Source organism: Paenibacillus sp. EB106-06-01-XG199 (assembly GCF_058791575.1).
Window position 1 is genome coordinate 115343 of the sequence record NZ_JBYTDQ010000009.1, and the last position, 115343, is coordinate 230685.

The window sequence follows — 115343 nt, forward strand, 5'->3', positions numbered from 1 at the left end:
TATCCTATCCAAGATCAATATAGCCAAAATATAGCGAATTTTAGCGATTTCTATATCCGTAATACCAGTGATTCAACTGCACCTGTCTATCAAAGCGCTGCAGGCTCGGGAAATAAGATTGTACTAACTTATAATGAAGGACTGTCAACGGCTAATTTGCCGATGAACAGCCAATTCTCCGTACTTGTGGGGAATACACCTAATTATGTGACAAACGTAGACGTAAGCGGAAATCTGGTAACCTTGACGCTAGCGAGCGCCTTGAGCACGAATAATTCCACTACGATCTCTTATGTACCAGGAACATCTGGTATCAGTGACTTGAACGGCAACCGGGCCGCCTACATTAATTTGCAGCCAGTGTCGGTTTCAGGCACCAGCAGTAGTAATGGTACAACAACAGTGCCTTTTATTAATTCAGCGACTGTCTCCGGTGATGAGCTTATTGTAAACTTCAGCAAGAATATGCAGGCGTCCTCAAGCTTGTACACCAACCAGTTTGGTGTGAGAGCTGATGGAAGCAGCGTGGGTATACAATCGTATACTGTATCGGGAAGTACATTAAAGCTGCTGTTGTCCACGGCAGTCAAAACCGGACAAACCGTCGTTTTATCCTATATGTCCGGTTCCGGAAATATTCTGGATCTGAACGGCAGTGCGCTTGCTTCATTCAGCGCGCTTTCTGTTCAGAACCTCACCGGTGTAGGCACATCGGCAACCGGGCGTCCTTCGTATCTGGGAACTTTGGCAGCAAGTGAATTTGGCAAAGAGTATCCGCTATTGAAGGGGGACTCCGCAGCTTCTGCGGATGACCGTTCCGTATATAACCAGTCGGTAAAAAGATATATCCTTACGGCTGACCGATTAACTGCCAGCTATGATTATCTCAATAAAATGGGCAGTCCGTCTCTGGCATTTGAAGTGCCCTCCACGGAATTGGGGGCCTATGTAGTTGTACCGCTTAAGCCCCTGCTGGAAGCAGTAAAACGCGACAGTAAGGCAGCCTTTGCTATACGTTATGGTGACAGCCTGTACAATCTTGCACTAAATGACATAGATATGACCGGCCTTGCTTCCAAGTTAACTACAGACAGCAGCAATATCTCGCTGATGCTAAGACTTGAAAAGGTACCTTTCGGCACATTTGGGCCAGTTGAGGCAACGCTTAAAGCTCAGGGACTGCAGAGTGTAACCAGCCTTGTGGATATCCGTTTGAGCGCTGCGGTCAGCGGCAATTATTCCAATAGTACGGCTCTAAGTGTTCCGGGGGAATATACGGCCCGTACAACTTCCTCTTTAGTCAGTGACCAGACTTTAGCAGCCAGACTGGACCTTGTCTATTCTGAAGCAGCATATCTGCCTGGCAAAATCAGCGGGGCAGGAAGCTATACCTTCATTCAGGCGAAGGTGGTAGGGAGTCAGGTGGTAGGAACGTTTCTGTCTACCCGGGGCTTTTCAGATATGAGCAGGCACTGGAGCAAATCAAGTGTAGCTTTGCTGGCGGCCAAAAATATTATAGACAACAGCTACGGCAGCACCTTTAAGCCAGAGCAGAAGATTACCCGTGCCGAGTTTGCGGTGATGCTAAGCAGAGGGCTTGGGCTGCTGGGTGACCGTGAGACGGCACAGCGCTTCAGTGATGTTCAAGCTTCTACCCAAATCGGAGATGCTATTGGAGCAGCGGCCAAGGCCGGAATTATTACCGGCAATACGGATGGTACGTTCCGTCCCAATGCCAATATTACCCGTGAGCATATGGCGACAATGATGATTCGGGCTATGGAATACACCAAAAATCCGATTACGCTTAGCGGCACAACCACATCCGTACTTTCGGCCTTTAAAGATAAGAGCAAGGTTTCGGGTCAAAGCGCCGAATTTGTGGCTAAAGCTGTACAGGAAGGAATTATTCTGGGTATGCCTGGCGCCCAGTTTCAGCCTCAAGGCAATGCCACCCGCTCTCAAGCGGCAGTAATGCTGCAGCGGATGCTGACAAAGGCTGGTTTTTTGTAAAAATATACGAATTTATATGGCTTCACGCTATAAATTATCCTTCTATTTCTCGCTGAAACGGATACTGTCCTTTTTAGGACGGCAAAACCGTTTCCACTTGCAAGAGCATGAGTATCCGAGTGTGGCATTACTACTGACAATAGCTATATGTCCGCTCTCAAGCGTCCGGTTTTGCGCCGGGCGCTTTTTGTCAGTTCAAATTGATGAATCTAGTAATATTCGCAACTTTTTCCCATAAATTCAGTCTATTAAAGATATAACAGGGACACTGAAAACAGTTTATAGGATTTTTGAAAATAGATGTGAACCTATGGGGAAGTTTAAATTTTTAACAATGAGATGGGAGAGTTACGCTGAAATGAATGAAGTATTCAAGGACAAGAATAGCAGAGCAGATTTACGGGGAATGAAAATGTCGCCAGCTAAAAGATGGATCGCCGCTTCATTGGCAGGAGTGCTGTGGATCATGCCGGTAATCGGCAGTGAAGGGTTGCCTCATTTCGGGCCAGGAACCGCATCGTTGGCTCAAGCAGCAGCCTCTATTAAAGTAACCAAATTAGGTGAAGAGGTAATCACTTCAGGGGCAGTTATGATGAAATATAAATTCTCCACCACCCGCTCCGGCAAGAATGCGACTGGGCTCGCGGATGTAATTCGTGTAGATCTGAATAACCCCTACGTATCTCTAGATGTGATGACCGGCAAAGGCGGCAACTTGACTACGCGCCAAAGCACAGGCGGTATGGCTGCGGAAACCGGAGCAGTGGCGGCAGTTAATGGAGACTATTTCAATACAAGTGGTGAAGGCGCGCCTATTGGTGGACAGGTAACGGGCGGAGTCGTTGTTTCAACGCCGTCGCAGCTTAATGGAATGTACGCCTTTGCTGTTACCAAGGACCGCAAGCCTGTGATCGACGAATATACGTTTGAAGGGCTGGTGACGGCGGAGGATGGTTCGCAATTCCCGTTATCGGGTATCAACAAAGGAGCTTATACTCCGGATGGAGGCAGTTCCACATACAGCCATGCCAATGCTGCCTATGTTTATACGGATGCCTGGACAGCGCGGGAGCGGCCAAAGAATAGCTCGGCCAGCCCCACAGAGGTTCTGGTTGAGAATGATATTATTACCCAGATTTCAGAAGCCGGTAAAGCTCTGGCAATAGCAGTTCCTAAAGGTGCCTATATTCTGCGGACACATGGACTCGCGTCTCAGTTTGTTACGGGTCACCTGGCTGTAGGGCAAAAGCTGGTCACAGACTATACGCTACGCTCCAAAACAACGCAGCAGGAGCTCGATCCCGCCAATGTGCAGATGATGATAGGCGGACATACGATACTGGTTAATGGCGGCCAAGCTGCGACCTTCTCGCGCTCAACCAGCAGTCTTGGCGGTTACCGTGCCCGCACAGCACTGGGGTATTCACAGGATGGACAGTATGCTTATGTTATCGCAGTCGAGAAAAATGACAACAGTGCCGGAATGTCGCTGGCAGAGCTGCAATCCTTCATGACGGATATCGGGGTCTGGAAGGGGCTCAATCTGGACGGAGGCGGCTCTACAACGATGGTAGACCGGCCTTTGGCCGAAACCTCGACCACTCTAACGTTTAATACAGAGTATGGCAAAGAGCAGCGCAGCATTGTCAACGGGCTTGGAGTATTTACATCTGCTCCAAAAGGCGAAGTAAAAGGGATTAAAATCAGCGGCAGCCCGGTGCTTCTGATCGGACAAAAGGAAAGCTATTCTTTAAAAGGCTATGATACGTACTATAATCCAATCGATGTAGCTGCAGCAAACCCGGCTTGGGTGGCAAGCAATGGCAGTGCAAGTGTAAGTACAGGGGAAGTAACCGGAGTGAAGCCGGGGACAGTCACCTTGACAGCGACCAGCGGTAAGGCTAGTGCGTCTACTAAGGTCACTGTTCTGGGTGGTGAGGATCTGAACAGTCTGTCTGTTGGGACGGCTACAGCGCCTCTGACGGCTGGCGCATCAGTATCCGTGCCTGTGACGGCAGCTGCCAAGAGCGGAGCAACAATTTCAGTGCCGAATTCAGCACTCAAATGGGAGTTCGTCGGTTTTAAGGGCAATGTGCAGGAGGGTAAGCTCACAGTTGATTCTGTCAATCCTGGTGTGACTACCGGCTATGCGATAGCCCGTTATGACGGCTTCAGCACTGCAGTTGTATTGTCGGCAGCGGCAGCTTCTACCTGGGAAGACTTTGAGAATGTAACCTATCCGATTGCCTTTACTTCCAACGTCAACACTGTAACAGGAACTGCGGGTGTTACGGCGGGCAGTGCTGAACGTGCAGGCTCCAAGGTGCTGTCGCTTAGCTATGATATGACGGCCGGCAGCGGCAAAATGTATGCCTACGCCCAATTCAATGGCACGGGCGGTAAAAGCATCCCGGCAGCAGCAACCTCAATGTCGCTTGATGTCATGGGCGATATGAGTTTGAATTGGCTACGGGCTGAAGTAGTGGACAGTAGCGGAACTACAGCTTATATTGATTTGGCCAAAGTTATCGACTGGAACGGCTGGAAAAGCTTGAATATTGATTTGTCAGGCTCCGGAATTAAATTCCCTGCATCTTTAAAGAGATTGTATGTGGTGAATGTAGAGGAAGGACAAGATGAGCGGGCCAAAACCGGCACCGTTGCTTTTGACAATCTTTCCTTTGTGATGCCGTCGCTTTCCAGTGAAGCCGGACTTCCGAAGGGAACCGCTGTAATGAAGATTGGTTCCAAATCCATGGCGCTGAACGGAGCGGATAAACCCATTGACGTAGCTCCCGTTGTTAAAGGTGAGAGTACTTATGTGCCGATTAAATATGTGATGGACGCGTTTGGCGGCAGCGCGGGTTGGAATTCGAGCACCAAGAAGATCTTGGTTTTGCGAGGTGCAAAAGTTATGGAGCTTACTGTGAATAGCAAGGAATATGTGTTGAACGGGAAACGGCAGAGTGCTGAAGTAGCTCCTTTGATCCTACAGGGCAGGACTTTAGTACCTCTAAGATTGGTCTCAGAACAGCTAGGTTTGACCGTAAAATGGGAACAGAACACGAAGACCGTAACTATCGAATCGTGATATGTTAGTATAAAGGAAAGCCTTTAATACGATTCGATAGAAATGGGGCAAGCATCCGTGGAATTTCAGGCCGATGCGATAGATCGCGTTATTAAGAATACCATCGACGTGATGGAGAGCAGCAAGTATCAGATATTTGAAATATTGCAGGTTGCAAGGGATGAGCTTGTTGCACTCACCAAAGAACTGCAGCGCGTTATGGAAGAAACGGATGAAACATTGCAAAAGGTAGACAAACTGGAGCTGCAGTACCACCGCTCCCGCATCCGGCTGACTGAGGTTAGCCGGGATTTTGTCCGCTACTCGGAGAAAGATATCCGGATTGCGTATGAGAAGGCGACAGAGCTTCAGCTGGAGCTCATGATGACAAGGGAAAGGGAAACCTATCTCCGGAGCAGACGGGATGAACTGCAACAGCGGGTTCGAAGTGTGGAGAACTCAGTGGAACGTGCCGAATCGATTGGTTCGCAAATGAGCGTTGTCCTGGAATATTTGTCCGGAGAACTAGGACAAGTGACTAGAATTGTCGAAACTGCGAAGAACAGGCAGATGATCGGACTCAAAATAATCCTGGCTCAAGAAGAGGAACGGAAGAGAATTGCCCGGGAAATTCATGACGGTCCTGCTCAAATGCTGGCGAATTTAGTCCTTAGGACGGAAATTGTAGAAAGAATGCTGGTAAAGCAGGAATTTGCCCTGGTGCAGGACGAAGTAATAGACTTAAAGGGACAGGTTCGATACAGCCTCGAAGAAATGCGCAAGGTGATTTTTAATTTACGTCCGATGGCTCTCGATGATTTGGGGCTGATCCCGACACTCCGTAAATACGTTCATGATTATGAGGAGAAGACGAAGATCAGAACCTCCTTTGAAACGAGGGGCAAGGAGCACAGGCTGTCTTCTGCCATGGAGGCGGCGGTGTACCGCCTGGTTCAGGAAGGTTTGTCCAATGCGGCCAAGCATGCCTTTCCCAGCTATGTGCTAGTAGAGATCACTTATCAGGCGCAGCTGATTAAGATCGTCGTAAAGGATAATGGATTAGGCTTTAATGTTAAGAAGGTAAGCGAGCAGGGCAACCGCGAAAGCTTTGGACTGGTAGGCATGCGGGAGCGGGTGGAACTGCTTGAAGGAAGAATGGAGATTTTGTCAGCGGAGAATCAGGGCACAACAATTGTAATCCACATTCCGACGAATGTGGATAAGGGAAAGGAGTAATGTGATGGAGAACCAAAGTTCTGGCAAATCGCCCATTCAGGTTCTTTTGGCCGATGATCATCAGTTGTTTCGTGAAGGGCTGAAACGTATTTTAAATATGGAGGATGACATTGAAGTCATTGGCGAATGCGGTGACGGCATCCAGGTGTTGGAGTTTTGCAATGTCAATAAACCGGATATCGTGCTTATGGATATCAATATGCCTATCGAGAACGGTGTGGAGGCTACTCAAAAGCTGCGTGAAATGTTCCCTGAAGTCAAGGTTATTATTTTGTCGATTCATGATGATGAAAGCTATGTATTTGAAACACTGCGCAAGGGTGCCAATGGCTATTTGCTGAAGGATATGGAGGCAGAGTCGCTTATTAACGCTATTCGTTCCGTCTGTGAAGGTCATGCATTTATCCATCCTAAGGTTACGGGCAAGCTGATTAATCAGCTGCGGCGCATGACCTATCTCAATGAGACGGGAGCAATGACCGAAACGGCCGTTAAGGAAGCAGGCGTCAAATTCGTCGCAGGCGACAACAATCCATTGACCCGGCGCGAGGCAGAGGTACTGCGGCTGATGGCCGAAGGCAAGAGCAATAAGATGATCGGAGAATACCTCTTTATCAGCGAGAAGACCGTTAAGAACCATGTCAGCAGCATTCTGCAAAAAATGGAAGTTGACGACCGTACTCAAGCAGTCATTAATTCTATCAAATACGGCTGGGTAACCCTATAACAGGCTTAACCTTAACTGAACGTTTTGGAGAATCCCAATGATCCGGAACAACATTACATAACAGACTGCAGCGATTCTGCTGTAATCAAACGTATTGTTTCAGTGCACAGTTATATTCGATTCGGCAAAACGCTGATGTAAATATGTACCCGGCTATACCCAGTCTTGTTGGAACCATGGGCAGGCACCGACCTTTTAACTCCGGCATATAGTGTCGGTATACAGAGGAGGTGCATCTCCATGGTAGCCCAGTTAATCTGGATTGCGGTTATATACGGATCCGCAGTTATCCTTGTTCATATTTTGCGCAACCGGGAACTGACCCGGCAGACGGCATGTTCTGGGAAGCGGCTGCATTATATTCTTATTACCCGTAATCATGAAGCGGTTGTCGAATGGTATATCCGGGTAATCGGTATTCATGCTTTTCTGACCGGAAAGTTATTTCGGGTGACAGTAATGGACGATGATTCAAGTGATGCTACGATAGCTGTGGCTTCCAGATTGGCTTGCAGCGGTTCTTCCATTGATGTTGCCCGGTTCATGCACAATCGTAGCTTACAGGCAGAAAGCCCGTTACAGCAGGGTATATTGGTCGATTTGCGGTTTCCCGGCACAACTGCTCCGTTGCGGTTTATGCGGATGCCGGAAAGCGGGGGATATCAATCAGAGCGCGGCGAATGAGAATTAAATACGCAAGAATCGGGTGAAGCACACTCTCCAAGAATGGAGTGGTGTGCTTTTTTGTGTCTCAGGATAAATTAAGGAGGGATTGCAGATGAGGGTTGCCCTATATGCTGTGAAGGATAAGGAACGCTGGCACCTGTGGGTTTCGCTGAATATCCAGGTAGACAATGTCTGGTGGAGCGGGGTGGGAGGTGAAGGCTGGAATGGACAGTCTGCGGACAAACGGGTATTGCTTTCTGCGGATCTGCCGCTCGGTTGGGCAGTCAAACTTCGTGACAATGTCAAACCTGTGAAGGGCATGCAGGAATGGACGGAAGAACATTGGGCTGGCTATCTGGCTAATCTATTGCAGGCTGAGATTAATGAGGAGCAAGAAGCAGGTGGCGAATGGAAGAATAGTACCCAGTTTCATCCAACCGCTAGTTTCAGTGAACGGACTGCGCGTTTCGCACTCAGTGCGCAGGCGGATCGCTTAGTGGAGGCGCTGTCCGGCCGGTCTTTGCTGCAGTCTGAAGTTGAAGCACTACTGGAGGAGAAGGAGCCGCTACTGGCAGACACTTGGCAAGCTGCAGCGCAGCTCGCACATTTGCAGGGGCGGCTGAAACTTGAGGCCGCTTGCAGCAGGGTTGAAGAGAGCAAGGGAAAACTGCGGCAATGGAGCTCGGGGATAGAAAAGAGAGCTACGCGGACAGAGAGCCCGCAAAAGGCTGCAGGTGAGGCGAGGCGGGGGCGGGGATGCAGGGAAGTGGCGGGCGATACATGGAATGAGAGCGTAGCTAGGGATACAGTAGGTGATGCGTGGAGTGGGAGGGAGAGCAGGAGAGTAGGCGTTGATGCATGGAGTGAGAGGAAGAGCAGGGAGGTTGTGGCGGAAGAATTGAAAGAGAGCGAAGGCAGGGATGTCCGTGCGCGGCTGCCCAGCGCAGGCAGCCTCCTGCGTGCTGCGGCGCTTCGCCTGCCGCGGCTCCGCTTGCCCCTGCGCGGCGCTGTCGCCCGCCGCGCGGACATACGCTGCCTGCGCTGCGGCAGCGTCGCCACCGGCCGCACGGCATGCGCCGCGTGCGGCCTCACCGGCTGCGCCTACTGCGAGGCCTGCCTCGCGCTCGGGCGCAGCCGGGCCTGTGCGCTGCTGCTGCGCAGCGCATCCCTTCCGGCCGTACGGTGTACGGCCGGTGTCAGTCCCACCGTAGCAGCGCGCCGGTGGGGGCTGAGCAGCGCGCAGGCGGGGGCCGCCGGCGCTGCACTGGGGTTCCTGGCGGAGCCGCGCCAGCGCTCCGCCGCCCAGGGCCCAGAGCGGTTCCTGCTCTGGGCAGTTACAGGAGCGGGAAAGACAGAGATCACTTTCCCGCTCCTGGAGGCGGTGCTGCGCGCCGGGGGCCGCGTGCTGATAGCGACGCCGCGCCGCGACGTCGTACTGGAGCTGGCTCCGCGGCTGGGCCGGGCGTTCCCGGACAGGACGCTCTCCGTGCTATACGGCGGCAGTCCGGACTGCTGGAGCCAGAGCCAGATGGTGCTGGCGACCACCCACCAGCTGCTGCGTTTTCATCAGGGCTTTGATCTGGTCATAATTGACGAGCTGGATGCATTCCCCTATGTCAATGATCCAATGCTGGCCTTTGCGGCCGAGCATGCGTGCAAGCCGGACGGCCGTTTTATCTATTTGTCGGCGACGCCGCCACCGGAGCTGCAGCGCCAAGCGCATAGCGGCAGACTTCCGCACGCCAGAGTGCCTGTGCGTTTTCATGGCCATCCCCTGCCTGTACCGCAGCATCTGACCATGGCGCCGGTACAGCAATGCTTGAAGCGCAGAACTCTGCCCGGGAAGCTTAAGAAGGCGCTGGGCAGGTCTTTTGCCCGGGAAGCACAAATATTTGTGTTTGTGTCGCGGATTTCCCATATTGCCGGACTGCTGTCGCTTCTGCGCCGGAGTTTTCCGGGCAAAGCGATTGAAGGCACCTCATCCCAGGACCCCGAAAGAGCAGAGAAGGTGGCGGGATTCCGCAGCCGGGCAATCTCCCTGCTGGTGACAACTACGATTCTTGAACGGGGAGTAACAGTCCCGCGAAGCGATGTGTTTATTCTGGATGCTGACAGTGGTCTGTTCGATGAGGCCTCACTTGTCCAGATGGCAGGCCGGGCCGGGAGGTCAAAGGACGATCCAGACGGATCGGTGATCTTCTTATCTCCGCAGTGGACAAGGTCACAGCGCGGAGCCATTTCGCAGATTCGGACAATGAACGCCATTGCCCGCAGACAAGGGTTGATAAGCAAGGAGAAATGGATATGAAATTCTCACTCTTGAGGCTGGCCAATATTCGATCCTTATTTGCCCCTTCCCTGCAGCAGTGCCTGATCTGCGGGAAACACAGCCAGCCCGCAACAGAACTGCCTGGAGTCTGTGCGGGCTGTGAAGCGGCTATTCCCTGGATTCGCTGTCCGCGCTGCAGTAAATGCGGACGCCATGTCGGCTGTCCCGATTGTACCCGCAGCAGCGAGCCAGGTCCACTCGTGTGTAACCGCAGTGCGGTTGCTTATACGAGTGTGATGCGTGAGATTCTGGGACGGTACAAATATCGCGGCGATGAGAAGCTGGCATCAATTCTTGGCCTGATGCTGGACAGGGCCTATTCCATTCTGAAGGAAGAACGGGAGCAGCTTATGCACAGCCGCCGCCCGGTGCAGAGCAGATTCTCAAACAACATCATATTTTCTGTTAGAAAAAGCGAGCGGAATCTTCTCTGGCAGGCTGACTTGCTGGTTCCTGTTCCTGTCAGTGACTCCCGGCTCGTGGAGAGAGGGTTCAACCAGGCTGAGCGGCTGACGGAGATTCTATCCCGGCACAGAGGGATACCGCAGCTCCCGCTGCTGATCCGTACCCATCATACCGGCAAACAGAGCTTTAAGACCCGGGCCGAGCGGCTGGCAGATATGAAGCACGCTTTTGCCGCTAGCCGAGATTCTAAAGTTCTATCAAGTTTTGAAGATCTGTTGGAATCATTGAATCCGCAGGACCGGCCTTTGCAGATTATCATTATTGATGATATCTATACCACAGGAAGCACCATCCGTGCGTGCGCGGAAACGATAATCCGGCTAAGCGCGAGTTTGGGCTGCACTGCGGAAATATACAGCCTGACCTGGGCCAGATCTTAGAACGTTCATTTTACTTCCATTTTGAAGGTATGCATGAGCAGCGCAGCCAGCGAGACCGGGAACACAATTACAATCAGCATTACGATCTTTCCGGTCTCGATGTTTCCAATATCGGATACATATGGGGCAGCCACCACGGAAAAAGGCGAATACCAAAAAAATTTGCTGCCGCTGAGTCCAAGACTAAGATTAGTAATCGTAGCGGCTACTGCCACCAGCACGGGAACAAGCAGGGAGCGGCTGAGCTGGCTGAGCAGAGCGAACAGAGGCAGAACCGCAAGCTGACCCAGCAGGAACAGCCCTGCGCGAGCCAACTGATCGTTCAACAGTTCTGCAGGCAACGGCTCTCCTTTAAAAATCCAAATGGTAATATACATCCCTATAAATTCAATAAACGTGCTGACCAATAAAATCAGGAAAGCTATGAATAGTTTGCTGAATATAATCGACATTCTGGAGCGTGGATAGGTGTATAACACAGAAGCCGTAAAATCTGTATATTCCTTGGAGATGATTTGACTGGCTAGTAGAGCAATCCAAAGGGTTACCGTCATGAATGCATACATTAGCTTCTCATTCGAGAGATACCCTTCCCAGGACATGGGTTCTCCGAGGCGCATTACCATAAACAACAATGGGCCAAACAGGCTTACTGCGGGGAGTGCCCAGAAGAGCGGCGATTTTCGGAACTTGAGCCATTCACAGTACAGCATCTTAGTTCAGCTCCTTTTGGCTGGTGACATGGATGAAGAAATCCTCGAGTGAGTCGGCGCGGATGGCCAGCTCTTTCACTTCAATCCCGCGCACCACCAGCTGGCGGTTGATTTCACCGCTGTTGTCGAAGCCCTCGTACAAGCGGAGTACTCCCTTTTCCCACACCTGGAACTTGTGGATTCCAAGCTGCTGCTCCAATAACACGGCCGTCTGCTGATCATCATTCACCTTAAGCTCAAGATAGTGGCGGTTTTTGCCCTGGATCTCTTCGTAATCCAACTGCTCAATGAGTCTGCCTTTATGCATAATACCGATCCGGTTGGCCATAAGCTCGATTTCACCCAAAATATGGCTGGAGATCAGCACGGTCAATTCCCGCTTCTTCTGCAGGTCTACAATAAGCTCGCGGGTATCCTTAATGCCAAGGGGGTCAAGCCCATTAATCGGCTCATCCAGGATGAGCATGTCCGGACGATGCATGAGTGAACGGGCAATGCCGAGACGCTGGCGCATGCCGAGTGAGAGCTGTTTTGCCTTTTTATGTGCGGCCTGCTGCAGACCGACCAGCTTCAGGTGCTCCATCACGGACTCCCTCTCGGGAATGCCGCTCATCCGGCGGTGAATTTCGAGATTCTCGGCGGCTGTCAGGTGTGGATAGAATCCCGGGGTTTCAATAATAGAGCCAATCCGGCTGTAAAGCGTTCTGTGCAGCGGATTACCAAGCCATTCGATGCTGCCTGAGGTAGGCTGGATTAATCCCAGAAGCATGCGCAGGGTCGTAGTTTTGCCGGCTCCGTTCTGACCGAGAAGACCATAAATATCACCCTGGCGCACGGTCAGGTTCAGATTTTCAACCACGGCTGAATTTCGGTAGTGCTTGTTTAAGTCACGGGTTTGCAGAATAGGAATCATTGATTGTCTCTCCTCAGTAAAGGTATGGACTCAGCTTAGAGGAATACCCTTACTTAACTATGACTTAATTCTTACTTTTTCTTTAATATTCCTACATTCAGCAAGAGGAAGCTTTAGGCAGCTGCAAAATAAAAGAGGTGCGTTCCCCTGGTATCGAAGCGGCATGGAGACTTCCCCCCTGCTTGAGCGCCAGCTGTCTGGCTATCGTGAGTCCCAAGCCGCTGCCGCTGCTGCCGGATGTGCGGGCAGGTTCAATGGTGTACATTCTTTCGAAAATAAGCTTCAAATTCCCCGGTGAAATCCCCGGTCCGTTATCCCAGATTTCAAGCGAAATGTGATCCTCGGTTTCGGTGAGCCGAGCCCCGATTATTCCGGAGGAAGCGCCGTGCCGCAAGCTGTTGGACAGCAAATTGCCTACGATGCGTTCCACAGCCATGCTATCACCAAGCGCATACAATCGTTTTTCTGGAATCTCCACAACAGGCTCCAGTGACAGGCTGAGAAAAGAAGGATAGAGGCCGACCAGCATTTCCTTGGTTAATCTGTTCATGTCTATGGGGACGTTTTGCAGGGGGAGATCCCCGGCTTCAATCTTCGCCAATTGAAAAAACTGATCCAGCAGCTCATACATCGAGCGGGATTTCTTATAAGCGATGTTCATGAATTGTTTCTGCTCCGCCCCGCTCAGATTCTCATCGGTTTGCAGTACCTCTAAGTAGCCCATCACAGAGGTCAAAGGGGTACGTAAGTCATGCGAGATATTCGATACCAGCCGTTTATGTGCGTCCTCTGCTTGCCTTGTACGGGATTCAGCATTTTGCAGACGATCCAGAAGACTGTTAATGCCGGAAGCTAACTTGCGAAGTATAGGGTTTTCGCTAAAGATCCGAACTCGCTCATTAGGCAGAGCCTGTCCGGGTTCGGTGAAGGTAGTCTTGTTCAGAAGAAACTCATGGACATGACTCAGTTCGCGATGAAGCCGCAGTAAGCGGAAGACAAGGACTATGGCCAACAGGACAGCAAGAATCAGGCTGATAGTAAGGACAAGAACCGTCATACTTCACCCCACTTGTAGCCCATTCCCCAGACTGTGATGATATGCCTTGGGAGGGAAGGGTCCTCTTCAATTTTGGAGCGCAATCTGCGGATGTGTACGGAAATGGTGTTTTCCGCACCCGTACCTGCATAATCTTCACCCCAGATTCGGGTATATAGATTTTCCCGGGTGAACACTTTTTTGGGATAAGAGGCCAGCAAATAGACGATTTGAAATTCCGTGGCCGTCAGACCGAGGGAGACACCGTTTTGCAGGACTGAGCACTGTTCGGGATCAATTAGTAGATCGCCGCAGGAGATGTGTGGATTGCTCTGTTCAAGGAGGGGATCGGCCGAAAAATCAATATACCGCCGGATAAGTGCCTTTGCACGGGCTATTAATTCAAAGATACTGAAAGGCTTAATAATATAGTCATCAGCTCCGCTGCCGAGACCGATGATTTTATCCGTTTCCCCGTCTTTGGCGGTCATAATCAGCACGGGCACGTAGCTGACCGCACGGATTCTTCGCAGCACCTCCAGTCCATCCATCCCTGGCAGCATCAGATCGAGCAGTACAAGCTGAAAAGGGCCGTTGCGCTCAAAAGCTGCCTTTGCCTCAAGGCCGTTCCCGATCCGCACGCATTCCATGCCTTCCTTATGAAAATATCGTTCGAGCAGCCCGGAAATTTCCTGATCATCTTCAATGACAAGAATACGAATCATGTGATTTCTCCTTTGATATGACCGTTTAGCATATTTTTTGCTATTATAATATAATTAAAGCGATTTTTTAGCCGATACTAATCATAGACGGAATTTCAGCTATCATGTAATCTAGAGCATAAGACGTGAATTCACAGTAAAGAATGTAAGAAGGGAGCCGCTGCCGAAATGAATTTAGACAATTGTCCAAAGTGCGGCCGGTTATATGTCAAAAATATCATGGACCTGTGCCAGCCCTGTCTCAAAGAGCTTGAACATCAATATGAAATCTGCGTAGAATATCTGCGCAAAAACAGAGGCACCAATATTCAGGAGCTGTCCGATGCTACGGAGATTCCGATCAAGGAAATCACCCGTTTTATTCGCGAAGGCCGAATTTCCATAGCAAATGCGCCTAATATGATGCTGCCGTGCGAAGTATGTGGAACCTTGATCCGCGAAGGGCATATGTGCGACAGCTGCCGCTCCCGTCTGACGAAAGATCTTGCAAATGCTGCTAAAGAAAGTGCCGCTGCAGAACCTGTTAAGAAGTCATCTGAGGGCGCCTACCGGGCAGTCGATAAGCTCCGCGGTATATAAATTCTGTAAAAAAACGTTTGCAGCTATAAAGAATGTTTCAACGTAGGCCGATAAACTTAGTAAAGATTATCGGTTTTTTTATATCAAAAGGAAGGTGGAAGTTATGAAAATTAACGAGACCGGACGAATTAATGCGATTAATCCGTATCAACGCAGTGCGGAATCGCAAAGGCAGGAACAAATGAAGAAGAGTACGCGTAAAGATGAGGTTTCTATTTCCGACGAAGCTATTAAGCTCTTGCAAGCCCAGAACAGCGGCAAGGTTGATGCAGAACGCGCACTTAAGATTGACAGCTTGAAGCAACAGGTCTCCGCAGGTACCTATGAAGTAGACGCAGCCAAACTCGCAGAGAAACTCGCCCCTTATTTTAAGCAATCCTCCGAGAATTAGGTGAACCCATCCATGGCATTGACGAAATTGCTTGAATTGCTTGAGCGGCTGGACGAAGTGCATCTTCAGATGCTGGATCTGGCCGCTGTCAAGAAACAGACGATTATGGACAACAAGGTGGATGGTCTTATTGACATCATGAACCGTGAGTCCAAATTAATGAAGCTGATTGGACAGCTTGAAGAGCAGCGCACGGAGGCTGCGTATGCCTTTTTGCAGCATGTGGGCATACGCTCCAATCTGAATCTGAATCTGACAGAGCTGTCCCGGCTTGTATTTGACCCAGAAGACAAATTACGGCTGCTGCAAATTCAGCAGAAGCTTTCAGACACAGTGCGTCGCTTGAAGAAAGCCAATGAGCTGAACCAGAAGCTGATTGAGCAGTCGCTTACCTTTATAGATTATTCCCTGGATTTGCTTGTCGGAAGACCGAACCAGGACTTTACCTATCATCATCCATCCGACAAGGGCAACAGCGCAGCACGGCCGGGCCTTTTTGACACCCGCGGATAGAATTGTATTTATTACTGGCTGTTTTGCCGGAGCAATCACAAGGGAGGACCAAGTAGCATGACATCGACATTTCATTCAATTGAGACCGCAAGACGAAGCCTTTTTACGCAGACTGCTGCGCTCAATACAACCGGACACAACATTGCCAATGCAAATACGGAAGGCTATACCCGCCAGCGCGTGAATATGAAAGCAGCTTCACCTATTGAGGCGTATGGACTCACTAATTCTACCGTTCCCGGCCAGCTGGGTACCGGTGTAGAATTCACCTCCATCGAACGGATCCGGGAGATGTTTCTGGATGACCAGTACCGTGGAGAAAGTGCCGCCAGCGGCAACTGGACCATCCAATCGGATACTCTCGATAAGCTGGAAGCTATTGTGAATGAACCTTCAGATACAGGCATCCGGACCGTACTCGATAACTTCTGGAAGTCCTGGTCAGATCTGAGCAAGAATCCAGAGGACCCAACGGCCCGTAAGATTGTAGTGCAGACCACACAATCGCTCACTGATGCAATCAATTATATGAGCACACAATTAAATAATCTTGACCGTGATCTTACCTCCAATATTGATGTAAAGGGGAAGGAAATTCAAACCTACCTCAGTTCTATCGTCGACCTTAACCAATCCATTGCCAAGATTGAAGGCATGGGGGATCAAGCCAATGATCTGCGGGATCAACGTGACCTGTTGACGGACAAGCTCTCCAAGATTGCTAATATTACGGTGGTAGATACGGACGCCGGATATAACATCTCATTGGGGGGACGGAATCTTGTGCAGGGAGCAGCGCTTAGCGCAACGGTAGACAGCGCGTTCCTTAATGCTGCTTATGACTCTGGAGATCTGAAGGCTGGAGAAGCTTACGGGATGATATTTTCCAACAGAACTTATGTCACGGATTACAAGAAACAGCTTGATACCTTGGCTAATACGATTGCTAACGGAGAGGTGCAGGTTACTATTCCGGCAGGCTCTACTGTTCCCGCAGGAACTACTGTACTCAAAGACTCAGAAATCATAAATGTGGACGGGACAAAGACCCCGCTGCTTGCAGGTGCTGCAATTCCTATTCCTCTAACTGGTGATCTAAAGACTACTGTTAAGGGCCTGAACGGCTTGCATCAGTTAGGATTTGGTATGGATGGCAGCTCAGGCCGCGCATTCTTTACCCCTGCTGTCGCAGGTGAAGCTATCACTGCCGGCAATATTCGTTTGAATCCGGAGATTGCAGCCGACCCAAGCCTATTTGCTACTTCGATGCGTGCAACTACTGATACCGCTGGCAAGGTTTCAGTGATCAAAGGCAATAATACCTTGGCCCTGATGTTCAGCAATCTCAAAGATAACAATACATTTACTACAGCAAGCGGCTCTACAACAGGCACTGTCGGGTCCTACCTCAGCTCTATGGTCGGTCAGCTTGGTATCCAATCACAAGAGGCTGCCCGCCAGGCGAGCAATTCGGACTTTCTGGTCGAGCAAGTGAATTCCCGCCGTCAGTCTGTAAGCGGAGTATCACTGGATGAAGAAATGTCGAATATGCTGGTATTCCAGCATGCTTACAGCGCTGCTGCTCGCTTTATGACAACTTTTGATGAAATGCTCGATAAATTGATTAATTCTACCGGCACCGTCGGCAGATAGAGGAGGAAGAGCATATGTTGAGGGTAACCTCCAATATGATGAATTCACAGCTGCTGCTTAACTTGAACCGCAATGCGCGTACAATGAACGATACACAGCTGCAGCTGGCCACTGGGCGGAAGATCAACAAGCCCTCCGACGACCCTGTAGGGATTACATATTCCTTGCGTTACCGTGCGGAGCTTTCGTCAAATGAACAATATACCAAGAACGTAGACAGTGCAGTCTCTTGGCTGGATTATAATGATACAGTGTTAGGACAGGCTGGGGAGGTTGTTCAAAAGTTACGGGAGTTGACGGTGCAAGCATCGACGGGCAGTAATCCGCAGTCTGCTTTAGACAGTATAAATAAGGAAGTCCTGCAGCTTCAAGAACAGCTTGTGGATATTTCAAACAGTACATTGAACGGTAAGTATATTTTTAACGGTGAGAAGTATAATACTAAGCCTTATGATTTCACCAAAAACGCCGATGGTACCTATAATACTACTCAGGCTGTAATAACAGATCCTGGTCAAATTCAGTATATCGTAGGTGAAGGTGTACAGATGCCTATTAATTTGACCGGAAATGAGGTGTTCGGAGATACTGCTGATCCCGACAATCTCTTTAAGACTATTAATGATATTTCAGCGGCATTGAGCTCCGGAAATTATTCTGCAGTCTCAGCACAACTTACTAATCTCGACACACGAATGGAGACTATCTTAGCGGCCCGCTCTGAAATAGGGGCCAAAACCAATCGTGTTGAATTAATGCAGGATCGCCTGAGTGACCTTAATGTGAATCTTACGGATCTGCAAGCCAAGACAGAGGATGCTGACTACGAGGGACTGATCATGCAGTCTAAGATTCAGGAGAACATCTATAATGCTTCACTATCCGTGGGTGCGAAGATTATCTCTACTTCTCTGGTTGATTTCATAAGATAGTGGAGGTGATCTCTGATGATCCAACCTGTCGTACAAATACGCCAGTCTCCTGCTGTTATGAACATAGATGCAGATCCAGGTACATTCTCTATAAGACAGCCCAAGGCTGATCTGAGCATAACGACTACTCCAGGAGAACTTACCGTTCACTCCACTCGTCCAGAGCTAACCGTAGATCAATCAAAAGCATGGGCAGCGTATAACGGTGGTAAAATGCTGGAAATGAATAAACGTATCTATTCCGGTATTGAGCAGTTGTATTTACAAGGAATTGCCAGACGGGTAGAGCAGGGAAATCGGATGGCCGAATTTTTCAAGCCAGGGAATACAATTAGTGAAGTGTATGGAACGGATACTTTGCCGAACTCCTTTCCTGAGATGCGTGGTCCTGCATCCTATGACAATGTGGACATTCATATTCAAACGCAGGCGCCGCAGCTTAGTTACCGGCCTGCACAGGTGGATGTGGAGATCGAAAGGAATGCTCCTGAGATTGAGTTCACCCGTGGCAAGCTGGATATTTATATGCAGAGTTATGGCTCTTTACAATTTATTCCGCCAGAAATCAATGTTCAAGGGTAGCTTCCAAGCTATAGACGTGCCTTACAGCGCCTCTATAGCTTTTCTGCTTTATATTTTTATACAACTTAATTTATACTTTAGGAGTGAATAACTTGATTATAGAAACGTTGTCTTGGGGTAGACTTGAAGTGAGTGAAGAACAGATCTACCATTTTCCCAAAGGGCTGCCGGGTTTCGATGAGGAAACAAAGTTCGCCTTAATAGCTATGGAGGAAGCGCCGTTCTGGTATTTACAGTCGTTGAGCGATCAAGGATTATCTTTTCTTCTGGGTGATCCGTTTGCTTTTTATCCGACCTATGAATTCGAGTTACCTGATGAGGAGGCGGAAGAACTGGCAATTGGTTCAGATGTTGTTGTCCGCTGTATTATTACGCTTAAGGAGCAAACGGAGCAGTCCACCCTTAATTTGCTTGCTCCAGTTGTACTGAATCCATCGGAGAGACTTGGCAAACAAGTGGTCCTGCATAGAAGCCCTTATCATACCAAACATAGTCTGCTTCAGGATCAATCAGTAATTGACGGAAAGGATGGTGGATGAAATGCTGGTATTGTCCCGTAAAAAAGGCGAGTCCATCGTCATACAGGATCACATTGAGCTGACCGTACTGAGTGTGGAGGGAGATACCGTAAAGATTGGCATCTCGGCTCCGAAGCATGTCGATATTTTTCGTAAAGAGGTATATTTGTCTATTCAGGAAGCCAACCGTGAATCGGCGGCCCCGCAGCAGTCCGATCTTCAAGCATTAATTCATAAGCTTCGCGGTTGATTTCATCTAAAAGGGGCACTTTCTTTGGGTATTGTCGCAGTTGACAACACCATTCCACCAAAGAAAGGAGCCTTTTTTTGTTTATTAATAAGGTTACTTTCGAAATGAGTGATAAATTATAAAAAAATATTGAAAAACTTTCTGTTTGCTCTACATAGTTTGCCTGGGGTTGTCGATATATAATTTAGACGCTGATCCTGCAGGGCGGCCGACCTTAATGGTTCGGCGTTTACCACATGGATGTGGAACTAACTTAATTTCAGGGAGGAAATATCAAATGATTATCAACCACAATATCGCGGCGATGAACACTCACCGTCAACTGACTTCTAACACAGCCAACACTAACAAAAATATCGAGAAATTGTCTTCCGGTCTTCGTATCAACCGTGCCGGTGACGATGCTGCCGGTCTGGCAATCTCCGAAAAAATGCGTGGTCAAATCCGCGGTTTGGATATGGCTTCCAAGAACTCACAAGATGCCATCTCTTTGATTCAAACTGCTGAAGGTGCATTGAACGAATCCCACAGCATCCTGCAACGTATGCGTGAGTTGTCTGTTCAATCCGCCAATGATACCAATACAGATGCTGACCGTAAAGAACTTCAATCCGAAGTTAAACAATTGGTTACTGAATTGGACCGTATCGGTAACACTACTGAGTTCAATACCAAGAAGTTGTTGGATGGTTCTGCCAAAGGCGTAACTGAAGCAGTAGCAGGTACTGCTAAAGTTAACAATAACTCCGGTGTAAAGATTGACCCAGCTCAGATAGCTAATTTGAATACAACCGCTGGTACGGCTGCTACTAAGTCTAAGGTTGACGGTGCTTACATGATCGTAAGAACTGGAACAAATGGCGCAGCTGGGGCATTTGATGCTACTGATTACAAACTTATTGGACCAAATGGTAGTGAAATAACAACTGCTGCTACTAACATTACAATTACAGATACTGCAGTTACATTTGGATCGGATATTCTTACTGGTGCTGGTGGATCTTTAGCTGTTACTAGTATGAACGCTATGAAAGTCGGAGAAAGTATGACTTTTGTATTTGGTAAAGATGAGCCCGCTAGTGCTGAATTGAAAGACTCCATCATGACCCAAATTGGTGCGAATGCTGGTCAAACCGCATTTATTTCCGTGGGAGATATGCGTGCAGAAGCTCTTGGCGTAAAAGACATTAATATTTCCTCTAAATTCGGTGCAGCTACTGCAATCGAAACCGTTCAAAACGCTATGCAAAAAGTTTCTTCCCAACGTAGTAGCCTGGGTGCTATGCAAAACCGTCTGGAACACACCATCAACAACTTGGGTGCGGCTTCCGAGAACTTGAGTGCTGCTGAATCCCGTATTCGTGACGTTGACATGGCTAAAGAAATGATGCAACAAACGAAGAACAACATCCTTGCTCAAGCTTCACAGGCTATGTTGGCACAAGCTAACCAACAGCCACAAGGTGTTCTGCAATTGCTTCGTTAATTTCTTCTCGTTTGACCAAAGCTCCGGGGACTCCCGGAGCTTTTTTTCTTTTTTTTGCTTGACAGGGATCAAATCCTAAATTATCCCTAAATGAAACCGATATATACTATATAAATGAGCGTCGCTGGAGGTCAGGATAATGAATGTACAGTTTTCACTTAGTGCCAGTTCTACAATAAGCAAGCCTAACGGCACAGAGAGCAATCACAGCACAGAGCCGACATCACAGGTGAAACCACTCTCCCCAATTCAAGATACAAAGGAGATGAGTTTGAGAGAGAAGCAAGGCGTGAACGTATCTGTGGCCGAAGAACAGCTTATTCGAACCATTGAGCGAGCAGTGAAATCTCTACAAGGCCCTCAGACCATGCTGGAGATCAGCATCCACGAGAAGACGCATGATATTATGGTCAAGGTACTTAATAAAGATACCGGTGAGTTAATTCGTGAAGTTCCCCCAGAGAAAACACTGGATCTCGTTGCTAAAATGATGGAAATCGCAGGAATACTTGTAGACGAGAAAGTCTAACACTTGGAGGTGCTGATTTGGTTACAAGAATCAATGGATTTTCTGGCATGGATATTGACAGTATGGTCAAGAGTATGATGGCAGCTAAACGGGTGCCACTGGATAAGCTCAATCAGGATAAGCAAGTATTACAGTGGACTAGAGAAGGATACCGTGAGCTGAACAGTGTGCTGTATGATTTTCGTACAAATAAACTGAACGATAAATATAAAAAATCCGACTCCTTAAATGCGAATAAAGCCGTGACCACAGGGAATACAACTGCAGTGAAAGCCGAAGCTACGGCAACGGCAAATGGAGTTGATATGAAGGTAAGTGTAAGTAAGCTTGCTACCAAAACTACTCTTCAGACCCCCGGCTTAGGTCAAGGTGTACCCAGTTCAACTTCACTGGCACAGCTTGACGGTGTAGCTTTGTCAGAGCTCTCTGAAGAAGAAGAGGCTGCATATCTCAAGAAAGGCTTCGACATTACCATTAATGGGGTGAGTTTCAAGGATAGCGCGGGTAATTCTCTGTTTAATGGTCTCACATCTATCTCTTCCCTGGTGGCAGCGATAAACACCAATACAAAGGCTAATGCTGTTGCAAGTTATGATGAGATTACAGGAAAGCTGTCGATTGCATCTAAGGTTGGTGGCGCAGATGGGACGATTAAAGTTGAAACCCCAGCTGGAAGCAATTCATTATTGGCACTTTTTTCAAAGAAAACAGTAGTGGAGACTAACGGAGCTGGTGCAGGCGTCACAGATGACAAAACACTGGCTGACTTGCAGAAGATGTTGGATGGGAAAGACCCTGCTCCGGATGCTCCAGCGAAGTATTATGATTTTATTATTAACGGGAATCAGTTTGTATTTACTGCTTCGACCTCAATAGCAACAGTAGTGTCAACGATTAATACAAGACCAGGTGCTAATGTGACGGCAAGCTTTGCAGATGGTAAATTAACGATTACCGGTAACTCTGGTGGAGAAGTGAAGATGGATGGAGCCTCCTACGAATTTTTAGGTCTATTCAAAGGAGCCGTACCTTTTGCTGAAGGCCCAGAGCCCATCAAAGAGGTTATCAAGGGTGAAAATGGGATAGTCACGATTAATGGTGAAGTTATTAATAACGTTACTAGCAACGTTTTCACTATCAATGGGGTTCAGCTAACATTATTGGATGTGACCAAGGATAGCAATGGAACGGACATTCCAGCGAATGTTAAAACTCAAAGTGATCCGGATAAAGCTCTGGAATCCATCAAGGGTTTCATGGATGACTACAATGCCTTAATAAAAGCACTTAATACCAAAGTTAATGAAACTAGGTATCGTGACTTTAAACCACTGTCAGATGAGCAGAAAAAGGAAATGAAAGAAAACGATATTGACAGCTGGACAGTAAAAGCCAAAAGCGGTTTATTCAAAAATAACGATATTATCACAAGTCTTCTATCAAAAATGAGAGAAGCGATTACTGAGAAACTTGGAAGCCTTAATGCAATTGGTATAACTACAGGGAATTATATGGAGAACGGTAAGCTGGTCATAGCGGATGAGACGAAGCTGAAAAATGCGATAAGCGCCAATCCTCAACTTGCGCTCGATCTTTTTCAAGGTCCCGCCAATGCTCCAGAAAAAGGTATCTTCAACAAATTAACGAATAGCATTACCGGCACCTTAGATATGATCACTGAGCGGGCAGGTACCAATAAATTTTCCATGGACTTAAATAGTACATTTAAAGAGGAAAGTGTTATTGGGAAACAACTTAAAGGTTACAATAATCGGATTTATATTATGCAGAAAAATCTTCAAATGGTAGAAAATCGTTACTATAAGCAATTCTCAGCAATGGAAAGCGCAATGAACAAGCTGACGACACAGTCCTCCAGCCTAATGTCCAGCTTGGGACTATCTTAAAATAAAGGGTGAGACTATCTTGCTTAAATCTCCTTATGAGAAATACCGACAATCCTCTATCCAAACTTCCACGCCTGCACAGTTAGTTGTAATGCTGTATGACGGTGCAATTCGTTTCGTGAGAACGGCAATGGATGGGCTGAGCAAGCACGATTTGGAGAAAACTAATCTTAACCTCGGCAAAGCTCAGACCATTGTCAGTGAGCTGATGAGTACCCTTGACTATACCTATGAAATATCGAAAAACTTATACTCTATGTATGAATATACTAATTTCCTGCTGGTCGAAGCCAATATTCGTAAAGACATGACTAAGGCAGAAGAAGCGCTGGGTTACTTAACTGAACTGCGGGAAACCTGGCTTCAGGCTTCAAAGATCGCAGCAGGTCAGGGGCCAGAGCCGCTATCTACGGAAAGTGCTAATGGATAAGGACAAGCTTATTGCAGAATTGCAGCAATTGACGCAGAATATGATGGGGCGGTTATATGAAGCTGAATTTGAAGACTTGGAGTCTTTCGTGGAAGAACGGCAGAAGCTGATTGATGACATCATCCGACAGTTCTCGTCGATTCCTGCATCGGCGGCGCAAAAAGTCGAAATCGAACGAATCCTGCAGCACGATCCGGAAATCACTGCCCGCATGAACGCCCTTCGCCTGGAGGCTCAGGATTGGCTTTATAAGCGTAATCAAGCTAAGCAGCAGCGCAATGCCTACGAGGCCGGATACACCCCGGACAGCTTTCTGATGGACCGGAAAAAATAATAATTTCCTAATGATTCATCTCAGGAGCAGGCGGGTATTAAATAGCGTCTGCTCCTTTTTTGATGAAAATATCACAAATATGACGACTTTATATTAAATTTAGGGATGGTAATTTATTGAAAGAAAACATTTACTATTCCAATTGACAATAAAGAAGCAGCGGTGGTATAGTCGACTTGTGAGCAAGACTCACGTTCATCTGATGACGAAGGGAATGTTTAATCAATGGAAGGTAAAGTTAAATGGTTTAACGCAGAAAAAGGTTATGGCTTCATCGAAACTGCCGATGGTGGCGACGTATTTGTACACTTCTCCGCGATTCAAACTGACGGTTTCAAGACTTTGGATGAAGGACAATCCGTAGAGTTTGATATCGTAGAAGGCGCACGCGGACCACAAGCAGCTAACGTCATCAAATTATAATCATCCGGCGCAGCCGACCTACATATATGGTAGATGGTTAGCAATTGAGACTACGCTAGCGCGGACCTTGGGACTACTCCCGGGGTCCTTTTTTGTTGTACATCAGAGGGTGGATTTATATAGATTACCAATTGAATGTTATGTTCAACCAGTTTCTGGGTAATGTAAACCGTTGGGCTAATTATATGACTCGACACAATTTACTTACTTAGGCGTATGCTTCCGGGAGGATGTGGAAGAAGCGATGAGTGAAGCCTATGCCCATCAAACACTCAGGAGGATGAACAGCTGAATGAAGAAAACATGGCGTGGATTTATGACCGTACTACTTGGAGTTAGCATGTTGTTCGGGGCTCTGGGCAGTGTTTCTGCCGCTTCTGTGCCAAAGGATATTAAGGGACACTGGGCACAAAGCCAACTGCAGAACTGGCTGGACAAAGGATATTTGGGTGGATACCCTGATGGTACGGTTAAGCCCAATAAGGTGATTACCCGGGGCGAATACGTTGCTTTTGTAAACCGTCTCTTTGGATTTACGGATACGGCTGCTATCAGCTTCAAGGATCTTAATAAATCCAACTGGGCTTACAATGAAGTAGCGAAAGCTGTAAAAGCCGGATATATCGCCGGGTTTAGCGACAAAACCTTTCGCCCATTAAGCCCGCTGACAAGACAGGAAGCAGCGGCGATTACTGCCAGATTACTTAGTCTGAACACAGGCAGTACTACTCTTGGATTCAAGGATAGTACCCAGATTTCTGTGTGGGCACGGGGATCCGTTGCTGCGGTAGCCAATAAGAAGATTATCAACGGGTATACAGACGGAACCTTTGGCCCTAAGAAATCGCTGACAAGAGCCGAAGCGGTTACCATCATCGGAAATTCGGTAGCTAACCGGCCGGGTGGCTCTGGTGGTACTGTAACACCTACACCTACGCCTACAACAGCACCAACCGCGACACCTGCACCTTCGGCAACACCTGCACCAACACCAATTCCAACTAGCGGTACAGGCGGAGGCAGCGGTGGTGGAGGAGGCAATGGCGTTGGTGGTGGCATCACTGTTCCATCCGTAAGTGGTGTAACCTACGGCCATGTTGGTGTTGTTACAGCTGATGTGTATCTTACACCTTCAGTGACTGGTGCTGTCTATTATGTTGTGGCCCCTTACAGCAGTACAGTATCGGCGCCGAGCGCGTTGCAGATAAGAGACGGGTTGACCAGTGCCGGAACAGCTGGTGTCAATAGCGGGAAGACTGCAGCAACAGGCAATACAACTGTATCCTTCTCTGTCTATGGCTTGCAGGCGGGTACGGAGTATGCAGCTTATGTAACGCTTGCTGATTCCTACGGAAACTGGTCAGAAGTATCGACACTGCGCTTAACCACTGCTGCAGGCAGTGCAACGTCTATTACTGCTGTTAAGCCAGGAGAGATAGGCACAGTTACAGCAGATGTTTATGTTACCTACGGGCAAGCAAGCGGGACTGCCGCACCGGTAAGATATGTGGTGTTGCCGGCTAATGCAGCTGATCCGAGTGCAGCCCAGATTGCCCAGGGAAAAGATAGCACTGGAACTGTGTTGTCAGCTCCTTGGACGGGGGTAATCACTCCTGCACCTGCTCCTGGAGTAAGACAGACGCTGGGGTTAACCGGCCTGACTGCGAATACCGGCTACAAGGTGTATCTCATTACCGGTAGTGGAAACACATGGTCACCGGTGGAGATCCTGCGCATTCATACTAAATAAGTAGTAGTGACTGACTTTGGTCCGGAAGAGGGTGGTGATACAATTGCCCCTTCCGGACCAATTGTGTATTTTTGGGGAAATCATAGCATCATATGTTAGCTAAATGTAAAGGCTGTCATGATTTGTTTTTTACTTAGCGCTGACAATTTGGTATAATGAAAATGTAAACAAAGGAGGAGTGCCCATGCAATTCAGCATTCGAGGTCAACAAATTGAAGTGACCGACGCTTTGAGAGAATATGTTGATAAGAAGCTCAGCAGACTTGAGAAGTATTTCGATGCACCCCCTACCTCAGAAGGATATGTGACGCTTGGCGTTGTCCGCGGCCTTCATACGGTGGAGGTAACCATTCCACTGGCAGGTGTGACGCTTCGTGCCGAGGACCGCAGTGATGACATGTACGCTTCCATTGATGCTGTTGTGGACAAGCTGGAACGCCAAATCCGCAAGCACAAGACCAAACTTAATCGCAAGTTCCGCCAGGAAGGAAGCCTGAAGACGCTGTTTGTAGAAGGAGCCCCTGGTGCTGTTGCTGTAGAGGAACAGGATTATGATGATTTGGAGGTTGTGCGTAACAAGCGGTTTACCTTGAAGCCTATGGATGTCGAGGAAGCGATCCTGCAAATGAACATGGTTGGACATAATTTCTTTGTGTTCTCCAACATCGACACTTCTGAAGTGAGTGTTGTTTACAAACGAAATGATGGAAAGTATGGCCTGATTGAACAGAACTAGATTCTGAAAATCAACAAGGCAATAGCTGAGGCTGCGTTATTCGTCTCAGTCTGACGTAGAAAATTAACCGAGCCCCTATTCGTGTGAATCGAATAGGGCTCTTGTGCGTATATAAACGGAGACAGAAAAAAGGGCAACATTGCCCTCCAAAGGTACAGCGGCATTTCAGCGAAAATATGAAGATAAAACGCGACTGAACTTTTTTTTGTAAAATAAGGTTGCGGCCTGCTCGTATTGCGGCATCTCTTACAAACTGTTACAATTTATGAAGCAGCGGAATCGAAATAATATATGGCCCTTTCAATTTTGTGGGATGGGCTCGATTCCACCATCTGTGTTGCATGAAAGGGGTTAACCATGCTAGGACTTGTAAAGAAAATATTCGGCGACACCAATGAACGGGATGTCAAACGTCTAATGAAGACGGTCGAAGTAATTAATGGACTGGAGCCGGATTTTGTGGCGCTTTCGGATGAAGCGCTCAAAGCTAAGACTGAAGAATTCCGCGCCCGTATTGAGAAGGGCGAAACCTTGGAAGAGATTCTTCCCGAGGCCTTTGCAACCGTACGCGAAGCTTCCAAACGGACGCTGGGCATGCGGCATTTTGACGTACAGCTGGTTGGGGGAATGGCGCTGCATGAAGGCCGGATCTCCGAGATGAAGACAGGTGAAGGTAAGACACTGGTAGGAACGCTGCCGGTATATTTGAATGCATTGCTGGGTAAAGGCGTGCATGTTGTAACCGTAAATGACTATCTCGCTCAGCGCGACAGTGCGCAAATGGCACAAATCTATAACTTCCTGGGCTTGACCGTCGGGGTGAACCTGAACGGTATGGACCATGCTGATAAACAAAACGCTTATGCCTGCGACATTACGTATGGCACGAACAATGAATTCGGCTTCGACTACCTGCGTGACAACATGGTGCTCTACAAGGAGCAAATGGTACAACGCCCGCTATACTTCTGTATTATTGATGAGGTTGACTCCATCTTGATTGATGAAGCCCGTACCCCTCTTATTATTTCCGGACAGGCTGAGAAATCGACAGAGTTGTATTACGCAGCAGACCGTTTCGTGAAGAAGCTGACTGCTGAAGAGGACTACACGATTGATATTAAAGTGAAGTCCGTGGCTTTGACCGAGAAGGGTGTCGCTACGGCTGAACGTGCTTTTGGCATTGAGAATCTATATGACCATGCCCATGTAACCTTGAACCATCATATCGTACAAGCTCTCAAAGCTAATGCTATTATGCGCCGCGATGTGGATTATGTAGTAAATGATGATGAGGTTGTTATTGTCGATGAATTCACGGGCCGTCTGATGGCAGGACGCCGTTATAGTGACGGACTGCATCAAGCGATTGAAGCCAAGGAAGAGATTGAGGTACAGAATGAGAGCATGACGCTCGCTACAATTACGTTCCAGAACTACTTCCGGATGTACCGCAAGCTGGGTGGTATGACAGGTACTGCGAAGACGGAAGAAGAGGAATTCAAGAAGATCTACGGGCTGGAAGTTCTCCAGGTGCCGACCAATAAACCTAACAAACGTGATGATATGCCAGACGTCGTGTACAAGAGCGAAAACGGCAAATTCAACGCTGTAGTAGCGGAGATTGTAGAGCGCCACAAAAAGAACCAGCCGGTACTGGTAGGTACAGTATCCATCGAAAATTCCGAACGCGTATCTGAAATGCTGAAACGTAAGGGTGTTAGACACCAGGTACTGAATGCCAAGCATCACGAGGCGGAAGCAGAAATTATCTCTCATGCCGGACAACCGGGAACAGTAACTATCGCTACGAATATGGCTGGCCGTGGTACGGATATTGTACTGGGTGAAGGTGTGACCGATCTTGGTGGCCTGCATATTATTGGTACGGAGCGGCATGAATCCCGGCGGATTGATAATCAGCTGCGTGGACGCGCGGGACGTCAAGGCGACCCGGGCTCAACTCAATTTTATCTGTCGCTTGGCGATGAGCTGATGAAACGCTTCGGAGCGGACAATGTCCTGAATATGATGGACCGTCTCGGATTCGAAGAAGATCAGCCGATTGAGAGCCGTATGATTACCCGTGCAGTGGAATCTGCCCAGAAGCGGGTAGAAGGCAACAACTTTGATATCCGTAAGGTCGTATTGCAATATGATGACGTAATGAATCAGCAGCGTGAGATTATCTACAAACAACGCCGCGAAATTCTGGAGTCTGATAACATTAAAGATATCGTAGTAGAAATGATCAAACCGGTCATTGACCGTGTGGTTAACGCCCACTGCAGTGATGATATTCCGGAAAACTGGGAGCTTCAAGAGGTTGCTGATTATGTAAACAGCAAACTGTTGGAAGAAGGCGTTTTGACACGTGACGATCTCTGGGGCAAGGAAGTTGAAGAGATCATTGAGTACATCTTCACCCGTGTGCTGGAGAAATATGCAGCCCGTGAAGAACGTCTGGGTGCCGAACTGGTACGCGAATTCGAGAAGGTTATCGTACTCCGTTCCGTAGACAGCAAATGGATGGATCATATTGATGCGATGGATCAGCTTCGTCAAGGGATTCACCTGCGCGCTTACGGCGGTACCGATCCGCTTCGCGAATATCAATTCGAAGGCTTTGAAATGTTCAATGCCATGACCGCCAGCATTCAGGAAGAAGTAGCAACCTACATTATGAAGGCGCACATTGAGACGAATCAGGAACGCCAGTCGGTAGTGGAAGAGGACAAAATCTCCACAAATGCCGAGCCTGCCGAGAAACGTCCGGTGCATGTAGAGTCTGCGATTGGCCGCAACGACCCTTGCCCTTGCGGAAGCGGCAAGAAGTATAAGAACTGCCACGGACAGAACGCGTAAGACATTTGGATGATTTTCTGATGTTCGGTCTTCCGGTACAATAGTGAGAAGATCTGAAGCTGCGAATGTTTTTTACCAAGTGCGCTTTAGGTCTTGTCCATTGCTTCAAAGGTTATAATGACAATAAAAAGCGGCTGGGCCCGGGGGACTCCCCCCGTTTTGCGGCCCGGCCGCTTTTTTGGACTTTGGGATCTTTTGGTGACCAAGAAGCGGACCACGCGGAATTGTTCTTGAGAACCTAGCCATGAAGGTGAGAGTAACGGAGGGGAAGTTTGGAACTGTAGGAGCGATAGCGTCCGCCTTTATATTTGGATTTCTACCGTGACTATATAAATTGAACTTAAATACTTGAGATAAGGAAAAGGAGCAATGGAGGGGGATTTTGGAACTGGAGGAGCGGTAGTGTCCGCCTTTGTCTTCGGATTTCTACCGCTAATAGCGGATAAAATCAAGAAATCTGAAGACAACAGCGGCCGGAAGTCCAAATATTCACCGTAGTTGCGACTGATCCTGTACTCTAAAACCTTAAGTTCAATCTATATAGCGGTTTAAATCAGGAAATCCAAACATAACAGCGGCCGGAAGTCCAAACATTCCACGCAGTTACGGGCATCACCGAATAATACGCTTTGTTCTGAAGAACAATTCCGCCAGCGAAGCGCGTTGGTCTCTAGAAACGCCTAAGTCCAATCAGCCGCCCGGCGCAACCACTTATTTTTGAAAGGTGAAGTGAACCATATGATCGATGCTAACGTGAAGCAAGACCTGCGTGAAATAGGCAAGAAACTAACCAACCTTAGGGGGTCTCTTTGACTTAGATCTGAAGCAGGAGATGATCGCAAACTTTGAGGAGAAAATGGCTGCTCCCGGATTTTGGGATGACCCCGAGAAGGCGCAAGGTGTGATCGCCGAGATGAACGCGGTAAAGTCTAGCGTGGATCAGTATGAGAGGCTGCAGCAGGATTATGAAGATGCCGCAATGATGGCTGAGCTTGCCGATGAAGAAGGCGACGACGCCCTGGCAGCAGAGATTGCCGGAACCATTCGCAGTGTGGGCAGCAAAGTCGATGAGTTCGAGCTTCAACTTTTGCTGAACCAGCCGTATGACAAGCTGAATGCAATTCTGGAGCTGCACCCGGGTGCTGGCGGAACGGAATCCCAGGATTGGGGCCAGATGCTGCTGCGGATGTATACGCGGTGGGCGGAAAAACACGGATTTAAAGTAGAGGTGCTCGATTATCTGCCGGGTGATGAAGCAGGGATTAAGAGTGTTACACTGCTGATCAAGGGTTTTAATGCCTATGGCTATTTAAAGACTGAAAAAGGGGTCCACCGGCTGGTGCGCATATCACCGTTCGACTCTTCCGGAAGACGTCATACTTCTTTTGTCTCCTGCGATGTCGTTCCGGAAATAGCCGATGATGTAGAGGTGGATATTCGTACAGAGGATCTGAAGATCGATACGTACCGGGCCAGCGGCGCAGGCGGTCAGCATATCAATACGACCGACTCAGCTGTGCGGATTACTCACTTGCCAACAGGTGTGGTGGTAACCTGCCAGAACGAGCGCTCGCAGATCAAAAACCGGGAACAGGCAATGAAAATGCTCCGTTCCAAGCTGTATGAGCGCAAATTACAGGAACAACAGCAGCATTTGGATGAGATCCGCGGCGAGCAATCTGAAATTGCCTGGGGAAGCCAGATTCGCTCTTATGTATTCCATCCCTATAGCATGGTAAAGGATCACCGCACTTCCGTGGAAACCGGAAATGTCGGAGCGGTCATGGACGGCGATTTGGATCTGTTCATTGACGGGTACTTGCGGAGCCAAATCAAAACAGAGGTTGAATAAGCGGAACTGTATTCCTACGCGTCTTCGGAGGTGTAGGAATTTTTGTGATGTAAGAATGAAATGCCTGTAATTCCCGCAAAGTAGTTGAAACGCTCTGGAACAACAACTTGACTTGGCGGCGATATATAAGCAAGATCACATCTTAAGGAGAAAAGGCATACATGCAAAAAATCAATTCACGCAACAAACCCCCGTTGATCCCGCTGAACGGGCCGCTGCGCCATACCGTAGATATTGTGCTCATCCTGGTCGGGTCGCTGATTACCGCGCTTGCTTTTAATCTGTTTTTCTTGCCGAACCAGATTGCATCCGGCGGGGTATCGGGATTGTCCGTACTTGCCGAAGCCTGGTTTCATGCGGAGCCGGCATTTACGCAGTGGGCGCTGAATATCCCGCTGTTTGTGCTGGGGATCATCTTTCTCGGCAAGCAATATGGAATCCGCTCCTTGCTGGGGAGCTTTGTGCTGCCGCTGTTTATTTTCCTGACCAAAGATGGGCCTGTTCCTACAACAAACCCGCTGCTGGCTTCCATCTATGGTGGTATCGGCGTGGGTCTCGGTCTGGGTCTGGTTTTCCGCGGGCGCGGTTCGACAGGTGGTTTGACCATTCTGGCGCAGATTATCCAGAAGATCACCGGGTTCAGCTTCTCACTCTCCGTTGTGCTGCTGGACGGCACGGTCATTACGCTGGCTGCTTTTGTACTGGGGATGGAGCAGGCGATGTACGCATTGATCGGTCTGTTCGTTACAGGCAAAGTAATCAACGCACTGGAGGTAGGCTTTAGTACGACCAAGGTTGCGTATATTATTTCAGACCAGACGGAAGAGATATCGCAGGCGATCTTAAATGACCTGGACCGTGGTCTGACCAAGCTGAAGGCTGAGGGCGGATACACCGGCGACAATCGTACGGTGCTCATGGCAGTTGTCGGGCAGAATGAGATTACGAGGCTGAAGGCCATTGTCCGCTCGGTCGATCCGGGGGCGTTTGTCATTATAACGGAGGCTCATGAAGTATTGGGCGAAGGTTTTAAAAGAGAAGCATAGATTTTTCCTTAGGGGGAAGCTAAACGCTTCTCTTTTTTCTTAGTTATCGGGTCACGGGCTGCGGTTGAAATTCTAAAAATGCTTTTGAACAAAGTTGACGTTATGTGTTGTATTTATATTAATTCGGACGTATAATAATACATATTTGCAGGACGGTATTCATTCAATTTATGAAGCAGGAAGTGGGGATGACAGTGGAAGGCAAGCTGAGAGCGGCAATTGTCGGATCAACGGGTTATGGAGGCGTGGAGCTGATTAGGCTGCTGCAGAACCACCCTGATATAGAGGTTACTTCAGTGATCTCCTCATCGAGTGCGGGCGAGCCCATTGAGAATGGATTCCCCCACTTAACGGGAATTATCCAGCGCAATCTGGATGGTGTAGACCCGGCAGAGATCGCCGGAAGGGCAGATGTTGTGTTCACGGCTACGCCGTCGGGAGTCAGTGCGAAGCTGGTGCCGCAATTGCTGGAGGCAGGACTGAAGGTCGTCGATTTATCGGGTGACTTCCGGCTGAAAGACGGTGCGGAGTATGAGCAGTGGTATAAGCATCCGGCTCCCCCTCAAGCTTACCTGGAGCAGGCGGTCTACGGCTTATGTGAGGTATTCGGGGAACGTGCCGCCGGCGTGGATTTTATCTCTAATCCGGGCTGTTATCCTACGGCAACACTGCTGGGGCTGATTCCGGCACTGAAGGCAGGCTGGATTAAGCATGACAGTATCATTATTGATGCAAAATCGGGAGTTTCCGGGGCAGGGCGCGGAACGAGTCTGATGGTCCATTTTGCCGAGATCAATGAGAATCTCAAAGCCTATAAAATCAACAAACACCAGCATATCCCGGAAATTGAGCAGGTGCTCACGGAGATTGCCGGAGAGAAGGTAACCGTAACGTTCACCACGCATCTGGTTCCGATGAACCGGGGGATTATGAGTACGATGTATGCCGGGATGAACGGAAATTATAGCGAGCAGGATTTTGTGGAATTATACCGTGAGTATTATGAAGGCAGACCGTTTGTCCGTGTCCGCGGGGCTGGCGTGGTTCCGGCGACGAAAGAAGTCAGCGGCTCCAACTACTGCGATATCGGGTTTGCCACAGATGCCCGTACAGGCCGGGTTACCATAGTGTCCGTGATTGACAACATCGTTAAGGGCGCAGCAGGGCAAGCGATTCAGAACCTGAATTTGATGATGGGATGGGAGGAAACCCGTGGCCTTGGCTACACGCCTGTGTATCCGTAAGGTTCAGCGGTCAAACATACAATGAATGAGAGTAAAGCTTATACCGTCGTGGAAGGCGGAAGTATAACTGCACCGAGGGGATTTACCTCTGGAGGGCTGCACTGCGGCCTCAAAAAAACCGACCGTAATGACCTTGCGGCCATCCTTTGCGAGGTGCCTGCCACGGCTGCTGCTGTCTATACGACCAATATATTTCAGGCTGCTCCGCTGAAGGTGACACGGGAAAGTCTGGCGAACGGGGTGTTGCAGGCGGTAATCGTAAACAGCGGAAACGCCAATGCCTGCACTGGTGAACAGGGAGAAGCCGATGCCTACGAAATGCGCGCCGCCGCTGCACGTCATCTCGGTGTGAATGAGCTGGATGTTGCAGTTGCTTCTACCGGGGTAATCGGTGAGCTGCTGAAGATGGATTGTGTACGCAGCGGGATTGCCGGACTTCCGGAGAAGCTGGATGGGGGAGCGGGTGGTGCGGAGGAATTCTGCCAGGCTATTTTGACTACCGATCTGGTGAAAAAAGAATGCTGCGTAAAGGTACAGGTCGGCGGCGAGGAAGTTACAATTGCCGGAGCGGCTAAAGGTTCGGGAATGATTCATCCCAATATGGCCACGATGCTGGGCTTCATGACCACGGATGCGGCCATTGACGGGGAAGCTCTGCTAAACCTGCTGCGCACGGCTACCAATTCAACGTTTAATATGATCACGGTAGATGGAGATACGAGTACCAATGATATGCTGGTAGCGATGGCCAGCGGTCTGGCCGGGAACGAGAAGCTGACGCGGCAACATCCCGATTGGGAAGCTTTTGCTGCTGCGTTTATACATGTCTGCAAGACGTTGGCCAAGGCAATTGCCCGTGACGGCGAAGGTGCAACAAAGCTTATTGAGGTGCAGATCAGCGGGGCAGTCCATGATGAGGCTGCAGGTGCGATTGCCAAAACGGTGGTCGGCTCCAGTCTCGTCAAATCGGCGATATTCGGTGCGGATGCCAACTGGGGACGAATCATTGCTGCGGTGGGACGCGCGGGAGTGCCTGTATCACCGGAGCGTGTAGACATATCGCTGGGTGAGATTGAGGTGCTGAAGCAGTCGCGTCCGGTTGCTTTTGATGAAGAGAAGGCACTTCACTATTTGCAAAAAAGCGATACGATATTGATTACCGTAGCTTTATCTGATGGGGACGGTTCGGCTACAGCCTGGGGCTGTGATCTCACTTATGATTATGTGCGGATCAATGCGGCCTACCGTACCTGACCAACCTGTTGCATAAGTCCATGGGAAGGATACCGATACTATGACCGAAGAACGTATAGAGAAGAATAGGGCCGGCGGGCTGTTCGTGATGAAATGCGGCGGCAGTACGCTGGCGGCATTGCCTGACTCTTTTTTTGAGGATTTAAGAGAGTTGCAGAGCAGCGGTGTGAAGCCTGTTATCGTGCACGGCGGCGGCCCGGCGATCTCCGGAAATTTGGCGAAGCTGGGTATTGAGAGCCGTTTCGTGAACGGCCTGCGGGTGACGACCGAGGAAGTGCTGGATGTGGTGGAGATGACCTTGGCCGGGAGTATCAACAAGGCGATTGTCCGAAGAATTCAGGGCAGCGGCGGGCAGGCACTTGGCCTATCTGGTGTCGACGGCAATCTCATCATGGCGGGGCCGGTAGCGAACAGCGATGAAGTGGGCCAGGTCGGTGAAGTAACCGGGGTCAAAGCTGAGATCATCAAGGGTATTCTTGATTTGGGTTATATTCCTGTAATTGCTCCTATCGGTGTGGATGCAGCAGGCCAGCGCTACAATATTAATGCGGATACAGCAGCTGGAGCGGTGGCTTCTTTTGTAGAGTCGCCCAAAATGATTGTAGTAACGGATGTTCCCGGCATTATGCGTACAGTGGAAGGACAGAAGATTGTGCTTCCATCGGTGACGGTGGCGCAAATTGAAGAATTGATCGAAAGCGGCGAAATCTACGGCGGGATGATTCCTAAAGTGAGGGCCGCGATTGACTGCATTCAGGGCAGTGTGTCGGAGGTCGTTATTGTGGACGGCAAGGAGCCGAAAGTACTCAGCCGGGTGCTGCAGGGCGAAGAGTTAGGAACGAAGATTATCTCTTCCTAACAGAAATTGATAGAATGCAAGAGAAGATGTACTGCACAGCCATATTGCTGATTGGAATCACAAAATACAGCGCTGCCGGAATACCGGAAGCAGCATGGTGGGAGAGTGACTAAGAATGAGTAAGCTAACGCAAGCGGAAAAGGATTCTTTAACAGGGGCAACGGAAAACCGTTCAGCGGAACTGGAGGATCGGGGGGCTGCTCCTGCCAAGCTGGGTGCGGTATTCCCGTCCTACGCCAGATATGACATCAGTCTGGTCAAGGGTAAAGGCAGCTGGGTATGGGATGATCAAGGAAACAAATATCTTGATTTCATGTGTGGTCTGGCTGTGACCAGTCTGGGGCACGCTCCGGAGAAGGTTGGCGCGAAGCTGAAGGCGCAGATTGATACGCTATGGCATGTGTCCAACCTGTTCCACATTCCGGGCCAGGACCGGGTGGCAGCGCTGCTTACGGGCAACAGCTGTGCGGATCAGGTGTTCTTTTGCAACAGTGGTGCAGAAGCGAATGAGGCTGCGATCAAGCTGGCCCGCCGCTATCACCAGAAGGTAAAGGGCACGGGGCGTTATGAGGTTATTACGTTCGAACAATCCTTTCATGGCCGCACATTGGCGACACTTACGGCTACCGGCCAGCAAAAAGTGAAAGAAGGCTTCCTGCCGCTTCCGGCAGGCTTTAAGACGGTGCCTTTGCATGATCTTCCGGCGCTTAAGGAAGCGATCTCCGAGAATACGGCAGCCATTATGCTGGAGATGGTGCTGGCGGAAGGCGGCGTGCTTGAAGTGAAGCAGGAGTTCCTGGACGCAGTGGTGGAACTGTGCAAGGAGCATGGTCTGCTGCTGATCGTCGATGAAGTGCAGACCGGCATGGGCCGTACCGGCAAGCTGTTTGCACATCAGCATTACGGCATTGAGCCGGATATTTTTACTTTGGCTAAAGGTGTGGCCAGCGGTTTTCCGGCGGGGGTTATGCTGGGCAAAGGCTATTTGCGCGAAGCCTTCAGCCCGGGCAGCCATGCGAGCACCTTCGGGGGCACGCCGCTTGCCGCAGCGGTGATGGAAGCGACCATCGAGACGATGCTTGAAGATGAGCTGCCGCAGCGCGCAGCCGAAATGGGCCGGTACCTCACCGGGTTGCTGGGAGAGAAGCTGGCAGATACGCCGTTTGTGAAGGAGATCCGCGGCAAAGGCTTGTTGATCGGCATCGAATGCCAGTCGCCGGTAAGCGATATTGTGCTGGCTGGACAGAAGCAGGGACTGCTGTTCGTACAGGCCGGACCGAATGTGATTCGGCTGCTGCCTAATTTATATGTAAGCAAAGAGGAGATCCACCAGGCGGTGGACATCCTTTCCGAACTAATTCATACTTATGCTAACAAAAAAAACGGGGAGGCAGGTTCATGAGCCAGGGTGTACAAAACGCTGCGAATACAATCGCACAGCAGCTCAAAGGCCGTGATTTACTGGAGCTGAACGATTACAGTCCGGAAGAAATCACGTATTTGATTGATTTGGCCATCGAGCTGAAACAGAAGCAAAAGAACGGCGAGGTCTACCAGCCGCTAAAGGGCAAGACGATCGGACTGATCTTCGAGAAATCCTCAACCCGCACACGCGTTTCATTTGAAGTAGGGATGTATCAGCTGGGCGGTCATGCGCTTTTCTTAAGCAATAATGACATTCAGCTCGGACGCGGAGAAACGGTCGGCGATACGGCGCAGGTAATGTCCCGTTATCTTGACGGCATCATGATCCGTACCTTTGGCCATGATAAAGTGGAGGATCTGGCGCGTTATGCCTCAATCCCTGTAATCAACGGGCTGAGCGACCTGGCTCATCCTTGCCAGGTGCTGGCGGATTACCAGACGGTCTATGAGCATAAGGGCAAGCTTAAAGGGCTGAAGCTGGCTTATATCGGCGACGGCAACAACATGGCGCATTCCCTGCTGATCGGCGGAGCCAAGCTGGGTGTGCATGTCTCCATCGCCGGACCGGAAGGCTATGAGCCGGATGCCGCTGTGGTCGCGGAAGCGCGTGAGATCGCCAAGGAGACCGGCTCTGTCATCGTCATTACCCGCAGCCCGCAGGAAGCGGTGCAGGATGCCGATGTCATCTACACGGACGTGTGGGCGAGCATGGGCTTTGAGGCCGAGCAGCTGGCCCGCGAAGCGGCGTTCAAGGACTATCAGGTCAATGAGGAACTGGTCAAAGGCGCGAAGAGCGACTACCTGTTCCTGCACTGCCTGCCGGCCCACCGCGAGGAAGAGGTCAGCACCGGTGTAATCGACGGGCCGAATTCGGTCATCTTTGACCAGGCCGAGAACCGTCTGCATGCGCAGAAGGCTCTGATGGCCGCACTGATGGGCTAATTAATTTCGCCTTAGGCTTAGAGTAAATCAAGATTGATCTTGCAAGGGTCTTGCTTGGTCTTATACTATATAAAACACTATATAGGTTGAACTTAATAAACAGCGTTAGAATTCTGGTGCGGAGCAACGGAGTGAAAGTTTGGAACTGTAGGAGCGATAGCGTCCGCCTTTATAATCAGATTTCTCCCGTTGTACGCGGGCTTATAAATCATAGAAATCTGATTATAACAGCGGCCGAAAGTCCAAACCTTTCACCCAGTTGCGCCTGATCACCAGAGTTCTATAAGCGAATTTTTGAAGTTCATCCTATACCCCCCACACGAAAGGAAGTTGCTTCTTCATGGCTAAAGAAAAAATTGTACTCGCCTATTCCGGCGGACTGGATACCTCGGTCATTCTGAAATGGCTAAAAGAAACCTATGATGCGGAGATCATTGCTTTTACAGCCGATATCGGCCAGAAGGAAGAGCTGGATGGTCTGGAGGAAAAAGCACTGGCGACCGGCGCCTCCAAAGTCTACATTGATGATCTGCGCGACGAGTTCGCGAATGACTTCATCTACCCGATGTTCCAATCGGGCGCACTTTATGAAGGACAGTATCTGCTGGGCACCAGCATTGCCCGTCCGCTGATTGCCAAACGGATGGTGGACATTGCCATCGCTGAAGGCGCTACAGCAATTGCCCATGGCGCAACAGGCAAAGGCAACGACCAGGTTCGCTTTGAGCTGGGCGTAGCTGCACTGGCTCCGAACATCAACGTTATCGCACCTTGGCGGCTCGAAGAGTTCCGCAACCAGTTCCCGGGCCGTGCAGAAATGATCGCTTATGCGGAAGCCAACGGAATTCCGGTACAGGCCTCAGCGGCCAAGCCATATTCCATGGACCGCAATCTGCTGCATATCAGCTATGAGAGCGGCGTGCTGGAGGATCCTTGGTTTGATCCAAGCGCACCTGAGAACAAGGGAATGTTCCTGCTCAGCAACGCGCCGGAGGATGCTCCGGACGAGGCGGAATATTTGGAGCTGGATTTCCTCAAAGGCGATTGTGTTGCGCTGAACGGCGAAGCTTTGACCCCGCTGCAAGTCATGGAGAAACTCAATGAACTGGGCGGCAAGCACGGTATTGGTCGCGTAGATATGGTAGAGAACCGTTTTGTCGGTATGAAGAGCCGCGGCGTGTATGAAACTCCGGGCGGAACGATCCTGTTCACGGCACACCGCAAGATGGAGTCCATCACCATGGACCGTGAAGTGATGAACCTGCGTGACAGCCTCATTACCCGTTACAGCACCTTGGTATATAATGGATTCTGGTTTGCGCCTGAACGTCTTGCTCTACAGGCTCTGGTCAAAGAAAGCCAGCAGAACGTGACCGGTACGGTGCGTCTCAAACTCTACAAAGGCAATATCATCGGTGCCGGCGTCAAGAGTCCGGTCAGCCTGTACAACCCGGATATCGCGACGATGGAAGCTGACCCTACACAAGCTTATGACCAAGGCGATGCCACAGGATTTATCCGTCTGAATGCCCTGCGTTTGAAAGTATCAGCAGGTGTAGCGGAATCTAATAAGTAGAGTGTTTTAACCGCGCGTCGGTATTAATCAAGAAATAAGCTCAGCTTAATTAAGCAGACTTCGGAAGGCCGTTCCTCCCGTCAGGACAGGAGCGGCCCTTCTGGCGTCAACAGAGGAGGAAACAACAGGTGAGCAAGCTTTGGGGCGGACGTTTTACCAAAGGAACAAATAAGCTGGTGGAGGAATATACGGCTTCCATCGGGTTCGATAAGGCTTTGGCCGAAGAGGATGTGCAGGGCAGTCTGGCCCATGTCACAATGCTGGGCAAATGCGGAATTCTGCCGCAGGACGATGTAGAAACGATCAAGGCGGGTCTGAATAAGGTGCTGGATAAGGTTCGGGCGGGAGAAATTGTTTTTTCCGTAGCAGATGAAGACATTCATATGAATATTGAAAAGAACCTGATTGAGGAAATCGGTCCGGTCGGCGGGAAGCTGCACACCGGACGTAGCCGTAACGATCAGGTGGCGACCGACATGCATCTATACCTGCGTAATCGGGTGGTAGAGCTGGTCGGGCTGCTGCATGAGCTGCAGGAAGCGCTGATTGGTCAAGCGAAGGATAATGTGGAGACGATTGTTCCCGGTTATACGCATTTGCAGCGGGCACAGCCAATCCTGTTCGCCCACCATCTGCTGGCTTATGTGTCGATGTTCCGCCGGGATGCGGAGCGCCTGACGGACAGCTACAAGCGGATCAATGTGCTGCCGCTGGGAGCGGGCGCGCTGGCGGGGACCACGTTCCCGATTGACCGCCATTTTGTAGCGGAACAGCTTGGCTTCGACAGTGTGTACGAGAACAGCCTGGATGCAGTCAGCGACCGTGACTTTATCGTGGAGTTTCTGGCGAACGCCTCGCTGATCATGACCCATCTGTCCCGGCTCAGTGAGGAGCTGGTGCTGTGGAGCAGCACAGAATTCAGCTTCGTGGAGCTGGATGATGCCTTCTGTACCGGCAGCAGCATTATGCCCCAGAAGAAGAACCCGGATGTACCGGAACTGGTGCGGGGCAAAACCGGCCGAGTCTACGGCAACCTGATTGGCCTCCTGACCGTACTGAAGTCGCTGCCGCTGGCTTACAACAAGGATATGCAGGAAGACAAGGAAGGCATGTTCGACACAGTAGCCACTCTTACAGGGGCGCTGCAGCTGTTTGCACCGATGATCTCCACCATGAAGGTGAACAAGGGGCGGATGCGTGAAGCGGTGAATACCGATTTCTCCAACGCGACCGATATTGCAGACTTCCTGGTCGGTAAAGGCTTGCCTTTCCGCCAGGCCCATGAAGTCATTGGCAAAACCGTACTGTTCTGCATTAACGAGGGGAAATTCCTGCTCGATCTGACACTGGAGGAATTCAAGCAATTCTCGCCGCTGTTCGACGAGCAGATCTATGCAGTCCTGCAGCCGGAAGCGGTGGTGGATGCGCGCAACGTGTACGGAGGCACAGCCACTGTGCAGGTGAAGGCAGCGATTGAACGGGCAGAGGCTTCCTTGCTTGAGGCCAATAAATGGGTAGCGCAGCATGGGAACGCGCTGAATAGTTAACTTTAGGCCAACGCATCATCGAAAGAGCTTAAATCAAGAAAGACTGTCTTCAAGCCGTATCTTAGGATGCGGGAGGACAGTCTTTTTTCTATGCTAGGGAAAAACTCTGTATTGGCAATGAAAAGCCTATTTAGATAATGGCAGCCAGGCCAGCACATCGCGGATCTTGGTATCCCAGTAGCCCCATTCATGTTCGCCCGGGCCTTCCTCATAAGTGAGGGGCAATGAGGTCTTGCTGCAGGCTTCACGGAAGGCCTGATTATCCTCGTACAGGAAATCCTCGGTGCCGCAGCATTGGTAGAGCAGCGGTTTGGGTCCCTTCGAGCCGTCAACTTCTTGAAGCAGCCACAATAAGTCATCCGGAGTGCCTGCGATGTCTTTCTTGCCAAAGATCAGTTCGTACTCTTCACTTTTCTTCGAGGCATCTTCCCAGTTCAAGAAATGATGGGCCATATCGAGTGCCCCCGACAGACTTGCAGCAGCGGCAAAAACCTCCGGCTTGCGCAGCCCCAGCTTGATCGCCCCATAACCGCCCATCGACAGGCCGGCCACGAAGTTATCCTCACGTTTCGCTGACAACGGAAAAAAGGAGCGCGCCAGCGCAGGCAGTTCCTCACTGATAAACGTCCAGTAATTGCCCCCTGAGGCCATATCTGTGTAAAAGCTGCGATGTACCTGCGGCATAACCACAGCAATCCCCAGTTTCGCAACATACCGTTCGATTGAAGTCCGGCGCAGCCAGATAGAGTCATCATCAGACAAGCCATGCAGCAAAAACAGCGTCGGATGAAGATCACCCCGTTTTACATTGCTGAGCCCGATCTGTGTAGTGGTTTGCTGCGGCAAAATGACAGTCATCGAAGTGTTCAGTCCCAATACTTCCGAATAAAATTTGCATTCTATTAAAGCCATTTATTCACTCCTCCTCTCAGCCAAATATAGCACAATGCAAATCCGATATACATCCTCGGCGGAGTTTTTTTGTGCTTGCCGGACATCAATCCGTTTTCATAAGAAGAGGGATTGGGTATTTTAGCTTACGGGACACCGTAAGCTATAAAGTAGCTATCGCTGCAATGGAAGCATTTGAGCACTGCTGATTTTTAAAGACAATGAAGGAGGCGTTTAAAGGATGAACAAGAAGTGGATGATCGGTTCGTTAGCTCTCTCCCTGGGGCTGATGTCTGCGGGAAGCGGGGCACTGGCGGCTTCACTGCCGCTCCCGAATACGGGAGTAAAAAGCGTGGCCGCAGTGGCACCGGGCAAAGAGGGGCCGGTACTGATCAATAATTTGACAGTCAATAGCGTGGTTCCGCTGGTGGCCCATGCCAAAGCTTTGTATACGTATACGCATCGCGGAGGAAGTTCATATATGCCGGAGCTATTTCATTATAATGCTATGGAATACCGGTATCTTTCCAGTGATCTCGGAACGAAGCAGAAGCTGCTCAGTTACATAAAACGTGCGTATACCCACAAGGCCGCAGCTTATTATGTACAAAATCAATTTCTTGAGTATAAGGGGAGAATGGCGCAGGTGAATGCCGACATGGGCAATTCACTGCAATATGAGAAGGCCAAGGCCAGAATGGTTTCCAAAACCACAACCTCAGCAGTGTTCGAGCTTACTGTGCCTTATCCAGAGGGCCAGGGCCCGACAGAAAATGTAGTCGTCGAACTGAAAAAAGTGAACGGGTACTGGAGGATTGACACGTCACCGGACATTCTTTTCTAAGAGGCAGTGAGTGGGTTTGCTATTCGGGCTGAGGTAGATCTGAAGGGTAGACAACACCGACGAACTTGCCGTTGCTTGTAATAATAATGCAATCATTTCTCATAGGCTCGGGGCGGTTCATTGCTTCAGTCCGCACGTTGGCCGGGGAGGCGGAGAGGTCTGCAATCAGCGGCTTGCGGTTCATCAGCTTGGTTATAGATTCTCTGTAGAAATGATCCATGCCCAAACGTCCGGTGGCTTTCAAAAAGAAGCGCTCGCACATCAGCAGGCCAACAGGTTCATTCACGGAATTGCAGACGACGATACATTTGGATTCCGGATGCTGAAACATCACACGCAGCGTTTCACGGCAGGTGCGCGAGGCGTAGACGGCAGGAGCGCTGCGGACGACGGAGGGAATTCCGGATACAAGTATTGTGCTCATAATAATTCATCCTTTCAGATGCTAGTTTACTGTCAGTGTAACGTCATATCATTAACTGCGGTGGCGCTGTAGATTATCAGAGTGTAAAATGGATATATACACTTGTGAAACTTATACTTATATTGCCCAAAAAGACGGTCAGAGCATCCGCTGCTGACCGTCTTTTTCGAATTTCCAGAATGCCTGCCAGTAAAGGGAAGGCTCACTGCTGCCCACTGCTGCGTATGCCATCCTCAACCAGTTGTTTTTTGGGCGATTCCGGCAGGGTGGACCTACTCATGCCGCCGCGGTTGATGGCGATGACCCGTTTTTGCGCCGGATAGACATCGCGTGAGAGCTTTGTCTTCTCTACGGCCTTGCCGTCCTCATAGCGGGTAATATAGGTCTCAACCACATAGCCGGTTTTGCCGTTATGCAGTACCCGTGTTCCGCCGGGAGGCAGCGAGGAGTCGCCTACATATTTATCGGTTAGCGGCAGCACCTCCACGGTCTGGGAGTGGACAGCATAGGTAACGTTCTTCGGGAACGTTCCGAACAGCTTTACAGTTAAGGTGCGCCCCTGTACCGCAGCTTTAATAATCAAGTATTTACCAGTGTTGTTGCGGAAGCGGAAATTGATGTAGCCCTGGGCGAAAGTTGCATCCTGTCCCTTGGGCAGATAGCTGACCGGCAGCGAATGATTGCGCCGCTCCACAATTTCCAGCCCAGAGCGGAGTGCTGCGTTGTAGAGGGTGCTGGAGACCTGGCAGATTCCACCGCCAGTACCGGGCTGCAGCTTTCCGTTCACAATGACCGGTGCTTCACGGAAGCCGTATTCAACCTGAGCTTTTTCAATCGCTTTACCGTAATCGAACACAGCGCCCGGCGGGAGCATTGTGCCGTTAACGGCTTTGGCGGCGGCTTCTACGTTAAAGGACCGCCCGGGTCCGCTTGTACCGAGTGAAGTGCTGAATTGGGTGATTTTCCGTTCAATCCCCTGGTCTTTCAAAGCCCTAAGTGTGACTGCAGGTTCCTGGACGGCCAACGGCACTTCAAGAGTGATCCCTTTACCCTGCAAAGAATCTACGGTACTGAGTGTGGTTGGCAGGGCTGCCTGGAGGGCAAGCTCCAGTCCGTGCCAATCCACCTCGTAGGAGGTCTTCTCTGGTGTATAGACTACCCGGTCATCTTCAGTAATCCGCCGCGTGGCGTCAACGGGAATGCCAAAAGACTCTCTTTCCCAGGCCGGGCTTAAGCTGTTCTGGAGCTGGCTGATCTCCAGATGGGCACCGAAGCTCCAGCTGCGGGGGAAACTCCGGCGGGCACGCACCCGGTCCAAGAGTTTTCCGTCTGTCAGCTCCTTCAGTCCCCGGAGGAAATGTTCCGCTTCGTAGGTCATTCCCGCTTGCTTCAGCGTGAGGGTCAACTCCGTATTACCCTCCGCCTTCAGGATAAGAGGGACCGCCTCCAGCGCCTCCAGCCGCGCATTTAATCCGTTGCGGACCTCGCCGATGTCCATTCCGCCGATGTTCCAGCCTGCCAAATGGGTGTCCTTCGGAATGGTTTTTTGGCTCCCATATAAATGAAGCGCTCCGGCGAAAAGAGAACCGGCAAGGATGAGCCCGGTCAGAGCGATAAGCGCAGCATGGATTTTTTTCATGAAAATTCTCCTTCTGGGGGCGGATTGGCGCTTGAAGCGGCGCGGGCCATAGTAACAATGCTATGTAGTAACAATGCTTAAAGAACGGTTTCTGCAACCGATATATATGTACAGGGGACAACAATCACGCTTTTATATATGTATATGTGCGGCTCCGGCAAAACTTTCGGGTACTCAATCGGTTACGGATTTGTTACAATAGATACGCCTGCGATAATAATGCAGTTTATGGAAGCTCCCGCTGTTTACTGTCGAAAGGCAGGAGCCGGAGCAATATGTCAGAATCGGGAAGTGATAAGATGATCGAAATGCAGGACGTATGGAAGACCTACCCGAACGGAACCCATGCCCTTCAAGGTGTATCCGTTAAGATCGATCGTAATGAATTTGTTTATATCGTCGGACCGTCCGGCGCAGGGAAATCAACGTTCATGAAATTAATTTATAGAGAAGAAACACCGACCAAAGGACAGATATCTGTAGGCGGGTTTAATATAGGTAAGCTTAAGCCGCGCAAGATCCCTTATGTCCGCCGTAATATCGGCGTTGTATTTCAGGATTTTCGCCTGCTGCCCAGGCTGACAGCATACGAGAATGTCGCTTTTGCTATGGAGGTTATTGAAGCACCGAAGAAGATCATTAAGAAGCGTGTCAATGAAGTGCTCGACCTGGTAGGTCTCCGCAGCAAAGCGGGCCGTGAGCCGTCGCAGCTGTCGGGCGGGGAGCAGCAGCGGATCGCGATTGCCCGGGCCATCGTCAACAATCCTTCTGTTATTATTGCGGACGAGCCCACCGGCAATCTGGATCCCGAGACCTCATGGGGAATTATGCAGCTTCTTGACGAGATTAATTTTCGCGGCACAACCATTGTCATGGCTACCCACAACAGAGATATAGTCAACAAAATGCGCAAGCGGGTGCTGGCTATAGAGAACGGTAACATTGTTCGAGACCAAGTGAGAGGGGAATACGGTTATGAGTTTTAAGACCTTCTTGCGGCATGTGCGGGAAGGCTTCAAAAACGTATTCCGCAACGGTTGGATGTCGGTGGCTTCCATCACGTCCATTGTCGTCTCTCTCTTCGTCCTAGGCGTATTTATATTGCTGGTGCTTAATGTTAATTCCGTAGCAGACAAGGCGGACAGCCAGGTGCAGATCAATGTGCATTTAGCGCTGAATACGGATCAGAAGATGCGTGAAACGGTGGAGAACGAAATCGGCAGCATGCCGGAAGTCAGCAAGGTTGAGTTCGTCTCCAAGGAGCAGGGGCTAAAGGAATTCCGCGAAGATATGGGCCCGGATGCCGCCGAGCTTTTGGAAGGTTTTGATGTAGACAATAATCCGCTGCCGGACAAGCTGCTGGTGGAAGTTATCGAACCAACAACCGTTCCTTTTGTCTCCGAAAAGATTGAAGCACTCAACAAGACCCATAAAGAGCAGCCAATCTTTAAAGTTAACTACGGCAAAGGATCGGTAGAGACGCTGTTCAAAGTAACGCGTGCAGTACGCAACATCGGCTTTATTTTTGTGGCAGGACTTGCGCTGATGTCGATGTTCCTGATCTCCAATACGATCCGGGTGACCATTCTTGCCCGCCGCAAGGAGATTGGCATTATGAAGCTGGTGGGTGCAACGAATTATTTTATCCGCTGGCCGTTCTTTATTGAAGGTGCGCTTATTGGCCTGATCGGATCACTGGTCACTTCAGGTGCTCTCTACGTTGGTTACAGCAGTCTGGTGTCTTCCGTACAGGGAGATCCGATGCTTGGGCTGAAACTTGTTCCCTTTGAGGATATTTGGTTGATGCTCTGCGGGCTGCTGGTTGGCCTGGGAGTGCTGATTGGTGTGTGGGGAAGTACCGTGTCGATCCGCAAGTTTTTGAAAGTATAAGTCTTCATTCAATACTACTGAAATTTCGAAATGATATATATTTGAGAATAAAGGATGGGGAGTGCGATTTGAAGAAGATTGCCGCCGGATTAGCCGCTGCACTGCTGGTTGTCACTTTAGTAGGACCCTCTGACGGATATGCCAAGAAGACAAGTGTCGCTGAAATTGACAAGCAATTGAAGAAGCTGCAGCAAGAGGTGCAGACGACCAAGGCTGCACAGGAAAAAGCGGAATCACGCAATCAGGAAGCCCAGCACTATAAGAACAAGACAACGCTTAATCTCCAGCTTGTGCTGGAGCAAATAGATCAAGTGAAAGGCGAAATGAAGACCACCTCCGGCAAAATCGCCAGCACCGAAGAGTCGCTTAATGTTACCGCGGCCGAGCTGGATGAAGCAGAAGCGCGTGTAGCTTCCCGGGAGAAATTACTGGAATCTCGCGTTCGGCTGATGTATACAGATGGGGCGGTATCGTACCTTGATGTGCTGCTGTCTTCAAAGAGCTTTGCGGATTTTCTCGACCGGGCCGATTCGCTGAAGATGATTGTGGATCAGGATCAGGATTTGCTGGTGCAGCACAAATTGGACAAGCAGACCGTTATTGTGAAGAAGCAGGAGCTTGAAGGGCAATATGCCCAGGCCAAGCAGCTGTACACGAATCTTGAATCCCAGCGCAGCGTGCTTAAGGAAAGGGAAGCGCAGAGACAGGAACTTATCGCTTATTATGACAAGGAAATACAAGATACGGATGATATCAGTGAAGAGCAGAATGCTAAGCTAGTGCAGCTTGCCAGTGAACGTTCCGCTTTGGAAGTGCAGAAGGATAAGATTAAGGCTGAAGAAGCGGCACGCAGGGCAGCAGCAGCGAAAGCGGAGGCGGCCCGCAGAGCGGCGGCAGCGGCAGCTAGAGCGAAGGAGGCTGCGAGCGCTAGCAGCTCCAGTTCCGATTCGAATTCCAGTTCGAGTTCTTCGGAATATGTTGGAGGCAGTGGTCCTTTCCTGATGCCGGTAGGCCAGGCGCGTATTTCTTCTCCTTTTGGTCCGCGTACCCATCCGGTTACGGGAGAGGTCGGTAAAATGCATACGGGTGTGGATTTTGCAGTTCCGCAGGGAACAAGCATCCATGCAGCGGATTCCGGCACCGTTATTATTGCAGAATGGTGGAGCGGTTACGGAAACTGTGTAATTATTGACCACGGCGGCGGTGTCTGGACACTGTATGGGCATATCCGTGAAGGCGGCATTAAAGTGAGAGCAGGCGAAAAGGTAGAACGAGGCCAAGTGATTGCTGAATCGGGATCGACAGGGCGTTCAACGGGGCCCCATCTGCATTTTGAAGTCCGGATTGATCAAAAAGCGGTTAATCCAATGCCTTATCTCTAATTTTTAGCACTAATAAATATAAATTCGTTATACGGCATATACTGGGAGAGATACCGTTCTTTCCTGGACGGACTAATGTGGGTTTTACGAGATGGACAAGAAGGGACGGTGGGAACGTTATGTTAAAGAAAAGCACAGCGGCCTTTATGATCGTCGCCGCCTTGCTGTGCGGCAGCCTGCTGACCTTGGGCGTAACCGGATATGTGCAAGTATTTGGACAAGCCGCAGGCGAAGGCCTGGCGGCGTCGGTGCGGCCGACCGGTGGCCTGGAGGACAAGGAGTCACAGAAGCTTGGAACCGCTCTGAGTTTGATTGAGGGCAATTATTACGAGACTGTGGACCGGGAAAAGCTGATAGATGGTGCGGTCAACGGTATGATGGAAGCCCTGGGCGACCCTTATTCCAACTATATGGGCAAGGAAACGGCAGAGAAGTTCGAGGAGAGTATCGAAGGCTCCTTCTCGGGAATCGGTGCGGAGGTTTCCTCGGACAACGGCAAGGTCGTGGTGGTGTCCCCGATTAAGGGCTCACCTGCCGAAAAAGCCGGAATTCAGGCCAAGGATGTTATCCTGTCGGTGAACGGAGAATCGCTGGAGGGGTTGGAGCTGAACGCGGCTGTAGCCAAGATACGCGGCCCGAAAGGCAGCGAAGCCACGCTGCAAATCCAGCGGGCAGGTTCTGCAGTGCCGCTGAAATTTGTAATTACCCGTGCTGACGTGAAGCTGGAGACTGTGTATGCGACCATGGAGAAGAACGGGGTGGGTGTTATCGAAGTGACCCAGTTCTCCATGAATACCGCCGAACGCTTCAAGACAGAGCTGGCTAATCTGGAGAAGCAGGGCATGAAGGGACTTGTCCTTGATGTCCGCAACGATCCCGGGGGTGTGCTGCAAAGAGTCATTGAGATGGCAGAGCAGTTCGTACCGTCCGGCAAAACGATTGTCCAGGTCGAGAATAAGGACAAAACGCGCGAGGTCAGTACCTCAAAGGGCTCAAGCAAGAAATACCCGGTAGTCGTGCTGATGAACAAAGGCAGCGCAAGCGCATCGGAGATTCTTGCCGGGGCATTGCAGCAATCGGCCGGGGCTAAGCTGATCGGTGAGAATTCATTCGGCAAGGGCACGGTGCAGACCAGTTTTGAAAAGGAGCTTGGCGATGGCAGTTTGCTCAAGATTACCATTGCCAAGTGGCTGACGCCGGATGGCACATGGATTCACGGCAAGGGAATTAAGCCGGATATCGCCGTAGCCCAGCCTGATTACTTCTCGGTGGCACCTATTAACAAAAGTGCCACACTGCAATTCAATATGAACAGTTCCGATGTGAAAAGCGCACAGACGATGCTGGAGGGTCTGGGCTACAAGCCGGGCCGCAAGGATGGATATTTTGATGCAGGCACGAAGGAAGCAGTCAAGAAATTCCAAAGCACGGCAAAGCTGAAAGCGACGGGTGTCATTGACGCCAAGACTGCAGAAGCTATGGAGCTGGCGCTGATCAAGGTTATTCAGGACCCGGTCAATGATAACCAGCGGAACAAGGCAATCGAAGAGATTCAGAAGGAAATCAAGGCAACAGCGTCGAAAAAGTAAGAAGGCTGAATTTAGCCTTCTTTTTTTCTATGACGGGTAGACGATAGTGGATTACACTGCAATAGGAGTCAAGCCAGGGAGATAAGGAGTGTGACGAACGCATTGAATGTGATGACGGAACTGCTTACAAGCTGGGGGAATGCGGTCATACATCTGCTTCTTCAGCCTTACTACTATATCGCACTAATATTTATAGCACTGTATTACCGCAGGCAGGTTGCACTGGAGCGGAAGCTGATTCATGTGAAGCAGCATAGCTGGGGGAAGGAAACATGGCGGACGATCTGGAGCGGGCTGGTCATGGGGCTGCTTGTCTCGCTTGCCGCGATCGCCCTGGGCATTTCACTGCCCGGGGCTGCGGTAGCTCTCATCTGGGTGGTCAGTCTGGTATTGATGTTGTTCCGTGTGCGTTTTTTATGCTTCGCCTATTCCATAGGCTTGCTGGGAGTTGCGCAATTTGTGCTTTCTTTCTTCCCGGATAGCCTGCAGAGCGGAGGCGTAAGCACCTTCGCCACGGCGCTGCGGGATATGGATATCCCGGCGCTGCTGGTGCTGGCCGCGTTGCTTCATCTCGCGGAGGCGCTGCTGGCGCGCTGGCAGGGCGCGCGCCTGGCAACCCCGCTCTTCCTGGCAGGGAAGCGCGGCAAGGTCGTCGGCGGCTATCAGCTGCAAGCCTTCTGGCCGCTGCCGTTGTTCCTGCTGATTCCCTCAGGCACGGGAATCGGCGACCTGCCCTGGCAGCCGCTGCTGGGCGGCGGCCTTGGGCTGGTCTCGCTGCCGGTGATCATCGGCTTCAGCGAGATGACCCAGAGCATGCTGCCCGGGCGCAAGGCGGCCCGCACGGCAGGACGGCTGCTGCTATACAGCATCGTCCTGCTGGGCATCAGCCTGCTTGCGGCCTGGTGGAGCCCGCTGACCGTGCTCGCGGCGCTCGCCGCTGTTCTGCTGCACGAAGGCTTAAGCTGGTACAGCGCTCTGGAGGAGCGCAGTACCAGTCCCATCTTCGTGCATCCCCCGGCCGGCCGCAAGGTGCTTGCCGTGCTGCCGGACAGCCCCGCGCAGGAGATGGGCATCCTGCCGGGCGAGATTCTGCTGAAGGTCAACGGGGTCCTGTTGACCGAAGCGGCGCAGCTGCATGAAGCGCTGCGCATGAACCCGGCGTTCTGCAAGCTGGAGGTAAAGAACCGGGAAGGCGAGAGCAAATATCTGCAGCGGGCGATATATGACGGCGACCATCACCAGCTCGGGATGATTTTGGTGCCGGAGCCGGATGAATTGCGTACTGCTGAGGCCAAACCTTCCAGCATCTTCAGCATCATCGGGATGAAGACCGGAACCCGTCGCCGCAGTCTTCCGGCAGATGGACTCAAGCGGACCCAACCTGCCGGCGCTGAACCCAAACAGGAAAACGCCGGAGGCTGATCCTGCTGCTGAATTCGCAAGTGGTTGCATCCACACCATCAACTAAACCAATAAAAGGCCTGCATTCCCGCTAACTGCGGGAAGCAGGCCTTTTTCTAACTGAGTGAATCTATGTATTCCAATCCATAGAGAAACCGGGAGCGCCTTTCTGTCCGTGAACTACTTCTCCGTTCCACAACCGTTCTCTTTAACGTAATTCCGGCTGGCCATCACTTCTCCTGCTGGTTTTTCAAATAGAATATCGCAATCTGTGTCCGGTCACGCAGTCCGAGCTTACCGAGAATATCGGTAATGTAGTTTTTTACGGTACCTTCACTCAAGTACAGCTTGGCGGCAATTTCTTTATTGGTAAGCCCTTCAGCAATGGAAGCGACGACGGCCAGCTCTGCTTTGGTTAAGCCGAAGGATTCCAGCGGCTGGCCCTGTGCGGACACTGTACGTGAGGCGGGCTGCAGAAAGCCGGCCATTTTGCGTGCGATGTCGGGATGGATCAGCATGTTGCCTTCATGCACCGTCTTAATGCCCTGGATGATGCGGTCCGGCGGGATGTTCTTGAGCAGATAGCCGCTGGCGCCGTTACGGAGTGCCTCAATGATATATTCATCATCATCAAAGGTGGTCAGCATGAGCACGGAGATATTGGGATAAGTCTCTTTGACGAGACGGGTGCCCTCCACGCCGGAGCAATTCGGCATTCGGATATCCATTAATACCACATCTGTTTGCGGCAGCGACTGCAGCAAGGCTAATACTTCATTGCCATCGCCTGCTGCGCCAACAACCGCAATGTCGGGGTCCAGTCCTACCAGCACTTTTAGGCTTTCACGTATAAAAGAGTCATCGTCAACAATTACTACATTAATCATAGCGGGAAAACTCCTTATCTCTAATTTATGATCACTTGCTGCACCTACGGTTCTTTATGCAACGTTACCTAATCTCCGCCTGCCTATAAACCGGCAGACGGGTAATTGCGGTGAATTGCGGCTCCGTACGCAGCTCCAGTGTTCCGCCGATCAGGTTTGTCCGCTCGGTCATGCCTTTCAGGCCCATGCCGCCGCTGCCCTGCATTCTTCGCAGCTGGTCGCCTTCGGGCACTTTGCCGTTGTTGCCAACCTCCATCACAACCTCTTGCTCACTATAGGACAGTGTGATCCATACTGCCGCTGCTTTTCCGTGCCTTAGGGCGTTTGTGATGGCCTCCTGGGCATTTCTATAAAGTACGACCTGGGTACTTGGATACAGCGGATAAGGATACCCATGTATGGAATACGTGGTTTCAATCCCCGTATCCCGCCCGGTTTCTTCCAGCAGGCGGTCCAGGGCATAAGCGCCTTCAAGCTGTGGCGCAACATTAATCCGTCTTACGGCAGCTCGCATATCGTCCATGCTTGCCGCGAGCTGATCGCGGATCTGGTCCATCATCTTCATTCCGGATTCAGGAGCAGCCGGCAAGGTATGAATGGCAGCTTCAACCATCATTTTGACCCGGATCAGCCTGTGGCCGATATCATCATGAAGCTGGCGGGAAATCCGTACCCGTTCCTCCGATTGTGCGGCATTCTCTACTTGAGAGGTGAACTGCAGCAGCCGGCTACGGGCTTCTTCCAGCTCAAAATGCTTGCGGCGCAGCTCATCATAGAGAAACTGCGTTTCCTCGCGGCCGCGGCCGGTCCGCAGGAGCAGTACATTGAGAAAAACAGCCAGCAGGAAGGTAAGATTCATCACTCCCCATTCGGCAGGTGTTGATTGACTGAAGGCGATATTCAGGACAGCCAGATGAACGTAGGTGAACACGACAGATACCGCCTTTGACTGTTGCCGTGAATAATGCAGCAGCGCCGAGATGGCCGGGAATATCATCAGCGTACCGTACTGGCGGCATAGCCAGGCCGTGAAGAGCAGTTCTATGCAGGACAGGAGCGGCAGTGATTTCGGCAGCCGGTACTCAAGCGTCACCACAAGCAGCAGCAGCAGGAAATGCAGGGTGAATAATTCATAGTCGGCATAGTCGTAGACATATATAGTGATCACCGCAGGGAGCAGAATGAGGCCGCAACGCAAAGAGTTCAGTTCTCTAATCAATAGAAGTCATCCTTTTTTCAATGGAATGCCCGAATCTATCATTCTATTTGTTCTTATGTTCATCTTAGCATATTCCCCGGCCATTTCAGGAGATGACTTTAGTCACCCCAGAAGATGACCTTTCGTACCTTCGGTGATGTTGTTGGCGCGTTACAATAAGAGCATAGAGATTGAGGAACAGGGGAGATGAAGAGATGACACTTGCGGTACTCAGTAATGTAGTGAAACGGTACGACCAGAAATTAACGGTAGATCATGTGAATCTGAGCATCGAGGAAGGCGAAATTTTCGGTTTGCTCGGCCCAAACGGCGCCGGGAAAAGCACAACCATCAGTATGATTTGCGGCTTGCTGAAGCCTGACGGCGGCGAGATTATCATCGACGGGCTGTCGGTGGCAGCAGCTCCGCTAGAGGTGAAAAAAAGAATAGGTCTGGTTCCGCAGGAACTGGCCTTGTATGAAACGATGACGGCTGAGGAAAATGTGAGATTTTTTGGCAAGCTGTATGGCCTGCGCGGCAAGCTGCTGAAAGAACGGGTGGAAGAGGCGCTGGAATTCACCGGACTAAGCGACCGGACGAAGGATAAACCGGCCACCTTCTCCGGGGGAATGAAACGGCGGCTGAACATTGCCTGCGCGATTATGCACCGCCCGAAGCTGATCATTATGGATGAGCCTACGGTAGGTATTGATCCCCAATCGCGGAATCATATCCTCGAGTCGGTCAAGACGCTGAACAAGCTGGGGTCGACCATCATTTACACCAGCCATTACATGGAGGAAGTCGAAGCGATTTGCGACCGTGTAGCAATCATGGATAAAGGTCATGTTATTGCCTGCGGCACAGAGAAAGAACTGCGGGAGAAGGTTGCCCATGAAGAAAAAATTGTCATCAAGGCTGTCAATATCTCGGCTGCCCTGATTAAAGAGCTTAGTCTTCACCCGAGGATTAACCGCGTCAAGGAAGTGGAGCAGGCGGTGGAGCTGTACCTTCCATCCTCACAGAGCGAGCTTCAGGACATTTTGTTTATCTTTTCCAAGCATGAGGGGGTCATTGTCTCCCTGCATATCGAAGAGCCGGATCTGGAGACGCTGTTTCTGAGCCTGACCGGACGGACCTTGCGCGATTAAAGGAGGGGGAACCTGAAATGAACATTTTGATAATTGCGGTGTACGAACTGCGCAGGCTGACCCGTTCACGGTGGGTGCTGATGACTTTGTTCCTGCTGCCGCTGGTGCTGATCTTCCTGCTTGGCGCGTCGCTCTCCGGGGTAGTAGGAGACAAAGAGGCTGAAACTATCGACCCGGTGAAGGTAGCTGTAGTGAATGCTGGGGGGACAGGAAGCTCCAAGATGATCAAGACTTTTCTGGATTCAGCCCAAGTTAAGGATTATATTATTCCCCAAGAGGCCAAAACCAGGCAGGAAGCAGAGAGCGGGCTGCGGTCCGGGATCTACGGCTATGCGGTGATTGTGCCGAAAGAATTTGACAGTGGAGTACAGCGCGGGGGAAAGGCTGAACTGGAGTTCATTCTTGGTAATGACCGGATGGATAACACCGTTGCTGGAACAGCCTTTGACAATTTTCTCAGCATCATGAATTACAAGCAGGCCGCAGCCATGACCCTAGGACCGGAAGCTGTTGGCGCCGGAGCTGATTCCCACCAAGAAGGGACAGCCGTAAAACTTGGCGATTTGAGTAATGGAGGAAGAACTTACACAGCCTCGCAATTTTATGCAGCCTCAATGCTGCTGATGTTTCTGCTGTATAGCGGCCTTACGGTGACTCATTCGCTGTTCAGCGAGAAGGACAATCACACGCTTTACAGAATCAACTCCATGCCGGTTAAAGGGTCGGATTTGTTTATAGGAAAAATGCTGGGCATTGCGATTGTCACCATGCTTCAATGTGCGGCCATCATTCTGTTGTCTCATTGGCTGTTCGGTGTGTATTGGGGCAATCGTCCGGGTCTGCTGGCGCTGTTCTGCCTGCTGATGATCCTCGCTTCCCTGACCTTTTCTGTAATTGCGTGCATGTTCAGCAAAAAAGAGACGGAAGCCACGAGTATCATCAATGTCATTACAGTAGGCATGACCTTTCTTAGCGGCGGCATGGCTCCGCTTCCTGATTCGTGGGTGAACAGTATTGGAGCGTTTACGCTAAATCATTGGACGCTGCAAGCCGTAATCCGAATGATGCTGCACTCAGATCTAGAGCAGATTCTGCCTAATTTATGGATGATGCTGCTGATCTGCCTGATTTTGTTCTGTGCGGCAATTCTCTCATACCGGAAGGTGGGATACCATGAATAACATATTTACGATTGGCTGGAATATGGTCAAGCGAACGATAGGTTCCCGCAAAGGGCTGCTGCTGTATATCCTGTTACCCTCTCTAGTGGTAGCTGGTATTGTCTCCGTTACCGGCGGCATGGAAGATAGCAAGGCGGTTCTGCTGTATACCAACAAGGATACTGGAGCAGCCGGGAATCATCTGATTGTTGAACTGGAGAATAGCGGGGATTACAAGCTTATCGAGCGCAGCGATGAGGCTGATTTGAAGGAAGGTGTCACCTCGCAGGACGGTGCGGCCGGATTGTGGATTCCGGAGGGCTTTACCTCAGGAATTCTGCAGGGGAAAGCGCAGCAGCTTACCGTATATGAGCTGAAGACGACAGAGGATTCTATACTAATCAAGATGAAAACCGATGCTATCGCTGTAGAAATGCTGTCAACCGCAGCTACGGTGAGAAAGGCTTCTGCAACCGGGAGTACGGATTCGGAGGAGAGATTCACCGCGATTCTGAAGCAGGCGGAAGAGCATAATGTAGGCAGTATCCGAACCGATTATAATCTGTACCCGCGGCAGACACTGGGTGTTATTACAGGTATGACACTGATGTTTCTGATGAGCCTCGTGACCAGCAGCGTGTCGCTGATTATGGCAGACCGCAGGGGGCGGACAATGATGCGGATGTTCAGCGCACCGGTACGCTCCTATGAAATTGCGCTCGGCAATTTCCTCGGCAGCTCTATGGTAGGACTGATCCAGATCGCTGTTGTGCTATCGCTGGGTAAGTGGGTGCTCCGTTATGACTATGAGGTGCCGATGTATTTGTACTTTCTGGTCCTCGCTGCATTCATGCTCGTATCCATGGGAATCGCCGGGACGGTGGCAGGTCTGATCCGCAATCCGAACAATACCGGGACGCTGAATTCGCTGATCCTTACACCGACCTGCATGCTGGGCGGCTGCTTCTGGCCGCTGTCCATCATGCCGGATTACATGCAGAAGGCGGCTAATTTCATGCCGCAGAAATGGGCGATTCAAGCGGTGGACATTGCCGCAGCCGGTGGAGGCTGGGATGAGCTATGGCTGCCCTTTGCCATTCTGGGCCTGATGGCCGTTATTCTGCTGGCCATCGGCTCCGCGATTCTTCGCCCTAATGAAGCGGGAATCAAAGCGTAGGAAGAATGAACTGTAACACAAAGCCTTTATTTCTCACAGCAGCAGAAGAGGACTGCTGCTGGCGGGGGATAAAGGCTCTTCGTTCTAAATAATCCTTTGATTACCCAATATTCCCCATGAAAAGAGTTGCTAAAGTTATGATGGAAGCGGTATCATTAAATATTGCGAAGCATGTTTTATCCGTAGTTCACTCAATGAAGTAATGCTAACAAAACTTAAGTGTATGCTTTCCAAGTGAGTTTTGTACGAAGTGGATTCAACGAAGTAATGCTAACAAAACATTTAGGAGGTCGGGAAGATGAGCAGTAACAAGTTGGCTTGGACCTGGAAGGTGAAGGAAGAGGACCTGGAGGAATATGTGCAGATGCACCTGAACCCTTGGCCGGAAATCCTTGAGGAGCACAGCAAAGCAGGAATCAGCAATTATTCGATCTTTCAGAACGGTAATCAGTTCTTCTACTGCTTCGAATGTGAAGACAAAGAGGCGGCTTTTGCCTACATTGCCCAGAGCGATGCCTGCAACCGGTGGAACGCCATTACCTCTAAAATGGTTGAGGGCTCCTTTGATTTTAACGAAGCAACACCGATGGAACCGCTCCGCGAGGTATTTTATTTGAAATAGTACGGTTGCTCATATAAACATTCTTGATCAACCGAATATATGTTTGAATTTGAAGAAGCCTGTCCATATGGGCTTCTTTTTGTTTTTTTTTATCGAAAGATTGTACTGGCGGTTTGAGGCAGAACGAGTGGATTATTTTAGGTTTATATTGTGCTGCTTCGGCCAGGCTTTGGCTTATTTGGAGGGGCTCCATCCCGGGAATGGGATCACGTCCGCCTCGGGACTGAGCGCGAAACCCTTCGTTGGGCGGTTTTGACTTCGGCTAAAAGCTACTACACTAAAGCAGGAAAGCAATGCTTGATACATAAGGGATCAGTCTTAAAGAGAGCAATCCATAATGGAGTGGAAGGGGAAAAAAGAATGACATGGTTAACGAAATGGTCGTTTGGCAATAAGGGGGCTGTAGGTCTTCTAGTTGTCATGGCACTGGTGGTGGGGATAATGAGCTACACCTCGCTGCCGATGGAATTCATGCCGGAGGCCGATAATCCACAGATCACGGTTACAGTGCTTGGACCCGGCCAGGATGCGCATTCGATGGAAACCTCGGTTACCAAGCCGATTGAGGCGGCGACCTCTCAGGTGAAGGGCAAGACCGAACAAATGTCTACCTCCGGAGACGGATATGCCAAGGTAGACATATATTTTGACGGCAAGTCTGATATGAAGGAGGCGGCGCAGGAAGTCGAGAAAGCTGTGGGTACACTGCAGTTTCCCGAAGGTGTGATGGACCCGTTCATCATTCAGCTGAACACCTCAATGATTCCTGTCTCCCAGCTTACGCTGTCGTTCGATGATGGGCTCACCAAGAATAACCTTGAGATTGCCGAGAATACCATCATCCCTGAGCTGCAGAAGATCGAAGGGGTAGCCAGCGTAGCTTTGTATGGCAAGACAGCTCCTCAAGTTAGAGTGAAGCTTGATCCGAAGGCGATGGCGGCAAAAGGGGTACCCACTGCGCAGGTATTGGGGCTGCTTCAGGGGCGCAATGTTTCCGCCTCCATCGGCGAGCAGACGATCGGCGGCCAGACGGGGAATGTGAATGTAATCTCTTCGATCGACAGTATAGATACCTTGAAGCAGCTGCCGGTCGGGGCTGGAGCAAAGCTGCAGGATATTGCCGCTATTGAGGCCAAGATAGACCAGGAGAGCGTCAGCCGCTCCAATGGTAAAGATGTGCTGTTCGTCGTAATTACCAAGGAAGCAAATGCCAATGCAGTGGATGTAGGCGATAAGGTGCGCAGCGCTGCAGACGATATCAATGACAGAATTAAAAATGCCGAGGCCTCCGTCATTTTCAGCACCTCTGATATGGTGGTCACCTCCGTCAACAGCATGATGCGTGAAGTCCTGCTCGGTGCGTTGTTTGCCACAATCGTAATCCTGCTGTTCCTGCGCAACATCCGGGCTACGCTGATCACGGCGATATCCATTCCGCTGTCCCTGGCGGTTACCCTTTACCTGCTTAAGGTGTCGGGAATTACCCTGAACATTGTTACCTTAGGCGGGGTTGCCGTTGCTGTCGGACGGCTGGTGGATGACAGCATCGTGGTCATTGAGAATATTTACCGGCGGATGCAGAAGGAACCCTTGTCCCGTGATATGGTGATCAGCGCAACCCGCGAGGTGGCCAGAGCCATAACCAGCTCAACGCTTGCTACGGTGGCGGTATTTCTGCCGATGGGGCTGCTGCGCGGCGGACTGCAAGCTTTCTTGCTTCCGTTCGCCTTGACGGTAACTTACTCCTTGCTGACTTCGCTTGTTGTGGCGCTGACCGTCGTTCCGCTGCTAAGCTCCTGGCTGCTGCGCGGCTCTTCCCTGAAGGAACATGAGCCCGCCGGATGGTTCACCCGTTTTCTCGATTGGAATCTGCAGCGCAAATGGCTCACGCTGAGCCTGGGACTGGTGCTGTTAGTCGGCTCTATTGGCGCTTATATTGCCATGCCGAAGGCCGCTCTGGATGCTAGCGATGCCAGCAATGTATCCGTTCAACTGGTATATCCGAATGATGTTCCGGTTTCGGAGGTGTTGAAGAATGGCAAGCTGCTGGAGCAGGAGCTGATGAACCAGCCGCAGGCCCAGACGGTCATCATGCAATCCGGGAACAGTGCCGATTCGGCGAAATGGGGCAGTGTTACCTCGCTGACCCAGGTGGATTATACAGTAATGATCAAAGAAGGAACAGATGCACAGGTATTTTTGGATCAAGTCCGCAGTCTTCAGGCTTCCTATACGGGGGCAACGCTGACCGCAAATGAAGCCAGCATGATGGGCTCAAGCTCCACCAGTGAATATGTCGATATTGTCGGCAATGATGTCGCAGCTATCAATACAATTGCTGAAGAGGTCGCCGCCAAGGTGAAGAGTATAGAAGGTGTGCAAAAGGTCAGCAGCAACATGGAGGATACCAAGCCGGTATTTGCCTTCAAGGTGAATCCTGCTGAAGCTAACGCCCAGGAAATCTCCATGCAGCTGGGGGCGATGCTCAATCCGGTTCCGCTGGGACAGATCCAACTGGACGGTTCCCCGGCCGGCGTTATCCTTGAACCTGTCATTCAGGCGGAATCACAGGAAGACCTGAAGAATATGACCATCATGACCGCCGCTGGTCCGCAGCCATTGTCGCAAGTGGCAGCCCTTGAGGTCACGGATCAGCCGGCCATGCTGTACCATAAGGACGGCAAACCTTATGTACGGATTACCGCAGAAGTGGATCCGAAGAAGGTATCAGCCATCGGTGCCGATATTAAAAAGCAGGCAGACGGCATAACGCTGCCGGACGGTGTAACTCTGTTCGCAGGCGGAGCATCGGCAGATCAGGCCGGGGACTTCGGTGATCTTGGAATGACGGCGCTGATCTCAATCGGCCTGGTGTACCTGATTATGGTGCTCACCTTTAAGACGCTGCGTGCACCACTAGCAATTATGTTCTCGTTGCCGCTTGCAGCCATCGGAGCGATTGTAGCCCTGATCCTATCCGGGGTAACGCCCGACTTCACCGCGTTGTTCGGCGCATTGATGCTGATTGGCATCGTGGTCACCAATGCGGTGGTGCTGATCGACCGCATCAAGCAGAATGAAGCGCATATGTCGATCCGCGAGTCCATTCTCGAAGCAACCGGCACACGGATGCGCCCGATTCTAATGACGGCGATTGCCACTGTCTGCGCCATGTTACCGCTGCTCTTCGGACATTCCGAGCAGGGCAGCATTGTCTCGCAGAGTCTGGCCATCGTAGTAATCGGCGGATTAACCGCAGCCACTCTGCTGACGCTGCTGGTCGTGCCGGCCATCTACGAGCTGCTGTACTTCCGCAAATCCGCCAAGGAACGTAAAAAGGCGGCAAAAGCTGCGGTTGCAGCATAGGCCGAACAAGGCAGGGAAGGCTTGTATCAGTGACAATTAAGGTCTTAGCTTGTGTTCCACACTTCCATTACGGAATGTGGAGTTCATGAGCTAAGACTTTTTCATTTATCCTTATAAAATATTTACAATCAATAATATACATATAAAAACAAAATTCCCAACTGAATTATGTAAAATAATATGATTTTTTGTGTAAATATATAACTTTAACACATATTCGTATATAAAATACTTGTTTTTCCATGGGAATATATGTATTATTAATCTTGTAATAAAATAATAGGCGAGGGGGGGAAGTTGTTCTTTTCGCTACACAATTTCTATCGCCCGTTTTAGTAGTATTCTTGTAAGCTGCAAGGATATGGTGAAGGATTCATTCCAACTCAATTACTAAAGGAGATGTTAAATTGTGAAAAAGTTTCAAAAAACAGCAGTTGCCGCACTTTCTTCCATGGCTTTGCTCCTAGGATCTGTACCGGCTGCGTTCGCCGATGAAGCCGTTACCCCTGCTGCTGCTCCTGCGGCACAGGAAGTTCAGGCAGCGAGCGGAGTTGTTACACCGCTGGCAACACTTTACGGTTCAGTAGGAACTCCTACTACGGATATATATTTCAATGGCGTTTATACAGTCGAGATTCAAGGCGAACCAGGCGGTAATTACGTAATCTATGCCATCGATCCCAGTAATAATTGGTACTATAGAACAGAGATTATTGGTTCAGGTAAGTATACAAGCCAATTATGGGGCTATCATAAAATTTATGTAACTTCAAGTTTCGGAGGGAACTTTAAAGTTATCTATTAATAATTATTGATTGATTTAACGTAATCGTAATTACTATTTTCATATAAACGTCAAAACCCCACCGGCCCAAAATGGACAAGTGGGGTTTTTAGTATTTTCACTCTGTTCTTTAATAATCAGTGCGCTCTTTACGGATCAATTCCCCGTACTTTCATAACGCGATAGCCCGAAGCGGAAAATTCCGTAGGCCGCAGCTGCACTTCCTATCGCAGCTACCGGGGCCAGCATCCACCAGCCGGACCATTCGCTTTTGCCGAAGATATATGTCGCCGGATAAAAGCTGATAAACGCATAAGGAAGCACGGTAGAAATAAACACCCGTACAGCCTGCGGGAACAGTGTGATCGGATATTTGGCCAGGTCGGACAAATTATGCACCATTAAGGGAAAGGCATTGCCGGCATTACGGATCCAGAAGGCTGCCGAATTGCCGGCCAGATTGATCGACACGCGGATAACTACTGCTGTCACAAGGAGCAGGGCAATAATTATGATTTTGCCAAAGGTCCAGTGGAGATGGGTGTGGACCAGTGCTTGCCAGACAATAACGCCGCCGATCAGCAGATTTCCGAGGCCGTTAATGCCAATGCCGGTACAGAACACTTGAAGCACGACAGGCACCGGCCGCAGCAGATAGCGGTCCATTTCTCCCATGTTGACCAATCTGCCCATACGCCAGGTCCCCTCGAAGAACAGGGAGGCAATGCCTTCGGTCAGAAAGATCATCGCGTACATAAAGGTGACTTCCCAGAACTGCCAGCCGTTGATGTCCGGAATCCGGTCATAGATGACCCAGAGGAAGACGAATCCCAGCACCTGTGTTAAGGCAGCTGAACACATTAGGATATAGAAATCCTTATTATATTCCATGATGGCTTTTAACTGCTGTATGTAGAGTCTTTTGTATAGATAGAACATGCGTGATAACTTCATGCTTCGCTCTCCTTCCGCCTAACCTCCATGAATCGTTACCTGACGTACTGCCCAGTTCCACATGCATTTTCCGGCAATCCAGAGTGCAATCCCCCAGAAGAATTGCAGGCTAATCAGCCTGACGCTCTCCCAAGTGTCCGCCTGTTCCAGAAAGATCATCGTCGGTGTGTGAATAATACTCTGAAAAGGCAGGAACAATGCGAGCTTTTCCAGCCAATCCGGGAAAAAGGCCAAGGGTACCAGCGCTCCGGATAGCAGGTTGGTCAGGGCGATTCTTGTCCAGACAATACCCATGGAGCCGGTCGACCAGAAGCATAATAATGCCGCAAGATAGACAACGCCGAACTTTACCAGGATCGCTCCGAGCAGACTGACGGCGAACAGCAGATAGACCAGCGCCGACTGCGGGAAGGTTACACCGGTCAGGAAGGTGGCAAACAGAACGAGCAACACCGTGCTCATTCCTCCTTCAAGCAGGCTGGAGCCCAAGGTTTCCGCAAATCTTGCGCTTTGAAAATCAATGGGCTTAAGCAAATCTACGGCAACGCTCCCATCGAGGATTTTGCCGGAAATGGATGTTTCGGAATACCAGGACAACACAGAGTTGGCCAGAAAGGTAACGAGCAAGTAGGTTTTCATCTGGTCCCAGGAATACCCGCCTACGATATCGCGGCCGCTATAAATGCCCTGCCACAAAAAGTAGATTGCCAGCAGATTGATCGAATTGGCCAGAAAGGTGATCACGTAAGAAGTCCGGTAAGCGAGAACATTTTGCAAGGACCGGTTGGCAATACTTCTGTATTTCTTAAGATTGGGTACAGGCATGACTGCGTTCGTTCCTCCTTATGCACCGGTTTCGTTCAGGTTCAGATTTCCGTCGTATACGGCTTTGATGACTTGCTCGATATTGGCATCCTCCATCCGGAAGTCAATCACCTCGCCATGTTTCATCACCCGGCTGACCACTTCGCTGGCGGTATATTCATAACGGTCAAAAGATACGGAGAACTCCTGATCATTCTGCAAGTCCAGCTTCATTCCCGGAGTCTGTGAGAGCTGCTGGTACAGCTCGGGCAATGGCGAGCCCACCTGGAAGAAGATCACCCGGTTTCTGGCGAAACGGGATTTGACTTCACTTAAGCTGCCGTCATAGATAATGGAGCCGTGGTCGATGATAATCAGCCGTTTGCAGAGGTCCTCAATATCACCCAGATCGTGGGTAGTCAGCATGACTGTAGTCTGCTGCTCTTGGTTGATCTTTTTGATGAATTCGCGGATCTTCTGCTTCACGGAGACGTCGAGGCCAATCGTCGGTTCATCCAGATACACAATCGGCGGGTTATGTAATAAAGCAGCAGCCAGATCCGCTCGCATACGTTGGCCGAGGGAGAGCTTCCGGGCAGATAAGTGAATAAATTCACGCATACCCAGCATCTCAATAAACATCTCCAAGTTGGTCTTGTACACAGCATCAGGGATCTGATAAATATCCTTCAGCAGGGAAAAGGACTCCACAATCGGAATATCCCACCACAGCTGTGTGCGCTGCCCGAATACCGCTCCGATCTGGGCGGCATTCTCCATTCTTTTCCGGTAAGGGTTGATACCGTTTACAGAAATACTGCCCGCGGTAGGCATTAGTATACCGGTCAGCATTTTGATGGTGGTGGACTTGCCAGCCCCGTTCGGCCCGACATAGGCCACCGTCTCACCTGCCTCGATGCTAAGGTCCAGCGACTGCACCGCCATCTTCTCAATATGCCTCGGGATCAGCAGATGCTTGACCGCGCCTTTGAGGCCGGGCTCCTTCACCGCCTGCATAAACGACTTGCTCAGTCCTTTAGCTTCAATAATACTCAAGGGTCATCCTCCTTCAGTGTTGATATTCCATAAAAAGGCGTGTTCCGTTAATATAGCATTGCTGTAATGTCGAAAACTATCACAATAAATCGAAAGAATTATATTTTTATTAGTTTATGACGAATCCTGCAAAAAAACCTCTGTCTGATGAACATACGGATTTTATAGTGGAGCTATATCTGTCCATCATAGACAATCTGATGATGCATGTTCTTAATTCTCTGATTTATGTTATAATACGTTTTTCTGAAATCGATTATAATAGATTATGGTAAAAATGGAGGTGGAGCTATTTGAGTATCTTTGACAAGACGAGAGTCTGGTGCCTGCCCGGGGACTTGAAGGAGGAACAACTTAAATTATTCCAGCCAGTCGCCATACAAGAAGGAGCAATACCTGCTGAATTGACAGCGGTTTCTTCGGATGAAAAAGGCAAGGACCGTATTTATCATACAGCAATGATTGCTTCCATCCGCAACGAAATGAAAAAAATCAGCCATTTTATCTCCATTCCTTATGTTGTGTTCTTAACTGGCAAGGAGGGCGTCATTCTGGAGCTGGTATCTTCCTCTCCAGATCTTCAAGCGGATATGCTTCAGGCCGGTGTGGGTGTCGGTGTCAGCCTAGGAGGGCAATATTCTGGTTTAAATGCGGTCTCGTTGGCTATGGAAATGAACTGTATAGGTGTAGTTAGAGGCGAGGAACATTCCAATATTGTATTTAAAGGATGGAATTGCGTATGTGCTCCGCTGCAGAGAGATGGCATAGTGTATGGTTATGTGGATATTTCCTTCAATAAAAATGAACAGATTGAATTTGCCATCCCCTTCGTGCAGCAGGTGGCTGAGAACATTTCGGAGAAGTGGATGGAGCAGCACCCGGAGATGCAGCAGTACCGGCTGGAGGCCAGTTTTCAGGAATTTAGACTGACTGCGCGCGAACAAGATGTGTCCCGGTTATGGCTGATGGAGAAAAGTGCGCTGCACATTGCCAACGAGCTGGGGATTAGCGAAGGCACAGTGCGTAACATGGTCAAGAACATCTACAGTAAAATGCGTGTGAATGACCGGTGGCAGTTCACCAAAAAGCTTGCGCATTAACAGATTTTATACATATAAAAAGAGCCGGCCCGCGATAATTGGTATCCAGGGCTGGCTCTTATTCAATCCTTATAGGGCCGGTTTAGGGATAATCAGCTTTAACCGCAAGAGCAGTTCAGTACTGGCTTGCGTGCGGCCTGCGTTTCATCCAGACGGCTGATCTCCGTAGTATGCGGAGCATTGATGACGATTTCCGGGGTCTCCTGGGCTTCCTTGACGATTTGAATCATCGTTTCGATGAAGCCATCCAGCGTTTCCTTGCTTTCGGTTTCGGTCGGCTCAATCATCATACACTCTTCCACAGTCAGCGGGAAGTAGACGGTTGGCGGGTGGTAGCCGAAGTCGAGCAGGCGTTTGGCTACGTCCAGCGTGCGCACGCCGTATTGCTTAAGATTCTTGCCGGACATCACGAACTCGTGCTTGCAGACACCCGGATACGGAATTTCAAAATACGGTGCCAGCCGGTGCATCATATAGTTGGCATTCAGCACGGCGTTCTCGGAAACCCCGCGCAGGCCGTCCGGCCCGTAGGTGCGGATATAGGCATAGGCACGGACGAGAATTCCAAAGTTGCCGTAAAAGGCTTTGACCCGCCCGATGGATTCCGGGCCGCCATAGTTCAGCGAGAAGCTGTCATCTTCATTCTTGACCACTGTAGGCTGCGGAAGAAAAGGAATCAGCTTTGCCTTCACGCCGACAGGTCCGGCTCCCGGGCCGCCGCCCCCGTGCGGGGTGCTCATCGTCTTGTGCAAATTCAAATGAACCACATCGAAGCCCATGTCTCCGGGACGGGTAATGCCCATAATGGCATTGGAGTTGGCTCCATCGTAATAGAGCAGTCCGCCCGCTTCATGTACAATTGCGGCAATCTCCACAATCTGCGTTTCGAACAGGCCGAGTGTGCTGGGGTTGGTCAGCATCAGCGCGGCGGTATCGCTGCCGACAGCTGCCTTCAGCGCTTCAAGATCAACCATTCCTTTAGTATTGGAAGGAATCGTCACCGTATCAAGTCCGGCTGCTGCGGCGCTGGCCGGGTTGGTGCCATGCGAGGAGTCCGGCACAATCACCTTCGTGCGGGTTTCGCCGCGGCTCTCATGGTAGGCGCGGATCATCATCAGGCCGGTCCATTCACCATGTGCGCCTGCGGCAGGCTGCAGGGAGACGGCATCCATTCCGGTCAAAGCGGAAAGATCATTTTGCAGGGTGTACATCAGTTCCAGAGCACCCTGAATGCTTTCTTCCGGCTGGTAAGGATGAATCTTTGCCAGTCCCGTGAAACGGGCAACATCTTCGTTGATCTTCGGATTGTATTTCATCGTGCAGGAGCCGAGCGGATAGAATCCGTTGTCAACGCCGAAGTTGCGGCGGGACAGCGCGGTGTAGTGGCGGATGACATCCACTTCGGATACTTCCGGCAGCACGGCCGGCTCGCTGCGGAGAAGTCCTGCAGGGATCAGTGCATCAAGGTTCTCGTCCTGCGGAACATCACACTGCGGCAGGGAGTAGGCCGAGCGGCCGGGACGGCTAAGCTCAAAGATCAGACTTTGTTCCGGTTTCATAAACAGCCCTCCAGTGCGCTGGCGAATTGGTCAATTTCGGTTTTGCTTCTTTTCTCCGTGACGGCAACCAGCATATGTCCGGCAAGCTCCGGATAATCACGGCCCAGATCGTAACCGCCGAGATAACCTGCTTTAATGAGCTTGGAATTAATCTCGCTGACTTCACTTCCTTTCGGAAGCTTCAGGACGAATTCGTTAAAGTAAGGAGCTGAGAACGCAGCTGCAGCACCGTTTATTTCACCAAGTTTGCCGGCGGCATAGTGGCTCTTGCGGATGTTCAGCCCGCCAACCTCGCGCATGCCTTCTTTGCCCATCACGGACAAATAGACGGAAGCGCACAGCGCCAGCAGCGCCTGGTTAGAGCAAATGTTCGAAGTGGCTTTTTCACGGCGGATATGCTGCTCGCGGGCTTGCAGCGTCAGCACGAAGCCGCGTTTGCCGTTCCGGTCAACGGTCTGGCCGACAATCCGGCCCGGCATGCGGCGCATCAGATGCTCCGCTACGGCGAAGAATCCGCAGGTTGGTCCGCCCAGCGAAGCCGGAATGCCCAGCGGCTGCGCGTCACCGACGACGATGTCGGCGCCGAGCTTGCCCGGCGTTTCCAGCACGCCGAGCGCCAGCGGGTTGGCGCTGACAATGAACAGACCTTTGACGCCGTGAATCAGCGGCTCGATGGCACCGAGATCTTCTATCGCGCCGAAGAAGTTCGGTGACTGCACCAGGACAGCCGCCGTGTCGCCGTTGATGGCTGCGGCAAGCTTCGCTTGGTCGGTTACACCGTCTTTATAGTCAATCTCTACGACATCGAGGCCCCAGGCACCTGCCGAAGTGCGCAACACCTGGCGGGCCTCCGGATGAACAGTTCGGGAGACAATCAGCTTTTTGCGTTTGGTGGCACCAGCTGCAAGTACTGCCGCTTCTGAGAAAGCCGTAGCGCCATCGTACATGCTGGCGTTGGCCACCTTCATGCCGGTCAGCTCACAAATGTAGGACTGGAATTCAAAGATCGCCTGCAGCTCGCCTTGGCTGATTTCCGGCTGGTAAGGAGTATAAGCAGTGTAGAATTCCGAACGGGAGATGACATGATTGATAACGACCGGGATATGATGGTCATAGAGGCCGGCGCCGAGGAAGCTGGCGTGGGTATCGAAATTGGCATTTTTGTCGGCCAGCTCTTTCATATGGCGCAGCAAGGCGTATTCATCCAGTGCCTCCGACATCGGCATAGTTCCCTGATAACGGACGGCCTCGGGGATATCGGAGAACAGCTCCTCCATGGACTGAATTCCGACTGCTTCCATCATTTCGTGGCGGTCTTGTTCAGTCATTGGCAGATAACGGTGCTTCATTGCGGCTTCACTCCCTGGCTCTTTTTGTAGAATGGCGCTTTGACCACGACAGCCTTGAGCTGCTTGCCGCGGATCTCTATGTTTACCTCTGTACCTATTTCACTGTAAGCTGCATCCAGCAGCGCAAGTCCGAGATTGCGTTTGAGTGTTGGAGACTGTGTTCCGGTAGTCACTTCACCGATCTTTACTCCATTCCCGTATACAGGGTAGTGGGAACGCGGAATGCCGCGGTCGATCATTTCCAGACCGACGAGGCGGCGGGGCAGACCGTCAGCCTTCTGCTTCAGCAGCGCATCACGGCCGATGAAATCTTCTTTATCCAGCTTCACGAAGAACTGCACGCCTGCTTCCAGCGGCGTAATATCCGCCGACAGCTCCTGGCCGTACAGCGGCAGCTTGGCTTCAAAGCGCAGCGTGTCGCGTGCGCCAAGACCGGCCGGTGTCAGGCCGTGCGGAGCCCCCGCTTCCAGCAGGCCGTTCCACAGCGCAGCCGCCGTATCCGGCGGCGCGTAGAGCTCGAATCCGTCCTCGCCGGTATATCCGGTGCGGGAGAGCAGAACGTTCACACCGCACACCTCGGCGTTCTCGATGAAGTGGAAAGGCTTCAGCTCAGCAATGGGAGCCGTTGTAACTTTGGAGAGGATGGCCTCAGCCAGCGGGCCCTGCAGGGCGAGCAGAAGAGTCTCATCCGAGATATTGCTCAGGCTGACGCCGCTGAATTCTGCGGTGAGATGATGCTGCAGCCACTGAAAGTCCTTGTCGATGTTGGAGGCGTTCACGACAAGCATGTAACGCTCTTCACCGAGGCGGTATACGAGCAAATCATCGACAACACCGCCGTTTGGATATAGAAGCAGCGTGTACTGCGCTCCACCGTCTGCCAGCTTGCTGACATCGTTGGTCGTCATTTTTTGCAGGAAGGCTTCCGAGCCGCTGCCGCTAACCATGAATTCACCCATATGTGACACATCGAACAGTCCGGCTTGTCCGCGGACGGCCTCATGCTCCTTGACGATTCCGGTAAACTGCACCGGCAGCTCCCAGCCGCCGAAGTCAATGCATCTGGACTCCGCATAAGCAGAATATAGGTCATAAAAAGGCGTTCTTTTCAAAGCGTTCATGTGCTCACTCCCTTGGTCTGATTACATGCAAGCCTAACGGGATTTCCTTTGCCGGCAGGGACGGAGTCCGTTTCTGCCCATTAAAAAAAGGACAGGCGGAAGCCAAATATGCGCACGCGCATATAGACTTCCGCTCTGTCCTTTGTACCTGAGAGTTACCCTGCTGTGAACCCGGCAGGTTTCCCCGTTGGTGACCAGTACGCTGCAATTGCAGGGCCTGATGCTCTCCAGAGATGCGTCCGGCAAAGGTCCTTTTGCCTGAGAGATTCACCCCGTAGAGGGCTTACTCCTTCGGCGCCGTCTTCAAGAGACGGTCTCTCCCTATGCCATCATTCGCAAACCGTATAATTTTCTGCTGTCTCCATTAAAGCGGGTATGGAGGTGCACTGTCAACAAAAAAACGTCAAAAAGATGACAAATTTTTATTTCCTGTCAGTTATATTGACATTGAGCAGGACGATAACTTAGTCTATAACTAAATTCACAACTCCAATTCGGAAATGAGGCGGCTTGAAATGAGTGAAGTGCTAGATAACCTGCTGTACAGCGAAGAGCATGAATGGGCGCAGCAGGGCGAAGGACGGTTAATACGTGTTGGGATTACGGACCATGCCCAGCATTTACTAGGCGATATCGTATTTGTGGAATTTCCTGAAGTTGGATCGGCTATTTCTGCCGGGGACAGCGTGGGCAGCATTGAATCCGTGAAGACGGTTTCCGAATTATACTCACCGGTATCGGGAACGGTTACCAAGATTAACGATGCACTGGAGAACAGCCCGGAGCTGATTAACGATCAGCCGTACAGCGGGGGCTGGATTTTTGAACTGGAGATCGAAGGCGAGTATGCTGACGCCGTATCGGGACTGCTGGACGCAGCCGCTTACCGTGAACGGGTTGGGGAATAGCAATTGGTTTTGTGGAAAATTTATTAAAGACGGATTTCGCGCATTAGCTGCACTAATGTGAGGAGTCTGTCTTTTTTGCGCTTTCAGCGGCTTGGGAAATCTGCAAGTCCCGGATAAAAATGTGGAGCCATCCGCCACAAGAGGGGCAGCAGTGCAAGGCCAATCATGACGAATAAACAGCATAGAAGGATAAATCTGTAGACTTTGCGAGGGGGTGCAGCCGGTCTGAGCACAAAGTAGTAAACGCCGATAGAGTAAAAGGGGTACAGCAGGACAGCTGCCATGGCCATGCAGACAAAAAAGGTCATCTCACCGGCTGAGCTGGGGATCATTGTGTCCGGGTAATACACGGGATCAAGCTGCAAAAAGATAACCACAAGCGGCACATAAGCGAAAAACAGGTGCAGAAAAAAGCAGCGGATGCGTCCGTTGCCGGCCAGACCGTAGAGCATCCACCAGACTCCCAGCCAGGGCAAGGCAAAAGCGCCGCCCGCAAGCAAAAAACGAACGGCGATTTGAATCAGCTTGCTTAGCGGATATACATTGGCTTGTTCGCCCCAGAAAAGGGAGTACGACGAGAGTAAAAGGAAATAAGCCATGCCCCCAACGAAGAACGTAATGATTCCCTGGAGAAACGCGGTAACCAATAGCGAGACTAGTAGACGCAGATTTTTTAAAAATCGGGCGGGATCAGGTGATGCTGCGTTTAGAGTTTCCATACCTGCTCAGACTCCTTTAGAAGCAAATGTAACCTTTCATCATCTGCTGCTCTCCGGGCTGAAAGGCGGAATTATTCTTCGTCTTGAAGCTGCCGCAGCACGATTAGCTCGACACGGCGGTTTTTCTGTTTTCCAAGCAGCGTAGTATTGTCGGCAGCGGGCCGGGTATCGGCATAGCCTGCATACTGGAAGGTATCCGGATCCAGTCCTTCATTGTCGAGGAAGAAACGCAGGATGGAGAGCGCCCGTGCGCCTGACAGCTCCCAGTTGTCGTTATAGCGTGAGCCAACCGACACCGGGGTATTGTCGGTATGCCCCTCAATGCTGATGGATGCACCGATGCCGCGGAACAGGCCCGAGAGCTGGCGGAGCGCAGGGAATGCAGGTGCTTTCAGCTCGGCTTTGCCGGCATCGAACAGGAAACGGTCGCTAAGCGTAATGGCAATGCCCTGTGGTTTATCTGCAACAAAGATCTGATCCCCGAGGTTGTTGTCTTCAACATATTTGGTGATGACGCCCATCAATGAGGCCAGCTTTGCTTCCTGTTCCTTGAAAGCCAGTTCACGTGACGAAGGCGGCTGAGCCGCCTCTCCGGCATCGGCTGTGCCTGCAGCTTCGCTTCCTGTCCCATTATCCTGACTGTTTGCTGAGCCGCTGTTTTCCGTTTCTTGTTGGCTCTCCAGAATGCCATCGCCACCTTCAAGCACGGGGTTGCCGCTCCTGAACGTTTCCGAAAGGGAACCGGTGACAATCTTGTATTTCTGCACGTCCAGACTGCTCATGGCGAACATAATGACGAAAAATATAAGTAAAAGTGTAATGAGATCGGCATAAGTGATCATCCAGCGGTCATTGCTCTCCCGGCCTTCGGCGTGCTGCTTACGCCGGTTTCTCTGCCTCATAGCAGCCCTCTTGCATACTCATGCTCACGGCTTCCGGCAGAGTCCGCAGTGAAGGAGCTAAGCTTCTTGCGCACCAGCTGCGGATGATCCCCGTTCTGCAGGGCCAGAATGCCGACCAGCAGCATCTCCATGCCAGCCAGCTCGGTTTGGCTGCGGGATTTGATCTTGGAGGCAATGGGTAAAAATATTAGATTGGCGCTGGCTACACCGTAAAGCGTCGCTGTAAAAGCGACTGCGATGGATGCTCCCAGATTGGAAGGATCGGTCAGATTGCTGAGGACATGGATCAGTCCCATGACCGTCCCGATAATCCCCATCGTGGGTGCGTAGCCTCCGGCCGCCTCAAAAATTTTGGCGTAGCCGTTGTACTTTAACTCTTTGGCATCCATGTCCAGCTCCAGAATCTGGCGAACCTCGTCAGCATCTGTGCCATCAACGATCAGCAGCAATCCTTCACGGGTAAAGGGATTGGGATGTTCTTCGGCTTTTTGCTCCAGTAAGAGCACACCGCCGCGCCGGGTAATAGCAGCCATGGAGATCAGCTCCTCCGCGTTCTGCTCACTCAGGTCCGGATGCCTGCCGAAGGCCATGCGCAGTGCAGCAGGGATATGGCGCAGTTTAGATGCTGGAAAGCTGATGAGAACAGCGGCGAATGTGCCGCCAAAGACAATTAGTGCAGCATTAGGCTGCAGCAATCCGGAGAGATTGCCGCCTTCCCAAAAGAAGCCGCCGATCATAGCGGCCAGTCCAGCCAGGAGGCCGATAATTGCGGTGATATCCATAGGTTATGACTCCTTACTTTTCTATATATTATGGTTTGCATGAATGTAGGCAACACTGTATAATAAACGGGAACAAGTATTCTTATCTTCCATATTTTTCAGGATTGTATGGAGAGCCAGTACTTAGGGCCACAATTATACTATACTACTATATTTTAGACGATAGAGGGGAGACGGGCAAATGAGCGATATTGTCGTCAGTACGAAGACTTTTGAACTGGAGTCCGAATACACACCCCAGGGCGATCAGCCTCATGCCATTGAGGAATTATTGGACGGCATCCGGCAGGGCAAGAAGCACCAGACGCTGCTGGGAGCGACGGGTACAGGTAAGACATTCACCGTCGCACAAGTGATTTCCAAGTTAAACCGCCCCACGCTGGTAATTGCGCACAACAAGACGCTTGCTGCGCAGCTGGCGAGTGAATTCAAAGAGTTTTTTCCGAACAATTCGGTAGATTACTTCGTCAGCTACTACGATTACTACCAGCCAGAGGCTTACATTCCCTCCTCCGACACCTACATCGAGAAAGATTCCAGCATCAATGAAGAGATAGATAAGCTGCGCCACTCCGCGACCAGTTCATTGTTTGAACGGCGTGATGTCATTATTGTAGCGAGCGTATCTTGCATTTATGGCCTCGGTTCGCCGAAGGAATACGGAAGCCTCCTGCTCTCGCTGCGGGTAGGGATGGAGAAGCCACGCAACCAGATCTTAAGCAGATTAGTAGATATCCAGTATCAGCGCAATGACATAAATTTTGTCCGCGGTACATTCCGTGTGCGCGGCGATGTGGTTGAGATCTTCCCGGCATCACAGGGAGAACATGCCATCCGGGTAGAACTGTTCGGCGACGAGATTGAACGAATTACCGAGATTGACGTGCTGACCGGAGAATTAATCGGTGAACGTGAGCATATCGCGATCTTTCCGGCATCTCACTTTGTAACCCAGGAAGAAACGATGAAGGTAGCGATCGTCAACATTGAACGTGAACTGGAGGAACGGCTGGCCGTTCTTCGCGACGCAGGCAAGCTGCTGGAAGCCCAGCGGCTTGAGCAGCGGACGCGTTATGACATCGAGATGATGAAGGAGGTCGGCTTCTGCTCCGGGATTGAGAACTATTCGGGACCGCTCACCTTCCGTGAGCCGGGAGCAACCCCTTATACCTTGATGGACTACTTCCCGGATGACATGCTGATTATTATTGATGAATCTCATGTTACCCTCCCGCAGATCAGGGCCATGTATAACGGTGACCGTGCGCGGAAGACCGTCCTGGTAGAGCATGGATTCCGCTTGCCGTCAGCGCTGGATAACCGGCCGCTTCAGTTTGAGGAGTTCGAAGACAAGGTAAGCCAGATTGTCTATGTGTCCGCTACGCCAGGTCCATACGAAATGGAACACTGCGATACGATGGTGCAGCAGATTATCCGCCCTACCGGTCTGCTTGATCCGATTATTGAGGTGCGTCCGACAGAAGGCCAGATCGATGATCTGATCAGTGAAATCCGCGAGCGTGTGGAACGCGATGAACGGGTACTGGTAACGACACTTACGAAGAAAATGTCCGAGGATCTGACCGATTACTTCAAGGAGATCGGGATCAAGGTCCGATATATGCATTCTGACATCAAGACGCTGGAGCGGATGGCGATTCTGCGTGATCTGCGTCTCGGTACGTTCCATGTCCTCGTGGGTATCAACTTATTAAGAGAAGGACTAGACCTGCCAGAGGTATCCCTTGTCGCGATTCTCGACGCCGACAAGGAAGGTTTCCTCCGTTCTGAGCGCTCACTGATTCAGACTATCGGCCGTGCCGCCCGTAACTCTGGCGGCCGCGTCATTATGTATGGTGACCGTATTACGGATTCCATGGAGAAAGCTATGAGCGAAACCGAACGCCGCCGGGCGATCCAGATTGCCTATAATGAGAAGCATGGAATCACCCCGACGACGATCAACAAGAAAATCCGCGAAATCATCGAGGCGACCAAGGTCGCCGAATCCAAGGCCGAATATCTCACTGGCGTGGGCGGCAAGATGAGCAAGAAGGACCGCCAAAGCCTGATGCAGCGTCTGGAGGCCGAGATGAAGGACGCCGCCAAGAACCTGCAATTCGAGCGCGCCGCCGAGCTGCGTGATGCTTTGCTGGAGCTGCGTGCCGAGTAAATATTTAAGCGAGTACCGGAACGGCGCTTCCCAGGCCGTTCTTTTTAGATAAACTGCTCCGTTGGCTGTTGTCAGCGCATCCCGAAGGGACAGCCGTCTTGGCGGTTTCCAGTTTTAGCGCATCCCGAAGGGACAGCCGTCTTGGCGGGTTTCCGGTTTTAGCGCATCCCGCAGGGACAGCCGCTCTGAAGGTTTTCAGTTTTAGCGCATCCCGCAGGGACAGCCGTCCTGAAGGTTTTCGGTTTTAGCGCATCCCGCAGGGACAGCCGTCCTGAAGGTTTTCGGTTTTAGCGCATCCCGAAGGGACAGCATCCCGGCACGCAGCAGCATGCAGCGTGCCGGCCAGTGGAGCACTGGCGTTGAAGCGGTCCCTGTAGGGACAAGCGCTCCGAGCACCATAACAGCTAAGTACAGCACCACCCATCTCCTTCGCCAACCTTGCGGGTGTCCAGAGGGCGCAGCCCTTGGGGCCCTCCCTTGGAAGGGAGGGTTTGGGAGGGATCGGAAATATTTTGAAATGTGGCTTTTAAATAAGGCTTTGAACTAGTTTTGAACTAAATGATTTATATAAAGGAGAGGTACCGTTGGCGAACGAAAATATAGTAATCAAAGGCGCTAGGGCGCATAATCTCAAGAACATTGACGTAACGATTCCGCGGGACCGCTTCGTCGTGCTTACGGGACTTAGCGGCTCCGGCAAATCGTCGCTGGCGTTCGATACGATCTACGCGGAGGGACAGCGCCGTTATGTCGAGTCCTTGTCGGCGTATGCCCGCCAGTTCCTGGGCCAGATGGAGAAGCCGGACGTTGATTCCATTGACGGATTATCTCCGGCAATATCGATCGACCAGAAGACTACAAGCCGCAATCCGCGCTCAACGGTAGGTACGGTTACGGAGATTTATGACTATTTGCGGCTGTTATTTGCCCGGGTCGGCCATCCTCATTGCCCGGATCACGGGATCGAAATTACATCACAGACCGTCGAACAGATGGTGGACCGGATTATGCAGTATCCCGAGAAGACGCGGCTGCAGATTCTGGCACCGGTTATTTCCGGGCGCAAGGGTGAACACAAGGGGCTGTTCTCGGACATCTCCAAGCAGGGATTTGTCCGTGTGCGCGTTGATGGCGAGCTGCGGGAAGTTACTGAAGATATTCAACTGGAGAAGAACAAGAAGCATACCATCGAGGTCGTGGTTGACCGTATTGTCATCAAGGATGATATGGAGACTCGTCTGACTGACTCACTTGAAACAGCCTTGAAGCTCTCGGGTGGACAGATTCTGGTTGATGTCATCGGCCAGGAAGAACTTCTGTTCAGTTCGAATTTTGCTTGTCCGGTATGCGGATTTAGTATTGAAGAGCTGGCACCGCGGATGTTCTCCTTCAACAGCCCTTTCGGCGCTTGTCCTGAGTGTGATGGGCTTGGTGTGAATATGGTTGTCGACCCCGATCTATTAATTCCGGATTCCGAGAAATCGATTGAAGAAGGGGCATTTCTGGCCTGGACCGGCAGCACATCGAACTACTACCCGCAGTTTCTGAAATCGGTCTGTGAGCACTTTAAGATTCCGCAAAATGTTCCTGTAAACAGCCTGACTCCTGAACACATGAACAAGCTGCTCCACGGCACAGGCAGCGAGAAAATCCGGTTCCGGTATGAAAATGACTTCGGCCAGAAAAAAGATGCGCTGGTTGCCTTTGAAGGAATTATTCCGAATCTGGAACGACGTTACCGTGATACGGCATCGGATGGAATCCGTGAGTTTATCGAAGGTTTCATGAGCGCCAAGCCTTGTAATGTGTGCAAGGGAAAACGGCTGAAGAAAGAAATTCTTGCGGTCACAATTAATGAGCAGAATGTAGCGGATGTTACGGATCTCTCGATCGGCGACTGTTTGAACTTCTTTGATAATCTGGTGCTTAGCGAGAAGGAAACGGCCATTGCCCATCTTATCCTGAAAGAGATTAGCAGCAGACTTGGCTTCCTGGTGAATGTGGGTCTGAATTATTTGACACTCAGCCGTGCGGCAGGTTCACTCTCCGGTGGTGAGGCGCAGCGGATCAGATTGGCGACGCAGATTGGCTCCAGCTTGATGGGCGTTCTGTACATCCTGGACGAGCCAAGTATTGGTCTGCATCAACGGGACAATGACCGGCTGATCGCCACACTGGGGCATATGCGCGATCTCGGCAACACATTAATTGTGGTTGAGCATGATGAAGATACGATGATGGCAGCAGACTATATTATTGATATCGGACCGGGTGCCGGTATCCACGGCGGACAGGTTATTGCCCAAGGGACGCCGCAGGAAATCATGAAAGACCCGAATTCCTTGACCGGAGACTACTTAAGCGGACGCAAGTTTATTCCGGTTACGTCCAAACGGCGGCCAACCGATGACCGCTGGCTGGAAATTCGCGGAGCCAAAGAGAATAACCTGAAGAACGTAAATGTCAAGATTCCGCTGGGCGTCTTTACTGCAGTGACTGGAGTTTCCGGTTCCGGCAAATCGTCGCTGGTTAATGAAATCCTCTATAAGAGCCTGGCCCGTCAGTTGAATAAGGCCGTTAAGGTCCGTCCCGGCCTGCATAAGGAAATTCGCGGTCTGGACAATTTGGACAAGGTCATAGAGATCGACCAATCGCCGATCGGCCGCACGCCGCGTTCCAATCCGGCTACCTATACCGGGGTGTTCGATGATATTCGTGATTTGTTCTCCAAAACCAATGAAGCCAAGGTGCGCGGATTCCAGAAGGGCCGCTTCAGCTTCAACGTCAAAGGCGGCCGTTGCGAGGCCTGCCGTGGAGACGGAATTATCAAGATTGAAATGCACTTCCTGCCGGATGTCTATGTTCCTTGCGAAGTATGCAAAGGCAAACGATACAACCGCGAAACGCTGGAAGTGAAATACAAGGGCAAAAACATCTCTGATGTGCTGGAGATGACGGTAGAGGATGCAACCGGGTTCTTCCAGAACATCCCGCGCATCCACCGCAAAATGCAGACCTTGCTGGATGTGGGTCTTGGGTACATCAAGATTGGCCAGCCGGGAACGACGTTGTCCGGGGGTGAAGCGCAGCGCGTGAAGCTGGCTTCCGAGCTGTACCGCCGCAGTACCGGCAAGACATTGTACATTCTGGATGAACCGACAACAGGGCTGCATGTGGATGACATCGGCCGCCTGCTGGAGGTACTGCACCGCCTGGTGGATTCCGGCGAATCCGTTCTGGTCATCGAACATAACCTCGATGTGATCAAGACGGCCGATTATGTTATTGATATGGGACCGGAAGGCGGCAGCGGCGGGGGAACGGTACTGGCTACAGGGACACCGGAGAAGTTAATCACCGTTGCGGAGTCCTATACCGGCAAATACCTGAAGCCGATTCTGATCCGCGATACAGAGCGGACTGAAGCTCTGCAGCTGCAGACGTCGGAGACAGTATAACTGCACTTGTGCAGTTATATTCACTGAATGAGCGCCACAAGCAGATATAATTGTATTCTGTGCAGCTATTTCTTGCAAAAGGGGCGTTTCTAAGCCATTCAAGTGAAAATAGCTGCACGAAATACACTTAAGTTTCCTACAGGTTAAGATCGTCCGATTTAATTGCGTTATTTACATCTAGTCTTATCCGGGTGCACATATAGGTATCAGATCACACTTGTACGAGATTGCCTTTTTGAGCGGGGTACACTTCATTTTGAAGTTTGTAAGTAGCAATCGCCCACAAAGAACTAAAGAGCCACAGCATCTTCGCCGTGGTTCTTTTAGTTTTTGGGATTTATTTTTCAATAATCATTCAGATAATGTTCAGTCAGTCTTGCTGTACTCTGCCAAATTAAAGCTTGGTCAGCTCAGCAAGCTTTGTACCTCAAGCAGGCTTGAAAGCCATTTAGAAATAAGGACAGTTAATAGTTGAATCAGGCATATCGGGAGCATGTCCGCAGTAAGATTCAAAGAGAAGGATTTGCGTTACATATAATTTGCTCTTTGAAAAATCAATAAAACAAGGTGTCAATGAAAAATATCATGATTTTTATCCCGAATCCGGCGCTAAAAAATATTTTTCGTGACTTTTACATAAAATTTATGCAATTCCTATTGCGTCACTGAAATGGTAGCGATAACATAGAGGGAGATATGGATTAGATGAACTTGCTTGACAACACTTTCGAGGAGGTAATGCCATGCTGCTTGCAGAAGCTGCTGCGCAAGAACCGTCTAAATTTCATACCTTCGATGTATTTATGATCGCCTTTACCATCCTGATACTCATTGGGGTCATCCGGCTGCTGCGGGCTCCGCAGAAGAACAAATTTGCGATTGGCTTCGGAGTGGTAAGCTTGCTGGTATTTGCGGTTTCGGACTACGCGATGCTTATGCACTGGTTAAGTTGACACAGGGGCACTGCCTGCTTCAAATTCAAGTCAAAACAATTGCAGATTTAAGTTTACCCAAAGACACCTTTAACCGCCAGCTGGCGTGACTAAAGGCGTCTTTTTCAAATTATGCACGTCTTCATATGAGTAAATTGCATTATGTACAACCTGGAACAAGGTCAGAGAGAGCGCCCGGCGAAGGCTGGGGAAATGGGGGAAGAGCATGGTTAAGAAAAGCCTCGGACTGTTGCTATGCGGAGTATTGCTGACAGGAATAGGAGGCGGATCGCTTTCTGCGCAGGGGGCGCCGTTTCCGGATGGCTTGCAGACTGCGGGGAATGTATCGTCTTCAGGAAAGATCAAAGAAATAGGAAGTACCCTGACCGGCAGCAAAAAGAGTGCAGCCTCGATAACCGATCCGGTACCGCAAATTATCAAAGAGGTTTCCCCGTCGGTAGTAGGAATCATCGGCAAATATTCAGAAGATCGCTCTAATGCACCCAATGACCGTTTTAATCTGTCCCATGGATCAGGTATCATCGTCAGGGCAAACGGCTGGATTATTACGAATGCGCATGTGATGAAGGGGCTGCAGAATGCTGTGGTCGTTACATCGGACGCGAAGTCCTACAGCATCACAAATACGTATCTGGATGAGGTTAGTGATCTGGCACTGATCAAGATCAATGCCAAGGCATTAAAGCCTGCGAAGTTTGCACAAGCTGCTGCCAGCATTCAGGTTGGCGACAAAGTGATTGCCATCGGTACACCCATTTCCTTCTCGCTGCGAAATTCTGCTACGGTAGGGGTGGTCAGCGGTCTTAACCGTTCAGTGGATGCTGCCTATCGGCTCATCCAGAGTGATACAGCGATTAATCCAGGCAACAGCGGCGGTCCGCTCGTCAGCATGAAAGGCGAGGTGCTGGGCGTGAACAGTCTGAAATTTGCCGCAGTAGGCGTAGAGAATATGGGATTTTCTATCCCGTCTGATACGGTGCAGTACATTATGAACCAGCTGTTCAAGTATGGTGAGGTAAAACATCCAAGTCTTGGCCTGGAACTGGAGGAAAGCTGGTCTGCTTTAGTGGGCCTGCCCTCCCAAGATCCATTAACAGTTACGAAGGTCATCTCTGCGGAAGCAGACAAGGCAGGGATTCTTGAAGGGGATGTTTTATACGCGATTAACGGCCACCGTGTCGGCTCCTTAGTGGATGTTAATGAACTTTTCAAAAGCTACGCACCGGGTGCGGTGGTAAATTTGCTTATGCAGAGCGACGGCGATATTGTTACCCGGAAGCTCACGCTTGGCCAGGTCGATCCCCTGATAAACAATGAAGAAGCTGATGTGGAAGGTGATGCTGATGGACAAGCGGAAGAGTAAAAAGGCACTGGGAAGAGAGGGGCGGAATAGGGACCGCAGATATACTTTTCGTGGTCTATCTACAATGATGCTTGCTCTGTTGCTGCTGCTGACTGTGCTCCCGGCCACAGAGGTGCACGCGGCGGAGAAAGCCGAGCTGCAGCTCACCCTTAAGGTCGGCAGTCCGGCTGCAACGGTGAATGGCAAGAAAATTACGATTAAGCAGCCTTTTATGAAGAATGGTACCGTCATGGTGCCGCTCGGCGTGTTTAAGAAAACATTTGGCAGCACGGTTTCCCTCGAACCCGGCGATGTGGTCAAGGTGATGTACGGACGGCATACGGGAACGATGGTGATAGGCAGCAGCACTGCCTGGAAGGATGGCGTCAAAATCAAACTTGCTGCACCGCCGCATATGGTCTCCGGGGTTTTGATGGTCCCGCTGAGGTTCGTGGCGGGAGTGCTGGACGCACGTGTAACTTCCGGCAGCAACGGTGAGCTGGTAGTGTCGCTTGTGCCATCGGTCACTGAAGAAGAGGCGCCCGGGGATAGCGGCATTGACAGCGATGTCGGTAAGACCCGGATAGGGAACAGCTATTTTCAGTGGAGCATGAATTATCCTCCCGGTCTGGTAGTTGGCGACAGCGGCGGCAATGGAGGTGTGGCTACCTTTATGAATTCAGAGAATCAGTATTATCTGGAGGTTCATGCCTCACCGCAGGAGAATCCGGCAGACCCGGAACAATTGCTGGACGGGCTGCTCCGCTCGGCTGAGGAAGGCGGGGAAACGATTTTGGACCGGGAAACTTATCCGAATGCCGTTGTACCCTACGCGCGAATTGTCAGCAAGGATTCCAGCGGCGCACTGTGGGAGAACAGGCAATATAATGCCGGAGGGAGACTCTATGAGCTGTATCTGACCGATGACAATGCAGTAAACTATAAGGATTTTGATAAATATGCGGTGCTGTTGAACTCCTTCCGCCCAACCTTTGACCCGAATGATAAAAGCCAACGTGATCTCTCCACAGTAAAAAACGGGCTGCATGAAGGGTACAATGAGGACTACGGCATTGCGCTGCAGGTCCCGGCAGACTGGAGTATGGATGACCAGCATCTGTATTATGAGAGCAAAGAGGGGAGCTATTTGCGTGTGAAAGTGACATCTGCTCCGTCCGGTTCTACGCTGGAAACCTGGAGCAAGGAGTTGGAGGCGCAGATTCGGGCCAACTATGTGGACGGGGCTTATACGATTAAAGATAGCACGTCTGCAAAAGTTTCCGGTCAACCGGCGCGGGTCATTGAAAGTCTGCTGAACCCGGGCAGCGGCTGGATTACGAAATATCAAACCCTGCTGTTGAAGAATGGGCACCGCTATTACGTAGAATATGTGGTAGTTGCCGGTCAGGATGAGGACAAGGCACGGTTCAAGGATATTTTAAGCTCAATTGATATTGATTTTGAATTAATAAAAGAGAACTTCGGGCGGCTGGAAACAGATGACTATCCGGTACTTTACGCTAAAACAGTCAACAAAAGCTCCAAAACCTATGGCTACAGCATTCATATTCCGTCATTATGGACAGCTGTCCAGGATGTCTTTGAAACCCAGAACGTAGAGTACCGCTTCACCGGAGGGCGTTTCCAAATCACTGTGAGCCCCGAAGGTTCGGCAGAGTACACTGTGAGCCAGCTCCAAAGCTACTATCAGAACACGAAAAATGACCCCAAAGGCCCGCAGGTCGAACGTGTGGAGGACATCACCTTTGCCGAAGTTCCAGCCACAAGCCTTACTGTGCACCAGAGCAAAAACGGCATTCCTTACCGCACCCAGCTCATCGTTTTCAGCAACAATGAACGGGTCTATACCCTCACTGTCACGCTAAATGACGCTAACGCAACGCCTGAGCAGCAGGCTCTCATAGACAAGACGCTGAAGTCTTTTGTGTTGGCGGGGGAGGAAAAATAGGCAGGGCATGTTGAGGAATAAGGAATCAATAGTAAATAGGATAATTATTGCAGACGAAGAACGTCCCAAGTTGCCAATTATGGCTGGGGCGTTCTTTTTTTTATGAAGAAATGAGGAGGAACAGGGGAACGGCGGGGACGTTTGGCTAGAAGACATCTATATGCCGAAAAAACTTCTGCTGCAAAATGTCTGGTGGCCACTCTTGGCCTGGAATGGTGATGGTTACCAGAGTCATGTCAAAAATATGGACAGAGAGATTCAGATACTCTTTGAACCGGGACACTTTTTTATCAGGGCTGGGTTGAAGAAATATTCATTTCTCCTTTGACGATGTGCAAGGCGGAAGGGATGGGTTAGGAATAAGTTCGGTTTAAATAATCCGGTTAAAGTCCTTTCCCTGTATAATTTCTGGCAAATCAATGGCGCAAGGCTGTGATATTTGATACAATTAATAAGTTAAAGAGATGGAAATGACCCGTCCATAGGACGGTTTGGGAGGATATAAATGAACGAGCAAGGAATACGCAGGGAAGACGTGGAGCTGTTGGCTCCGGCAGGTGACTGGGAGTGCATGCGTGCAGCGGTGGCAAACGGGGCAGATGCTGTCTTTTTTGGCGTAGAGAAATTTAATGCACGGGCCAGAGCAAACAACTTCCGCTCGGAGGAGCTGCCGGAGATTATGGCATTCCTGCACAGCTATGGCGTGAAGGGGTTTCTGACCTTTAATATACTGGTGTTTGAGAACGAGCTGGCAGATGCAAAAGAATTAATTGATGCCTGTGTAGATGCGGGTGTGGATGCGGTGATTGTACAGGATTTGGGGCTTGTCAAAATGATCCGCGAGATTTCTCCGGACTTCCCGATTCACGGTTCGACGCAAATGACGATTACTTCACCGGAGGCAGTGGAGTTTACGAAGCCCTTCGGGCTGGAGCGTGTAGTGCTTGGCCGAGAGAACAATCTGAAACAGATTCGCACGATCGGTGAGCAGGCCCGCCTGCCGATGGAAGTTTTCGTGCATGGAGCACTATGTGTGTCCTATTCAGGGCAATGCCTGACCTCGGAAATGTGGGGGGGACGTTCCGCGAACCGCGGGGAGTGTGCCCAGGCCTGCCGTTTGCCGTATGACCTGATGGTCGACGGTGAAGTGAAGCCGATGGGTGATGTAACCTATCTGCTGTCTCCTAAGGATCTGGCGGCCATTGATCTGATGCCGGAGCTGATCGAAGCGGGTGTGACCTCTTTCAAAATAGAAGGCCGTCTCAAAACCCCGGAGTACGTGGCAAACGTGGTGAGCAAGTACCGTAAGGCTATTGACCGGTATTTTGACGGGAACTGGTCTCCGACCTCTAAGGAAGATATCCGTGAGCTGCAGCAGAGCTTTTCCCGCGGCTTTACGCATGGCTTCCTTGAGGGAACAAACAACAAAAAGTTGGTTGACGGGACTTTCCCGAAAAGCCGTGGTGTGTATATGGGCACGGTGGAGCAAATTCTCCGTGATGGCGTAGTTTGCCGCATTCATGCTCCGCTTAAACGCGGAGACGGCATCGTGTTCGACGCCGGTGATCCGACCAAGAAGGAAGAAGGCGGACGCGTGTATGACCTGCGCCGCAAAGGCGTGAAGCTTGAGGGCGAAGCCGGCGAAGGCTGGATCATCGACATTGTGCCTGGTCGCAACGATGTGGATTTGCGCCGCCTGCATGTCGGTGACCGCATCTGGAAGACCAATGATCCGGCGCTCGACAAGGCGCTGCGCCAGAGCTACGAAACCGAGAAGCCGTACCGCGTCTTCCCGGTTCATGTCAAGGTGGAAGGCCGCGCAGGAGAGAAGCTGGCTACATGGTGGACGGACGTGCAGAAGGACGTGACTGTCCGTGTGGACTCGGAGCTGCTGCTGGAGACTGCGCAAAAGCGCCCGATGGACGCCGCCCTGCTGGAAGAACAATTCGGCCGCCTGGGCGGGACCGTGTTCCAGCTTGAGGCGCTTACGTCGCAGCTGGAAGGCGACGTGATCGTGCCTATGCGCGAGCTGAACAGCATCCGCCGCCAAGCGGTGGAGCTGCTTGCCGGCGAGCGCCCGAAACCGCCCGTCTACGTGAAACGGGCGGTAGAGATCTATAGCGACGCTTCCCGCAGGGACGTCGCTGCAAGCGGTGATGCGGAGCTCACCGCGCTGTGCCGCAGCCTGCCGCAGGTGCAGGCTGCCCTCGAAGCCGGCGTAAGAAGCATTTACGCCGACTTCGAATTTATCAAGCAGTTCCCGGCAGCAGTAGACGCTGTCCGGGCTGCGGGGGCCAGCATCACGCTGGCCACGCCACGCATCCATATGCCGGGCGAGAACGGCTATCACGCCAATATTCTGCGCCTGCAGCCGGATGCTGTGCTGGTGCGCAATACCGGCGCGCTGTATTATTATCTGCGCCGCCGCATGGAGCAGCCGGATGCTGTGCATCCGCGGCTGATTGGCGACTTCTCGCTGAATATCGCCAATCATAAGGCGGTGGATCTGTTCCTGGAAGCGGGCTGCGATGTGGTCACGCCTTCTTATGACCTGAACATTCAGCAAATGGTTGATCTGCTGGACCGCAGCGACACCTCACGGATGGAGGTTGTGATCCATCAGCATCTGCCGATGTTCCACACCGAGCACTGCGTGTACTGCACCTTCATGAGTGAAGGCACAGACTATACGAACTGCGGACGCCCTTGCGAGGAGCAGCGTGCATCTCTGCAGGACCGGATCGGCATGTCCCATCCTGTCCGTGTGGATGAAGGCTGCCGCAATACCGTGTACAATGCGGTTGAACAGTCAGGCGCGGAATACTTGAACAATTTCCGCGAACTGGGCGTTTCTTCTTTCCGCGTCGAATTTCTGGAAGAAACACCGGAGCAGGTTGCCGAGGTCATTAGTCTCTACTCCCGTGCGCTCCGTGGTGAAATCTCCGGCACGCAGGTATGGAAGAGCCTGAAAGCCACCAACCAGCTTGGCGTTACACGTGGACAGCTCGTCAACGCGAAGTAAAGAAGAGTAGGACTGGCTTACCAATCCCATGGTAAGCCAGTCCCTAGCTCCGATTCTATGCAGAGCCAGTGTGGCAAACGAGGGGGGATGGATCCTCCATGCCGCACTGTCTTTTTTTGTCTGCAGGATTAATTTTCCTAAATGACTAACCATATAACTCCCAAAAATCGTCCATAACTGCTATAATTAAAATAATTATGCATTTTACCATATCATTTAAAACCGGAAAAAGAAAAGAATACGAAGGAGCTATATGATGAAGATCCGTAAAGCGATTATTCCCGCTGCCGGTCTCGGAACCCGTTTTTTGCCCGCGACCAAAGCGATGCCCAAAGAAATGCTGCCGATTGTAGACAAACCAACGATTCAATATATTGTGGAGGAAGCCGTTGCTTCCGGCATTGAAGACATCATCATCGTGACGGGTAAAGGCAAGCGCGCGATTGAAGACCATTTCGACAACTCATTTGAGCTGGAGTTCAACCTGGCTGAGAAACAGAAGTGGGAGCTGCTGGAGTCTGTGCGCAAATCCTCCGAAATGGCTGACATTCACTATATCCGGCAAAAGGAACCGCGCGGACTAGGACATGCTATCTGGTGTGCCCGCAAATTTATCGGGAATGAACCGTTCGCTGTATTACTCGGAGATGATATTGTTGAAGCGGACAAACCTTGCCTTAGACAGATGATTGAGGTTTACGATCAATATAAATCCTCCATAGTTGGAGTTCAGCCGGTGCCTTGGGAAGAGGTATCCCGATACGGTCTTGTAGATGGTACACCTTTGGCTGAACGTGTCTACAAAGCCAACCGGCTGGTAGAGAAACCGAAGCGTGAGGACGCACCGTCCAACCTGGCAATCTTGGGACGTTATATACTGACTCCGCGTATTTTCGATTTGCTGGGTGAACAGCAGGTAGGAGTAGGCGGTGAGATTCAGCTTACGGATGCCATTGCCCGTTTAAGCGAAGTGGAGCGGATCATCGCCTACGACTTTGAAGGCAAACGCCATGACGTTGGCGAGAAGATGGGTTTCATCCAGACGACGATCCATTATGCGCTTCAACATGAGGAGCTTAAGGACGGCTTGCTGCAGTACCTCGAGGAAGTGATCCAGAGCCAGGCTCAGAAAGTCGGTAAATAACTGAGCGTCGGTTCCCTTATATTTGCGCACGGCATTTACCATAACATAAAATAAATAAGAGCGCTCCGCTGTCTATAACTGCGGGACGCTCTTATTTATTTTTCGAACTAAAGACTTATAAGACGATGTTCATAGTTCCCATTGCAGCGGGCGCTGGTTCCATATGCAATATCGCCCGCTGCCTTGTTATCCTGTTAATTACTCTTGAAATGATGTGCTTGCAATTTCAGTAATCTTTTCAACTTCCGCAGGATCAGCAGCGATTAGCTTATTATATACATCCTGATCGAGAGCGGTGTTAGCCTTTTGTTGAGCGGCGAGATACCAACGGGCAATTTCGCGGTTAGTAGCATCAGTATAATCCTCACTCAATCCAAGCTTCAATGTTGCGGCAGCAACCTGAGTTTGACCTGCCATGAACTGAATTCGGCCTGCATTCAAAGAAATTGCTGAAGGAATGGCCTGGCCCTGCAAGTCTGTCGTTATATGACGATAGGCTTCGAGGCCGATCTTGAGATTAAGCTGTTTACCATCGTCATTCTTTTGAGTGAAAGCCTGCTGAGCCAGCTCGTAGGAACGGCTGATAAGCGCGCTATACCAGTTAGTATCCCAGAGAGTTGTACTGTTCACGATATCGGCATAGTTCTCGTTAAAGCCAGTCTTTAACGTTGCAGCAGCAGCATCATTTTCTCCAGCCAGAAGCTGCATTCTGCCGATATTTAAAGCAATGTTTGGTGTGATCGAGAATGGACGGCCTTGCAGCTGCTCAGGAGGCAAAGTTTTCAGGTGTTCCACTCCATCAACCACATGCTTGTAGGCATCAAAGCCACTATTCAGGTATTCCTGCTTTTTAGCTTCATCCTTTTGCACACTTGCTGCATTTGCAAGCGCTTGGGACCGGCTGATTATTGTCTCATACCAATCAATGTCCCATACAAATTTATCGGCATTATCAAGGTAGACGCCCAGGGCAAGATCGCTCTGCCCCTTAAGGTCATAATATCCGACTAATTGCTTCAACAAATCCTTATTATAAGGCTCGTCCTTAAGTGCACGGGAAATTACGGTGTAGGCCTCCTCCAGATACTGCCCATCTTGGGTTTGGCTAAAGACTTGCTGATCCATGGACGATAAGTATATCGCCGATTCCGGGTGGAATGGACGGTCTTTCAGGGCAGCTACCAAAGGTACTTTAATTTCCTCATAAGATTGGCTGACGCCGATCAGTTTTTTGGCTTTCATTGCGTCATTGCTGGATCCGATATAGCTTATCGATATAAAGACCAGATAGATGGTGCCGATGGTGAGTACAGCCAAGTAGCCGATACGCAGTCCGGGTTTACTCCAGCCACGGCGAAGCGGTTTGCTGTCCATGACAGCGGCCATTCCAGCCAGTCCAAGGAAGACAAGGATCCCCATAAAGGCATAGCTTAGGTTGAAATCCAGCAAGCTGTGGACGAGAATGGACAAGGCGATAATAAGGAAGAAGAAGCCATTATCAAATTCATCTTTCTCCCGTTTCACATAACTGCGGATATATTTATAGAAAATGTATCCGATGAAGCCCATAAATACGATGAATCCGACAATTCCAACCTCAATCAGATATTGGAGGAAGAAATTATGCGCCTGGCGGCTGGTATAAGGGTTATTCTGATAGTGCTCATAGAGAGAAGCCCAGCCTCCGCCTCCCGCGCCCAGAATCGGATAATCTTTAACAACCTTAAGAGCATCTTTATAGAAAGTGAACCGCTCTAGTACACTGTGCTGCTTGAAGTTGATATTCTCCAGCCGCGTTTCAATATTATCCGGCAGAACACTACGGACGCTTGTACCAATGAGCAGGAAAGCCGCCATTCCAACAAGCAAGATCGATACCAGTGGAAGCCACAGCCCGGAAAACTTACGGGAAGACATGCCGGATAGCTTTGCTTCCAGCCAAGGTGCAACAACACGCTGAACCGCCCACCCAAGAGCAGCAACGACAGCAGAGGCCCCAAGCAGGTACGCCCAAGCTTTAAGAGCAGCCCCTGAAGTGAAGCTGGTATTCAGTTCTAGTCCCAGCGTAGTCAGCGGATTTGTAACGAGCAGGGCTGCAAGGCCGGAAATGGCAATGTGGATAATCCAGAGAATTTGCTGAGCAGGTTTCAGGAACAGCAGCAGCAGGATGAATACCACAGGCAGCATGACGAGCCCGCCACGGGACAACGTCAACAGCAGCGATACAATAATGGGCACAAGCATAAATCCGTGAGTCAGCGTACCGTACCATTTTTTAGAGCGGACCAAAGCAAATACGGCTACAAACAGAAAAGCCATCAGGAAGGCTGCATAGGTATTTGCGTATTGGAATATGGAAGTTAACCGAAGACCATTGGAATCGGTCATAACCGCATCCAAATATTTACCATTACTTACGGTATTGGAGAACCAGCCAACCAGACTGCCGGCAAATTTCGAGCTGCCAAGCCAATTCAATAGTCCGAATCCCACAATAAAGTAAGCAACCGCAAGGACAGCGTTTTGGATGACAACATTTAGTTGCTTTTGCTTCAAGAGATATAACGCTATAATGAATATTGCAATGTACATGCTCTGAATTAACAGCAGGTTCATCGCCATATAATGCGAGGCTGCACCAAATAGTGACAAAGCATACGTTATTGGAAGCAGCAGTGAGGCAACAGCCAGCAGATCGCGCTGCTCCTCAAGCTTGAATTTATTGAAGTAGAGGCCCATCCACACCAATAACATCAGGCCGCTAAGCAGAGCAGACACATAGACCGGTTTTTCAAAATCAATCTGTTGTCCGTTAAACACCCCCACCTGAAACGGGGTCCAAACCAAAAACACAATAAAAGCGACAACTAATGCCCATATGGGGCTGGATATCTTTTCAACATTTCTCGACTGAACAGCATTTTTTCCGTATACTGGTTTAGACACGTTTTAATCTCCTTTTTCTGTAGGTACGTGGATATTCTAGCATATTGAGCGTTTGGGGGGCCAGTAATTTAGAATAAATATTGTTGTTTGATTTCAAAGTAGCTTTAATTTAGAAAGGGAGTAAAATGAAATGTTTTCTAGCAATCTAAACTTACTAAAGCAATTGGTTAAAAGAGATGTTTTAGCGAAATATAAAGGTTCATCACTAGGTATATTATGGTCAGTGGTAATTCCAATTATGTTACTGGCGATATATACGTTTGTTTTTAGTGTGGTATTTGAGGCTCGTTGGAATGTTCAGTCGAATAATCACCTTCAATTTGCTTTGATTATTTTTAGCGGAATGACGATTTTTAACTTTTTTTCAGAAGTTATTAATCGTTCACCAACATTGATTATAGGGAATAGTAATTATGTGAAAAAAGTAATATTTCCATTACACTTACTTCCAGTTTCGATAGTATTGTCTTCCATAGTGCATATGCTTATTAGTTTTATTATTTTATTTATTGGACTTGCCTTTTTTGGAGGGGGTATACACATAACCGCACTCTATCTCCCTCTTGTTTGTCTACCCATTCTCCTTTTTGCTACAGGATTAAGTTGGTTCCTAGCATCATTGGGGACTTATGTGAGAGATGTCAGTTATGTTGTGAATGTTTTGACTAGTGCATTAATGTTTTTGAGTCCTATATTTTATCCGGTTTCTTCAGTTCCTAAGGAACTAAGGTTTTTATACAACTTGAATCCCATTAGCTTTACGGTTGAAGATATGCGTAACGTTCTGATTTGGGGTGTTCGACCAGATTTTGTATGGCTCGGCTATGGAACGTTGATTGGGGTTGTTTTTTGTTTATTAGGATACTATTGGTTTAAAAAAACAAAAGGTGGATTTGCAGATGTCCTATAATAATAAATCAATAACTATCAATAATATATCGAAGATGTATAAGATGTACGACAAACCTCAAGACAGGTTAAAACAATTTTTCTATAAGAATAGAAAAAAGCTATATAGAGAATTTTGGGCGCTGAATGATGTTTCATTTAGCGTGTCATCTGGAACAACATTGGGGATAATAGGGCGGAATGGATCAGGGAAAAGTACATTACTACAAATTATTGCGGGTACTCTCCAAGCATCTTCTGGCACACTAAATATAAAAGGTAGAATTGCAGCATTACTTGAACTAGGAAGTGGCTTTAATCCAGAGTTTACAGGTAGAGAAAATGTTTATCTTAATGGAAGTATAATGGGTTTGTCTGAAAAAGAAATGAAGGAAAGAATGCCTATCATTGAACAATTTGCTGAGATAGGGGAATTTATTGATCAGCCAGTAAAACTGTATTCTTCAGGTATGTACGTGAGACTTGCATTTGCTTGCGCCGTTAATGTGGATCCGGATATATTGATTATCGATGAGGCATTAGCAGTTGGAGATATGCAGTTTCAATTAAAATGCATGGATAAAATGAAGAAATTTAAAGAGGAAGGGAAAACAATTTTATTTGTTAGTCACGATACTTATTCCGTGAAAAATTTCTGTGATGAAGTTATTTGGATGAAAGACGGAAGGATATACAGATACGGGGATGTATTATCAGTAACAAATGAATACGAAATCTTCATGAGAACAAAGAGCGAACCGATTGCAGAAGAAAAAGTACTGGATTCAAATGAACATGAAAAAAAAGTTTTATTGATCAACAATATACGTACCAAAGATGGTTCCGGCAAAGCCAAGGAAACATTCTCTTTTAAGGAAGATGTATACGTTGAAATTGAGTACACGCTTAAAACGAAACTAAAAGGAATTGTTGGTGGAGTTGCTGTTACTGACCAAAGGGATGCTTACATCTGTGGAGTTAATACCAAACTAGATGATTATTCACTACCTTCATTGCCCGGAAACTATACATTAGTCTGTAAATATGATCAGTTGAATTTATTACCTGGCACCTATTATATTGATGTGGGTTTTTTTGAAAGTGCTGGATTAGTGAGACTTGATTATAAAACAAAAATTAATTCTTTTAGTATTCAATCTGCAGATTATATTGCGGAGGGAATAATTCATTTGGATCACAGTTGGACTTCAGGAGGCGCTGGTAGTGAAATATAATGTTGACTTGGACATTTCTGTGGGTACCTCCCATTCTTTGATATTAAACAAAATTAAGCGTAATACTAAAGTCTTAGAGTTCGGCTCTGCTTCAGGTTATATGACAAAATATATGAAAGAGGAACTCGGTTGTGAAATTGTCTGCATTGAAATTGATGCGGAAGCAGCTGAAAAGGCCAGGAAATATGCTGATTTAATGATTGTAGCAGATATTGAAAATGATCCTTGGTTTCAAAAAGTTAGTGAATTTTCGTTTGATTTTATTTTGTTTGCTGATGTTTTAGAACATTTGAGAAATCCTGAAGTTATTCTGAAACAGGCAACTTCTCTTTTGAATAACGATGGAATTGTATTAACTTCAGTTCCGAATATTTCTCACAATGCTATTATAATGGAATTAATGCAAGGGAGATTTGATTATCGTTCTACGGGATTATTGGATGACACTCATGTCCATTTTTTTACAAGAAAGAGTTTGTTGAAATTATTAGATGATTGTAGACTTGAACCATTCGAATGGCTCACAACTATGAGGAGACCTGATACTACTGAATTTCAACAAAAATATAGTGATTTCCCTGTATTGGTCCAACACTATTTGGAAAATAGGCTGGATGGAGATGTTTATCAGTTTGTAACTATGTCTAGGAAGAAGAAATCAGATGAAAATCCTCTAGACTTTACTTATAGACAGCATATTAATTATCTAGATCTAGATCACTGTCAATTATATTGGGGCGAAGATAGTTCATTTAACGAATTGTCGTCAATTCAAGTCCCAGTGGTGTTTAATAATGACTTTAAGACATACTCTTTTGACATCCCCTTAGGGGTTAAAGGGAACTTGCGGTTAGATCCTGCGAATACTCCGGTCTATGGAGCAATTAGAGGGGTTAAACTTTTTGAAATCACTTCATCGGGGACTAAAAGAGAAGTGAATCCAGATAACACAAAAATCACATCCCAATTAAAACCTTTAAATAATATATATAAATTAGCTGATGAGCGCGATTTTCGTTTCTTCGCAACTGATAATGATCCTTCAATTTATATCGAAGGTATTAGTTTAAATGGAAACTTAAAATATATACTCGAAGTAGAAATGCAAATTAATAATTCGATTGAAGAAATAATAACTAAACTATCGCATGAAATGAAAAATAATGAACTGGAAATAATGAATTTATCTAAAGAAAATCAAAGGTATAGTGAAGAAATTAATGTATTATTGGCTAGGGAGAAAGAACTTCTTGATAAGAATACGGCCTGGAGTGAAACATACAGTGATTTAAATAACCAGTTCGCAGATTTAAAAGAAATATATAAGTTGTTAGATGAAAATCATAAAACAATTATTAAACAAAATGAGGAAAGATCTCTTGAATATGTTTCGAACCTTAGAGACAAAGAAATCTTAATAGAAGAGTTGAGAAAAGAAATTAGCTTGATGAAGTATTCCTTTTCATGGCGAAGCACTGCTTTATTTAGAAGAATGGCGAATAAAATCAGAGGGAAGTAAGGGGTATTGGTTATAGATGAAAGATATAATTAACTGTGACATTATAATTCCGGTTTATAATGCACCTGAGGAACTGAAGAATTGTCTAGACTCTCTAATACAACACACTGATCTTTCAAATAACAGAATTATTATTATTAATGATTGTAGTCCTGATCCAGGAGTATCTGCGTTTTTGGGCGAAATTGATAATCCAAGCATTGTGATTCTCCAAAACGAAAAGAACCTTGGATTTGTGGGGACTGTAAACAGAGGAATGAGCTACTCTCAACATGATGTGGTACTGTTGAATAGTGACACGATTGTTACAGAAAAATGGCTGGAAAAGATGAGAAAAGTTGCATACCTTGATCACTCTATTGCTACAGTAACTCCTCTTACGAATAACGGAAGCATTTGTTCTGTTCCGACATTTTTAGAGGATAACCATATACCTGCAGGATATGATATAGATTCATTTGCTCATTATATAGAAAATATTTCCTTGAAACAATTTCGTGAAATCCCTACTGCAGTAGGATTTTGTATGTATATTAAGAGAAACATAATAGATGAGATAGGACTCTTTGACCAAGAAAACTTTGGAAAAGGCTACGGAGAGGAAAACGATTTTTGTTGTAGGGTCATTGAACATGGATATAAAAACATTCTAGATGATCATACCTTTATATATCATAAAGGCTCTATGTCATTTCAAGGCGAGAAGCTTGAATTGCTAAAGAAAAACTTGAAGACGTTAAATACTTTGTACCCGTATTATGATAAAAGAATACATGATTTTATAGTTAAAAATCCGTTGAAAGAGATACAAGATAACATTAGATTTAGACTTTCGAGTTACGTTGACTCTTATAAATCGAAAGGGAATTTGTTATTTGTTTTGCATAATTTTTTCGATGAAAGCTACACTCAGCCTATAGGCGGGACCGAGTACCACGTAAAAGATATAGTTGATGGTATTAAAGATTACTTTATATATGTATTAGTTACAAATGGTCAAGAAGTCGTGTTGAAGCAATATTTTCAAGGTGAGGTGTTGGCTAAATATCATTTCCCTCTAGAAGAACCAATAGGACTTCAACATTTTCATCATCAAGAATATAGTGAAATTGTAGAAAAGATAATTAATACCTTTGAGATAAATTTAGTGCATATTCATCATCTAATTAGACATTCATTTGATATCCCGTATGTCGCCAAAAAAAATGGGATAAAGACAATCTTTACACTACATGACTTTTATTTGTTTTGTCCTAGAGTTAATTTACTGGATGTAAATAATGTTTATTGTAAAGACATGAGATCGGAACAAAAATGCAATGCTTGCCTGAGAGAGACCTATGGATTTCATTCTACTTTTATTAACAAGTGGAAGGCTGAAGCTACAGCAATGATGTCAAATGTAGATTTGTTTATAACTCCATCTAACTCCACTAAGGCAATGTTTGAAGAAGAATTTGGTGAGGTTAACGGTAAAATTATTACCATTGAGCATGGAATAGCTCTTCCTGATTATGATGCTATTCTAAGAACCAAAGAGAATAAAAACTGGAATATTGCTTTTATAGGAGGGCTTTCTCCTAACAAAGGTAGTGCTCTGATTTACAGTCTGATTACTAAATTTCCGAAAAGTAATGTTAATTGGCATCTTATTGGTGGATTAGGTGATCAAAAACTGAATTTGCTTAATCAGTCTAATGTACAAAAGTATGGACGGTATAAAAGAGAGGACTTGAAAGAGCTAATTGAAAAAAATGAAATAGACCTGGTTTGCTTGTTGTCTCCATGGCCAGAAACCTATTCATATACGCTTACTGAAGCTTGGGCACACAATATACCTGTATTAGTTACACCTTTTGGCGCACTGAAAGAAAGAGTTGAGCTAATTGGTGGAGGATGGGTGACTGAGACGAATGATGTAAATGATGTAATGGACAAATTGAAATATATCATTGAAGGAGAGATGAAAGAATATCATAAAAAGGTAGATAATATAAAAGGAAATAACGTGAAAACTAAAGAGAAGATGGTTCTTGATTATATTGAGATATATAATAAATTTCTTGTCTCTAAACCCTTGTTATCAATGAATGCTCTGAATAATAGAACAGTTTTAGAAGGATTGAAATATTATCATCCAGTTAATGATAGTTCAGTATCATTAAATGAATACAATTCCCATGTTCAGAAATTGGAAAATGAACTAGAGGCCGTGAAATCTACAATTGGTTGGAAAGTGCTAAATGTATTAAGAAGTCGAGATCATTTTATTTTGAAATTGGGCAAAAAAGGAATACACCTCATATTGAGAGTCAAGAACCGTCTCAGGTAGAATATGAAATTACCGAGGATATTGTAGTGGCAAAGGCGGTATATAGATGACTGTCCAAATTCTATTATCAACATACAATGGTGAGAAATATATTTCTCAACAAATTGATAGTTTATTGTCTCAGTCTTATAGTGATCTGGATATTCTTATTCGAGACGATGGCTCAAATGATGGAACACTCGATATTATTGAGATGTACATGTCTAAATATCCATTACAAATAAGATTAATAAGAGGCAAAAACATTGGAGTTATAAATAGTTTTTTTGAGCTTTTGAAAGAAGCCAGAACAGATGCGAAATATTATTCTTTTTGCGACCAAGATGATATATGGAAGAAAACTAAGGTTGAAGTTTCTATATTAAAATTAGTGGAACGAAATAACAATAAGCCCCTGTTATTTTGTTCTGCTACTCAATTGACTGATTCAAAATTAAAGGAAATTAAAGTGTGGCCGCAGCGGCCAGGAAAAGCTCTTGGTTTTTATAATGCATTGGTGGAGAATGTTGTTGTCGGTGCCACCATTACTATTAACAGAAAGGCTAGAGACGGGTTAATTAAGTGCGTGCCCGACAACGAAAATATCATTATGCATGATTGGTGGATTTATTTATGTATCTCTGCTTTTGGTGAGATTATTTATGAATCCGATCCAACTATACTTTACAGACAGCATGAATCGAATGTTGTAGGGGGCAACAAAACTTTCCTGGATATATTACTCAGAAAATTTATGAGCTTCTCTGAGAACAGAGGGCGACGGTTGTTGTATAAACAGGCCTTGGAGTTTTGGAAATGTTATGGAGATAAGATTTCAGGGGAAAACAAAGAACAACTACGCTTATTTTTAGATGAAAGAGAATCTCTTGTACAGAAGTTAGTCTTTTTAAAAAGAAGTAAATTGTACAGACAAAATTTTTTTGGAAATATGTTATTCAAAATGTTGGTAATGGTTGGGTATATATAACTGATACGATAATTGTGGTTAAGTAAAGGGGGAGATAGTATTAAAATACATATTAATGTAATAATGAAATATTTACTGATCTACTTTGTAATCTACTTTTTTCATTTCATAATAAAAATTGCGCCTGGTGATGATACTCTTTTTAGTGGAATGTCAAGCCAGTATTCACTTACAGAGTATTTAAGCATGCGATATAATGGTTGGACTGGAAGAATGTCAGGTGAACTTTTTTTCTATTTCTTTCTGGGGGGGAAAGTTTGGCTCTGGAAGTTCGTTAATGCAGGGTTTATTATGCTTGTAGCCTATTCGCTAGTTAGAATAATTAGAGAAAAGAATTCATTAAAATATTTTATTGTTGCCTTGTGTATTATGGGGTATTTCAGTCAAAGCATCCTTAGTTCGGGAGTTTTTTGGATTACTGGTTCTATGGTGTATTTATGGTCAATAGCGATGGGGCTATTTGCAATGATACCTTTTGCAGACTATACATTTAGAAATAATTACGATACCAGTAATAGACGTATTCTGCTCTCATTATTATCAGGTCTCTTGGCTGTGTTTGCTAATGAACAAGCTGCCTTATGTATGGTTAGTTTTGCTTTCATTTCTATAACGACACATTTTATTAAAACTAAGAAATATAGTATTAGACTAATTTTTCTAACAGTTATTTTTTTGGTTGGTACTATCATCTCCATTAAGGCTCCCGGAAATAGTAGCAGATTTGTTTCCGAGACCGCCACTTGGTTTCCGAATTTTAATGAACTGTCGTTAAAAGATCATTTATACCTCGGTGTAATATGGTTTTTTGGGAAAGCTTTTACGGAATTAAAATGGTTATTGCTTTTAATTTCTGTAGGAACCCTCTATGTATTTAATCTTCAATCGAATGTGAAACAAACTTACGTAACTCGACTTCTGAATTTTATATTTATTGTTTTAGTTGCAACTTCATTCTCGGTTCTTATAATCGGAAATCCAAATAACGTATTGTTTGACTTTGAAGCTATCAGGAATTTTCATTTTGGACATAATCTGATTAATATCTGGACAATAGAACCGAAATTTATCTTGGCGTTAATTCCGTATATTTTCTGGTCGATTTTTTCTCTATTGCTGATTTCAATGCTTATAATGATATCTGAAAGAAAATGGTTTATCCTATTATGCCTAGCAGCTGCAATAGCATCAATGTGTATTATGTTTTTTTCTCCCACTATTTATGCTTCGGGGAATAGAACTCTGACAGTAAGCGCTGCTTTACTCTCGCTTGTATCAATTAATGTTCTTAACAAAATAGAACTGAAAAATAAACTAGGGTATATATTTATTTTTGCTTTTCCTGTTGTTAACATCTTGTCTCTATTAATGATTTGGATTGTTAAGGGGTACTATATATTGTACTAAATAAAAAAATCTCCATGTTAGGAAATACAAGACATGGAGATTTTTTATGGATTTATTTCTAGCGAGCTAAAGAAGCAAGTTCTTTGCTTTCATTCTGGTTAGAGTCCTTAACCTCTAAGGTTAGTTTTTCAATGATATACTTAGGGCGAGCTTTGACCTCTTTGTATATCTTTCCGATGTACTCCCCAATCAACCCCAAGGCTACCAACTGCACACCACCAATAAACCAGATCGAAATCATTAACGAGGACCAACCAGATGTAGTGCTTCCGGAAAATTTGCTAATAAGGATATATATAGCAACCAAAATACTGAACAAAGATATGATGAAGCCCAGTCCAGTAATCAATCGTATTGGAGTTACACTAAATGAGGTTATTCCATCAAAAGCAAAGGCTAGCATTTTTTTTAAGGGATATTTAGATTCTCCTGCAAAGCGTTCATTCCTATCATAATATACCTCAGTAGATCTAAACCCAATTAAAGGTACCAGACCTCTTAGAAAAAGGTTTACTTCTTTGAACTCTGATAGATGTTGCACTGCTCTTTTACTCATCAAACGATAATCCGCATGATTAAAAACTAAATTAACCCCCATTGTGTTCATTAATCTATAAAAACCTTGAGCAGTAGAACGTTTAAAGAAGGTGTCAGTCGATCTGCTTTTTCTTACGCCGTATACAACATCATAACCTTCTTTATATTTATTAATAAATTCATGAATTACATTTAGATCATCTTGAAGATCAGCATCAATCGAAATTATAATATCAGAATAATCTTTGGCTGATATTAATCCGGCCAATAATGCGTTTTGGTGACCAGCATTTTTGGCTAGTTTTAACCCATGTACATATTTATTGACTTTATTATGACTCTCAATAAGCTCCCATGTACTATCTCGGCTTCCGTCATCGATAAATAAAATTTTACTATTTTGAGAAATTTTATTTATTTGAATCAAATTGTTTAGAATAAGTGTAAGTTGTCTTATAGTTTCAGGTAAAACAGCTTCTTCATTATAACAAGGTATAACCAATGTTAAGTTGGGGCTAATAATATAATTGCTATTCAAGTCAAAATCGCTCCCTCTATCACTTTTAAATATTTCATGATAATTCTAACACTAATTTATATCATATTAAACTAATTTAATTTTGGAAATGGAGCTTCCGATTGGACTACTAGAATAATGTTAATGTAATATACATTATATGATAAGGTTCTCGGTCTTTGGTAAACTTGCATTCGTAGCATCTTTATGTTTCTCTAATAGTACGCCTTTAATTCAAGGACTAAGCGCAAGAAAGGTTGAGTGACATTGAAAGGCATAATCCTAGCTGGAGGCACTGGTTCGCGCCTCTACCCTTTAACTAAAGTGACTAATAAGCATCTATTACCTGTAGGCAAATATCCGATGATCTTCCACTCCGTTTATAAATTAAAGCAGGCGGATGTAAAAGATATTCTTATCGTCACAGGCAAGGAACACATGGGCGACGTCGTGAATTTATTAGGAAGTGGCAGAGAAATGGGTGTTACCTTCACCTATAAAGTACAAGATGAAGCAGGTGGGATTGCTCAGGCTCTGGATTTGGCGGAGCAATTCGTTGGACAAGATCAAATGATCGTTATTCTTGGAGATAATGTATTTGAGGATGATATTGCACCATTCGTTGATAATTTTCGTGAACAGAAAGCTGGAGCTAAGATATTGATTCAGGAGGTAATTGATCCTTCAAGATTTGGTGTGCCTGAACTAGAAGGTGATCGTATTGTTTCGATTGAAGAAAAGCCCGCAACTCCTAAATCCAATTATGCTGTAACAGGGATATATATGTTCGATAGCGAAGTGTTTAAGATCATTAAAACTATATCTCCCTCAGCGCGCGGAGAATTGGAAATTACTGATGTGAATAATGCATATATTAATCGAGGAGAATTAACTTTCGATGTTCTTCAAGGTTGGTGGACGGATGCAGGTACCCATGTTTCACTGGCAAAAGCTAACGGCTTAGCTCAAGAGATTACGTTTGGTGAGGAATTCGGTAAATTGAAACTATAGATTTGGAGGGCGCTATCATATGAAAGCTATAGCCTTACAATTACAGGGTGCATGCATCCTTGAGCCGGTGGTTCATGGTGACAACCGGGGTTTTTTTATGGAGAGCTATAATGAGGAATTAATGCATAAGGCAGGAGTGAACTATAAGTTCATCCAGGACAATCAATCACTTTCTTCTGAGGTTGGAGTACTTAGAGGATTGCACTATCAATTGAATCCGAAAGCGCAGACCAAGCTTATTCGAGTTCTTTCGGGTGTGATTTATGACGTTATTGTTGATATTCGCCGTAATTCTCCAACCTTCGGACAGTGGGTTGGGGTAATTCTCAGTGAATATAATAAACGTCAGTTGCTGGTGCCAAAGGGCTTTGCGCATGGGTTTTGTACGCTGGTGCCGAACACCCAAGTGTTATACAAGGTGGACCAATATTATTCCCCCGAGAACGACCGCGGCATATTATGGAGTGATCCGGCACTTGGCATTGACTGGCCGGTGTCAACTCCAGTCCTGTCGGACAAAGATGGGCGCCATCCTTTGCTTAAGGATGCAGAGCTCAATTTCGATTAAATACTATTCATTGAACAAAAGGTGGGCTAACATATGAAACTGCTCGTTACCGGCGGGGCCGGATTTATCGGCAGCAATTTTGTAATATACATGCTGCAGCAGCACCCGGATTACCAGATCGTGAACGTGGATGCGTTGACGTATGCGGGGAATTTGGAGAATTTGAAGTCGGTGGAGGGCAATCCGAATTATACGTTTGCCAAAGCGGACATTACGGATGTAGAGGCGATGGACACACTGTTCAGCCAGGGAGTCGATATCGTAGTCAACTTCGCGGCGGAATCACATGTGGACCGGAGCATTCTGGAGCCGGATGTGTTTGTGAAGACAAATGTGCTCGGCACACAGGTGCTGTTGGATGCAGCAAAGAAATATAGTGTGACCAAATTTGTTCAAGTGTCTACAGATGAGGTGTATGGAACGTTAGGAACCACGGGACTCTTTACTGAAGAAACTCCACTTACTCCAAACAGTCCTTATTCCGCCAGCAAAGCGGGCGGAGATTTGCTTGTGCGTGCCTACCACGAAACCTTTGGATTGCCGGTTAATATCACCCGCTGTTCTAACAACTACGGGCCATACCAATTTCCGGAGAAGCTGATCCCGCTCATGATTTCCCGTGCGCTTGCTGATCAGGCACTGCCGGTTTATGGCGATGGAATGAATATCCGCGACTGGTTGTATGTAGAAGATCACTGCAGTGCAATTGATCTGGTTATTCATGAAGGGGTAAACGGTGAGGTCTATAATATTGGCGGCAATAATGAGCGCACAAATGTGCATATAGTGAATACTGTGCTGCAGGAACTGGGCAAACCGGATTCTCTGATTACTTACGTGCAGGATCGTCCCGGACATGACCGCCGCTATGGCATCGACCCAACCAAGATTACCAACGAGTTGGGCTGGAAGCCAAAGCATACATTTGAAACCGGCATTAAAGAAACCATTCAATGGTATTTGAATAATAAAGAGTGGTGGACCCGTATTCAATCCGGTGAATACCAGAAATATGCCGAACTTCAGTATGGCAGCCGTTTGGGGGATTCGCTGTAATGTCGAAGATGAAGGTATTGGTTACGGGTTCCGCTGGACAGTTGGGGCAGGACCTTGTACTTTTGTTGCAGCAGCAAGGACATGAGGTTCTAGGCTGTGACCGTCAGGAGATGGATATTACAGATCTCGATCAATGTACTGAGGTTATCAGCGGGTTCAGTCCGGATGCTGTCATTCATTGTGCCGCCCATACGGCGGTGGATATTGCGGAAACTGATGTGGATGCCGCCTATTTAATTAATGCCACTGGAAGCCGCAATGTAGCACTGGCTGCGGAGAAATCCGGAGCCAAGCTGGTATACATTAGTACGGATTATGTTTTTGATGGCATGGGAACTCAGCCTTATCATGAATATGATAATACGGATCCGCAAAGTATTTATGGCAAGTCAAAGCGGGCAGGAGAAATCCTGGTGCAGTCTTTGTCCTCGAAATTTTTCATCGTACGTACATCATGGGTGTATGGCAAATATGGCAACAACTTTGTGAAAACGATGCTGAAGCTGGGACAGGAGAAGCCGCTGCTGCAGGTAGTAGACGACCAGCAAGGTTCACCTACCTACACCGTAGATTTGGCCCGTTTCCTGCTTGAGCTGATTCAAACGGAGAGATACGGAATTTATCATGCCTCTAACAGTGAGTCTTGCACCTGGTATGAGTTTACACAGGCAATTTTCGCGGAGGCAGAAGATATTCTGAGTCTGAAATTCACAGCAAAGCTAGAGCCATGTGCTACAGAACAGTTTCCACGCCCGGCACCACGTCCGCGCAATTCGGTAATGGAGCATTTAGCCATCCGCACGAACGGGTTTGCAGATATCCGGCCTTGGCGGGCCGGACTGAGGGACTTTTTGCTGGAACTGAAATAGATAAGCGCAAACTAAGCTCCTGAACCGTTATCGACGGTCGGGAGCTTTTTGCTGCTGTAACGACTGTTCACATAAACATGTTTTATAGTGCTAAAATTATGCCTTTTATTTCACTTTGTTCCTCCTTTAAGGATACCATCATTCCAGGTAACATAGCCGCAACCTGTTGTTTTCGTTATAATAATGTGTAATAGCTTCAGAACCATAATGAATTCAAGAATCCGAGGATATTTATGAATAACAAAACAGTCAGTGTACATATTGTTACCTTTAACAGTGCGGATGATATTATTGATTGTCTGACGGCAGTACTCGCCCAGGATTATCCGGTGAAGCAGATTGTGGTGGTGGATAATGCCTCAACAGACGGATGCGTGGAAAGAGTGAGGGGGTTTTATCAAAAGATCGAAGAGACGGGGGTTCCTTCTCTTGTTCTCATAGAAAATAAGATTAATACTGGCTTCGCCCCCGCTCATAACCAGGCCCTGGCGGCAACAGATACAGATTATGTACTTGTGCTTAACCCGGATCTGACGCTTGAAAATAGTTATATTTCCAGGCTTATCTTGCAGATGGAGTCAAATCCGCGTATTGGCAGTGCTACTGGCAAGCTTTTGCTCAAAGCTGATCACTCCCTTGTGGACAGCACAGGTCTGCGGATGAATAGAGCCCGGCGTGCCTTTGACCGCGGTGCAGGAGATCCCTCCACAGACTGGCTGGAATCTGGTTTCGTATTTGGCGTATCTGGGGCCGCAGCGATGTATTCACGCCGGATGATTGAAGATGTCAGCATTGAGGGGGAGTTCTTTGATGCGGATTTCTTCGCCTATAAGGAGGATGTGGACGTGGCATGGCGGGCTGGGCTGTTCGGCTGGTTGGCTTACTTTGAAGCAGAAGCCATAGGCTACCACGAACGTGGCTGGAAACCTTCCGGCCGGGACAGCAAACCGGTGTTCATTAGGCGGATTTCGTATATTAACCGCTACAAGATGATCTACAAGAACGAGCCTGCCGGCACGCTGCTTCTCACTTTGCTGTATTCACTGCCGTATGAGCTTGCCGCACACGGTTATACACTGCTTAAGGAACGCCAATTGCTAAAGGCCTGGTCTGCTTTTTTCCAACAACGGAGACATCTTAAACAGAAACGGCGATATATACAAAATAAAGCATCCAGGAAACCGGACGCGTAAGGTAATTTACTGGCACGGGAAATCTGTAAAAACCTCCCTAATTAGGCTCCGCCTATCAGGGAGGTTTTTATGTTATAATAGTTGTCGGTAGATTACTATATTAGTCAGGAGCGTAGTGAAGTGAATATAGATGTCAGTATATTAATCTTAAATTACAACACATGTGGCCTGACGATGGACTGTATTAGGTCGGTATATGATTCGGTAACTAATTATTCCTATGAGATCATTTTAATAGATAATAATTCCCGTGATCATTCTGTCGAGTCGATCAGCAAGGAATTCCCGGATGTGCTGCTGATTGCCAACTCTGAGAATGTTGGTTTCGCCCGGGGTAATAATCAGGGGATGGAGGCGGCCTCCGGACGTTATGTGCTGCTGCTTAATTCCGACACGGTAGTGCGGAAGGATACGCTGGAGACGATGGTTTCCTTTATGGACAGCCGGCCGGATCTTGGCGCTTCGGGCTGCAAGGTGATTTTGCCGGATGGATCGCTGGACAAGGCCTGCAAGCGAGGATTTCCGACACCCTCGGCATCCTTTTATTATGCTTTTGGTTTCAGCAAGCTGTTTCCCGGCCGGCCCAGATTCAACGGCTACCAGCTAGGTTATTTGGATCCAGATCTGGATTACCCGGTAGACTGTCTAGTCGGGGCTTTTATGCTGGTTCGGCGGGCGACGATCGAGCAGGTCGGCGGCCTGGACGAAGAGTTCTTTATGTATGGTGAGGATTTGGATTGGTGCTTCCGGATTAAAGAAGCCGGGTGGGGGATTTATTACTATCCGAAGACCTCCATCGTGCATCTAAAAGGCGGCAGCGCGCGGCGCAGACCATTTAAAATTGTCTATGAGTTTCACAGAGCAATGATTTTATTTCATCGCAAGCATTTTAGCAAGAGGTACAACAGTATGATTAATGGAGCGGTATATGCCGGAGTCGGGGTAAAGTTCACCCTTTCGCTTGCCCGCAATATGTTAAAGTCTTCACGCGTGGTTTCTTCACCGGCGCAGAGCCTTGCGGATTCCGGAGAAGCAGGTTCACGCAATGAAACGAATGCTGAGGTGAGATTATGATTCGCCGTAATCAGAGGTTTTTAACACAACTCTATATGGTTGCCGACTTCCTGATTATCCAAATCTCCTTTCTGGCGGCCTGGTGGCTGAAGTTCAAGAGTGGCTGGCTGGAATCCTATAATACGCTTCCGGTTGAATCCTATGCCTATTGGAGCCTTATTTATGGTGTGATTTCTGTATTTATAGGGATTGTGCTTTCCCTGTATTTGCCGAAGCGTAAGAAACGTTTTGTCGATGAATTCCTCAAAATATTTCAGGTGCACATCATGGCAGTCTTTATCCTGCTTGGCCTGATGTTCTTCCTGAAGGAAATCGACGTTTCCCGTCAGTATCTGGCCATATATATGGGTTTTAATATTCTCTCAATCATGCTTTACCGTTATGTGCTGAAGACGATGCTGAAATCACTCCGTGAAAAAGGCTTTAACCGTCAATTCGTGCTGATTATCGGTGCAGGCTCGCTCGGCAAACGATTCTACAACAATTTGGTGCAGTATCCGGAGCTGGGATATGAGACCATTGGTTTTCTTGATGATTATCAGGAATGGGACGGGATAGAGGAACGGCGCTTTAAGCCAATACTCGGCAAGGTGGATGAACTGGCTGGAATACTGGAGCTGCTGCCGGTAGACGAGGTGATTCTGGCGCTTCCGCTTGATGCCCACTCTAAGTATCCCGCCATTATTGCTGCCTGCGAAAAGGCTGGAGTACGGACGCTGATTATTCCAGATTTCTTCGACTACCTGCCGGCCCGTCCTTATTTTGATAATTTTGCCGGAATGCCAATGATTAATGTCCGTGATATTCCTTTAGATATGACCGGGAATAAGCTGGCCAAGCGGCTGTTTGATATTATTTTTTCGCTGTTCGCCATTTTTGTAATGTCGCCTGTAATGCTCATAGTAGCCCTCGGTGTTCGCCTGACTTCTCCGGGCCCGGTCATCTTCAAGCAGGAGCGTGTAGGACTTAACCGGCATAATTTCATGATGTATAAGTTCCGCTCGATGAAAATGCAGCAGGACGGCGAAGAAGATACAGGCTGGAGTACACGGGAGGATCCGCGGCGCACCCGCTTTGGGAGTTTTATCCGCAAGACCAGTCTGGATGAGCTGCCGCAATTTTTTAATGTGCTGCTGGGGCATATGAGTGTGGTAGGGCCCCGCCCGGAACGGCCGTTCTACGTGCAGCAGTTCCGTGGAGAGATCCCCAAGTATATGGTGAAGCATCATGTGCGTCCAGGTATTACTGGATGGGCACAGAGTAATGGTCTGCGTGGGGACACCTCGATTGAAGAACGGATTAAGCATGATATTTTCTATATTGAAAATTGGTCATTGCTGTTTGATATTCGGATTATTGTCAAAACGATTCGCAACGGATTTAAAAATGCCTATTAATTTCACATAGAAACGGTTGCTATCCTTACCCAAGGCCACAGCCGTTTTTTGTTTTTATACTCCAACTTTTGCAAAGGAAACCTACTATAATGGATAAAAAAAAGAGTACTGCATCAGTCATCATGGTTATAGCAATAGTACTTTTGCTTGTGATTACGCTGACACCGGAAGATAAAGAGCCGGCCGCCGGCTTTGCAGCCCACCGGATTGTTGCCCATGCAATGGGTGGCATCAACGGGCATGCCTATACCAACGCTGTTGAAGGTTTTATCGCCAATTATGAGCAGGGAACACGTATATTTGAAGCCGATCTGCTGTTCACCGGGGATCAGAAACTAGTGGCCCGTCATGAGTGGTCAAGGGATATGACTAAGCAGTTAGGACAGAAGGAGGTGCTTCCTGCAGACAAGGAAGGGGAAGTACTGGATTATGCCGAATTTATGGACAGTCCGATTCTGGGCCTATACTCGCCGGCTGATATTGAGAAGATCATGGATTTGATGATGGCTTATCCGGATGCCTATATCGTAACCGATACGAAGGAGGTTGAAGCGGAACTGGTCACACAGCAGTTTGAAGTGATTGTCGAGGCAGCTGAGCGTAGGGATCCATCGCTGCTGAAGCGGATTGTCCCGCAGATTTACAGTCGTGAGATGTTGGATATGATCCGTAAGGTGCATGTCTTTCCCGAAGTCATTTATACGTTATATCAATCGGAGGACAGTGATGAAGTGGTGACTCAATTCGTCAAGGAAACCGGGGCGAACATCACCATGCCTGACGACAGGGCTACCAAGAGCTTTGTGCAAAAACTGAAAAGGGCCGGTGCCCGCGTCTATGTGCATACGATTAATGATGAGAAAGAAATCGTCCAGCTGTCCCGTCTGGGTGTGGACGGGTTCTATACTGATTTCGTTTCTGAAGATGACATGGAGAGGCTCGGAGGCCTGGGGCGAAACTAGCAGCCGGCAGAGGTGATAATGAGCAATCATTGTTCGTTGAACGATGCACATAAAGCTTATTTTCTACCAGAAAGATAAGACTGATCTATAGCATACAACAATGAATTCTTATATTATAAAAAGGCGAAAAAATGTTCGCATTTTTTCGCTCTTTAAATTGACACTCCCCTTAGCGCTGGCATAGACTAGAGTTACGGCTTTTTGCGGTAGCGGAGTGTATTTGGCTTGCTAGATGAATGATGGAGATGGACGATTGATGAATATGATGCGGCAACTGATAGAGCCTTGGCGGCATGTTTTTAAGCTCGATCCGGACCGTGAGCTCGGAGACCTTGAGCTGGAGGCCATTTGCCTGTCTGGAACCGATGCGATTTTGGTTGGAGGCTCCACCGGTGTGACTTATGAGAATACTATTGATCTGCTGAACCGGCTGCGGCGTTATGAGCTGCCTTGCGCACTGGAGATTTCGGATCTGGAGGCAGTCGTTCCCGGTTTTGATTTGTATATGATTCCTATGGTGCTTAATACACCAGACACGGCCTGGATTATTGGCCAACACCGCAAAGCCATTCAACGTTACGGAAGCCTGATTCCATGGGAACTGCTGCTGGCCGAAGGATATATTGTCCTGAATGGCGATTCTTCCGTAGCACGCCTTACGGGTGCAGACCATTCGCTTAGCGCCGAGGGGGCTGCGGCTTATGCCCAGATTGCGGACAAGCTGATGCAGCTTCCGGTTGTGTATCTTGAATACAGCGGCATGTTCGGTGATATGAAGACGGTTCGTTTGGTAAGAGAGATGGTGGAGAACAGCCAGCTGTTTTACGGGGGCGGTATTACCGGCGAGGCAGAGGCTAAGCAGGTTGCAGCCCTCTGCGACACCGTAGTAGTCGGGAACATTATTTACCAGGATATACAGCAAGCACTGCTCACCGTGCAGGCGGTAAAGAAGACCCCGCAGATGCTTTGGGAGTAGCAAGTTGAGATAGCGCTGCTCTTGACATTCTAAGCTTAAACTGAGAAAGGAGCATGTCACACATGCAACTTGTTAACATACAGGAAGCCGTAAGCCGGCTTAATCCTCCACAGCGCCAGGCTGTAGAAGCTACTGAAGGTCCCTTGCTGATTATGGCCGGCGCGGGCAGCGGCAAGACCCGGGTGCTTACCCACCGCATTGCCTGGTTGATTGCGAACCGCAAGGCTCCGCCGTGGGCAATTCTGGCGATTACCTTTACAAACAAGGCGGCCCGGGAGATGCAGGACCGTGTCTCCAAGCTGGTTGGACCAGAAGGACGGGATATATGGGTATCCACGTTTCACTCGATGTGTGTACGGATTCTGCGCAAGGATATTGAACGGATTGGCTTTACCTCCAATTTCTCAATTCTCGATTCTACAGACCAGTTGTCCGTCATCCGCAACTGTATGAAAGACCTGAATATCGATACGAAGAAATTTGAGCCAAAGGCTGTCCAGGCCGTCATCAGCACAAACAAAAATGAGCTGATTACTCCGGCGCAATACGAGCAGAAGATTGGCGATTATTTTGAAGGTCTTGTTGCTAAAGTGTACACCAAGTACCAGCACCGGCTGAGAAGCAACAACTCGCTGGATTTTGACGATTTAATTATGAAGACGATCCAATTGTTCAAGGAAGTGCCTGAGGTACTTGATTTCTACCAGAAGAAATTCAAATACATTCATGTGGATGAGTATCAGGATACGAACCGTGCGCAGTACATGCTTTGCCGCATGCTGGCGGAAAGCCATCACCGGATTTGCGTAGTTGGTGACAGCGATCAGTCGATTTACCGCTGGCGCGGAGCAGACATTTCGAATATTCTTAATTTCGAAGAAGATTATCCGGAAGCGAAGACGATTCTGCTGGAGCAGAATTACCGTTCGACCTCCAATATACTAAATGCAGCCAACGGCGTAATTGCGCTGAACTCCGGACGTAAACCGAAGAAGCTGTGGACGGATTCAGAGGAAGGTCCGAAGATCAAAGTGTTCCGGGGCGACTCCGAGCATGATGAAGGTTATTTTGTCACCGGAGAGATCAGTAAGAGTGCCAAGCAGGGCCAGGCTTACCAGAATCATGCCATCCTGTACCGCACGAATGCACAGTCTCGCGTAATAGAAGAAATTTTGATCAAATCAGACATTCCTTATCAGATCGTCGGCGGGATCAAGTTCTATGACCGTAAGGAAATCAAGGATCTGCTGGCGTACCTGCGCCTGCTCTCCAATCCGGATGATGACATCAGTCTGACGCGTATTATCAATGTGCCAAAGCGGGGGCTGGGTGATACCACTGTGGGCAAGCTGGCTGTAGCAGCAGCAGAACGTGGGGTATCCATCTTCCGCGTGCTGCAGACGGTGGACGATCTGGGCTTTGCCGGACGGACGCGCAATACGCTGGTGGAGTTCTATGATATGATCGAAGCGCTGCACCGGATGGTCGAATTCCTCTCGGTAACGGAGCTGACGGAGAAGATTCTGGAGCTCTCGCAATACCGGCTGGAGCTGCAGAATGAGAATACGCTAGAATCCCGCTCACGGCTGGAGAACATCGATGAGTTCCTGTCCGTGACGATGGAATTCGAGAAGAATAACGAAGACAAGTCACTGGTCTCCTTCCTCACAGATCTGGCACTGATCGCTGACATCGACAGTGTGAATGACGATGAGGAGGAACGCGACGATGCTGTAGTGCTGATGACCATGCACAGCGCGAAGGGGCTGGAATTCCCGACCGTATTTATTATCGGGATGGAAGAGGGCGTATTCCCGCACAGCCGCGCCTTTCAGGACAATGATGAACTGGAAGAAGAACGGCGGCTGGCGTATGTAGGCATTACGCGTGCGGAGAAGCAGCTGTTCCTCAGCTGTGCCCGCAGCCGCACGCTGTTCGGACGGACGACAGCCAATCCGCCGTCCCGCTTCCTGGAGGAGATTCCGGAGGAGCTTAAGGAAGATACCGGCTCTGCTTCGGACCGCTTCCGGCGCGGAGGCGCGGAGGTTGGCGGTGCCTATGGCGGCCGTGGCTTCACCGGCGGCGCCCGGGGGAACTTCGGCAGCCGCGGAGGCGCTGCCGGGAATGCGCCAGCAGGCGGCGTGACCGCCGGCTTTGGCGGCAGCACAGCGTCAGCGGCCGGAGCAGGCCGCGTGACCGTAACCTCCGGAAGCGGTGCGCAGCGCGCATCGGAAGCGGGGGCCGCGGCGCCAGGCGAGTATAAAGCCGGCGACAAGGTAGCCCACGGCAAATGGGGCACCGGCACCATTGTGTCCGTGAAAGGCAGCGGTAACGACACGGAGCTGCAGATTGCTTTTCCGGCACCGGTCGGTGTGAAACGGCTGCTTGCGGGTTTTGCTCCGATTACCAAAGTCGAATAATCCGGGGACGGTTAACGAATGCATTTTTAGAATATAAAGATAAAGTAGAAGTATCATTCACATGCTTTACATTATCCTTATGACGGAGGGATACGCCCGGATGGACGTTATGCATACGATGGAAGAGCTTGTGGCTGAGCTGAATCAATACAATTACCATTATTACACGCTGGATACACCGCAGGTCAGCGACAAGGAATATGATGTGCTTTACGATAAGCTGGTGGCCCTGGAAGCGGAGAGCGGCATTGTGCTGCCGGATTCTCCTACCCAGCGTGTGGGAGGGGAACTGCTGAAAGGCTTTACCCCGCATCGTCACCTTGCTCCACTATGGAGTTTGGACAAAGCGCAGAATATTGAGCAGCTGCGGAGCTGGAATGCCCGTGTGCTGCGTCTCGTGAACGACTACAACACGAAGAATCCGAATACACCTCTGCCCGAGCCTTGTTATGCCGTCGAACTGAAATTCGACGGCCTGACCCTAAACCTGACTTACCGTGACGGTGTGCTAGTGCAGGCGGCGACAAGAGGTAATGGAGTGACGGGTGAAGGCATACTGGCTCAGGTGAAGACGATCAAGTCTGTTCCATTGACGATTCCGTTTAAGGAAGGTCTTATCGAAGTGCAGGGCGAGGGGATTATGAACCTTTCGGTGCTGGCTGACTACAATACACGGGCTGCCGAACCGCTGAAGAATGCACGCAATGGCGCTGCCGGAGCGCTGCGTAACCTTAATCCTAAGACTACGGCGAACCGCAGGCTAAATGCTTTCTTTTATAACGTGGGTTATGCTGAAGGGGTACAGTTTGCCGATCATCAGGAGATGATGAATTTCCTGCGGACCAACCAGTTTAAGGTGAATCCGTACCTCACCTACTTCGCTAACTTTGACGAGGTTACAGAACAGCTGGCGGAGATTGAAGAGAGCCGTTCCGGTCTGGACTATCTGATTGACGGTGCGGTAATCAAGGTTACCGATTTCCGTATCCGCGAAGCGCTGGGTTATACCGATAAATTCCCGCGCTGGGCGGTTGCCTACAAGTTCGAAGCTGAAGAAACGACGACGATATTGGAGTCAGTCAGCTGGAACGTAGGCCGCACAGGCAAAGTCACACCTCTGGCCCGTGTGGAGGCGGTAGAACTGGCTGGAGTTACTGTCCAGAACTGCACGCTGAACAACGTCGGAGATATCGAACGCAAGAATCTTAAGCATGCGCTGGGCACACGGGTGTTTATCCGCCGCTCCAATGATGTCATTCCAGAGATACTCGGCAAGGTGACGGAAGAAAGCGACGGCGGGGAAATTGTATTCCCCGAGAATTGTCCGTCATGTGGCTTCCCGCTCGAAATGCGCGGGGCGCATCTCTTCTGCAACAACAAGCTGGATTGCAAGCCGCAGATTATCGGACGGATCACCCATTTCGCTTCCCGTGATGCGATGGACATTGAGACCTTCAGCGACAAGACGGCCGGTCAGCTGCACGAAGAGTTGAATGTGCGGGAGCCTGCCGATTTATATGAACTGAATTTTGAACAGCTGGTCAAGCTTGATCGCTTCGGTGAGAAGAAAGCAGACAATCTGCTGAAGGCGCTGGAAGAGAGTAAAGGACGTGATCTAGCCTCGTTCCTCTTTGCCCTAGGCATTCCGAACACCGGCAAAGCAACCACACGGATGCTGGCCGATCATTACCGCAGTCTGGAGGCTGTAATGTCCGCTACAGCTGAGGAATTATCTGAATTGCCGGATATCGGCGGGATTGTGGCAGAGAGCATCGTGAGCTTCTTCGCTGATCCTTTTGTGGTTACGGGCATTAACCGCATGCTGGCTTTGGGTGTAGAAGCTAAGGCGCCTGAAGCTCCGCGGCCGGTGAGTACCGATTCCTTCTTCAGCGGCAAGACCGTAGTGTTAACCGGCTCGCTGCAGAAGCTTACCCGTGAGGAAGCTGCGGAACGTCTCGAGGCGCTTGGCGCCAAAGTATCGGGCAGTGTCTCCAAGAAAACCGATCTGGTCATTGCCGGTGAAAAAGCGGGCAGCAAGCTGGCCAAAGCACAGCAATTGGGCATTCAGGTCATTGAGGATGAGGAAGAATTGATCCGGCTGCTGGAGATTTAGACCGTTATACAGCATAGTACTGAATAGCAATGTACAGCAAGATACCAAGCCCTGTGATCATTTCGCTTCCTGCGAAAGGTCACAGGGCTTTTTTTGTGAAAGGTAAGTATGTATAAATCAATGGGTACATCTGATACAGCAGGATCATTCCTGTCGAGAAGATGCTTTTCTTTACAGTTGAGATGGAAAGAGAATGTAGTAAGGAGTGGGGATTTTAATCCTGAGAAGGGATAGTTTCTATGTTAAAATGAATGAATATTTATATATTTATTCACATGCACCTGGTTGTAGCTGCAGATTTATCAATTGCCTTGATGGAAGCATACGCATCATTGTAACGGTCCATGAAAGGAGGACTAAAAATGAACAAAGCCATTACGGCCCAGTCTGTTCACTATGGGATGGGTACAGAGATGATCCACAAAGTTTTTGGCGATCATGGGGAAGAAGCACTCAGAGCTGTCGAGTATGAAGCTGCAAGGCTTGAGAACCTGCTAAGCCGCTTTATACCCGATAGCGAGATAAGCAGGGTCAACAGGTCAGCGGGTATGAAGTGTGAGAAGTTGAGTCCGGATACCTATGAGGTGCTGTCGCTTGCTGCTGAGTTCTAAATTATAGTGATGTGGATTCCAAAGAAGTGGAGCAGCACAAGCTATCTGCGGCAGAGGAGACACTAAAACAAATCAACCATGACATTGAGCAAAGAATAATAGGAGAATTCAGGATAGATAAATGTATGTTTCCGTGGCTGTTAACCGGTATTCTAAATCCTATATTTACTAAAAAAGCCATTGATCCAGTCAACTTTCAGGCAGATGATAGTTGTATCGGCTGTGGTACCTGTGAGCAAGTCTTTAACTGCAATAACATTCAAGTTTCTGAAAAACCACAGTGGGGGCAAAATTGTACACTATGTTTAGCGTGTATTCATTATTGCCCGTCAAAGCCTATCAATATGGCCAAAAAACCGAAAACAAAGGAAGATATACAAATCCCCATATAACCATTGCTGAATTTATAAATGAAAGATGATTGTACAGAAAACGTTACTAGCCCTCATCTTGGTGACAAGGTGTGGGTTCTTTTGTGTCCCGTTGATATATGAACAGTTGATAATTTAATACAACCCCTGACTACATTTAACAATTGGTTAACCTTTCGAAGGTAAGATTGGTTAAGAACTTTATATCAAGGAAGGGGTTTATAATGAAAAAGCTGATGAAGAGTGTGGTAATTGGAGGATTGGCAGTAGCAGTAGTCTCAGGAGCTACACTGGCCGGAGCGGCACAAAGTGCTAAAACTTCTGGGGGAGCTGCAAAAGCCCAGTCCAAAAATCTTATCGTACTAATTGGTGACGGCATGGGTCCGGCCCAAATTTCTGCCGCTAGATATTTTCAGCAATACACCAAGGGAGTCAGCCATCTTAATCTTGATCCGTACTACGTGGGACAAGCGACTACATATGCAGACCGTGGAGAGGACGGCGGGAAAATCGTTTCGGGGATCGTTACAGATTCCGCCTCAGCCGGTACTGCATTTGCTACAGGCCACAAAACATACAACGCAGGCATCAGCGTTTCCAATGAAGATGTATCCAAACCGTTTGCCTCCATTATTGAGGCTGCGGAAACGAGCGGCAAAGCAACAGGACTTGTTACAACAGCCCGGATTACTCACGCGACGCCAGCTGTCTACGCCTCCCATGTCCGCAGCCGTGATAATGAATCGGCGATTGCCTCG

Annotated in this window: 95 protein-coding genes and 1 riboswitch (2 of these 96 running past the window's edge); of the genes, 74 read left to right on the top strand and 21 right to left on the bottom strand. The window is 48.9% G+C overall.

Features of this window, described 5'->3' with window-relative positions:
• From AC3WT9_RS27360 to AC3WT9_RS27390, 7 genes are all read left to right on the top strand, one after another.
• Nucleotides 1-2013, top strand: partial view of an Ig-like domain-containing protein gene (locus AC3WT9_RS27360; protein WP_492408275.1) — the end only. The gene continues 2016 nt to the left of window position 1, outside the view; 2013 of the gene's 4029 nt are visible here — the last part of the coding sequence; its start codon lies beyond the left edge, outside the window; the stop codon is at nucleotides 2011-2013.
• Nucleotides 2014-2371: 358 nt separating this feature from the next.
• Nucleotides 2372-5104, top strand: coding sequence for a stalk domain-containing protein (locus AC3WT9_RS27365; protein WP_445935365.1), 2733 nt, complete (start codon nucleotides 2372-2374; stop codon nucleotides 5102-5104).
• A 57-nt stretch (nucleotides 5105-5161) separates the two neighbouring features.
• Nucleotides 5162-6319, top strand: coding sequence for a sensor histidine kinase (locus AC3WT9_RS27370; RefSeq protein ID WP_341097803.1), 1158 nt, complete (start codon nucleotides 5162-5164; stop codon nucleotides 6317-6319).
• A gap of 4 nt (nucleotides 6320-6323) precedes the next feature.
• Complete coding sequence (locus tag AC3WT9_RS27375; RefSeq protein WP_341096784.1) at nucleotides 6324-7046, top strand: response regulator; 723 nt, start codon at nucleotides 6324-6326, stop codon at nucleotides 7044-7046.
• A 240-nt stretch (nucleotides 7047-7286) separates the two neighbouring features.
• A complete protein-coding gene (locus tag AC3WT9_RS27380) occupies nucleotides 7287-7730 on the top strand; it encodes a hypothetical protein (RefSeq protein WP_341380002.1) in 444 nt (147 codons plus the stop codon).
• Nucleotides 7731-7824: 94 nt separating this feature from the next.
• Entirely contained in the window at nucleotides 7825-10020 is a 2196-nt protein-coding gene (locus tag AC3WT9_RS27385; protein ID WP_492408278.1) for an ATP-dependent helicase ComFA, read from the top strand.
• The gene (locus AC3WT9_RS27390) at nucleotides 10017-10886 is read left to right on the top strand and encodes a ComFC family protein (RefSeq protein WP_492408280.1); all 870 of its coding nucleotides are present in this window, start codon (nucleotides 10017-10019) and stop codon (nucleotides 10884-10886) included. The genes AC3WT9_RS27385 and AC3WT9_RS27390 overlap by 4 nt, the downstream gene beginning before the upstream one ends.
• Nucleotides 10887-10891: 5 nt before the next feature.
• Here AC3WT9_RS27390 and AC3WT9_RS27395 read toward each other — a convergent pair whose 3' ends face one another.
• The 4 genes from AC3WT9_RS27395 to AC3WT9_RS27410 all read right to left on the bottom strand — a co-directional run bounded on the left by AC3WT9_RS27395 (nucleotide 10892) and on the right by AC3WT9_RS27410 (nucleotide 14273).
• On the bottom strand, nucleotides 10892-11599 hold the full coding sequence (locus AC3WT9_RS27395; protein ID WP_341379998.1) for an ABC transporter permease: 708 nt from the start codon (nucleotides 11597-11599) through the stop codon (nucleotides 10892-10894).
• Between the two features lies 1 nt (nucleotide 11600).
• Nucleotides 11601-12512 (bottom strand): ATP-binding cassette domain-containing protein, encoded by a 912-nt coding sequence (locus tag AC3WT9_RS27400; RefSeq protein WP_341379997.1) that lies wholly within the window; start codon nucleotides 12510-12512, stop codon nucleotides 11601-11603.
• 97 nt (nucleotides 12513-12609) lie between these two features.
• A complete protein-coding gene (locus tag AC3WT9_RS27405) occupies nucleotides 12610-13569 on the bottom strand; it encodes a sensor histidine kinase (protein ID WP_341379996.1) in 960 nt (319 codons plus the stop codon).
• Nucleotides 13566-14273 carry a response regulator transcription factor gene (locus tag AC3WT9_RS27410; RefSeq protein ID WP_341379995.1) on the bottom strand — a complete coding sequence of 236 codons (708 nt, stop codon included), beginning with the start codon at nucleotides 14271-14273 and terminating at the stop codon, nucleotides 13566-13568. The genes AC3WT9_RS27405 and AC3WT9_RS27410 overlap by 4 nt, the downstream gene beginning before the upstream one ends.
• Nucleotides 14274-14441: 168 nt before the next feature.
• Here AC3WT9_RS27410 and AC3WT9_RS27415 point away from each other — a divergent pair, with 168 nt between their 5' ends.
• The 26 genes from AC3WT9_RS27415 (at nucleotide 14442) to argH (ending at nucleotide 41896) form a co-directional block, all read left to right on the top strand.
• On the top strand, nucleotides 14442-14852 hold the full coding sequence (locus AC3WT9_RS27415; protein ID WP_076109633.1) for a TIGR03826 family flagellar region protein: 411 nt from the start codon (nucleotides 14442-14444) through the stop codon (nucleotides 14850-14852).
• A 103-nt stretch (nucleotides 14853-14955) separates the two neighbouring features.
• Nucleotides 14956-15243 (top strand): flagellar biosynthesis anti-sigma factor FlgM, encoded by a 288-nt coding sequence (gene flgM / locus AC3WT9_RS27420; RefSeq protein ID WP_038597336.1) that lies wholly within the window; start codon nucleotides 14956-14958, stop codon nucleotides 15241-15243.
• A 12-nt stretch (nucleotides 15244-15255) separates the two neighbouring features.
• Entirely contained in the window at nucleotides 15256-15756 is a 501-nt protein-coding gene (locus tag AC3WT9_RS27425; protein ID WP_341096769.1) for a flagellar protein FlgN, read from the top strand.
• 57 nt (nucleotides 15757-15813) lie between these two features.
• Complete coding sequence (gene flgK, locus AC3WT9_RS27430; RefSeq protein WP_341379994.1) at nucleotides 15814-17409, top strand: flagellar hook-associated protein FlgK; 1596 nt, start codon at nucleotides 15814-15816, stop codon at nucleotides 17407-17409.
• Nucleotides 17410-17423: 14 nt separating this feature from the next.
• Nucleotides 17424-18341 carry a flagellar hook-associated protein FlgL gene (flgL, locus tag AC3WT9_RS27435; RefSeq protein ID WP_341379993.1) on the top strand — a complete coding sequence of 306 codons (918 nt, stop codon included), beginning with the start codon at nucleotides 17424-17426 and terminating at the stop codon, nucleotides 18339-18341.
• Between the two features lie 15 nt (nucleotides 18342-18356).
• Complete coding sequence (locus tag AC3WT9_RS27440) at nucleotides 18357-18923, top strand: DUF6470 family protein (protein WP_341379992.1); 567 nt, start codon at nucleotides 18357-18359, stop codon at nucleotides 18921-18923.
• Between the two features lie 83 nt (nucleotides 18924-19006).
• Complete coding sequence (gene fliW, locus AC3WT9_RS27445) at nucleotides 19007-19462, top strand: flagellar assembly protein FliW (protein ID WP_492408285.1); 456 nt, start codon at nucleotides 19007-19009, stop codon at nucleotides 19460-19462.
• A gap of 1 nt (nucleotide 19463) precedes the next feature.
• Complete coding sequence (csrA, locus tag AC3WT9_RS27450; protein WP_341380426.1) at nucleotides 19464-19691, top strand: carbon storage regulator CsrA; 228 nt, start codon at nucleotides 19464-19466, stop codon at nucleotides 19689-19691.
• Between the two features lie 277 nt (nucleotides 19692-19968).
• A complete protein-coding gene (locus AC3WT9_RS27455) occupies nucleotides 19969-21177 on the top strand; it encodes a flagellin N-terminal helical domain-containing protein (protein ID WP_341379990.1) in 1209 nt (402 codons plus the stop codon).
• A 139-nt stretch (nucleotides 21178-21316) separates the two neighbouring features.
• A complete protein-coding gene (locus tag AC3WT9_RS27460; protein WP_341379989.1) occupies nucleotides 21317-21706 on the top strand; it encodes a flagellar protein FlaG in 390 nt (129 codons plus the stop codon).
• A gap of 17 nt (nucleotides 21707-21723) precedes the next feature.
• Nucleotides 21724-23613 carry a flagellar filament capping protein FliD gene (gene fliD / locus AC3WT9_RS27465; RefSeq protein WP_341379988.1) on the top strand — a complete coding sequence of 630 codons (1890 nt, stop codon included), beginning with the start codon at nucleotides 21724-21726 and terminating at the stop codon, nucleotides 23611-23613.
• A gap of 19 nt (nucleotides 23614-23632) precedes the next feature.
• The gene (gene fliS, locus AC3WT9_RS27470) at nucleotides 23633-24043 is read left to right on the top strand and encodes a flagellar export chaperone FliS (protein WP_341379987.1); all 411 of its coding nucleotides are present in this window, start codon (nucleotides 23633-23635) and stop codon (nucleotides 24041-24043) included.
• The gene (gene fliT, locus AC3WT9_RS27475) at nucleotides 24036-24377 is read left to right on the top strand and encodes a flagellar protein FliT (RefSeq protein ID WP_341096755.1); all 342 of its coding nucleotides are present in this window, start codon (nucleotides 24036-24038) and stop codon (nucleotides 24375-24377) included. The genes fliS and fliT overlap by 8 nt, the downstream gene beginning before the upstream one ends.
• Before the next feature lie 225 nt (nucleotides 24378-24602).
• Nucleotides 24603-24800, top strand: a complete 198-nt coding sequence (locus tag AC3WT9_RS27480) for a cold shock domain-containing protein (RefSeq protein WP_019915069.1) — start codon at nucleotides 24603-24605, stop codon at nucleotides 24798-24800.
• A gap of 292 nt (nucleotides 24801-25092) precedes the next feature.
• A complete protein-coding gene (locus AC3WT9_RS27485; protein WP_341379986.1) occupies nucleotides 25093-26550 on the top strand; it encodes an S-layer homology domain-containing protein in 1458 nt (485 codons plus the stop codon).
• A gap of 184 nt (nucleotides 26551-26734) precedes the next feature.
• Nucleotides 26735-27286 (top strand): ribosome hibernation-promoting factor, HPF/YfiA family, encoded by a 552-nt coding sequence (gene hpf / locus AC3WT9_RS27490; protein ID WP_341096753.1) that lies wholly within the window; start codon nucleotides 26735-26737, stop codon nucleotides 27284-27286.
• Between the two features lie 357 nt (nucleotides 27287-27643).
• Nucleotides 27644-30151, top strand: coding sequence for a preprotein translocase subunit SecA (secA, locus tag AC3WT9_RS27495; RefSeq protein ID WP_341379985.1), 2508 nt, complete (start codon nucleotides 27644-27646; stop codon nucleotides 30149-30151).
• Between the two features lie 738 nt (nucleotides 30152-30889).
• Nucleotides 30890-32003, top strand: a protein-coding gene (gene prfB, locus AC3WT9_RS27500; RefSeq protein WP_341096750.1) for a peptide chain release factor 2 whose coding sequence is annotated in 2 segments (ribosomal slippage) — nucleotides 30890-30961 and nucleotides 30963-32003 — 1113 coding nt in all. Because the reading frame shifts where the segments join, the coding sequence is not laid out codon by codon here.
• A 161-nt stretch (nucleotides 32004-32164) separates the two neighbouring features.
• Nucleotides 32165-33049: a YitT family protein gene (locus tag AC3WT9_RS27505; RefSeq protein ID WP_076109619.1), complete on the top strand. Its 885-nt coding sequence runs from the start codon at nucleotides 32165-32167 to the stop codon at nucleotides 33047-33049.
• Between the two features lie 188 nt (nucleotides 33050-33237).
• Nucleotides 33238-34293 (top strand): N-acetyl-gamma-glutamyl-phosphate reductase, encoded by a 1056-nt coding sequence (gene argC / locus AC3WT9_RS27510; protein ID WP_076109618.1) that lies wholly within the window; start codon nucleotides 33238-33240, stop codon nucleotides 34291-34293.
• A 21-nt stretch (nucleotides 34294-34314) separates the two neighbouring features.
• A complete protein-coding gene (gene argJ, locus AC3WT9_RS27515) occupies nucleotides 34315-35547 on the top strand; it encodes a bifunctional ornithine acetyltransferase/N-acetylglutamate synthase (RefSeq protein ID WP_341096748.1) in 1233 nt (410 codons plus the stop codon).
• Between the two features lie 40 nt (nucleotides 35548-35587).
• Nucleotides 35588-36406 (top strand): acetylglutamate kinase, encoded by an 819-nt coding sequence (gene argB / locus AC3WT9_RS27520; protein WP_341379983.1) that lies wholly within the window; start codon nucleotides 35588-35590, stop codon nucleotides 36404-36406.
• A gap of 115 nt (nucleotides 36407-36521) precedes the next feature.
• Entirely contained in the window at nucleotides 36522-37808 is a 1287-nt protein-coding gene (locus tag AC3WT9_RS27525) for an aspartate aminotransferase family protein (RefSeq protein WP_492408286.1), read from the top strand.
• Nucleotides 37805-38773 (top strand): ornithine carbamoyltransferase, encoded by a 969-nt coding sequence (argF, locus tag AC3WT9_RS27530; protein WP_341379981.1) that lies wholly within the window; start codon nucleotides 37805-37807, stop codon nucleotides 38771-38773. Before AC3WT9_RS27525 ends, argF begins: the two co-directional genes overlap by 4 nt.
• A 340-nt stretch (nucleotides 38774-39113) precedes the next feature.
• On the top strand, nucleotides 39114-40349 hold the full coding sequence (locus tag AC3WT9_RS27535) for an argininosuccinate synthase (protein WP_341096742.1): 1236 nt from the start codon (nucleotides 39114-39116) through the stop codon (nucleotides 40347-40349).
• 128 nt (nucleotides 40350-40477) lie between these two features.
• On the top strand, nucleotides 40478-41896 hold the full coding sequence (gene argH / locus AC3WT9_RS27540) for an argininosuccinate lyase (RefSeq protein ID WP_341096740.1): 1419 nt from the start codon (nucleotides 40478-40480) through the stop codon (nucleotides 41894-41896).
• Nucleotides 41897-42022: 126 nt separating this feature from the next.
• On the opposite strand, the gene AC3WT9_RS27545 is transcribed toward argH, so the two are convergent.
• Entirely contained in the window at nucleotides 42023-42808 is a 786-nt protein-coding gene (locus AC3WT9_RS27545; protein WP_341096739.1) for an alpha/beta hydrolase, read from the bottom strand.
• Nucleotides 42809-43028: 220 nt separating this feature from the next.
• On the opposite strand from AC3WT9_RS27545, the gene AC3WT9_RS27550 reads away from it, so the two are divergent.
• Nucleotides 43029-43631, top strand: coding sequence for a DL-endopeptidase inhibitor IseA family protein (locus tag AC3WT9_RS27550; RefSeq protein WP_341096737.1), 603 nt, complete (start codon nucleotides 43029-43031; stop codon nucleotides 43629-43631).
• 19 nt (nucleotides 43632-43650) lie between these two features.
• Here AC3WT9_RS27550 and AC3WT9_RS27555 read toward each other — a convergent pair whose 3' ends face one another.
• On the bottom strand, nucleotides 43651-44055 hold the full coding sequence (locus AC3WT9_RS27555; RefSeq protein ID WP_341379980.1) for a CBS domain-containing protein: 405 nt from the start codon (nucleotides 44053-44055) through the stop codon (nucleotides 43651-43653).
• A gap of 202 nt (nucleotides 44056-44257) precedes the next feature.
• Nucleotides 44258-45694: a VanW family protein gene (locus AC3WT9_RS27560; RefSeq protein ID WP_341379978.1), complete on the bottom strand. Its 1437-nt coding sequence runs from the start codon at nucleotides 45692-45694 to the stop codon at nucleotides 44258-44260.
• A 299-nt stretch (nucleotides 45695-45993) separates the two neighbouring features.
• On the opposite strand from AC3WT9_RS27560, the gene ftsE reads away from it, so the two are divergent.
• The 5 genes from ftsE (at nucleotide 45994) to AC3WT9_RS27585 (ending at nucleotide 51977) form a co-directional block, all read left to right on the top strand.
• Entirely contained in the window at nucleotides 45994-46680 is a 687-nt protein-coding gene (ftsE, locus tag AC3WT9_RS27565; protein WP_038600957.1) for a cell division ATP-binding protein FtsE, read from the top strand.
• Nucleotides 46670-47584 (top strand): permease-like cell division protein FtsX, encoded by a 915-nt coding sequence (ftsX, locus tag AC3WT9_RS27570; RefSeq protein WP_341096733.1) that lies wholly within the window; start codon nucleotides 46670-46672, stop codon nucleotides 47582-47584. The genes ftsE and ftsX overlap by 11 nt, the downstream gene beginning before the upstream one ends.
• A 68-nt stretch (nucleotides 47585-47652) precedes the next feature.
• Nucleotides 47653-48966 (top strand): murein hydrolase activator EnvC family protein, encoded by a 1314-nt coding sequence (locus AC3WT9_RS27575; RefSeq protein ID WP_341379977.1) that lies wholly within the window; start codon nucleotides 47653-47655, stop codon nucleotides 48964-48966.
• Between the two features lie 119 nt (nucleotides 48967-49085).
• Nucleotides 49086-50555 carry a S41 family peptidase gene (locus tag AC3WT9_RS27580; RefSeq protein WP_341379976.1) on the top strand — a complete coding sequence of 490 codons (1470 nt, stop codon included), beginning with the start codon at nucleotides 49086-49088 and terminating at the stop codon, nucleotides 50553-50555.
• 111 nt (nucleotides 50556-50666) lie between these two features.
• Nucleotides 50667-51977, top strand: coding sequence for a PDZ domain-containing protein (locus AC3WT9_RS27585; RefSeq protein ID WP_341097801.1), 1311 nt, complete (start codon nucleotides 50667-50669; stop codon nucleotides 51975-51977).
• Between the two features lie 209 nt (nucleotides 51978-52186).
• On the opposite strand, the gene AC3WT9_RS27590 is transcribed toward AC3WT9_RS27585, so the two are convergent.
• Nucleotides 52187-52843 (bottom strand): response regulator transcription factor, encoded by a 657-nt coding sequence (locus tag AC3WT9_RS27590; RefSeq protein WP_341379975.1) that lies wholly within the window; start codon nucleotides 52841-52843, stop codon nucleotides 52187-52189.
• A 64-nt stretch (nucleotides 52844-52907) separates the two neighbouring features.
• A complete protein-coding gene (locus AC3WT9_RS27595; protein ID WP_341096727.1) occupies nucleotides 52908-54062 on the bottom strand; it encodes a sensor histidine kinase in 1155 nt (384 codons plus the stop codon).
• A gap of 194 nt (nucleotides 54063-54256) precedes the next feature.
• Between AC3WT9_RS27595 and AC3WT9_RS27600 the strand changes: the two genes are divergently transcribed.
• From AC3WT9_RS27600 to AC3WT9_RS27625, 6 genes are all read left to right on the top strand, one after another.
• Entirely contained in the window at nucleotides 54257-55192 is a 936-nt protein-coding gene (locus AC3WT9_RS27600) for an ABC transporter ATP-binding protein (RefSeq protein WP_341096725.1), read from the top strand.
• A gap of 17 nt (nucleotides 55193-55209) precedes the next feature.
• Nucleotides 55210-56373, top strand: a complete 1164-nt coding sequence (locus tag AC3WT9_RS27605) for an ABC transporter permease (RefSeq protein WP_341379974.1) — start codon at nucleotides 55210-55212, stop codon at nucleotides 56371-56373.
• Nucleotides 56366-57529, top strand: coding sequence for an ABC transporter permease (locus AC3WT9_RS27610; protein ID WP_341096721.1), 1164 nt, complete (start codon nucleotides 56366-56368; stop codon nucleotides 57527-57529). Before AC3WT9_RS27605 ends, AC3WT9_RS27610 begins: the two co-directional genes overlap by 8 nt.
• A 298-nt stretch (nucleotides 57530-57827) precedes the next feature.
• Entirely contained in the window at nucleotides 57828-58151 is a 324-nt protein-coding gene (locus tag AC3WT9_RS27615; protein WP_341096720.1) for an L-rhamnose mutarotase, read from the top strand.
• Between the two features lie 360 nt (nucleotides 58152-58511).
• Nucleotides 58512-61517: an efflux RND transporter permease subunit gene (locus tag AC3WT9_RS27620; protein ID WP_341379973.1), complete on the top strand. Its 3006-nt coding sequence runs from the start codon at nucleotides 58512-58514 to the stop codon at nucleotides 61515-61517.
• A gap of 409 nt (nucleotides 61518-61926) precedes the next feature.
• Nucleotides 61927-62322 carry a hypothetical protein gene (locus AC3WT9_RS27625; RefSeq protein ID WP_341379972.1) on the top strand — a complete coding sequence of 132 codons (396 nt, stop codon included), beginning with the start codon at nucleotides 61927-61929 and terminating at the stop codon, nucleotides 62320-62322.
• Between the two features lie 135 nt (nucleotides 62323-62457).
• On the opposite strand, the gene AC3WT9_RS27630 is transcribed toward AC3WT9_RS27625, so the two are convergent.
• The 3 genes from AC3WT9_RS27630 to AC3WT9_RS27640 are packed head-to-tail and all read right to left on the bottom strand — an operon-like array spanning nucleotide 62458 to nucleotide 65115.
• Nucleotides 62458-63255, bottom strand: coding sequence for an ABC transporter permease (locus tag AC3WT9_RS27630; RefSeq protein WP_341379971.1), 798 nt, complete (start codon nucleotides 63253-63255; stop codon nucleotides 62458-62460).
• 18 nt (nucleotides 63256-63273) lie between these two features.
• Entirely contained in the window at nucleotides 63274-64080 is an 807-nt protein-coding gene (locus tag AC3WT9_RS27635) for an ABC transporter permease (RefSeq protein ID WP_341379970.1), read from the bottom strand.
• Nucleotides 64081-64098: 18 nt separating this feature from the next.
• A complete protein-coding gene (locus AC3WT9_RS27640; protein WP_038597244.1) occupies nucleotides 64099-65115 on the bottom strand; it encodes an ABC transporter ATP-binding protein in 1017 nt (338 codons plus the stop codon).
• A gap of 293 nt (nucleotides 65116-65408) precedes the next feature.
• On the opposite strand from AC3WT9_RS27640, the gene AC3WT9_RS27645 reads away from it, so the two are divergent.
• Nucleotides 65409-66215 (top strand): LuxR C-terminal-related transcriptional regulator, encoded by an 807-nt coding sequence (locus AC3WT9_RS27645; protein ID WP_341379969.1) that lies wholly within the window; start codon nucleotides 65409-65411, stop codon nucleotides 66213-66215.
• 98 nt (nucleotides 66216-66313) lie between these two features.
• On the opposite strand, the gene gcvPB is transcribed toward AC3WT9_RS27645, so the two are convergent.
• The 3 genes from gcvPB to gcvT are packed head-to-tail and all read right to left on the bottom strand — an operon-like array spanning nucleotide 66314 to nucleotide 70244.
• Complete coding sequence (gene gcvPB, locus AC3WT9_RS27650; protein ID WP_341379968.1) at nucleotides 66314-67774, bottom strand: aminomethyl-transferring glycine dehydrogenase subunit GcvPB; 1461 nt, start codon at nucleotides 67772-67774, stop codon at nucleotides 66314-66316.
• Entirely contained in the window at nucleotides 67771-69123 is a 1353-nt protein-coding gene (gcvPA, locus tag AC3WT9_RS27655) for an aminomethyl-transferring glycine dehydrogenase subunit GcvPA (RefSeq protein ID WP_341096710.1), read from the bottom strand. The genes gcvPB and gcvPA overlap by 4 nt, the downstream gene beginning before the upstream one ends.
• On the bottom strand, nucleotides 69120-70244 hold the full coding sequence (gcvT, locus tag AC3WT9_RS27660) for a glycine cleavage system aminomethyltransferase GcvT (RefSeq protein ID WP_341096709.1): 1125 nt from the start codon (nucleotides 70242-70244) through the stop codon (nucleotides 69120-69122). The genes gcvPA and gcvT overlap by 4 nt, the downstream gene beginning before the upstream one ends.
• 236 nt (nucleotides 70245-70480) lie before the next feature.
• A riboswitch (glycine riboswitch) is annotated at nucleotides 70481-70577 on the bottom strand.
• A gap of 182 nt (nucleotides 70578-70759) precedes the next feature.
• Here gcvT and gcvH point away from each other — a divergent pair.
• Entirely contained in the window at nucleotides 70760-71152 is a 393-nt protein-coding gene (gene gcvH, locus AC3WT9_RS27665; protein WP_038597232.1) for a glycine cleavage system protein GcvH, read from the top strand.
• Nucleotides 71153-71235: 83 nt separating this feature from the next.
• On the opposite strand, the gene AC3WT9_RS27670 is transcribed toward gcvH, so the two are convergent.
• The 3 genes from AC3WT9_RS27670 to AC3WT9_RS27680 form a co-directional block, all read right to left on the bottom strand.
• Entirely contained in the window at nucleotides 71236-71871 is a 636-nt protein-coding gene (locus tag AC3WT9_RS27670; protein ID WP_341379966.1) for a hypothetical protein, read from the bottom strand.
• Between the two features lie 71 nt (nucleotides 71872-71942).
• Complete coding sequence (locus tag AC3WT9_RS27675; RefSeq protein WP_341096705.1) at nucleotides 71943-72773, bottom strand: flagellar motor protein MotB; 831 nt, start codon at nucleotides 72771-72773, stop codon at nucleotides 71943-71945.
• Nucleotides 72770-73555, bottom strand: a complete 786-nt coding sequence (locus AC3WT9_RS27680) for a flagellar motor protein (RefSeq protein ID WP_341379964.1) — start codon at nucleotides 73553-73555, stop codon at nucleotides 72770-72772. The genes AC3WT9_RS27675 and AC3WT9_RS27680 overlap by 4 nt, the downstream gene beginning before the upstream one ends.
• Before the next feature lie 181 nt (nucleotides 73556-73736).
• Between AC3WT9_RS27680 and uvrB the strand changes: the two genes are divergently transcribed.
• Nucleotides 73737-75728, top strand: coding sequence for an excinuclease ABC subunit UvrB (gene uvrB / locus AC3WT9_RS27685; protein ID WP_038597223.1), 1992 nt, complete (start codon nucleotides 73737-73739; stop codon nucleotides 75726-75728).
• A 201-nt stretch (nucleotides 75729-75929) separates the two neighbouring features.
• Here uvrB and AC3WT9_RS27690 read toward each other — a convergent pair whose 3' ends face one another.
• Nucleotides 75930-76145, bottom strand: coding sequence for a hypothetical protein (locus AC3WT9_RS27690; protein WP_341379963.1), 216 nt, complete (start codon nucleotides 76143-76145; stop codon nucleotides 75930-75932).
• 167 nt (nucleotides 76146-76312) lie between these two features.
• Between AC3WT9_RS27690 and uvrA the strand changes: the two genes are divergently transcribed.
• From uvrA to galU, 6 genes are all read left to right on the top strand, one after another.
• Nucleotides 76313-79186 carry an excinuclease ABC subunit UvrA gene (gene uvrA, locus AC3WT9_RS27695; protein ID WP_341096700.1) on the top strand — a complete coding sequence of 958 codons (2874 nt, stop codon included), beginning with the start codon at nucleotides 76313-76315 and terminating at the stop codon, nucleotides 79184-79186.
• Between the two features lie 743 nt (nucleotides 79187-79929).
• Nucleotides 79930-80139 (top strand): DUF2759 family protein, encoded by a 210-nt coding sequence (locus AC3WT9_RS27700; RefSeq protein WP_038597219.1) that lies wholly within the window; start codon nucleotides 79930-79932, stop codon nucleotides 80137-80139.
• Between the two features lie 184 nt (nucleotides 80140-80323).
• The gene (locus AC3WT9_RS27705) at nucleotides 80324-81502 is read left to right on the top strand and encodes a S1C family serine protease (protein ID WP_492408310.1); all 1179 of its coding nucleotides are present in this window, start codon (nucleotides 80324-80326) and stop codon (nucleotides 81500-81502) included.
• Complete coding sequence (locus AC3WT9_RS27710; protein ID WP_492408296.1) at nucleotides 81483-83450, top strand: stalk domain-containing protein; 1968 nt, start codon at nucleotides 81483-81485, stop codon at nucleotides 83448-83450. The genes AC3WT9_RS27705 and AC3WT9_RS27710 overlap by 20 nt, the downstream gene beginning before the upstream one ends.
• Before the next feature lie 505 nt (nucleotides 83451-83955).
• On the top strand, nucleotides 83956-86472 hold the full coding sequence (locus AC3WT9_RS27715; RefSeq protein ID WP_341379961.1) for a U32 family peptidase: 2517 nt from the start codon (nucleotides 83956-83958) through the stop codon (nucleotides 86470-86472).
• A gap of 256 nt (nucleotides 86473-86728) precedes the next feature.
• Entirely contained in the window at nucleotides 86729-87616 is an 888-nt protein-coding gene (galU, locus tag AC3WT9_RS27720) for a UTP--glucose-1-phosphate uridylyltransferase GalU (RefSeq protein ID WP_341379960.1), read from the top strand.
• A gap of 198 nt (nucleotides 87617-87814) precedes the next feature.
• Here the strand turns inward: galU and AC3WT9_RS27725 are convergent, their stop codons facing one another.
• Nucleotides 87815-90562 (bottom strand): O-antigen ligase family protein, encoded by a 2748-nt coding sequence (locus AC3WT9_RS27725; protein ID WP_341379959.1) that lies wholly within the window; start codon nucleotides 90560-90562, stop codon nucleotides 87815-87817.
• A 130-nt stretch (nucleotides 90563-90692) separates the two neighbouring features.
• On the opposite strand from AC3WT9_RS27725, the gene AC3WT9_RS27730 reads away from it, so the two are divergent.
• The 6 genes from AC3WT9_RS27730 (at nucleotide 90693) to AC3WT9_RS27755 (ending at nucleotide 98910) form a co-directional block, all read left to right on the top strand.
• Nucleotides 90693-91472, top strand: a complete 780-nt coding sequence (locus AC3WT9_RS27730; RefSeq protein ID WP_341379958.1) for an ABC transporter permease — start codon at nucleotides 90693-90695, stop codon at nucleotides 91470-91472.
• Complete coding sequence (locus AC3WT9_RS27735; protein ID WP_341379957.1) at nucleotides 91462-92685, top strand: ABC transporter ATP-binding protein; 1224 nt, start codon at nucleotides 91462-91464, stop codon at nucleotides 92683-92685. The genes AC3WT9_RS27730 and AC3WT9_RS27735 overlap by 11 nt, the downstream gene beginning before the upstream one ends.
• Nucleotides 92675-94204, top strand: coding sequence for a class I SAM-dependent methyltransferase (locus AC3WT9_RS27740; RefSeq protein ID WP_341379956.1), 1530 nt, complete (start codon nucleotides 92675-92677; stop codon nucleotides 94202-94204). Before AC3WT9_RS27735 ends, AC3WT9_RS27740 begins: the two co-directional genes overlap by 11 nt.
• 16 nt (nucleotides 94205-94220) lie before the next feature.
• Complete coding sequence (locus AC3WT9_RS27745; protein WP_341379955.1) at nucleotides 94221-96536, top strand: glycosyltransferase; 2316 nt, start codon at nucleotides 94221-94223, stop codon at nucleotides 96534-96536.
• A gap of 46 nt (nucleotides 96537-96582) precedes the next feature.
• Nucleotides 96583-97503 carry a glycosyltransferase family 2 protein gene (locus tag AC3WT9_RS27750; RefSeq protein WP_341379953.1) on the top strand — a complete coding sequence of 307 codons (921 nt, stop codon included), beginning with the start codon at nucleotides 96583-96585 and terminating at the stop codon, nucleotides 97501-97503.
• A 63-nt stretch (nucleotides 97504-97566) separates the two neighbouring features.
• Entirely contained in the window at nucleotides 97567-98910 is a 1344-nt protein-coding gene (locus AC3WT9_RS27755; protein ID WP_341379952.1) for a DUF6056 family protein, read from the top strand.
• Between the two features lie 58 nt (nucleotides 98911-98968).
• Here the strand turns inward: AC3WT9_RS27755 and AC3WT9_RS27760 are convergent, their stop codons facing one another.
• Complete coding sequence (locus tag AC3WT9_RS27760) at nucleotides 98969-99985, bottom strand: glycosyltransferase family 2 protein (RefSeq protein ID WP_445935364.1); 1017 nt, start codon at nucleotides 99983-99985, stop codon at nucleotides 98969-98971.
• A gap of 246 nt (nucleotides 99986-100231) precedes the next feature.
• Between AC3WT9_RS27760 and AC3WT9_RS27765 the strand changes: the two genes are divergently transcribed.
• The 14 genes from AC3WT9_RS27765 to AC3WT9_RS27830 all read left to right on the top strand — a co-directional run.
• A complete protein-coding gene (locus AC3WT9_RS27765) occupies nucleotides 100232-100975 on the top strand; it encodes a sugar phosphate nucleotidyltransferase (RefSeq protein ID WP_038597190.1) in 744 nt (247 codons plus the stop codon).
• 19 nt (nucleotides 100976-100994) lie between these two features.
• Nucleotides 100995-101543, top strand: coding sequence for a dTDP-4-dehydrorhamnose 3,5-epimerase (gene rfbC, locus AC3WT9_RS27770; protein ID WP_341379950.1), 549 nt, complete (start codon nucleotides 100995-100997; stop codon nucleotides 101541-101543).
• 33 nt (nucleotides 101544-101576) lie between these two features.
• The gene (gene rfbB / locus AC3WT9_RS27775; protein ID WP_341379949.1) at nucleotides 101577-102599 is read left to right on the top strand and encodes a dTDP-glucose 4,6-dehydratase; all 1023 of its coding nucleotides are present in this window, start codon (nucleotides 101577-101579) and stop codon (nucleotides 102597-102599) included.
• Between the two features lie 8 nt (nucleotides 102600-102607).
• Nucleotides 102608-103468 (top strand): dTDP-4-dehydrorhamnose reductase, encoded by an 861-nt coding sequence (rfbD, locus tag AC3WT9_RS27780; protein ID WP_341097799.1) that lies wholly within the window; start codon nucleotides 102608-102610, stop codon nucleotides 103466-103468.
• A 233-nt stretch (nucleotides 103469-103701) separates the two neighbouring features.
• Nucleotides 103702-104661 carry a glycosyltransferase family 2 protein gene (locus tag AC3WT9_RS27785; RefSeq protein WP_341096669.1) on the top strand — a complete coding sequence of 320 codons (960 nt, stop codon included), beginning with the start codon at nucleotides 103702-103704 and terminating at the stop codon, nucleotides 104659-104661.
• A 126-nt stretch (nucleotides 104662-104787) separates the two neighbouring features.
• On the top strand, nucleotides 104788-105735 hold the full coding sequence (locus AC3WT9_RS27790) for a glycosyltransferase family 2 protein (protein WP_341097798.1): 948 nt from the start codon (nucleotides 104788-104790) through the stop codon (nucleotides 105733-105735).
• On the top strand, nucleotides 105732-107132 hold the full coding sequence (locus AC3WT9_RS27795; RefSeq protein WP_341096667.1) for an undecaprenyl-phosphate glucose phosphotransferase: 1401 nt from the start codon (nucleotides 105732-105734) through the stop codon (nucleotides 107130-107132). The genes AC3WT9_RS27790 and AC3WT9_RS27795 overlap by 4 nt, the downstream gene beginning before the upstream one ends.
• Nucleotides 107133-107221: 89 nt before the next feature.
• Nucleotides 107222-108094 (top strand): phosphatidylinositol-specific phospholipase C/glycerophosphodiester phosphodiesterase family protein, encoded by an 873-nt coding sequence (locus AC3WT9_RS27800; protein WP_341096665.1) that lies wholly within the window; start codon nucleotides 107222-107224, stop codon nucleotides 108092-108094.
• A 265-nt stretch (nucleotides 108095-108359) separates the two neighbouring features.
• Nucleotides 108360-109070 carry a heptaprenylglyceryl phosphate synthase gene (gene pcrB, locus AC3WT9_RS27805; RefSeq protein ID WP_341097797.1) on the top strand — a complete coding sequence of 237 codons (711 nt, stop codon included), beginning with the start codon at nucleotides 108360-108362 and terminating at the stop codon, nucleotides 109068-109070.
• 62 nt (nucleotides 109071-109132) lie between these two features.
• A complete protein-coding gene (gene pcrA, locus AC3WT9_RS27810; protein ID WP_341379948.1) occupies nucleotides 109133-111490 on the top strand; it encodes a DNA helicase PcrA in 2358 nt (785 codons plus the stop codon).
• A 100-nt stretch (nucleotides 111491-111590) separates the two neighbouring features.
• Entirely contained in the window at nucleotides 111591-113603 is a 2013-nt protein-coding gene (gene ligA, locus AC3WT9_RS27815; protein ID WP_341380424.1) for an NAD-dependent DNA ligase LigA, read from the top strand.
• A 362-nt stretch (nucleotides 113604-113965) separates the two neighbouring features.
• Nucleotides 113966-114214, top strand: a complete 249-nt coding sequence (locus AC3WT9_RS27820) for an FAD:protein FMN transferase (RefSeq protein ID WP_341096660.1) — start codon at nucleotides 113966-113968, stop codon at nucleotides 114212-114214.
• 11 nt (nucleotides 114215-114225) lie between these two features.
• Nucleotides 114226-114606 (top strand): EFR1 family ferrodoxin, encoded by a 381-nt coding sequence (locus AC3WT9_RS27825; RefSeq protein WP_341379947.1) that lies wholly within the window; start codon nucleotides 114226-114228, stop codon nucleotides 114604-114606.
• Nucleotides 114607-114809: 203 nt separating this feature from the next.
• A protein-coding gene (locus AC3WT9_RS27830; RefSeq protein WP_341379945.1) for an alkaline phosphatase crosses the window boundary here: on the top strand, nucleotides 114810-115343 show its 5' portion. It continues 1188 nt past the right edge of the window; only the first 534 of its 1722 coding nucleotides appear in the window; the start codon lies at nucleotides 114810-114812; its stop codon lies beyond the right edge, outside the window.

Excerpts from the sequence above, each read along its gene's own strand:
- AC3WT9_RS27785 (WP_341096669.1), top strand. The coding sequence starts at position 103,702 with ATGAATAACAAAACAGTCAGTGTACATATTGTTACCTTTAACAGTGCG.
- gcvH (WP_038597232.1), top strand. The coding sequence starts at position 70,760 with ATGAGTGAAGTGCTAGATAACCTGCTGTACAGCGAAGAGCATGAATGG.
- AC3WT9_RS27745 (WP_341379955.1), top strand. The coding sequence starts at position 94,221 with ATGAAAGATATAATTAACTGTGACATTATAATTCCGGTTTATAATGCA.
- AC3WT9_RS27395 (WP_341379998.1), bottom strand. The coding sequence starts at position 11,599 with ATGCTGTACTGTGAATGGCTCAAGTTCCGAAAATCGCCGCTCTTCTGG.
- rfbD (WP_341097799.1), top strand. The coding sequence starts at position 102,608 with ATGAAGGTATTGGTTACGGGTTCCGCTGGACAGTTGGGGCAGGACCTT.
- ftsE (WP_038600957.1), top strand. The coding sequence starts at position 45,994 with ATGATCGAAATGCAGGACGTATGGAAGACCTACCCGAACGGAACCCAT.
- AC3WT9_RS27455 (WP_341379990.1), top strand. The coding sequence starts at position 19,969 with ATGATTATCAACCACAATATCGCGGCGATGAACACTCACCGTCAACTG.
- AC3WT9_RS27400 (WP_341379997.1), bottom strand. The coding sequence starts at position 12,512 with ATGATTCCTATTCTGCAAACCCGTGACTTAAACAAGCACTACCGAAAT.
- pcrB (WP_341097797.1), top strand. The coding sequence starts at position 108,360 with ATGCGGCAACTGATAGAGCCTTGGCGGCATGTTTTTAAGCTCGATCCG.
- AC3WT9_RS27405 (WP_341379996.1), bottom strand. The coding sequence starts at position 13,569 with ATGACGGTTCTTGTCCTTACTATCAGCCTGATTCTTGCTGTCCTGTTG.
- AC3WT9_RS27635 (WP_341379970.1), bottom strand. The coding sequence starts at position 64,080 with ATGCCTGTACCCAATCTTAAGAAATACAGAAGTATTGCCAACCGGTCC.
- argJ (WP_341096748.1), top strand. The coding sequence starts at position 34,315 with ATGAATGAGAGTAAAGCTTATACCGTCGTGGAAGGCGGAAGTATAACT.
- galU (WP_341379960.1), top strand. The coding sequence starts at position 86,729 with ATGAAGATCCGTAAAGCGATTATTCCCGCTGCCGGTCTCGGAACCCGT.
- uvrB (WP_038597223.1), top strand. The coding sequence starts at position 73,737 with ATGAGCGATATTGTCGTCAGTACGAAGACTTTTGAACTGGAGTCCGAA.
- ftsX (WP_341096733.1), top strand. The coding sequence starts at position 46,670 with ATGAGTTTTAAGACCTTCTTGCGGCATGTGCGGGAAGGCTTCAAAAAC.
- AC3WT9_RS27590 (WP_341379975.1), bottom strand. The coding sequence starts at position 52,843 with ATGATTAATGTAGTAATTGTTGACGATGACTCTTTTATACGTGAAAGC.
- AC3WT9_RS27550 (WP_341096737.1), top strand. The coding sequence starts at position 43,029 with ATGAACAAGAAGTGGATGATCGGTTCGTTAGCTCTCTCCCTGGGGCTG.
- AC3WT9_RS27555 (WP_341379980.1), bottom strand. The coding sequence starts at position 44,055 with ATGAGCACAATACTTGTATCCGGAATTCCCTCCGTCGTCCGCAGCGCT.
- gcvPB (WP_341379968.1), bottom strand. The coding sequence starts at position 67,774 with ATGAAACCGGAACAAAGTCTGATCTTTGAGCTTAGCCGTCCCGGCCGC.
- AC3WT9_RS27525 (WP_492408286.1), top strand. The coding sequence starts at position 36,522 with ATGAGTAAGCTAACGCAAGCGGAAAAGGATTCTTTAACAGGGGCAACG.
- AC3WT9_RS27380 (WP_341380002.1), top strand. The coding sequence starts at position 7,287 with ATGGTAGCCCAGTTAATCTGGATTGCGGTTATATACGGATCCGCAGTT.
- rfbC (WP_341379950.1), top strand. The coding sequence starts at position 100,995 with ATGAAAGCTATAGCCTTACAATTACAGGGTGCATGCATCCTTGAGCCG.
- AC3WT9_RS27800 (WP_341096665.1), top strand. The coding sequence starts at position 107,222 with ATGGATAAAAAAAAGAGTACTGCATCAGTCATCATGGTTATAGCAATA.
- AC3WT9_RS27390 (WP_492408280.1), top strand. The coding sequence starts at position 10,017 with ATGAAATTCTCACTCTTGAGGCTGGCCAATATTCGATCCTTATTTGCC.
- AC3WT9_RS27545 (WP_341096739.1), bottom strand. The coding sequence starts at position 42,808 with ATGGCTTTAATAGAATGCAAATTTTATTCGGAAGTATTGGGACTGAAC.
- AC3WT9_RS27730 (WP_341379958.1), top strand. The coding sequence starts at position 90,693 with ATGTTTTCTAGCAATCTAAACTTACTAAAGCAATTGGTTAAAAGAGAT.
- gcvT (WP_341096709.1), bottom strand. The coding sequence starts at position 70,244 with ATGAACGCTTTGAAAAGAACGCCTTTTTATGACCTATATTCTGCTTAT.
- AC3WT9_RS27610 (WP_341096721.1), top strand. The coding sequence starts at position 56,366 with ATGAATAACATATTTACGATTGGCTGGAATATGGTCAAGCGAACGATA.
- AC3WT9_RS27615 (WP_341096720.1), top strand. The coding sequence starts at position 57,828 with ATGAGCAGTAACAAGTTGGCTTGGACCTGGAAGGTGAAGGAAGAGGAC.
- AC3WT9_RS27585 (WP_341097801.1), top strand. The coding sequence starts at position 50,667 with ATGACGGAACTGCTTACAAGCTGGGGGAATGCGGTCATACATCTGCTT.
- AC3WT9_RS27460 (WP_341379989.1), top strand. The coding sequence starts at position 21,317 with ATGAATGTACAGTTTTCACTTAGTGCCAGTTCTACAATAAGCAAGCCT.
- AC3WT9_RS27415 (WP_076109633.1), top strand. The coding sequence starts at position 14,442 with ATGAATTTAGACAATTGTCCAAAGTGCGGCCGGTTATATGTCAAAAAT.
- fliT (WP_341096755.1), top strand. The coding sequence starts at position 24,036 with ATGGATAAGGACAAGCTTATTGCAGAATTGCAGCAATTGACGCAGAAT.
- ligA (WP_341380424.1), top strand. The coding sequence starts at position 111,591 with ATGGACGTTATGCATACGATGGAAGAGCTTGTGGCTGAGCTGAATCAA.
- AC3WT9_RS27715 (WP_341379961.1), top strand. The coding sequence starts at position 83,956 with ATGAACGAGCAAGGAATACGCAGGGAAGACGTGGAGCTGTTGGCTCCG.
- hpf (WP_341096753.1), top strand. The coding sequence starts at position 26,735 with ATGCAATTCAGCATTCGAGGTCAACAAATTGAAGTGACCGACGCTTTG.
- argC (WP_076109618.1), top strand. The coding sequence starts at position 33,238 with ATGACAGTGGAAGGCAAGCTGAGAGCGGCAATTGTCGGATCAACGGGT.
- AC3WT9_RS27735 (WP_341379957.1), top strand. The coding sequence starts at position 91,462 with ATGTCCTATAATAATAAATCAATAACTATCAATAATATATCGAAGATG.
- AC3WT9_RS27670 (WP_341379966.1), bottom strand. The coding sequence starts at position 71,871 with ATGGAAACTCTAAACGCAGCATCACCTGATCCCGCCCGATTTTTAAAA.
- AC3WT9_RS27410 (WP_341379995.1), bottom strand. The coding sequence starts at position 14,273 with ATGATTCGTATTCTTGTCATTGAAGATGATCAGGAAATTTCCGGGCTG.
- gcvPA (WP_341096710.1), bottom strand. The coding sequence starts at position 69,123 with ATGAAGCACCGTTATCTGCCAATGACTGAACAAGACCGCCACGAAATG.
- AC3WT9_RS27365 (WP_445935365.1), top strand. The coding sequence starts at position 2,372 with ATGAATGAAGTATTCAAGGACAAGAATAGCAGAGCAGATTTACGGGGA.
- AC3WT9_RS27425 (WP_341096769.1), top strand. The coding sequence starts at position 15,256 with ATGGCATTGACGAAATTGCTTGAATTGCTTGAGCGGCTGGACGAAGTG.
- flgK (WP_341379994.1), top strand. The coding sequence starts at position 15,814 with ATGACATCGACATTTCATTCAATTGAGACCGCAAGACGAAGCCTTTTT.
- pcrA (WP_341379948.1), top strand. The coding sequence starts at position 109,133 with ATGCAACTTGTTAACATACAGGAAGCCGTAAGCCGGCTTAATCCTCCA.
- AC3WT9_RS27535 (WP_341096742.1), top strand. The coding sequence starts at position 39,114 with ATGGCTAAAGAAAAAATTGTACTCGCCTATTCCGGCGGACTGGATACC.
- AC3WT9_RS27630 (WP_341379971.1), bottom strand. The coding sequence starts at position 63,255 with ATGAAGTTATCACGCATGTTCTATCTATACAAAAGACTCTACATACAG.
- rfbB (WP_341379949.1), top strand. The coding sequence starts at position 101,577 with ATGAAACTGCTCGTTACCGGCGGGGCCGGATTTATCGGCAGCAATTTT.
- AC3WT9_RS27385 (WP_492408278.1), top strand. The coding sequence starts at position 7,825 with ATGAGGGTTGCCCTATATGCTGTGAAGGATAAGGAACGCTGGCACCTG.
- AC3WT9_RS27375 (WP_341096784.1), top strand. The coding sequence starts at position 6,324 with ATGGAGAACCAAAGTTCTGGCAAATCGCCCATTCAGGTTCTTTTGGCC.
- flgM (WP_038597336.1), top strand. The coding sequence starts at position 14,956 with ATGAAAATTAACGAGACCGGACGAATTAATGCGATTAATCCGTATCAA.
- AC3WT9_RS27755 (WP_341379952.1), top strand. The coding sequence starts at position 97,567 with ATGAAATATTTACTGATCTACTTTGTAATCTACTTTTTTCATTTCATA.
- AC3WT9_RS27820 (WP_341096660.1), top strand. The coding sequence starts at position 113,966 with ATGAACAAAGCCATTACGGCCCAGTCTGTTCACTATGGGATGGGTACA.
- AC3WT9_RS27675 (WP_341096705.1), bottom strand. The coding sequence starts at position 72,773 with ATGAGGCAGAGAAACCGGCGTAAGCAGCACGCCGAAGGCCGGGAGAGC.
- AC3WT9_RS27710 (WP_492408296.1), top strand. The coding sequence starts at position 81,483 with ATGGACAAGCGGAAGAGTAAAAAGGCACTGGGAAGAGAGGGGCGGAAT.
- AC3WT9_RS27480 (WP_019915069.1), top strand. The coding sequence starts at position 24,603 with ATGGAAGGTAAAGTTAAATGGTTTAACGCAGAAAAAGGTTATGGCTTC.
- AC3WT9_RS27600 (WP_341096725.1), top strand. The coding sequence starts at position 54,257 with ATGACACTTGCGGTACTCAGTAATGTAGTGAAACGGTACGACCAGAAA.
- AC3WT9_RS27795 (WP_341096667.1), top strand. The coding sequence starts at position 105,732 with ATGATTCGCCGTAATCAGAGGTTTTTAACACAACTCTATATGGTTGCC.
- AC3WT9_RS27750 (WP_341379953.1), top strand. The coding sequence starts at position 96,583 with ATGACTGTCCAAATTCTATTATCAACATACAATGGTGAGAAATATATT.
- AC3WT9_RS27680 (WP_341379964.1), bottom strand. The coding sequence starts at position 73,555 with ATGGATATCACCGCAATTATCGGCCTCCTGGCTGGACTGGCCGCTATG.
- csrA (WP_341380426.1), top strand. The coding sequence starts at position 19,464 with ATGCTGGTATTGTCCCGTAAAAAAGGCGAGTCCATCGTCATACAGGAT.
- AC3WT9_RS27605 (WP_341379974.1), top strand. The coding sequence starts at position 55,210 with ATGAACATTTTGATAATTGCGGTGTACGAACTGCGCAGGCTGACCCGT.
- AC3WT9_RS27700 (WP_038597219.1), top strand. The coding sequence starts at position 79,930 with ATGCTGCTTGCAGAAGCTGCTGCGCAAGAACCGTCTAAATTTCATACC.
- AC3WT9_RS27620 (WP_341379973.1), top strand. The coding sequence starts at position 58,512 with ATGACATGGTTAACGAAATGGTCGTTTGGCAATAAGGGGGCTGTAGGT.
- secA (WP_341379985.1), top strand. The coding sequence starts at position 27,644 with ATGCTAGGACTTGTAAAGAAAATATTCGGCGACACCAATGAACGGGAT.
- AC3WT9_RS27485 (WP_341379986.1), top strand. The coding sequence starts at position 25,093 with ATGAAGAAAACATGGCGTGGATTTATGACCGTACTACTTGGAGTTAGC.
- AC3WT9_RS27560 (WP_341379978.1), bottom strand. The coding sequence starts at position 45,694 with ATGAAAAAAATCCATGCTGCGCTTATCGCTCTGACCGGGCTCATCCTT.
- AC3WT9_RS27580 (WP_341379976.1), top strand. The coding sequence starts at position 49,086 with ATGTTAAAGAAAAGCACAGCGGCCTTTATGATCGTCGCCGCCTTGCTG.
- argB (WP_341379983.1), top strand. The coding sequence starts at position 35,588 with ATGACCGAAGAACGTATAGAGAAGAATAGGGCCGGCGGGCTGTTCGTG.
- flgL (WP_341379993.1), top strand. The coding sequence starts at position 17,424 with ATGTTGAGGGTAACCTCCAATATGATGAATTCACAGCTGCTGCTTAAC.
- argF (WP_341379981.1), top strand. The coding sequence starts at position 37,805 with ATGAGCCAGGGTGTACAAAACGCTGCGAATACAATCGCACAGCAGCTC.
- AC3WT9_RS27440 (WP_341379992.1), top strand. The coding sequence starts at position 18,357 with ATGATCCAACCTGTCGTACAAATACGCCAGTCTCCTGCTGTTATGAAC.
- AC3WT9_RS27505 (WP_076109619.1), top strand. The coding sequence starts at position 32,165 with ATGCAAAAAATCAATTCACGCAACAAACCCCCGTTGATCCCGCTGAAC.